Source organism: Sphingomonas abaci, from assembly GCF_014199625.1.
GTDB lineage: Bacteria > Pseudomonadota > Alphaproteobacteria > Sphingomonadales > Sphingomonadaceae > Sphingomonas > Sphingomonas abaci.
This window is the reverse complement of sequence record NZ_JACHNY010000001.1, coordinates 1024666-1111809: the sequence shown is the minus strand read 5'-3', so window position 1 is coordinate 1111809 and position 87144 is coordinate 1024666. Positions and strand designations below refer to the sequence as shown.

The window sequence follows — 87144 nt, the reverse complement described above, 5'->3', positions numbered from 1 at the left end:
CATCTGGCTCAGATTGCATGCCGCGCCGATGATTGTCGGCGCATGGATATCTGCTGGCCAAAACCCGCCGCTGCTTCCCGACATAGGACGTTGTCGCTCACGATCATCAGCGGCGGTGCGCCCCTGGCCGCGATGATGGCGTCGAGCTCGCGGGCGACACGCGCGCCTGACAGCGAGGTGTCGACCACCAGCGCCAGACATTCGCGCGTGAAGTCGTCGACCACCGCCAGGATGCGGATGCGCCGGCCGCTGATCAACGTGTCGTTGACGAAGTCGAGGCTCCACCGCTGGTTCGGGCCTTGCGGCAGCGCCATGGGCGCTCGGGTGCCCATCGCTCGCTTGCGGCCACGCCGGCGCCTGACCCGCAGGTTCTCCTCGCGGTACAGCCGCAGCAGCTTCTTGTGGTTCATGACCAGCCCCTCGCGGGCCAGCATGATCCCCAGCCGTCGGTAGCCGAAGCGGCGCCGTTCGGCTGCGATCTCGCGCAACCGCGACCGCAGGTCGCCATCATCACTACGCCGGGGCGCATAGCGCACCGACGTCCTGTCCACGCCGAAGATGGTACACGCCCGACGCTCGCTGATGCCGAACAGCTGCCGAGCATGCTCGACAGCCTTCCGCCGAGCGGCGGGCTTCACCAGTTTTTTCCCGCCACTTCCTTCAGCACGGCGTTGTCCAGCATGGCATCAGCCAGCAGCCGTTTGAGCCGGCCGTTCTCCTCCTCGAGCACCTTCAGCTTGCGTGCCTGCGACACGTCCATGCCGCCATACTTCGCCTTCCAAGCATAAAGCGTCGCGCTGCTGATCCCGTGCTTGCGGCAAACGTCGGCGGTCTTCATCCCGGCCTCCTGCTCGCGCAGCACCGCGATGATCTGCTCCTCGCTGAACCTGGTCTTCTTCACATCCGTCTCCTCACGAAGGCGGACTCTAGCTCAAACTGGCAGAGTTTCAGGGGAGCACGTCACACGCCGCCTGATGCGGGAGAACGGCGGTACCGAGGAGGATGCCGTCGCTCTATGCCAGCGCATCCACGTCATGGCATTCCTAAGCATGACGCAGACTGAGTTCCCGGAGCCGAACGCCTGCCTGTTCCAGCACGGTCCTGGCGGCCGCTGGCAGCCAAGCCCCGTTCTCGACGGCATCGAGGCCTTTCTGGACGACTGGAACAAGCAAGTCGAAGAGGACGGCCGGCCGGAGGACCGCATCGTGGGCGTCATCCTCGACTCTGCCGTGTCGATGGCAGGCTTCGAGTTGGCCAACTCGGAGGCGGCCAGTAACTTCCTCTTCCACCTGAACAGATTGTCTTACCGGCAGAAGATGTTCTGGGCGGTGATTGATCATACGCCCAAGGACGCCGCGCGGAAGACCGAGGACGCCGCGATCGAACGACTTCGTGGATCCGCCATGTGGTCTACCACGCCACGCTCGGTGGTCGAAGTGCGACTCGCCGGAGCGTCCGAAAACCTCGAGACAGTCCGCGCCGTTCATCCGGGCCTGACGGACCGCGATGTCGTCATCGTCGAGGTAGCCAAGGCGAACTCGCTCGGGGCGGATCTTCGGCCTCGCGCACTGCTGAGGCGCAGGGAGGAAGGCGCCTATGACCACATCACGGCCGACTTCCCAGGCATCTTCGGTACGGCGTTGCTCCAGCCACGAGGCAAGAAGGGCGTGCATACGGAGGACCTCCGGAAAGCAGTGCTCTCACTTCTGGCATCGTTCGACGGCGGCAAACCCAACACGGTCATCGAACGGGATGCGCTTCGTGCCGCATTCAACACGACGAAGGCCTCCTGTGCGGTCCTGGCCACGATCACCGACGAGGTAGACGGCGAGAAAGCGAAAACGCCAGGCACTCTGGCCAAGGAGCTGGCGCTGATAAGCAAGGACGGCTTGATCGATACGCGCCGGGGCAAAATCCGGATCGTCAACCTCGGCTTCGACCCACCGGAGCCGATTGCAGAGGCTGCTGAATAGCACCGCTGTACTGGCTCATCGGGTCGTCCGTATATGGCCTCTAAAGTTGCCAAAGCGGCAATTACAGGCCATATACGGACAATGATGTATGCGCCGAGCGAGATCTCTGTCGAAATCGGCCAGAAGGTTCAGCGCCGCCGATTGGCGATGAACCTGACACAGGTCGATGCGGCAGCCCGCGCCGGAGTCTCCTATCGCACTTGGCGGCGCCTGGAGACCGAGGGCAAGGCGTCGATCGACGACCTCGTCCGCGCGGCCGTGGTGCTGCGGTGCGAGCAGGATCTGTTCGCCCTCTTCCCGGAGCCGGTGGCCAGTTCGATGGATGCTCTGCTGGAGCAAAACCGGATGACCGAACGCACGGCGCCGAAGCGTTGCCGCCGTGCAGTGTCGAGGATTCCATCGTGAAGCTGAGGCCGGGGGCACCACTGGGGCTCGCGCTGGCGTTCGACGATGCCATGCCCGCTGCGCCAGCCGGCCGGGTCGTAATGGCCGGTGGCGTCGCCCAGCTCGAATGGTCGCCCGACGTGATCCGCAGCGGCTTGCTCATCGCCCCGCTGCTCTATCCTCCCGAACCGGGCTTGCACGCCACGCGGAGCCGGTCGTTCGGCGGGCTGCACGGCTTTCTGGCGGACAGCTTGCCCGATGCCTGGGGACGGCTGTTGCTGCGACGTCGCCTCGCCAGGATCGACGTCCAGTTCGACACGCTGAACCCGGTCGATCAGCTGGCGATCATCGGCGCCGGTGGCCGTGGCGCGCTGGTCTATCAGCCAGCCACCACGCCTGACGATGCGATCGGGACGATCGATCTCGATGCCCTGGCCGAGGAATCGCGGTTGCTCCTCGCCGGGGACGAGGGCGCACTGGTCGACACGCTGGCGGCGCTGGGCGGCGCGTCGGGCGGCGCTCGTCCCAAGGTTCATGTCGGCTTCGCCCCCGATGGCGCGATCAGCGTCGGCGAGGCCGCGGATGGCCATGACGCCTGGATCGTCAAGTTCCGCGCGACCGGCGATCCGATCGACATCGGTCCGGTCGAGGAAGCCTATGCGCGCATGGCCCGTGCCGCCGGCCTGACGATCGCGGAATCCCGCGTACTGCCCGAGCGCGACGGACCTGGCTATTTCGCGACGCGCCGCTTCGACCGACCGGCCCCCGGGCGCCGGCTGCACATGGTATCCCTCGCCGGGGCAGCCGAAGCCCCGTCCGAGATGCCGAGCCTCGACTATGACGGATTCCTGCGCGCGACCCTGGCGATCACCCGCCATGCCGGCGACGTCGAGCAGGCCTTCCGCCGCATGGTCTTCAACGTTCTGTCACACAACCGCGACGATCACACCCGGCAGCACAGCTATCTGATGGGACTGAGCGGTGAGTGGCGCCTCGCCCCAGCCTATGACCTGACCTTCTCGGTCGGTCCAGGCGGTGAACACTATCTCGCGGTCGAAGGCGAGGGCCGCACGCCGACCCGCGCGCACGTCCTCGCGCTGGGCCGCCGCCATGGCCTGTCGGATCGCGTCATCGGCCAGATCATCGACCAGACGCGCGGCGCGCTGACCGAATGGCCGGTGATTGCCGCGGATGTTGGCGTCACCGTCTCGCGACGCCAGATCGCGGATCGCTTGAAGGTCACCGACGACCACTTCGGGTGAGAAGAAGGCCCTGCACGTGGGGGTTACCCACGTCAGGAAGGAAAAGACATGATGAGCATCGACGCGGACGCCGGCGGCACCCTCGCGATGACGCCGGGGACCGGCCCGGTCCTCCCCCAGGACATGATCGACGCGGCAACCGCCGACGCCATCCTGCGGCTCGACCGCAAGATCGCCCGTGCGATCCAGACGGGCCGGGGCATCAACCTCAAGTCGGAGGATCTCGACCTCCTTACCCTGGTGGGTGCAGTGAACCTGCTCGGAAAGGCGCGAAGCGAAATCCTAAAGGAAAAAGCGCAGTGCCGGCACCGAAAGTTTTCTACCGCCGGGGTGAATTCCACCTCGATCACCTCCGGGGCAAGGGCGGTGAGGTCGTCAGCCCGGACCTCTACATCTGCTGGTACGACCCGGTCTCCGGCCGAATGCAGCGACGCAGCACGGGCACGGCTGATCTTTGCGTAGCAACCGAGGTGCTCGACCGTCACTATCTGGCGTTCCACCAGCCTGCCGATGACGACAAGGCGTACTACACGGTCCATCAGGCTATGACGGACTATTGGACGCTGCACGGTGCCGAACAGGCCAGCGCCGACGCAATCCGTGCCCGGCTGAAACTGGTGAACCGGTTCATCGACCATGAACTCAAGGTCGGTGTGTTGCGTGAACCCGTGCCGCCGAAGGTCCTGGACTCCGAATGGCTGAAGCGATTTCGCCATTGGGGGACCGAGATCGATCCCGTGACCCAGCGGCGGCGTGACCCGGCGACCGGCGGATGGACCGTATCGACCCGCAAACGGGCGAAGTCGACGGTCGAGGAGAGCATCATCCAGCTCAAGGCAGCCTTGCGATTCAACGTGAAGCGTATGGAGGCGGTGCCCGAACTGAAGCACCTGCCCCGCGCCGCCGTGACGCCGGAGCGCAACTTCCGTCTCTCGCTCGACCAGATCGCCGAGATGCTCGACTATACGGCGGAAGGAGACCCGGAGCTCAGCCCGGCGCATCCAGCACGGCTGATGCCGCTGCGACGCTATCTGATCGGTGCGATCTGCACGCTGGCGCGGCCGGATGCGCTCTATGACATCTCGGTGCGGCCCGACCGACAGCAATGGCACCGCAACGCCAGCGTGCTCGACCTCAACCCGGCGGGGCGGATCCAGACGCGCAAAAATCGACCAGCGCTCCCCGTCACATCACTCCTGGCGAACTGGCTGGAGGCGACGGACGACCGGCTGGTCTGTCACGAGAGCGTGGTCGAGAAGGATGAGGACCGTTGGCTGGTCCAGCGGCCCGTGGCGGACGTCAAAAAGGCGTGGAGCGTCATGGCAAGGCATTTCAAGGTACCGATCGGTTTCGGCCCCAAGCTGATGCGCCACAGCATGGCGACTCTGATCGCACAGCGCGGCGTCTCACAGCAGGAAATCCCGCTGGCGCTCGGCCACACGGTGCTGCCCTCCTCGACGCGGCACTACGTGATCTTCAGCCCAGAGTATCTGTCGGAGACCCGACAGGGGCTGGAGGACATTGCGTCCGAGCTGGCCCGGAAGATAGCGATGCCGCTTTACGCAAAACCCACGCAAGTCGGTCCCGATGGACGGCGGCGGCGGGTATGATGGCCAGTCGTTTTCACGCCATCGCTGCCGCTCCCAATCCGCTGGCGCAGCCGCCCTAGTGCCCTCGAGGCCCCCGTGAGCCCGGATGTTCCACTCGGCATGACACGCAAAAGCCACGCAAAACCGCGACGCGCAACTCGGGGGCATGAAAACCAAAAACCCCGCTAAGCCGTTGGCCTAGCGGGGTTTTCGATGGTGGGCGTGGCAAGGATTGAACTTGCGACCCCTGCGATGTCAACACAGTGCTCTACCACTGAGCTACACGCCCGCCGGAGGTGGCCCTTTAGCCGGGGGTTTTCGGGGGTGCAAGCCCCATTTTGCATCGGGACTCAATTCAGGCCCGATGCGTCATGGCGGTCGAACAGCCGATCGACCTCCGCCACCAGGTCGCGCAGGTGGAAGGGCTTGGACAGGACACGGGCGTTGGGCATCGCCTGTCCCACTTTCAACGTCACCGCCGCGAAGCCGGTGATGAACATCACGCGCAGGTCGGGGGCCAGTTCGTTGGCGCGGCGCGCCAGTTCGATGCCGTCCATCTCCGGCATGACGATATCGGTCAGCAGCAGGTCGAATCGCTCCTGCTCGAGAAGCGGCACCGCCGCCGTGCCGCGATCAACCGCGACCACCGCATAGCCCGACCGCTCCAGCGCGCGGGCCAGATATTCGCGCATCACCTGATCGTCTTCAGCCAGTAATATCCGGATCATCACCTTGCCCCGCAATCGGACGCCCTCTTAGCCGATCCAGCTTAACAATTTCAGTCGAATCCGTACCGAAGCGGCTTTAGGATCGACGGGATGAGGCGGTCGTTCGACGAATGGGGAAGCATGCCGCCGGCCGGGCCGGTGGTGCTGTCCGTCTCGCATGCCGGGACCGACTATCCCGCCGAATTGCGCGCCGCGCTGCGGGTTCCCTCGGCCGCGCTCCAGGGCCTGGAGGATCGCCGCGTCGATGCCGTCGCCCATGCCGCGCGCGGCGACGAGCCGATGCTGGTCCAGCGGCTGGGCCGGGCCTGGATCGACCTCAACCGGTCGGAGCGCGAGCGCGACCCGCGCGTCGACGAGGGCGCCCCCCCGCTGCGCCGGCCGATCCTATCGGCGAAGCTGCGCAGCGGCCTGGGGCTGGTGCCGCGCCGGGTGACGGGGGCGGGCGACCTGTGGGCGCGCCGCTTCACCGCCGCCGAGGTCGAGGCGCGGATCGTCGCCGATCACCGCCCCTATCACGATCGGCTGGAGGCGCTGCTGCTTGCCGCGCGCGCCCGCCACGGCGTCGCGGTCTTGCTCGACCTGCACTCGATGCCGCCGCTGGCGGAGGACGGGCCGCAGGTGGTGATCGGCGACCGTTTCGGCCGCACCGCCGCCGGCCGCTTCGCGCGGGCGCTGGAGGCGGAGGCGCGCGCCGCCGGGATCGGCGTCACCCGCAATACGCCCTATGCCGGCGGCTTCATCGTCGAGCGGCAGGGCGCGCCGGAGCGCAGCATCCATGCGGTGCAGGTCGAACTGGACCGCCGCCTCTATCTCGACGCCACGCTGGACGAACCGGGCGCAGGGCTGGCGGCGACGGCGGCGCTGGTCCGGCGGATGATCGATGCGCTGGCGACGGAGGCGCTGGCCATGGCGCTGCCGCACGCCGCCGAATGACATAAAAAAACCACCTCGCGCGTGATCGCAGCGAGGTGGCCAAGGTTCAGGGAGGAGACACGCTGAAAGCGTGTCGTACAGCGCCGCGAAAGGGGGGACACGATGCCGTACAAGGCATAAATGGGTGACCCGGCTTTTGGTTCAAGCATCGATTGCGAAAAAATGTGCGGACCCCTGTCTTACCCGGATCAACCCCCCGGATCAGCGGTCGAGCAGGGGCGCCATGCGCGCCAGCATCCCGTCGCGCAGCAGGACACGGTGGCGCAACGCCGCCGCGACATGCAGCAGCACCAAAGCGAGCATCAGCCAGCCGAGCAGTTCATGCGCCTCATGCCCGAACCCGCCCGCCGCGCGTCCGACCGGCAAAGGCGGCACCTGCGCCAGCCCGAACCAGGAGGTGGGCCGGGGCATGGGCCCGCCCGAGACCATCAGCCAGCCGGTCAGCGGCATCGCCACCATCAGCAGATAGAGCGTCCAGTGGGTGGCGTGGGCGGCCGCGCGCTCCCAGCCGGGGGTATGCGCGGGCAGCGGCGGCGCCCTGTGCAGCAACCGCCAGCCGAGCCGCGCCGCCGTCAGCCCCAGCACGGTCAGCCCGACCGCCTTGTGCAGCGCCATGCCGCCGATCGCATCGTGGAGCAGGCCGATCGCCAGGTTGACGATCACCAGCGCGGCGATCGTCCAGTGGAACAGCATCGCCACGCGCGAGTAGCGCAGAACAGCATCGCGGCGATCGATCATGGGCCCGGCTCCAGCCCGCGCGGCGCGGGGAGCGGGCCGACGGAGCGTCCGGTCTAGCCGCGCGGAGCGGGCAGGGAAAGGGTGGCGCCGGCCGTCACGGAACGGGCCGCGACGCTGTTCCGATCGCCCGACGTCGCGCGGCCGGGCGGCGGCCGGAGGCCTCTACCCGGTTGACCTTCTGCGGCCACCAGCCGCCGCCGGAGTGGTAGGATGGCCGTGCGAGGATCGCATCACAGGCCGGAGCCGGACCTGACAGGGGTCGCCAGTGCGGGAGTTCGCGCCCTCGCGTGAACCCCCTGGCGGCCCGCCGGGGCAAGGCGGGGCCCTGCGCCGCCACGCCGCCCCCGCACGACCGGCGGGGGCGGCGGGAGGGATCAGAAGCTCGGCTGCATCTGCGGCGCGGCGACCTTGCCGGCCTGCGCCTGGCGCGCGAAGATGTCGCGCATCAGCGACAGCGAGAACAGGTGCGCATAAAGCAGCGGCAACATGCCGGACTGGCTGATCTTGCGCAGCTGGTCGCCGCGCAGGTCGGCGAGCTTCTTCTCGTCGATCATCTGGAAGCCGCGATAGATGAAGGGCTGCTCGCCGCCGTCCATCTGGATCGTGACTTCGCCGTCCATCAACAGGCCCAGGTCCTTCAGTTCCTTCATGAACATCTGGGTGCGCTGGCCGGCCTGCTCGAACTGCTCGTTAAAGGCCAGGATGTCCTTGGTCAGCTGGCTCGGCTGGCCATCGGTGAACAGCGGCTCGCCATCCTCGAAGGCGCCGATCGTCTCGCTGGTCGGGTCGAAGCAGAGCGACAGGTCCTGGCTGTCGGGCCGCAGCCGCGCCAGCATATAGGGATAGCGGCGGATATAGGCGGGGACGTAGAAGTTCGTCTCGGTCAGCTTGCCGGCCTCGTCGACGAAGACGTTGACGCCCTCGTTCAGGCCCATCAGCGCCAACGGGATCGCATCCTCGCCGACCGAGAAGACGATCGGCATGTGGCGCTGGACCAGCGGGAACTCGTCGATCGTCACCGGGATCGCATGCTGGCCGGCCAGGAAGGGCGCGGTCTCGGCCGGGCGGACCTTCCAGTCCGCATGGGTCTCGCTCGAAAGCGGTTCGAGGCCGTTGTAGAAGAGCGGCAGTTGCGGCGCGCTGGCCATTTTTCGATCACTCCGGGAACAAAAGAACGCCTTGCCCTATTCCGCCGGCCGGGGCGGCGCAAGCAGCTTGCCCGGGTTGAGCAGCCCCAGTGGGTCGAGCGCCGCCTTGATCGTGGCGAGCGCCGCCAGCCGGCCGGGCGGGGCGAGGCGGGCGAGCTCCGTCGCCTTCATCTGGCCGATGCCATGCTCGGCCGAGATCGTGCCGCCCGCCGCCGTCACCAGGTCATGGACGAAGCGACTGACAACGGGCGCATCCTCGGCATACCAGCGCGCGCGGTCGGCGTCCCTGGGTGCGCGGACGTGGAAGTGGATGTTGCCGTCGCCCAGATGGCCGAAGCCCGAGGCGCGGGTCCCGGGAAACCGCGCGTCGCACGCCGCCGCCGCCTCGACCATGAAGCGCGGCATGGCATCGACCGGCACCGCGATGTCGTGCTGCGCCGCGGGGCCCTGCGCCCGCTCGGCATCCGACAGCGAATCGCGGATCGCCCAGAAGGCGTCGGCCTGCGCCTCGCTGGCGGCGATGGTCGCATCGGCGATCAGCCCGTCGGACAGCGCTTCGCCCAGAACGCGCTCCAGCAGCGCCTGTGGCGCCTCGGCGGCGGCGGCGGCGGCGGTCGCCTCGATCAGCAGATGCCAGGCATGGCGACCGGCGAGCGGCGCGCGCGCCTGGGGCCGCCACGCCAGCGCCGCGTCCAGCGTCTCGGCGGGCAGGATCTCGAAACTCTCGACCGCGTCGCTCGCCCGCTGGAACCGGCGGAGCAGCGCCAGCGCATCGGCCGGATCGGCCACCCCCGCCCAGGCGACGCCGCGCGCCGCGACCGCCGGCGCCAGCTTCAGCGTCGCGGCGGTGACGATGCCCAGCGTCCCCTCGGCGCCGATCATCAACTGGCCCAGGTCATAGCCGCGATTGTCCTTGCGCAAGGCCGCCAGCGTATCGATCACGGTGCCGTCGGCGAGCACCGCCTCCACCCCCAGCACCAGCCCGCGCATCGTGCCGAAGCGCAGCACCTGGGTCCCGCCCGCATTGGTCGAGACGAGGCCGCCGATCGTCGCGTTGCCGCGCGCGCCGAGCGTCAGCGGAAAGCGCCAGCCCTCCGCCAGCGCCGCGTCGTTCAGCCGCTCCAGGATCACGCCCGCCTCGACCACGGCAAGGCCCGCCCCGGCATCCAGCCGGCGGATGCGGTCCATCCGGCGCAGCGACAGGAGGAACGCGCCGCCATCCGCCGGCGGCGTCGCGCCGCCGACCATCGAGCTGTTGCCCCCTTGCGGCACCAGCGGCACCCGCGCCTCGGTCGCCGCCTGCAGGATCGCCACCACCTCGGCCGTGTCGCGCGGCGCGAGCAAGGCGGGCGCATGGCCGCGATAGCGCCGCCGCCAATCCTCCTCCCAGGGTTCGATCAGCGCCCGGTCGGTGACGATCCCGCCCGGGCCGAGCCGGGGCCGGAGGCGGTCGAGCATGGCGGTCTGGGCAGGGGTCATGACCCGCCCGCTAGACCGAGTTCATGACGCGTTCAATCTTCGCCGCTAGACGGGAAGCCTGAACCCGCCATGCCCTTTCCCCGCTTTCCCCTCCGCTTGCGCGCGATGCGCCTTGGCCATGGGCTGGTCCCGGTGGCGGGCTGGTCGTTCGCGACGGCGATGCTCGCCGCGCCGGTCGCCGCCGATCCGCCGGCGGTCGTGACCGCGCAGGTGCTGATCCGCGAACGCATCACCATCCGCCGGGTGCCGCGGATGCCGATCGCCGCCCCGACGCTGGCCACGCCGGTGCCGATGGTCCGCGGCTGGCGCGAGCGCAAGGGGCCGAAATGCCTGCCCGTCGACCGGCTGGCGGGCGCCAGCATCGTCGCGCCGATGGCGATCGACCTGCTGACCGTCGACGGCCGCCGGCTGCGCGCGCGGCTCGACCATGATTGCAGCTCGATGGACTATTATTCGGGCCTGTACATCCGGCCGGGCGAGGACGGGCAGGTCTGCGCGCGGCGCGACTCCATTCGAGTGCGGTCGGGCGCACGCTGCGGCATCGCGGCGTTCCGTGCGCTCGACCCGGTGCGCTGAGCCGCCCGCCGGCGCCACCGGGCACGCGAGTTTCCTTGACTTTTGACGGTAAATACGACAGCGCCGGGGCGCCTCGACACCGGTCGGCGCACCTTTTACCCGGACATGTTCATGCCCTTTGCCGATCTCGGCCTTTCCGACGAACTTCTCCAGGCGGTCACCGACGCCGGCTATAGCGAGCCGACGCCGATCCAGGCAGCCGCCATCCCCTCCGTCCTGATGATGCGCGACCTGATCGGCATCGCCCAGACCGGCACCGGCAAGACCGCCGCCTTCGTGCTGCCGATGATCGACATCCTGGCGCATGGCCGCAGCCGCGCGCGGATGCCGCGCAGCCTGATCCTGGAGCCGACGCGCGAACTCGCCGCCCAGGTCGCCGAGAATTTCGAGAAGTACGGCGCGGGCCACAAGCTCTCCATGGCGCTGCTGATCGGCGGCGTGTCGATGGGCGACCAGATCAAGGCGCTGGAAAAGGGCGTCGACGTGCTGATCGCGACGCCGGGCCGGCTGATGGACCTGTTCCAGCGCGGCAACATCCTGCTGACCGGCTGTTCGATGCTGGTGATCGACGAGGCGGACCGGATGCTCGACATGGGGTTCATCCCCGATATCGAGGAAATCTGCACCAAGCTGCCCAAGCAGCGCCAGACCCTGCTCTTCTCGGCCACCATGCCGCCGCCGATCAAGAAGCTGGCGGACAAGTTCCTCGACAATCCCAAGACGATCGAGGTGGCGCGCCCCGCCTCCACCAACATCAACATCACCCAATGGGTGGTGCCGGTGCCGGCCCAGTCGTTCGAGAAGCGCAAGCGGCTGCGCCAATTGCTGGGGCAGGACGAGGTGCGCACCGCGATCATCTTCTGCAACCGCAAGACGACGGTGCGCGAGCTGAACAAGTCGCTGAAGCAGCACGGCTTCCGCTCGGGCGAGATCCATGGCGACATGGAGCAGCCGCAGCGGCTGGCCGAGCTCGACCTGTTCAAGCGCGGCGACATCAACATCCTGGTCGCGTCCGACGTCGCGGCGCGCGGGCTGGACATCAAGGGCGTCAGCCACGTCTTCAACTTCGACGCGCCCTGGCATCCGGACGATTATGTCCACCGCATCGGCCGGACCGGGCGCGGCGGCGCGACCGGCGTGGCGTTCACCTTCGTCGCGCCCGACGATGCCGAGAATATCGAGAATATCGAGAAGCTGACCGGCCAGTCGATCGCCCGGCTGGAGCTGCCCGCCGTCGAGGAGGAGCCGCGTCGCGGCCGCCGCGACCGGCCCCGCCGTGCGTCGTCGGACGAGGCGGTCGCTGACGCCGCCGAGCCGGTAGCGCCGCGGCGCGAACGGTCGGCTCCCCGCGAGCAGGCTCCCCGCGACCGCGCGCCCCGCGAGCAGGCGCTCCAGGAACGCGCGCCCCGCGAGCAGGATCGTCCGGTGCGCAGCCGGCGCGACGATCGCAGCTATGCCCGCGACCGCGACGACGGTCCGGATATCGGCTGGAACGGCCCAATCCCGGCCTTCCTGCACGCCACCATCCCGCTCTGACCGCAGCGCCGCCCGCTATTGGCGGGCGGTGTCCGGGCCGGATGCCGGGCGGTCGTCCAGGGGATAGCCGGCCGCGGATCCGGGACAGAGGCCGGCCTTGAACCGGGCCATCAGCCCCGTGCGTCGCAGAGCGCGGAAATAGGCCCCGTTCTCACAGGACGCTTCGCTCCGGTCGACATTGCCGACACAGGCCTTGATACCGTCCGACGCGTCGCGCGGCAGCGCCCGGTCGAGCCGCTCGCGCGCGCCGCCGCCCAAGCGGGCCCGGAAGTCGTCGAGCCGCTGGAGCATGTCGGCCGGCGTAATGGTGCCCGTGTTCGAGGCGGCGCACGCAGGGGCCTTGTCGACGCCCGGATCGGGTGCTCGCGCGGCGATCAGCATCAGGGCGGGAAGGACGGGCATCGACACCTCCATGGCTGCGGCGCATGGGACATGCGCCGTCCCGTTTGTAGGCCGGCCCGGCGCTCCACCGCACTGACAAAGGCGTCATGATCATCGCCCGCTTCGGTTTGGGACCGTCCTGCGTATGGTCGGCGGTTCAACCGCTCGCTTTGGCAAGGCGACGATCTGAACTAATGGCGAGGCGGCCGGACTGACCGATGGCGCCGGGGCTGACAGGAGGTGCGTGGACGTGCGGATCATCGCGACGATACTGGCCACCACCGTCTTGTGGAGCTGTGCGGCCGCAGGCCAGGCCGCGCCGCCACCCCTGGAGCTGATCGCCGCGACCGCGATCCCGCAGGGCAGCCGCTTCCACGGCGTCGCGGTCGGCGGCCTGTCCGGCCTCGACCGGCTGCCCGGCGGCGACTACCTCGCCATCTCCGACGACAAGGGGGACGGGCGGCCGCCACGCTTCTACCGCCTGGCGATCCGGATCGACGCGCCGCGCCACCGGATGCGGGTGCGGCTCAAGCGGCAGGTCGTGCTGCGCGACGCGCAGGGCATGCCCTTTCCGACCGATCGCCTGGTGGTCGATCCCGAGGCCATCCGCCATCCTGGCCAGGGCCATGTCCTCTGGTCGTCGGAGGGCACCTGGCAGGACGACCCGGCCCGCCGGACCCAGCCCGCCATCGTCGAAAGCGACGCCAGGGGCCGCATCCTGCACAGCTTCGCGCTGCCGGCCGCCTATCTCTATGCCGACAACCGCACGCGCGGAGCGGAGTCCAACGGCGTGCTGGAGGGGCTGGCCGTCGCGCCGGACGGCGGCGTGTTCGCGATCAACGAGGTGCCGGCCTTTGAGGACCGGATGGCGGCCGGCGACGGCGACGCGCCCGCTCTCCACCGCCTGACCCGCTTCGATCCGAGGACCCGGCGGGCGACCGGGCAATATGTCTATGCGGTGCCGGACGCGCGCTACGCCGTGTCGGAGCTGCTCGCGGTCGACGACCACCGCTTCCTGACGATCAAGCGGGCGACGCCTTTCGACATGCGGCACGGTGTCGATGCGCGCATCGTGCTGTCGACGATCGCGCCCGGCAGTAGCGACGTGCTCGCCTGTCCGGCGGTGCCGCGCTGCGACGCGGTGCCGATGACGCGGCGGGTGCTGCTCGACCTGCCCGGCCACTATCGGGGCGTGACGATCGACAATCTGGAGGGGCTGGCCTGGGGGCCGAGGCTGGCGGATGGCCGCCGCGCGCTGATCGCCGAGGCGGACGACAATTTCAGCCGGGAGGAACGCTCGCAGTTCCTCGCCTTCGCCTGGTCCGATCCGAAGGAATAGGGGTGGAGGATCAGGCCCGCGCGCGCTGGAGGAGTTCGTCCCAGTCGAGACCCAGCAGGTCCACGGCCTCCTGGATGCGCGGCCAGTGAGTGGTCATGAAGGTGGTGCGCTCGGCGACGCGCAGCCGCTCCGCCGCGCCGGGCAGCACGAACATGCCGACGCCGCGCCGCACCTCGACATAGCCATCATCCTGGAAGCCCTGATAGGCCTTGGCGACGGTCAGCGGATTGGCGCCATGTTCGGCGGCGAAAGCGCGGACCGAGGGCAACTGGTCGCCCGAGCGATAGTCGCCGCGCAGGATGCCCGCCGCGATCGCGCCGCGGAGGCGGAGATAGACCGGGCTGTCCTCGCCGCTAAATGCTGTCATGGTGACTTAATACAGCATGGGACGCGCTTGTCGACTCACCAATGTGAAACGATTGCACCCAGATCGGGACGGGGCCGTTCGTCGAGCGCGCGCGACGGCGTGCCGATGAAGACGAAGCCGACGATCCGCTCGGGCGCCGCGCCGAAGCCGTCGCGCACCGCCTCCGACATGCTCGGCCAGCCGGTCAGCCAGCCCGCAGCATAGCCATGGGCGTTGGCGGCGTGGAGCAGGTTCATGCACGCCGCACCCGCCGACATCTCCTGCTCCCAGACCGGGATCGGCCGCCCCGCCTGCGGCGCCGACAGCACCACCACCAAGGCGGGGGCCTGGCGCGCGAACTGGTCCAGCCCCGCCAGCTCCGCCTCGCTCGGCGGTGGCGTAGCGGCGCGTCGGGCGTCCAGGATCAGCGCGGCCAGCCGGTCGCGATCCTCGACGATCACGAACCGCCAGGGCGCGAGCTTGCCATGATCGGGCGTGCGCGCGGCGATGGCGATCATCGCCAGCAGTTCGTCGCCCGAGGGACCGGGCGCGACCAGATCGCGCGGCTTGCCCGAACGGCGGGTGGCGAGAAAGGCGAGCGGGGTCGAGCGATCGTTGAGCATCATCGCCCCAGATAGCGTGGCGCTGCGGATATCCTAGAGGTGGGGGAAGGGGGCATCAGTGTCGGACCGCCTTCCTTGTAAGGGGATCGTTGCGAAATGCGGCCGCCTGCCTCCTGATGCACCACCCCGGCGAAGGCCAAGGTCCAGTCACGGCGCGATTGTAGTGATTCGCGAGCCTCCGCCAACTGGACCCCGGCCCTCGTCGGGGTGAAGTCGTGCGTTTTGCAACGATCCCCCGCCGGGGGGTATGTCCGACGGTCAGGACAGAGGGGAAAGTGCCTCACCCCGCCGGCAGCGTCACCGTCGCGGTCAGCCCTTCCCCCGGCGCGGTGGACAGCGCGAGCGTGCCGCCATGGAGTTCGGCGAGCTCGCGCGCGATCGGCAGGCCGAAGCCATGGCCTTCCCCCGCCTCGTCCAGCCGGACGCCGGGGCGCAGCGCTCGGGGGACCGAATCGGCGGCGATGCCGGGGCCGTCATCGGTGATCGCGATCCGCACGTCGGCGTCGCGCCGCTCCGCGGCGATCCGCACCTGTCCGCGGGCCCAGCGCCAGCCATTGTCGATCAGATTGCCCAGGATCTCCGCCAGATCCTGCGCGTCGCAGCGGACCGCCAGGTCGTCCGCCACCGACACCTGCGCGGCGATGCCGCGATCGGCATGGATGCGCGCCAGGGCCGCGACCAGATCGGCGACGGTCGGGGCGACCGCGACCGGCGCGGTCCCGGCCCCGCCGTCGCTGGCGGCGCGGGCGCGGCCGAGATGATGGCGGACCTGCCGCTCGGCGCGGTCGAGCTGCGCGGCCAGCCGCCCGTCCGGGTCGCGCCCGGCGAGATCGAGCCGCAGCGCCGCCAGCGGCGTCTTGAGCCCATGCGCCAGATTGGCGACATGGCCGCGCGCGCGCGCCAGTTGCGCCTCGTTGTCGTCGATCAGGGCGTTGAGCCGCTCGACCAGGGGCAGCAATTCGGTCGGCGGATCGACCGTGACATGGCGGCGGCGGCCGGCGCGCACCTCCGCCAACATGGTCGCGATCGTCGCCAGCGGGCGGAGGCCGATCCGCAACTGCACCAGTGTCGCCGCGCCGAGCAGCCCGCCGAGCAGCGCCAGCGTGGCCAGCAACGGCGCCAGCGCCGCCTCCACCGGGCGCTGGATCGCCCGACGCGGCACCGCCACCGCCACCTGGGCCGGCCCGGCGGCGGTGGCGATCGTCGCCCAACGGCCATGCACGCCGCCTTGGCTGGTGCGCTGGTCGAACGGCTGGCCCGCACCCGGCGGGGGGGGCGGGGCGCGCCCCGCGGGGGGCGGCTGGCGGCCGGGAGGCGGGGCCGGCGGCGGTGCCTTCGGCAGGCCGGGGCCCTCCCGCGCCGCCGGCGCGGGAGCCGCCGCCATCGGATCGAGCCAGGTCATGCCGGCCCGCGCGCGCGGCGTCACGATCCGCCAGGGCTGGTCCGACCCGCCCGCCAGCCGGGCGAGCAGCGGCGCGTCGAGCGTCCCGTCGTCGCGCACCGCCGCGCCATAGGCCACCAGCCGGTCGTCGAGGCGCGCATCGATCGTGCCGGTGACATAGCGTTCGAGGATGCCGGCGATCGCTATTCCCGCCACCGCCAGCGCGACCAGCGTCGCTGCGGCCGCGACCAGCGCCAGCCGCGCTCGCAGCGAGCGGGGTCCCCGGATCACGCCGCCCCCGCCGTCAGGCGATAGCCGCGCCCGCGCACCGTCTCGATCCGCTCCGCGCCGATCTTGCGGCGCAACCGGCCGACGATCACCTCGAGCGAGTTGGAGTCCACATCGGCATCGCCCTCGTAGACGCGCTCCAGCAGGTCGAGCCGCTCCACCACCACCTCGCGGCGCAGGATCAGCGCCGACAGGACGCGCCATTCGAAGGCGGTCAGCTTCAGCGGCAGGCCGTCCAGCTCGAACTGCCCGGTCTGCGCGTCGAAGCTGAGCGGTCCACAGCGGATCACGCTGGCGGCATGGCCGGCGGCGCGGCGGACCAGCGCGCGTAGCCGCATCACCAGCTCCTCGGTGCGGAACGGCTTGGTCAGGTAATCGTCGGCCCCCGCCTTGAAGCCCTGCACCTTTTCCGCCCAGGCGTCGCGCGCGGTCAGGATCAGGACCGGCAGGGTGCGCCCCTCGGCCCGCCAGCCGGCCAGCACCGACAGGCCGTCGCGCCCCGGCAGGCCCAGATCGAGCACCGCCACGTCATAGGCCTCGGTGCTGCCCAGATGCCCGCCATCGACGCCGTCGGTCGCCAGGTCGACCGCGAAATGCTCGGCGCGCAACGCCCGCGCGATCCCCGCGCCCAGCGCCGCATCGTCCTCCACCAGCAGCACCCGCATCGCATCCCTTTCCGTCACCGGCCCTATGCCGGGTGTCTAAACCGAAACTGAACCGCGCGGTTCAGTGGGGGTCGGGGGCGAATCGGTAGAAGGGGCCATCAACAAGGAGACGTTCCCATGCCCCCCATCTTCCGCAACAACCTGCGCACCGGCTTGGCTGGCGTCGCGCTGCTCGCCGCGGGCATCACCGGCGGCGCGGTGGTCGCCCGCTCGTTCGAGCCGGCGGTCGAGATGGCGCCGATGCGCGCCACGCCGATCCGGTCGCTGACCGCCGGCGATTCGGTCGTCACCGTCAAGGGCCGGGTGGCCGAGACCTTCGGCAACAAGTTCGTGCTGGACGACGGCAGCGGCCACGCGCTGGTCGATACCGGGCCCAGGGGCGACGACGCCAGCCTGGTCTCGGTCGGCGCGCCGGTGACGGTGCAGGGCCGGTTCGACCGGGGCATGATGCATGCCTCGTTCCTGGTCGACGCATCGGGCAAGGTGGTGGCGCTGGCCCCGCTCGCGCCGCCGCCGCATGGCCCCGGCGGCCCCGGCGGCCCCGGCGGCCCCGGCGGCCCCGGTGGCCCCGGTGGTCCGGGTGCCGGTCCGCGCGATCGCAACGCGCCGCCGCCGCCGCCCCCGGCCGGCGCCCCGGCGCCCGCCACCGCGGGCTGATCGGAAACCTGGTCATCGGTCGGCGCGTTCCGGGGCATCACTGCCCTGGAGCGTGCCGATCGTCATGTCGTCCTACCCCTCCGTCCCCGTCCAGCGTCTGTCCGTGAAGCTGGGGCCCGACCCGGCGCGGACGGTGATCCGTCCGTTCCTGCCGGCCGATCCGGCGGGCTTCGCGGTGCCCGGCCACCCGCGCCCCGCCCGCATCATCGCCCGCGTGCTGTCGCTGCCGGAGGCGGAACTGGACGACGAGCTCACCCGCGTCCGCGCCTCGCTGGACGAACGCCACCGCGATGTCGACGCGCTGCTGCTTCGCCAGTTCGACGCGGTGCGCGACCAGTTGCCCGACGCCGATGCCGTCAGCCGCTCGCACCGGCTGCTGATCGGCGGCTATCTGAGCGCCGAATATGCCTTCGAATCGGCGGCCCTTTTCAACCCCAGCATCGTGGGCCTGAGCACGGCATCGGACGGCGCGATCCGCTTCGTCCTGTCGCTGCGCGGAATCGGCGAAGGGCATCTGTCCTCCGTCGCCTTCCGCACCGGCTGCTGGCAGGCGGACGGCACGCTGGCGCTCGATCCGCCCAGCGAGACGGCGGTGCCGCCGATCGTCGGTCCCGCCACCGGCTGGCACGACCAGGATACGGTCCAGCTCGACTGCAGCGGCAGCCGCGAGCCGTCCGAGACCGTGCTGTTCCCGATCCTCGACAGCCAGGCGCGGGGGATCGAGGACCTGCGCCTCACCCCCTTCGCCCGCAAGACCGGCGAGACCACCTATGTCGGCACCTATACGGCGGTCGGCACCGACGCGGTGCGGCAGGAACTGCTCCAGACCGACGATTTTCGCACCTTCAAGATGCACCCGGTGCGCGGCGATCTGGCGGGGGCGAAGGGCATGGCGCTGTTCCCGCGCCGGGTCGGCGGGCGCTTCCTGGCGATCGGGCGGCAGGACAACGAGAATCTCTGGCTGTTCGGATCGGACGATCCATTCACCTGGACCGGCGGCCGCAAGATCCTGGAGCCGCGATATCCTTGGGAATTCGTCCAGATCGGCAATTGCGGCTCGCCGATAGAGATCGACGAGGGCTGGCTGTTGCTGACGCACGGCGTTGGCGTCGTGCGCAATTATTGCATGGGCGCGGTGCTGCTCGACCGGGATGATCCGTCGCGCGTGCTGGGGCGCCTGCCGGTGCCGCTCCTGGAGCCGGGGCCGGAAGATCGGGATGGCTATGTTCCCAACGTCGTCTATAGTTGCGGCGCGTTGCTGCGGGGGCGGACGATGCTGCTTCCCTATGGGATTGCCGACGAATATACCCGCTTTGCCACGATCGACATCGACGCGCTTCTCGCGGCGATGGAGAAAGAGCATCTATAACAACGAATTAACCTCCGAAGTTTAGGATGAGCCGTGGTGATGGAATCAGGGCGAATCGACGGCGAAGGGGTGGCCAGGCGTCCGATCGGGACGATCGGGATCGCCGCGCTCGCCTATTGGGCGGCGGCGTCGCTGTCGCTCGCGGCGATCGGCGGAGTGCAGGGAGTGGCGGCGATGTGGCCCGCCGGCGGCGTGCTGCTCGCCGCGTTGCTGCTGCTGCCGCCGCGCTACGCGCCCGCCACGCTGCTCGCCTGCGCCGCCGCCAGCATCCTCGCCAATCGCCACGCGGGCATCGACCTGCTGTTGTCGGTCGGCATGACGGCGGCCGATCTGGCCGGATGCTGGCTGGCGGCGGTGCTGATCCGACGCTGGGGCATCGCCCGGCCGTCTTTCATCCGGCCCCGTGACGTCGCGCGCTTCACCGCCGCGACCCTGATCGCCGGCCTGGCCGATGGCGCGATCTGGGCCGGGGTGGGTGGCGGGGAATGGCCGTCGATCCTGGCCTGGTTCACCACCGCCACCCTGGGCATGCTGATCGTCACGCCGATGGTGCTGACGACGGCGGCCTTGTTCGACCCGGCCGAGGTTCATGTGACCCGCCCCCGCTCGGCCAGCGAGGCGGTCGCGCTGCTGGCGCTGCTCGCGGCGGTGACGCTGGCGGTGTTCGCGCAGGGGCGGTTCCCGCTGCTGTTCCTGCCGATGGTCGCGCTGCTCGTCGCCACCTATCGGCTGGGTCCGTTCGGCGCCGCCGCCGGGGTCACGATCGTGGCGATCGCCGCGGCGGTCGCGATCAGCCTCGGGATGAGCCCGGCGCACCTGCACGCCGGCTCCTCGGTCGAAGCCGCCTTCTTCCTGCAATTCTACCTGCTGGTGCTGTTCGCGACCGCCTTGCCCTTCGCCGCGCTCCAGTCGGCGCGCGCGCGCCTGATGGCCGAGCGGGCGGAAAGCGAACGGCACCATCGCCTGCTGGCCGAACGGTCGAGCGACATCATCGGCCGCATGGCGCTGGACGGCACCGTCGTCTATGCCTCCCCGGCCACGCTCCGGGTGCTGGGCTACAGCCCGGCCGAGATCCTGGCGCAGGCGCCGGCGACCTTCATCCATCCCGAGGACCGCGACGCTGTGATCGCCAACTGGCGCGGCCTGGTGGCTGGGCGGCCCGGCCATGACATCTGCGTCTATCGCCAGCAACGCCGCGACGGCAGCTATGTCTGGCTGGAGGCGGCCTATCGGCTGGTGCCGGCGCAGGACGCGACCGGGCCGTGGTCGAAGGGGCAGGCGGCGGAGGTGATCATGTCGATCCGCGACATCAGCCGCCGTCGGCAGGCCGAATTGCGCGCCGACGCGGCCATGCACGAACTGCGCGACGCCAACCGCCTGCTGGGCATGGCCGCGCGGATCGCCGGGGTCGGCCACTGGCGCTATTCGCTCGAGACGGGGGCCATGACCTGGAGCGCGGAGGTGTTCCGCCTGCACGGCCTGTCCGCCACCGACCCGCAGCCGACGCTGGAACAGGCGCTGGCCTTCTACCATCCCGACGACATGGCGCGCGTTCGCGCGGTCGTCCGGGCGGCGATGACGGCCGGGGGCGAGTTCGAATGCGCCGCGCGCATCCGGCGGGGCGATGGCGGCATCCGCCATGTCGTTATCCGCGGCGGCGGCGAGACGCGCGGCGACGGCGCCTCCGCCGCGCTGTTCGGCATCATCCGCGACGTGACCGAGCAGGTCGAGGCCGAGGCCGCGCTGCGCGCCGCGCATCTCGCCGCCGAGGCGATGGCGGAGCGCGCGCTGCGGTTGGTCGATACCGACGCGCTGACCGGCGTGGCCAGCCGCCGCCGCGCGCTGGCCATGCTGGACGAGGCGCTGGCCACCGCGCAGGGGCGTGGTGAGGGCCAGGCCGAACCACTGGCGGTGGCGGTGCTCGACATCGACCATTTCAAGGAGGTCAACGACCGCTGGGGCCATGCCGAGGGCGACCGGGTGCTACGCCGCGTCGCGCGCGCGGCGGCGGAGGCGGTGCGCGCCACCGACCTGGTCGGCCGGCTGGGCGGCGAGGAATTCGTGGTGATCTTCCCCGGTGCGGGCGAGACGGCGGCGCTGGCGCTGGTCGAGCGGCTGCGCAGCGCGATCGCGACCAGCGCCACCGGTCCAGCCGACGGACCGCCGGTCACCGCCAGCATCGGCATCGCGCTCTATCGGCCCGGCGCGACCGCGACGTCGCTGCTCGGCGATGCCGACCGCGCGCTTTACCGCGCCAAGGCCGAGGGGCGCAACGCGGCGCGCTTCGCCGCCTGAGCCGATCCGGCCGGACCCGTTTCCGGGCATGCGCGTTCCCCGCGCCGACCACGAACCGGATCGAGAGGAAGCGGCATGAGCATCGGTACGTCACTGGGCCTGGGCGGCGACGGCAGGCACGAGCGAAAGGTCCGCTATGCGATCGTCGGGCTGGGCGACATCGCGCAGGAGGCGATGATGCCGGGCATCGCGCATACCGGCAATTCGGAGCTGGTCGCGCTCGTCTCCGGCGATCTCGACAAGGCGCGGCAGGTGGCGGAGACCTATGGGCTGGACGCGGTCTATGCCTATGAGGACTTCGGCGAGCTGCTCGCCTCCGGCACGATCGACGCCATCTATCTGGCGACGCCCAACTGGCGTCACGCCGAATTCGCCATCCCCGCGCTGGATGCCGGCATCCACGTGCTGTGCGAGAAGCCGCTGGAAATCTCGGTGGAGCGCGCCGAGGCGATGCTGGCGGCGGAGCGTCGCTCCTCCGCCAAGCTGATGACTGCCTATCGCCTGCATTTCGAGCCGGCGACCATCGATGCGATCAACCGCATCCGGGCAGGCGAACTGGGCGATCTGATCGCCTTCTCATCCTGCTTCGCGCAGTTGCTCGACCCCGCCAACCACCGGGCGAGCAACGGGCTGAAGGCCGGGCCGCTGTTCGACATGGGACCCTATCCGATCAACGCGATCCGCTATCTGTTCGGCGACGAGCCGGAGCAGGTCGTCTCCGCGATCGGCGCGCGCCATGCGCAGTCGGGCTATGCGCAGGATTTCGACGACACGGTCGCGGTGACGCTCAGGATGCCGGGCGGCGCGATCGCGCAGTTCGTCGTCAGCTACTACGCCAACACGGTCGACAGCCTGGTGATCGCGGGCACCAAGGGGTCGATCCAGATGCGCCCCGCCTATGGCTTCGGCATGGCGCTGCGCCATCAGCGGATCATCGGCGAGGACGAGCGCGAGGCCAGCTTCGCGGAAACCGACCAGTTCGGCGGGCAGATGTATTACTTCTCCGACTGCATCCTGCACGACCGTCCGGTCGAACCCGACGCGGAGGAGGGGCTGGCCGACCTGCGCGTGATCGAGGGGATCGTGCGCGCGCTGGAGACCGGCGAGCCGCAGACCCTGCCGCCCTTCACGCGCAGCCGGCGCATCGATCCCGACCAGGTCCAGGGGCTGAGCCCGGTCAAGGCACCCGACCTGATCAAGGTCAGCGATCCGACGCGCTGATCCCGCCCCGGCGTGGCGGTGCTCCTGCGCTCCTGCTTTCGCGGGAGCGCGGACCTTTCCGGCACGGCCGGGGCTGGCAGCGTCGGATGGGGGGCGCTAGGAGCCGGGCCATGACCGACGACGCGATGCAGTTGCGAGCCGAGGCGCTCGCCTCCAAGGCCTGGCCCTATGAAGAGGCGCGCAAGCTGCTCGCGCGCTGGCCCGAGGGAAAACCCGGCGATGCGCCGATCCTGTTCGAGACCGGCTATGGCCCATCGGGCCTGCCGCACATCGGCACGTTCAACGAGGTGCTGCGCACGACCATGGTGCGCAATGCCTTCCACGCCCTGTCGGACCGGCCGACCCGGCTGATCGCGTTCAGCGACGACATGGACGGCCTGCGCAAGGTGCCGGACAACGTCCCCAACGGCGCGATGCTGGCCGAGCATCTCGGCAAGCCGCTGACCCGCATCCCCGATCCGTTCGGCACGCACGACAGTTTCGCGGCCCACAACAATGCGCGCCTGCGCGACTTCCTCGACCGCTACGGCTTCGACTACGAGTTCGCCTCGTCGACCGACTATTATAGCGCGGGCCGGTTCGACGACGCGCTGAAGCTGGTGCTGCGTCATTTCGACGCGATCCAGGGCGTGATGCTGCCGACGCTGCGCGCCGAACGCGCCGCCACCTATTCGCCGGTGCTGCCGATCAGCCCGAAATCCGGCGTCGTGCTCCAGGTGCCGATCGAGGTGGTCGATGCCGAGGCGGGGCTGATCGCCTTTGACGACGATGGCGAGCGGATCGTGCAGTCGGCCCTGGGCGGCCTGTCCAAGCTGCAATGGAAGGTCGACTGGGCGATGCGCTGGGTCGCGCTTGGCGTCGATTACGAGATGGCGGGCAAGGACCTGATCGACTCGGTGATCCAGTCGGGCAAGATCGCGCGCGTGCTGGGCGGCCGCCCGCCCGAGGGCTTCAACTACGAGATGTTCCTCGACGAACATGGCCAGAAGATCTCCAAGTCGAAGGGCAACGGCCTGTCGATGGAGGAGTGGCTGACCTATGGGCCGGAGGAGAGCCTCGCCTTCTTCGCCTATCGCGAGCCGAAAAAGGCCAAGCAGCTCCACATGGGCGTCATCCCCCGTGCGGTGGACGAATATTGGCAGTTCCGAACCAATTACGCGACGCAGGAGCTGAAGCAGCGACTGGGCAATCCGGTCCACCACATCCATGACGGGCTGGTGCCGGACGAAAAGCTGCCGGTCAGCTTCGGCCTGCTGCTCAACCTCGCCAGCCTGCCGGGCGTCGGCGACCGCGAGACGATGTGGCGCTTCCTCCAGCGCTATGACGCCGCCCTGACGCCGGAAGCCAATCCGGCGCTCGACCGGCTGGTCGGCTATGCCGTCGCCTATGCCCGCGATTTCGTCGCCCCGACGCTTCAGCGCCGCGCCCCGACCGAGGGGGAGGCGGCGGCGCTGCGCGACCTGGACGCGGCACTGGCCGAGCCGGTGCCGGCCGATGCGGATCTCGCCGCGACGCTGCAGGACCGGGTCTATGAGATCGGCAAGCGCCATTACGGCAAGGAGGCTTTGCGCGACTGGTTCGGCGTCCTCTACGCGACGCTGCTCGGCGCCGCGCAGGGGCCACGCATGGGCAGCTTCTTCGCGCTCTACGGCGTCGAGGAATCGCGGCGGCTGATCGCGGAGGCGCTGTCGCAGGGGTGAGGAGAGGGCGCGTTCCGTCGATGGCCTTGACCACGCCTTACCACCCCGACGAAGTCCAGGGTCCAGTAACGCAGCGCGCCTGGTCGACCACCGGCGCTCCCCAACCGGATGCCGGCCTTCGCCGGGATGGTGGGAAGCGTTTGGCGGCACCTAAAGCCCAATTGACATGACCGAACCCCCCCGCCCCTCGCCGCCAGACCCGTCGGTCGATCTCCCGCTGGCGAAGGGCACGCCCGCCTATCGGCGTCTGACCCTGGCCATGCTGTTCGCCGGCTTCTCCACCTTCTCGCTGCTCTATGCGGTGCAGCCCCTCCTGCCGTTGTTCGCGCGCGACTATGGCCTCAGCGCCGAAGGCGCGTCGCTCGCCGTGTCGCTGGCGACCGGACCGCTGGCGATCGGCATCCTGGTCGCGGGCGTCGTCTCCGACCGGGTCGGGCGGCGGCCGCTGATGGTCGCGGCGATGTTCGCGGCCGGGCTGCTGACGCTCGCCGCGGCGATCGCCCCGGGCTGGTATGCGCTGCTCGCGTTGCGGCTGCTGACCGGCCTGGCGCTGGCGGGGGTGCCGGCGGTGGCGATGGCCTATGTGTCGGAGGAGGTGGACGTGGCGTCGGTCGGCGCGGCGATGGGCCTCTATATCGGGGGCAGCGGCCTGGGCGGCATGGGCGGCCGGCTGGTCGCCAGCCTGGTCGCGGACGTCGCCGACTGGCGTTGGGCGCTGGCGACCGTTGGCCTGGCCGGACTTGCGATGGCCGAGGCGTTCCGCCGGCTCGCGCCGCCCTCGCGACGGTTCGTCGCCGACGATGGCGGGCTGGCGGCGGTGGCCGGCGCGGTGCGGCCGCTGTTCGCCGATCCGGGTCTGCGCCTGCTCTACCTGGAAGCCTTTCTGGTGATGGGCATCTTCGTCACTGTCTTCAACTATGTCGGCTTCCACCTGTTGGGACCGCCCTATCGCCTGAGCCAGGCGGCGGTCGGCGCCATCTTCCTGATCTACATCCTGGGATCGGCGAGTTCGGCTTGGTTCGGCGCGCTGGCGGGGCGGGTCGGGCGGCGCCAGGTCTTCCCGGTGCCGGTCGCGGTGCTGCTCGCCGGCGTCGCCCTGACCGCCGCCCGGCCGTTGGTGGCCGTGATCGCCGGCATCGGGATCGTGACGATCGGCTTCTTCGGCGCGCACTCGATCGCCAGCGCCTGGGTCGGGCGGCGCGGCGCGGCGGCGCGCGGCCAGGCGGCGGCCTGGTACCTGTTCTTCTACTATGCCGGGTCCAGCGTGCTGGGCTCGGCGGGCGGCTTCGCCTGGACGCGCGGCGGCTGGTCGGGCGTCAGCCTCTATTGCGGCGGGCTGGCGCTGCTCGCCCTGGCCGGCGCGGCGATGCTCTACCGCGTCCGGCCGCTGGCCGTGGAGCCGCCGGCCGGCGCGACCCGGCCGGTCGGCTCCGAAGGCTGAGGTCAAGCGGGGCGGGGCACCAGCCGGCCGCGCCGCCGCGCCGCCATGCCGACGAGCGCGAAGCCGGTCAGCATCAGCATCCAGCTCGCCGGCTCGGGCACCGCGAGCGCGAACTGACGGTTCATCTCCTGATAGGCGGCGCGCTGCACCGCCGCGGTCGGATGCGTGCCGTCGAACGAGAAATAGCCGGCACAGCCCGAGGCGATCGCCGCCGCTCCTGCCGCCTGGCAGGTCGTGGTCAGGTCGAGCGCGGGCAGGCCGAACCGGCCGGGATCGACCGACAGTTGGTTGAAGAAGTCGGTGAAGCTGAACCGGAACAGGGTCGTGTCGCTCGCCAGCGACAGATTGCCCAGCGCCGCATCGAGAAAGCCATTGGCCTGGCTGTTGATCGCCCCGGCGGTCGCCACCGGGAAGTCGGTGATCAGGATGTTGCGCACGCCCAGGTCGTTCAGCCGCTGCACGCTGGCTGCATATTGGCCGGCGGCGTCCCGCAGATAGGATTGCGGGTCCGCCCCGCCGATCGTGCCGGCGATCGCGCCGAACACGTCGTTGCCGCCCGCATTCAGCACATACAGCCCGTTGCGGTCGGCGGTCTGGCCCAATGCGGCTTCGTACAGGTCGATCTGCCGGGACAGATCGGGGACCGCGTCGCCATTGTCGACGATCCGCGCGCCGCCAAAGGCGAAGTTGCGTCCGCCCAGCAGCGAAGCGAGGGTCGGCCGGCCGAACAGGTCGACGCTGAGCAGGTCGGTATAGTCGTAGCCGTTGGTGAACCGGCCCTGGAAATAGCCGGCCGAGGGGGAGGGCGTCCGCCCCCCGGTCAGCGCGAAGATGTTGCCCGCATCGACCAGGCTGTCGCCGAACACGGTCAGCGAGGTGTAGCTGCCGGTGGTTCGGGTGGCGGCGGCGGGGCCCGCCAGGGTCAGCCCGAGCAATGGGGCCGCCAGCGCGGCGGCCAGGAGTGTCGCTTTCATCGGCTTCCTCTCTTCCTTGCGGCGTCGTTCACCACGCCTGCCGGAGGAAGATGCGCCGATTCCGCGTCTTAGCCAAGCGGCGAGTCGCGCCGGTCGTCCGGAGCGACTCGCCGTGGATCACTTCACGCCGTGCATCCAGCGCTTGATGAGCGGCGACAGGACCAGCAGGAACAGGCCGATGCCGACCGCGATCCAGCCGATCGTCCAGAACACGCCGACATAGGTGTCCAGGCTGACCTTCAGGTTCGTCACCTGACCGCCCACCGTCTCGACGCTGGCCACCTGCGCGACGATGCCGGCGACATATTGCGCGACCGAGATCGACAGGAACCACACGCCCATCATCATGCCGACGATGCGCGCGATCGACAGCTTGGTGATCATCGACAGGCCGACCGGCGAGATGCAGAGCTCGGCGAAGCTGTGGATGAAATAGAGGCCCGCCAGCCACCAGATCGCGACCTTGAAGCTGGGACCGGCCAGGCTCGCGCCCCAGACCAGGAACAGGAAGCCGGCGCCCACCCCGACCAGCGCGATCGCGAACTTGACCGGCACCGACGGCTCCAGCCCGCGCCGCGCCAGCGCCGTCCACAGCGCCGACATGACCGGCGCGAGCAGGATGATGAACAGCGCATTGAAGAACTGCGTCTGCCCGGCCGAGATGGAGAAGAGGCCGAACACCGACAGATCGGTGTTGCGGTCGGCGAACAGCGTCAGCGACGAACCGGCCTGTTCGAACAGCGTCCAGAACACGACGTTGAAGACGATCATCACCATCGCCGCCAGCATCATCTGGAATTCGCGACGATCGCCCTTCACCGCCGACCAGATCAGGATCGCCGGTACGCCGATCAGGAAGGTGCCGAACAGCAGCTTGCCCATCAGGGACAGGCTGGCGATGTACCCGACGATGCCCGATCCGGGCGCCGGCGGCGTCGCGTTCATCAGGTTGATGAACAGCAGGTAGAAGATCGGCACGCCGAGCAGCGCCAGCGCATAGATGCCCAGCGCCCGGTCGCGGCCGCCCTGGCGCACCGTCAGCGGCGGCTCGCCATAGCCGTTGAGCTTGCCGCCATCGAACTGGATCAGCGCCCAGCTGAACACCATGCCCGCCGCGGCCAGGCCGAACCCGGCCCACCAGCCGATCGCGTCCGCCAGGAAGGGGCAGAGCAGTTGCGACAGGAACGAGCCGAGATTGATCCCCATGTAGAAGATGGTGAAGCCGGCGTCGCGACGGCGGTCGCCCTGTTCGTACAACTCGCCGACCATGGTCGAGATATTGGGCTTGAAGAAGCCGTTGCCGACCGACACCAGGCACAGGCCGAGCAGCATGATGGTGACGTACAGGTCGCTGCGCTCGCCGCCCGCGACCAGCTTGCCCGGCGCGACGGTGCGCGCGACCGTGCCGTCCGCCGCCACCAGCGCCGCGCTGCCGTCCTCCTGGCCCTGGATCTTCAGTCGCCGGCCATTGTCGATCAGATATTGCGTCTCGCCGCCGCTCGGCGACTGGTCGACCTGCACCGCATAGCGCTGGCCATCGATGGTCGCGATCGGCCTGGCGCTCTCGCCGCCGAAGCAGAGGATGAAATAGCCGATCGACATCAGGATCGCGCCGAATTTCACCGCGCGCTTGAAGCCCAGATACTGGTCGGCCAGCCAGCCGCCGACCAAGGGCGTCAGATAGACGAGGGCGGTATAGCCGCCGTACAGGCCGGTCGCCTCGCGATCGCCGAACACGAAATGCTTGGTGAGGTACAGCGTCAGCAGCGCCCGCATGCCGTAGAAGCCGAACCGCTCCCACATCTCGGTGGTGAACAGGCGCGCCAGCTGGCGGGGATGGCCGAACCAGCTTTCCTGGGCGGCGGGATTGACATGGGTGATGTCCGGCTCGCGCGGGCTGTCCGCGGTCGGGGTGTCCACCATTCGAGATACGCTCCCTAATACACAGCGCCGGGCGCATCGGCCCGGCCGGTCATCGTCCGTGACCATTGGATGACGACGGACCCTAGCGGCAAGCGCGCGCGTGTAAACATCCTGCGCCGCCTGGCGGCGGCGGGCGGCGGTGGGCGGTCGGGCAAGGTGGGGGAGCGGCCCGCCCGCTCCTGCGCAGGCAGGAGCGTCGGGGTGGGAGCCTCAGCCGGTCACCAGCGTCGGGCGCGGCCGTTCGCGCGCGGCCAGCTCCTGCTGCCGGTCGCGTTCGGCCCAGTCGATGATCTCCATCCGGCCATCGCCATGTTCGACCAGCGCCGTGCAACTCTCCACCCAGTCGCCATCGTTATAATAGGTGATCTCGCCGAACTGGCGGATCTCCGCGGAGTGGATATGGCCGCACACCACGCCCTCGACCCGGCGCTCGGCGGCCGCGTGGGCCACTACCTCCTCGAAGCGCGAGATGAAGGCGACGGCGTTCTTCACCCGCTTCTTCATATGCGCGGCCAGCGACCAATAGGGCAGGCCCAGCCGGCGCCGGCACCAGTTGACCAGGCCGTTGCTCTTGAGCAGCAGGGTGTAGGCGCCGTCGCCCAGGAAGGCGAGCCACTTGTGGTACAGCACCACATTGTCGAACTGGTCGCCATGGATCACCAGCAGCCGGCGACCGTCGGCGGTGACGTGCACATCCTCGTCCAGCAGTTCGATGCCGCCGAATTCCAACCCGGCATAGTCGCGGAAATGCTCGTCGTGATTGCCGGGAATGTAGATCACGCGGGTGCCATGCTTGGCCATCTTCAGGACTGCCCGGACCACGTCGTTATGCGGCTGGGGCCAGTACCAGCCTTTGCGCAGTTGCCAGCCGTCGACGATGTCGCCGACCAGATAGAGCGTGTCGCACTCATGCGCCTTCAGAAAGTCGAGCAGCATCGCCGCGTTCGACCCGCTGGTGCCCAGATGCACGTCGGAGACGAAGATGGTGCGATAGCGGGTGCGGCGGGGCGCGCGCCCGTCCTCCTCGCCGCCATCGTCCCGGTCGGGCAGGGCCAGCCAGGCGGGGAGCGGCGGCGCGGCGCGGCGTGACGATGGCCGGGGGTCGCCGACGCGGGCGAAGGTCTTCACTGCGTGCATCTCGGCCATGTCCGATCCCCCGATCGCGGGACGCGCCAGCGCGCGGGCTCCGCTTTTCGTCGCCGGCACCGGATAGCAGTGCTGTGGGTCAATCCGATGCCATTCCCGTGAAGATTTGGTGGCGGATCGGTGACAGGCGGCATCATCAAAACATCGCAAAAGTGCAACCGGCCTCTGTCACAAACGACCAACCATCCGCGACACCTTCCGGTACGAGGAGTTTCTTGTTGGCGACTCAGATGAACACCGTCGGCGTGGCCAAGGCCTATGATCGTTGGGCGCCGATCTATGATCTCGTGTTCGGGGCGGTGTTCCGCCAGGGTCGGTCGGTCGCGGTCGAGGCGGCGGACCGGGTCGGCGGCCGCATCCTGGAAGTGGGGGTCGGCACCGGCATCTCGCTGCCCCGCTATCGCCAGAGCAGCCGCATCACCGGCGTCGACCTGTCCGACGCGATGCTCGACAAGGCCCGCGCGCGGATCGAGCGGCTGGGCCTGACCAATGTCGAGGCGATCGCGATCGGCGATGCCGAGCGGCTCGCCTATCCCGACCACGCGTTCGACGTGGTGGTGGCGCAATATGTCGTCTCCGCGGTGCCGCATCCGTTGCGCGCGCTGGACGAATGCGCGCGCGTCTGCCGCCCCGGCGGCGAGATCGTCATCACCACCCGCGTCAGCGCCGACGGCGGGATGCGCGGCGTGATCGAGCGCGGGCTGATGCCGGTGACCAGCCGATTGGGCTTCCGCACCGAATTTCCCTTCTCGCTCTATCGCGACTGGGTCGCCGGCCGGCCCGACATCGCTTTGCTGGAGGCCCGGCCAATCCCGCCCTTCGGCCATTTCTCGCTCGTGCGCTTCGGCAAGACGATTGGCGGCAAAGGACAGGACCAGTGAGCAATTTTCGCGCGCACCTCGCCGAACAGCGGTGGGACGACCATCGCTACTATCACCACAGCCTGGTCAACCAGAGCCTGCACTTCGTCAGCGCCTGCACCTTCATGGTCGCCTATTGCCTGTTGCTGGTCGACCCCGCGGTCGCCAGCCTGCTCGCCTGGGGCGTGGCGATGACCAGCCGGCAGGCGGGGCATTTCTTCTTCGAGCCGCGCACCTACGACCATGTGAACCAGGCCAGCCACACGCATAAGGAGGCGATCAAGCTGGGCTACAATCTCTTCCGCAAATGGGTGTTGATGAGCGTCTGGCTGTCGGTGCCGCTGGTGCTGCTCGCCACGCCGACCCTGTTCGGGGCGCTGGCGGCGCCGGCGGGGGTGATGGGCTATCTGCGCCATGTCGGGATCGGCTGGCTGTTCCTGGGGGTGGGCGCGATCGTCGTGCGTATGCTTCAGCTCTTCGCGCAGTATGACGTCGAGACGGGGCTGGTCTGGGCGACCAAGATCGTCACCGACCCGTTCAACGACTTCAGGCTGTACAAGAGCGCGCCGCTGCGGCTGCTGAAGGGCGAGCGGATCGACAGGCGCGAAGCGGCGTGAACGCGATGCGCGTCGTCTGACCCCCTCCACCCACCGCCCGGCAAAGGCCGGGACCGGTTGCGGAACGCAGAGGATAAAGCGCCAGCCTCAACCAACTGGACCCCGGCCTTCGCCGGGGTGGTAGGCAAGGGAGTGGCAGGTGGGGGGGCAACATCACGGCAGCGCCCGCCCCATCCGCACCGCAATCATCTCGCGCAGCAGGCGGCGGCGGATGCGTTTGTCGGTGGCGCCTTCGGCATGCCACCACCAGCCGCCGTCGCGCATCGCCCGGCCGGCGGCGAGGAACCGCTCGACGATCTCCGCGAACAGCGCGTCGTCGATGTCCAGGCTGAAGATCAGCCGCCCCGTGCCCACCCAGCTGAGCGCCAGTCCCGCCGCCCGGAGATGATATTGCAGCATCCAGTTATAGGCGGAGGGCGCATCGTGCAGCACCGTCCACACCGTGGTCAGATGCGCGACGCGCAGCGGCAGGTCTTCGGCGGCGAGGCGGGCGTTGAGTTGGTCCGCCCGGTCGCGCCACCGTCCGTCCATGCCGTCGTAAAGGGCCCGAACCTCGGGCGTCTCCAGCCGGCGCAGGAACGCGTTCATCGCCCCCATCACATAGGGATGGGCGTTGAACGTGCCGCGCGCGAAGCAGATGTCGCCCGGCCGATCGTCGCGCCATCGCTTCATCAGCGCCGCGCCCCCGGCCAGCACCCCGACCGGCAGGCCGCCGCCCAGCGTCTTGCCATAGGTGACGAGGTCGGGCCGCACCCCGAAATAGTCGGCCGCGCCGCCGGGGGCGAGGCGAAAGCCCATGAACACATCGTCCAAGATCAGCACGACGCCGTTCGCCCGGCAGGTCGCGGCCAGCCGCTGCAGCCATGCGGCATAGTCGGCCCGCGACACCTGCTGCCCGCCGCCCCGCCCCGCCACCAATTGCCCGTCGGACGGCGCGCCGCCATTGGCGTGCAGCGCCTGGAGCGGGTTGACCAGCACGCAGGCGATGTCGCGCCGGGTGGCCAGCACCTTCAGCGTCCGCTCCGACAGGTCGGCGAGCGTCAGCGTACCGTCGGCGGGCACGGGATTGCCGATGCCCGGCTGCACGTCGCCCCACCAGCCATGATAGGCGCCGGCGAAGCGCACCAGCCGCCGCCGTCCGGTATGATAGCGCGCCAGCCGCACCGCCTGCATCACCGCCTCGGTGCCGGACATATGGAACGACACCTCGTCCATCCCCGACAGCGCCCGCAGCCGCGCGACGGTGTCGGACACCACCGGATGCAGCGCGCCCAGCACCGGACCCAGCGGTTCGGCCATCGCGACGCCTTCGCGGATCGTCTGCTTGTAGAGGTCGTAGCCGAGCAGGTTGACGCCGTAGCTGCCGGTCAGGTCGATCAGCCGGTTGCCGTCCAGATCCCAGACCAAGGGCCCCTCCGACCGGTCGAGGAACGCGCCGATACCCAGCGCCTCGCGCACCCGCCGGCTGAACTGGAAGGGCACGCGGTAGCGGCCGGTGAACTGCAGGTCGGACAGGCCCTCGCGCGTTGCGCGGGTCAGCGCCAGCGTCTTCGGAAAGCGTTCCGCGTAGAGCGTCGCCAGCGCCTCGAACGAGGCGCGCCGCGCCGCCGCGACGGGCTCCGGCGCGCCGTCCGCGCGGAAGACGCGGTCGTCATCATAATCGTAGAAGGGCAACTGCCCCGCCACCCGCTTCGCCATGCGGACATGGCCGCCGAGCGAGGGATGCTTGGCGCGCGACAGGATGAGCCGGCGGCGACCCTTGGCGGCGGCGAGCAGGCTGGTGGCGGCCGCAAGCGGAAGCAGGAGCGGATGCATGGCGCCACCAACCCCATCGGCGTGACGCGGCGATGACAGACAGGAACAACACGATGATGACGGCCAAGGACGCCACCCGCCACCCGCGCGGACTGATGCGGCTGCTGTTGCAGGAGGACGTCAATTTCCTGCTGACCAACCGCCTGCCGCGCCGCTGGGCGACGCAGATTGTCGGGCGGATCGCGCGGGTCGAGCATCCTTTGGTGCGCATCCCCGCGCTGGCGCTGTGGCGGGCATTCGCGGGCGTCGACCTCAGCGATGCGGCGACCACCCGCTTCCGATCCCTGGGCGACGGCTTCACCCGCGCGCTGCGAGCCGGCGCGCGGCCCTATGATCCCGATCCGGCGGTGATCGCCAGCCCGTGCGACGCGATCGTCGGCGCGCATGGCCGGATCGCGGGCGACCGCGTCTATCAGGTGAAGGGCTTTCCCTATCGGCTGGGCGAACTGATCCCCGACCCCGTATTGGCCGCGCGGTTCCGCGACGGGTCGTTCGTCACGCTGCGGCTGACGGCGGGCATGTACCACCGTTTCCATGCGCCGCACGACCTGCGGGTGGAGGGCGTCACCTACCGCTCGGGCGACTGCTGGAACGTCAACCCGATCGCTCTGAAGCGCGTCGAGCGGCTGTTCTGCCGCAACGAGCGCGCGGTGATCGAGGCGCGGGTGGAGCCCTGGGGCGTGCCGATCCTGCTGGTGCCGGTCGCGGCGATCCTGGTGGCGAGCATCCGCCTGCACCTGGTCGATGCCGAGCGGTCGATCCGCGACCTGGGCGGCGCGCGGCTGGCCTGCGACGCGCCCGTCGCCAAGGGGGAGGAGATGGGCTGGTTCGAACATGGCTCGACCATCCTGGTCTTCCTGCCCGCGGGCGTGCGCCTCGCGCCCGAACTGGCGGAGGGACGGCCGATCCGGGCCGGTCAGCCCGTGGCGCGCCTGCCCGTCTGATCCGGCTTAGCGCGACAGCGGATCGGTCGCGTCGTCGGCCGGGGTGTCCGGCCGGGCCAGCGCCTCCACCCGTTCCATCAGCCGCAGCATGTTGCCTTGCGCCAGCGCGGTCAGATCGGCGTCGCGCCAGCCGCGTCGCGCCAGTTCGGCGAACAGCGCCGGATAGCCGTCGACGCCGGGCATGTCGGCCGGGCCGGTGCCGTTGATGCCGTCATAATCGCCGCCCAGCCCCACGCCGCCGCGCCCGGCGAGGCGGGCGACATGCTCGACATGGTCGGCGGCGGTGGCGGCGGTGACGTGCGGCATCGGGTGGTCCGCGTCCCACGCGAGGAGCGGCGCAGGGGATCGCGGGCCATAGACATCCGCCGGCACGCCGACGCTCTTCGCATAATCGGTCCGCGCTCGGTCCCAACCGCGCCAGTCCGCCGACAGGAAGGCGGGGTAGAGATTGACCATCACCACGCCGCCCCGCGCGCCGATCGCGGCGAGCAGGGCGTCGGGCAGGTTGCGCGGCGCGTCGGCCAGCGCGCGCGCCGAGGAATGCGAGGCGATCACCGGCGCGCGCGACGTGGCCAGCACCGATTGCACCGTCGGGTCGGCGACATGGCTGACATCGACGATCATGCCGATCCGGTTCATCTCCGCCACCACCCGCCGGCCGAAGGGCGACAGGCCGCCGCTGACGGCATCGTCGGTCGCCGAATCCGCCCAGGCCAGGCTGCGCGTATGCGTCAGCGTCAGGTAGCGGACGCCGAGCGCGTGATACTGCCGCAGCACCGAAAGCCGCCCATCGATCTGGTGGCCGCCCTCCACCCCGATCAGGCTGGCGATGCGGCCCGCGCGCATCGCCCGCCGCATCTCGGCGGCGGTGCCGGCGAGCGCCAGGTCGCGCGGGTGCTGCGCGACCATGCGGCGGACCAGGTCGATCTGCTCCAGCGTCATCTCGACCGCGCGCGGGCCGGTCACCTCGGGCGGGATCCACACCGACCAGAACTGCCCGCCGACATGGCCGCGCCGCAGCCGCGCGAGATCGGTCTGGAGCGGATGCGGCAAGGTGGCGCCGTCGCGATCGATCGCGGTCACGTCGCCGCCTTGGTGTTCGCGAAGCTCCCACGCGAGGTCGTTATGCCCGTCGATCACCGGCGTGCGCTGGAGGAGGTGCTCGACGCGGGCGGGGATGGGGGCGGTGGCGGCAGGGGCAGCGGCGAGCAGCAGGGCGAGGATCATATGCGCGTCTCCTATATCGTGATCCTCGTGGGACGACGCTCTTCACCGTGGATAGCGTGCATGGACGACATCAGCATTTCCGAACCGCGCGGTGACTTCAAGAGCGTGGTGAAGCGCGTGGTCGCCGACCGTGCGCCGCTCGCCATCGCGCGGAAGAAAGGAGGGCGTGGCGCTAGTCGCAGCCGGCGAATGGGCGTCATTGGGAAACGCCCGATCTGCTGCAATCGCTTGAAAACGCCGAGCGGTTGCTGAAAAGCATCTCCGAACCGGAGGGGGGCAACGGTTTGGAGCATGATCTAATCCAGCCATGAGGCTCAGCTTCTCATCGCGGGCCTGGTCGGAATATCTCGAATGGCAGGGCGACGACCGGCGCGGACCCTTGCGGGTCAATACGCTGCTGGAGAAATGCCGCGGCGACTCAGTTCGCGGCACCGGCATCATCTCTTCCTAGGTCCCTCAGGCGGGTCGATCTGATTTCCCAAGCCTTCAGCGCGCAGTCGGTCGGCCCATTCCGGCTTGCAGCCATGAACACGGATGCAGTCAACCTCCCCGACGTCCATGGCGCACTTCATTTGCTCGAACTCTGCATCGGTTTCCGGCTGACGGGCGACATAGCAATGTGGGGTATCGGCATAAGGCAACCATGCCAAAAGGCCGGGAGCCTCTCGTTCCCACACGCCACAAGCAAGGCAGCAACCATCCTCGACGTAAAATGGACCGGGCACATTGGCTGGATGCGGTGGCAAGCGTATCAACTCGCCACCGCTTCCACTCGTTGCCGCATGGTGGGCTGGCGACACGCGAAGAAGACTTCGCAAGATTCTTGTGAACCAACCCACCATCAGCGCTCCGCCTCAATCGACCTTTTGGTCACCCACCTCCATATACAGCTCCCGGCCGCGCTGGTGATACAGTTCGCTCATCGCCTGCATCCCCGCCTCGGCCTCTTCCGCCGCGACGAAGCTCTCGACCGGCGCGTTCTGCTTCGCCGCGAAGTCACGGACTTCCTGCGTGATCTTCATCGAGCAGAATTTCGGGCCGCACATCGAGCAGAAATGCGCGGTCTTCGCGCCCTCCGCCGGCAGGGTCTGGTCGTGGTACGACTCCGCCGTGTCGGGGTCGAGCGACAGGTTGAACTGGTCGCGCCAGCGGAAGTCGAAGCGGGCGCGGCTCAGCGCGTCGTCGCGCAGCTTGGCGGCGGGGTGGCCCTTGGCCAGGTCGGCGGCATGGGCGGCCAGCTTGTAGGTCACCACGCCGACCTTCACGTCGTCGCGGTCGGGCAGGCCGAGATGCTCCTTGGGCGTGACGTAGCAGAGCATCGCCGTGCCGTACCAGCCGATCATCGCCGCGCCGATGCCGCTGGTGATATGGTCGTAGCCCGGCGCGATGTCGGTGGTCAGCGGCCCGAGCGTGTAGAAGGGCGCCTCGCCACAGACCTGGAGCTGCTTGTCCATATTCTCCTTGATCTTGTGCATCGGCACATGGCCGGGGCCCTCGATCATCACCTGCACGTCGTCCTTCCACGCGCGGTGGGTCAGTTCGCCGAGCGTGTAGAGCTCGGCGAACTGCGCCTCGTCATTGGCGTCGGCGATCGAGCCGGGGCGCAGGCCATCGCCCAGCGAATAGGCGATGTCATACGCCTTCATGATCTCGGTGATCTCGTCGAACCGCTCGTAGAGGAACGATTCCTTGTGATGCGCCAGGCACCATTTCGCCATGATCGAGCCGCCGCGCGACACGATGCCGGTGACCCGCTTCGCGGTCAGCGGGATATAGGGCAGCCGGACGCCGGCATGGATGGTGAAATAGTCAACGCCCTGTTCGGCCTGCTCGACCAGCGTGTCGCGGAAGATCTCCCAGGTCAGCTCCTCGGCGATGCCGCCGACCTTCTCCAGCGCCTGGTAGATCGGCACGGTGCCGATCGGCACCGGCGAGTTGCGGATGATCCATTCGCGCGTGTCGTGGATGTTGCGCCCCGTCGACAGGTCCATCACCGTGTCGGCGCCCCAACGGATCGACCAGACCAGCTTGTCGACCTCGGCGGCGACATTGGAGGCGACCGCCGAATTGCCGATATTGGCGTTGATCTTGACCAAGAAGTTGCGGCCGATCGCCATCGGCTCCGATTCCGGGTGGTTGATGTTCGACGGGATGATCGCCCGGCCGCGCGCCACCTCGTCGCGGACGAATTCGGGCGTCACGTAATCCGGGATGCTCGCCCCGAAGCTCTCGCCGTCGCGGGCATATTCGGCGCGCTGCGCCCGGCCCAGATTCTCGCGCGCGGCGACATATTCCATCTCCGGCGTGACGATGCCGCGGCGGGCATAGTGCATCTGCGTGACGTTGCCGCCATCGCGCGCGCGCAAGGGCCGGCGGACCGGGTTGGGGAAGGGCTGGACGCCGCCCGACCGGTCGGGGCCGAGCTGGCCGTTATCCTCGGGCCGGACCAGGCGCGCGTCATAGCTTTCGACGTCGCCGCGCCGGTTGATCCAGCCGGCGCGCAGGCGGGGCAGGCCGGCCTGGATGTCGATCCGCGCCTGGGGATCGGTATAGGGACCGGAGGTGTCGTAGACGCGCAAGGGTGGCTCGCCCGAGGACGGATCGAGCGTGATCTCGCGCATCGCCACTTGCACGTCGGTGCCGGGCACGGGGACATGGATCTTTCGCGACCCCCGGATGGGGCCGGTGGTGACGCCGATTTCGGTACGCGCGGGCAGGTCGGCCATGTGAGTCTCTCCAAGCGCCGGAAAGCCGGGCTCGGTCCTCGCCAGTCCCCCGGACTGGTTGCGGTCTCGCCCTCCCTCCGCCGGTATCAACCGGATCAGGTTCAGCGGGTCGGAGGCTGCAGCCTCCCTCTCAAGCGCGCGTCAGCGCTCCCCCGGGGATGGCGCCAGCATAGACCCCTGGCTGCGCCGGACAAGCGAAAAGGGGCCGCGCCGGCAGGCGCGACCCCTTCCCGTCCGACCAACGGAGGGGGGGATCAGGTCGAACGAACGGTGCCATTGACGCCGGCGGGGAAGAAGCCGCCGCTGGTCGTCGACGCATTGGGATTGAGGTAGACGATGTTGAGCACCTGCTGCGGCGAGCGGACGAAGGCGATGCCGTTCGAGTCGGCCGGCACGATGTTCGACTGGAGCTGGCCGTTGACCGTGGTCGCGGCGATGCCCTGGTCGCGGCTGCCGCCCTGGCCCAGCAGGCCGGTGTTCGCGGTGCCGTCCAGCGTGTCGCGCGCCGCGCTGATCTGCCCGGCGGCGGTCACCAGCGAGGAGGTCGTCACGCCGCGCGAGTAGAGCAGGGTGCGGACCAGGCCGGCATGATAGGCCTCGACCGCATGGATGCCCGCCGCCGCCTCGATCGTCGCGGGGGTGGAGAGCAGCTGCACGCCGCCCATATAGGCGGTGACGCCGACATCCTCGAACAGATAGGCCGCGAGCAGGAAGTTGTTGTCGCTGGCATAGGGATCGAACGTGTCGTTCTGGCCGATCACCTGCGCCGCGCGCGCGGCGGCCGTGAACGCGCCGCTGGCATCGCCCGAGATGTTGATCGCCGGCATCGCCGCCGCCGAGCTGCCCAGCGCCGAGCGCAGGAAGCGGACATGGTTGATCTCGTCATAGGCGATCTCGCGGGCATATTGCGCCACGGTCGCGTCGGTGAACTGCACGCCGCGCGGCTGGCCGCTGGTGCCGGTCGCGACCGCGCCCTGCGCGCCGGTGCCGGTCATCAGATTGGAAGCCAGGCCGGTGCCGAAGGCGGCGTAGCTGTAAAAGCTGGCTTCGAGATATTCGAGGTTGAGCGCGAAGTTCAGGACATCGGCCTCGCTCACCGTGCCGGCGGTCGGGGTCGGCGTCGGGGTGGGCACGACGACGGGCGGGTCATTGTCGTCGTCGCCGCAGGCCGCGAGCAGGGACAGGCCGCCGGCCATCGCCGCCGCGCCACCGGCGGTGCGCAGGAAGGACCGTCGCGCGTCGCGCCGGGCCTTGGCCTTCTCGATCAGGTCGAGAACGGTGTGTTCGTCTTGCATGGAAGTCATTCCCTTGAAGATGGTTCTCGCTGACGGATCAGGCGTTGACGCCCGCGCGGATGGTGCCGTTGACCCCGTTGGGGAAGAAGCCGCCCATCGTCGCCGCCGCGCGGCTGAGATAGACGATGTTCAGCACCTGCTGCGGCGAGCGGCTGAAGGCGATCGACGTGTTAGGATCGGCGGGCACGATGTTGGCGACGAGCTGGGCGTTGATCGTGGTCGGCGAGATGCCCTGGTCCAGGTCGCCGCCATTGCTGCCGCCCGTGCCGTCCAGCGCGTCGCGCGCGTTGGAGATCGAGTCGGCGGCGCTGCGCAGCGCCGGGGTCTGCACGCCCTTGGCATAGAGCGTCGTGCGCACGATCGCGGCGTGATAGGCCTCGACCGCCAGGATGCCGGCGGCGGCCTGGAGGAAGGTCTTGCTGGTCACCAGCGGCGACGCACCCTTATAGGCGGTGACGCCGACATCCTCGAAGATGTACGCGCCCAGCAGGAAGCTGTTGTCGTCGGCATAGGGGTCGAACACGCCATCCGAGGCGACCACGCCGGCCGCGCGGGCGGCGGCGGTGAAGGGGCCGCTGGCGTCGCCCGAGATGTTGATGTTGGGCATCGCCACCGCGGCGCTGCCGAGCGCGCCGGCGCTGCGCAGGAAGGCGACGTGCGCCAGTTCGTCCGCGGCGATCTCGCGCGCATATTGGGCGACGACCTGGTCCTGGAAGGCGACCTTGCGCCCGCCGGTCACGGTGCCGCCGGCCGCGCCGCCGCCGCTGGCGGTCAGGTTGGCGGGCAGATAGGCGCCGTTGGCCGCGATCTGGTAGAATTGCGCCTCCAGATATTCCAGGTTGAGCGCGAAGTTCAGGATGTCTGCATCGGTCAACGTCGAGGTCTGCGCATCCGCCTTGCCCGAGGTGAAGGTCAGCGCCGCCGCGCCGCCGACCGCGAAGGCGCCGATGCCGAACGCCGCCTTGAAGAATTCCCGCCGCTCGTCGCGTCGACGGACACGATTGTCCATCGCCGCGATCAACTGTTCGCTCTCGGTCATGGTAGATCCCCTCGATGGCCGGCGCAGGGAGGCGGCGGCGGGCATTCCTCTCGGCGGCACCCCATCGTCTAGCTCCCGGGACGCGGTGCCAGGACAAGGAACGTTGCCAGCTAAGTTGTGGATGCAGGGGGAAAATAAAAAATCTAAACCGCTTTGGTGCGGTCGGTTGGGATTATACGATCCTTAATCCCTATCGGTCGGGGTGAAGGCCGCCCGCCGGCGGGGGAGGAGCGTCACGATCCCGCAAGGGTTCGCTCAAGCAGCGACGGGACACGCCCCTCCGTCAGGCCGTCGGCCGGCCACTTTTCCTGGCAGGGAAGGGGCGGCCTTAGAAGGTGTACGCCACGCCCAGCAGGCCGAGCCATTGCCCGCGCGAGCCGACGGTGCTGACCAGCGGGCTGTCGGCATAGTCGTTGAGCATCCGCCGATAGTTGACGCCGCCGACCGCCTTCCACCCGCCGAGCAGGTCGCCGGTCAGCGAATAGGTGCCGATCGCGCCCAGCGACCAGTTCTTCCACCCGCCGCGCGGATTCGCATAGACGGGCAGGCCCGACGCCAAGCTCTCCGCCTGGTCGATGCCGAAATAATAGCGGGCGTAGCGCGCCTGGGCGTGCTCGGCCGAGGCGAACAGGCCAACCGCCGCCTTGCGGCTGAGCGGCGTGAAATAGGTCACGGTCGGCTGCCAGATGCCGCTCTTGTGCGCGCCCGCCACGTCGTAGCGATAGCTGAGCGAGACGGCGATCCGGTCATAGGGGCTGGTGACGACTCCGGTCTTGCCGATGCCGACATAGCCGCCCAGTTCGATCGCGGTATCGCGCTCACCCAGCAACTTGACCTGCGGATCGTCGATCTGCTTGCGACTGGTGCGGTTGAAATTGACCACCGCGACGGGCCCGGCCTGCAGGTCGATGCTCTGCCCCGGCTGGTTGCGGATCAGGTCGACCGAGACGCGGTTGCCCGCCAACGTGAAGGCATAGCCGTTGATCGACCCGATCGCACCCGGGGCAGGGACGACGCGATAATCGTCGGACCCCTCGTAATCGGGCAGGTAGGCGCCGGCGACGCCGACCGTCACCGTGTCGCGATCGAAATCGGCGGAGACATCGGCGGCCGCTGCCGCGCTGTTCTGCTGCGCCAGCGCCGGGGCGGCAGCGGCGAGGGCCGCCGTCAACGCGGCGGCGGCGAGGATGGACGTACGCAAAGGGGAGTCTCCCGGGACCTGTTTCGCCAGCGCAACGCTGCACGGTCCGGTTCGGCTCCCTTGGGTCGGGTCAGAGGATGTAACGCATCCGGATCTGTTGCGCTTCTGCATCACTGTCGATGGTGAAGCGGGCGGCGGTGAAGCGCGGCGGGCCGAAGGCGATCGCCGGGTTGCGCGAGAAGCCGAAACCCTCGCGCGGGATGCCGGCGAGCGTATCGAGCTTGGCGTTGCCATTCTCGTCATGGATCACCGCCACCGCATAGTTGCCGTGCGGCAGGCCGGACAGGGAGAGGCCATGCTGTCCGGCGGGGATCGACCGGGTAATGGCGCGCGCGTCGTCGACGCAGGACGGGAAATTGTCCGGGTCGCTGGTCAGGCAGACGCGGATCAGGCCCTTGGCGGAGCGGAGATGGTCGATGCCGACATCCAGTCGCGCGATCGGCGCCGCGCCGATCAGCAGCGGCAGCAGGGCGAGCGCCGCCAGCCCGCGCTTATCGCGCCGCGCGCTTGGCGGCGCGGGCATGGTCGCGGGCGAAATCGCCGATGCCGCGATCGGTGCCGCAGAGACGATCCCAGTGGCGGAAATACAACCCATAATTACACCCGTACAGCTCATGATGCCGCTGATGATGGCTCGCGGTGATGAGCCACTTCCCCAATGGCCCCTTCCACATGAACCGGGGGAAAATCTCCCACCCCATATGGTTGGTGACGCCCATAATCGTCATTATAGCCAGCACGAAGCCCAATGACGTGGTCGAGATCGGAATCGCGAAGACGAGTAGCGGAATTACCACAGCGCCGGTTAGTGCCTCGATCGGGTGGAACGCCATCGCCGCCCAGGCGGTCGGCGGGCGGCTGGCATGATGGAGGGCATGGGCGAGCTTGAACGGCTTCGGGCGATGCATCCAGCGATGCGTCCAGTAGAACCAAGTGTCGTGCGCCAGCAGGTAGAGCAGCACCGATAGGGGGGCATACCAGAGCGGCATGGCGTCGCCGTCGGTGTAGATCCGGGTCCAGCCATGGTTGTGCCAGCCCCAGGCGACCACCCCGGCGGGGATGCCGTAGATCGCGGCCGAAGCCAGGCTCCAGACGATCTCGCTGCGCATCTGCGGGTCGAGCCCGCGATAGAGGCCGGGATGCTTCATGCGGGTGGCGGCCGCGAAGGCCCCCGAGACGATCAGGTAGCGGACGCCGACGATCAGCGTCATCGCCAGCGCGGACAGGAGGATGGCCAGGATCACGCGCCCGCTTCTACAGCAAGCCGGGCCGGCCGGGAACCGCCCGTCAGCGCGCCAGGATCTGCGCCAGGGTGAGCAGCGGCAGCGGCGCGACGAAGCGGAAGCCGAACTGGTCCCCCCGCGCCCAGCAGACCTTGCCGAACAGGGCGGTGTCGCAATCGGCCAGCGTCATCTGCCCGGTCTGGCCCGGTAGCGCGGGCGTCTCGGCCATCAGCTTGGCGCCGCCGGCCGAGATGTCGAGCACGGTGGCGCGGAAGCGCGCGCCGTCCAGGCGCAGCACCGCCGCCGCCTCGACCGCGAAGCGCGGCGGGCGGGCGATCAGCCCGTCGTCGCGCCGAATCTGGAAGACATTCTCCACCGGCTGGGGCTCGGCGAACTGCATTCCCGCCTTATGCCCCCGCACCCAGCGGATCACGGCATGGGCCGGGGCCAGGCCGCGCACCTCGACGATCAGCGTGTCGCCGACCGCCGGCGGCTGGGGAAAGCGCGCCATCATGCCGTGGCGCGAGATGTCATGCACCAGGCACGCGGTGTCGATCGCGCCGATCCGTGCGCGTCCGACCAGCAGCACCGACTGGTGCCGCTTGCCGCCCGTGCGCCGGTCGCCCGCCGCTGCATCAGCGGGCAGGCGCGCGTCCGCTGCCGTCACCATGGCTGTTCGATCCCCGTCTTGATCCCCGGAGACATCGGCTCCGGGACCCTTCGGATCAGTAAAGCTGACATGTTGCCAAATACTTGCGGGCGACTCCGAAAGTGGAGCAATGCGACGAACGACGATGATTCCGCCAGGGCCGGTGCAACCCGAATCGGCGCCTGCGCATTCCCCCTCCACACCACGCGACGGTCGAACGCGCGTGGTGACCCACTTTCCCCGACAGCATCAGGAGACGCCACGATGGGCCTGTTCAGCAAGGATATCGCGACGCTGGAGGATCTCTACGTCCATCAGCTCCAGGACATTTACTATGCCGAGCAGCAGATCGCCAAGGCGCTGCCGAAGATGATCGAGAAGGCCACCGACCCCGAGCTGCGCCTGGGGTTCGAGACGCATCTCCAGGAAACCCGCGGCCAGATCGAGCGGCTGGAGCGGGTGTTCGAGCTGGAGGTATTGACGGCCAAGGGCGTCACCTGCCCGGCGATCGACGGCATCATCAAGGAGGCCAACGAGGTCGCGGGCGAAGTCGCCGACAAGGCGGTGCTCGACGCGGCGCTGACCGCGGCGGCGCAGGCGGTCGAACATTATGAGATCAGCCGCTACGGCACGCTGATCGCCTGGGCCCGCCAGCTCGGCCGCGACCAGTCGGCCAAGCTCTACGCCGAGACGCTCGCCGAGGAGAAGGCGACCGACGACAAGCTGACCAAGCTCGCCGACGGCAAGGTCAACGCGGCCGCCGAGCGCGCGACCGCCTGACGCCGGACGCGCATCGGCGTTCACGCGGTAGCGGGACTGATGGCGCGCCGGGGGCACGTCCCGGTTGCCGGAGTGCTGGCGGCGGGGCGCTACGGCACGCCCGCCGGCGACCTCCTTCTTTCCGCGTGAACCCCTGCCTCTTCCTTTCGCGATCTCACGCGAAGGGAAGAGGACGCAGGTCAGTCCTCGAACGCCTCCACCGTCTCGCGCTCGCCGCGCAGAAAGGCATCGGCGACCAGGCGCAGGGGCGCGATGTCGACATCGCTCCGGCGTTCGCGGACCAAGGTCGCGAACCGGGCGTAGAGGCCCGGATATTCATGGTCATCCTGCGTCTCGGTGCCGGTCGGCAGGGTAAGCACCGATCCGCCTTTGGCCAGGTGGCAGTCGCCGGCATCGGTCTCGACCAGGATGTCCCAGGTCTGCGGGCCCGTCTGCCGCCAGTCCAGGTCCATCGCGATCGGCGTGCCGGCCGCATCGCTGAACGTCATGCGCGCGGCGATCGGCGCGGCGCGATTGGCGGGCAGCGACAGGATCGCCTCGCGCAGGAAGAAGGGCTTGGGCAGGATGCGCGTCGCGATCGACAGCGCGTTGATGCCCGGGTCGAACACGCCCAGGCCGCCCGCCTCCCAGATCCAGGCCTGGCCCGGATGCCAGACGCGCACATCCTCGCGCCAGGTGATCGTCACCCGGTCGATGCGGCGATCGGCGAGGAACGCGCGCGCCGGCTCGACCCCGGCGGCGTAGCGCGAGTGCCAGCTGGCGAACAAGGTCGCGCCGCTCGCCGCCGCTTCCGCTTCCAACGCCACGACCTCGGACAGGGTCGCGCCGGGTGGCTTTTCGAGAAAGACGTGCAGGCCCGCCGCCAGCGCCTGCACGGCGATGGCGTAGCGGACCTGGGGCGGGGTGCAGAGCGCCACCGCATCCACCGCGACCCCGGCGGCGATCAGCGCGTCCAGGCTGGGGAAATGCGGCACGTCGTCCAGCCCCGCTCCACGCGGCGACACGGTCGCGGCCAGCGCGAAGTCGGGATTGCCGGCGATGGCGGGCAGGTGCTGGTCGCGGGCGATCTTGCCCAAGCCGACGATGGCGACGCGGATCGGCTGCATCTCAGAGCACTCCGACCGTGGCGAGCGCGTCGGCCGGCGCCGGGTCGCGCGCCAGCGGATTGCGCAGCGGCAGGGTGAAGGGCGCGGCCTCGATCTCGAACACGTCGCCCGGCTGCGTGGTCACGCCGTCGGCGAAGGACAGGGTCGCGGTGCCGAAGAAATGGACGTGGACGTCGCCCGGCCGCCGGAACAGCGGATATTTGAAATGATGGTGCTCCAGGTTCGCGAAGCTGTGCGACATGTTCGCCTCGCCCGACAGGAACGGCTTCTCCCAGACGATCTCGCCATCCCGCAGGATACGGCTGCTGCCCGCGACATGGTCGGGGGTCAGGCCGACGATCAACTCGGGGCCCAGCGACGCCTGGCGCAGCTTGGAATGCGCCAGCCACAGATAGTTCCACCGTTCGGTGACATGGTCGGAGAATTCATTGGCCAGGCAGAAGCCCAGCCGGTGCGGTCGCCCGTCCGCCCCGATCAGATAGATGCCGGCCAGCTCCGGCTCCTCGCCGCCGTCCTGCGCAAAGCCGGGCATGGTCAGCGCCTCGCCCGGCCCGACCAGCTGCGTGCCGTCGCCCTTGTAGAACCATTCCGGCTGCTGCCCGATCGCGCCCGCCGCCGGCTTGCCGCCCTCGACGCCGGCCAGGAACATGCGCATCGAATCGGTCTGGGTGGTGGCCGCAGCCGCGTCGCGGTGCATCTTGTCGCGCCCCTCGGCCGAGCCGAGATGGGTCAGACCGGTGCCGGTCATGATCAGATGCGCCGGATCGTCATGGTCGATCGGCGCGATCAGTCGCGCCCGCTCCGCCGCCAGGTCGAAGGCCGCGCCCTCGCCGCAGGCCGCCACCGCGCTGGCCAGATCCTGGCCGGCGGCGATCGCCCGCTGCGCCAGCGCGCGGACCGACTCGACGCCCGGCACCACATGCGCCGCATCCCCGCGCGCGGCGATCACCGATCGAACGCCATCGGCGCCACGATGCTGCAGGAGTCGAAGGATCACGCTATTGCTCTCCACCATTTGGCTCTATTAGTCTGACAACTAGCGTGCCCGATGGACGCTGGCAATCGGCGTCGCTTGGCGGTCGATTTTTCCTTCCGGCACAGGCACACTCTCTCCGATGACCGACCCCAGCGATCCTGATCCCGCACCGCCCCCCGCCGCCCGCCGAAATGGCCGGGACACGGGGCGGCGGCTGCGCGGCGCGATCGCGCACCGACTGGGCGTCGCGATCCTGTCGGGCGAGTACAAGCCGGGCGAGCGGATTCCGGGCGAGGTCGCCTTCGCCGCCGAGTTGGACGTCTCGCGCAGCGCATTCCGCGAGGCGATCCAGGTGCTGACCGCCAAGGGACTGGTGGAAAGCCGGCCCAAGGCCGGGACGCTGGTGCTGCCGCGCGACCGGTGGAACCTGCTCGATCCCGACGTGCTGGGCTGGGCCTTCACCGGCGCGCCCGACATCGACTTCATCCGCAGCCTGTTCGAACTGCGCGCGATCGTCGAGCCGGGGGCGGCGGCGCTGGCGGCGGCGCGGCGCGATCGCGCAGACCTGAAGGCGATGCGCGACGCGCTTGCCGACATGAGCCGCCATTCGCTCGGCACCGAGGCGGGGCGGGCGGCGGACCGCGCTTTCCACGCCGCGATCCTGGCGGCGACGCGCAACGACGCGCTGGTGGTGCTGAGCGCCAGCATCGGCGCGGCGGTAGGCTGGACGACCCAGTTCAAGCAGCGGCTGCGCGCCCTGCCGCGCAATCCGATCCCGGACCATCGCCGCGTCTATGACGCGATCGCCGCGGGCGACGGCGCGGGGGCGAGCGAGGCGATGCGGCTGCTGGTCGAACAGGCGCTGGCGGATACGGCGGCGGCGGTGGAGCGGGTGCGCGGCGAGGGGGCCTGACCGGTGGGAACGGTTACGTCCCGTCCTGTCGGGTGGAATGGGTCACGTGGAGGCGCGGAGGCGCGGACGTAATCCATCTGGTGCCGCCGCTGGCCTATGATCAGCGAACGGCACCGTTCCCCGACGGACCGGATCTCCGCGCACTCTGCGCCTCCGCATGAATCGGGTCTTCGCCGTCCGGGGAGAATGGGCTGCGATACGGAAAACGAGCCGTCGTCCGTATCGCGGCCCGCCGCCTAGGCCGTGGCGACCGGCTTGGCACCCCACAGCGCATAGAACAGCACGTACAGCTCGCACGCGGCGGTCAGCAGGAACGAGGTCTGGAGTCCGTAGCGGTCGGCCAGCCAGCCCTGCACCACCACCAGCGCGCCGCCGGCGATCGCCATGATCAGCAGGCCCGAGCCCTCTTCGGTCAACGGGCCAAGGCCGCGGATGCCGAGCGTGAAGATGGTCGGGAACATGATCGAGTGGAACAGCCCGACCGAGATCAGCGCCCACATCGCGACATGGCCGGTGGCGACGCTGGCGATCAGCATGACCACGGCCGCGCCGATGCTGGCGATGGCCAGCGCGTGGCGCGCATCGATCCGCTGCATCGCGGCGGCGCCGACCAGTCGGCCGATCATCATCCCGCCCCACAGCAGGAACAGATAGTTGGATGCCTGCTGGTGGCTGAGATTGCCGATATTGGGCTGCGACACGAAGTTGATGAACAAATTGCCGACGCCGATCTCCGCGATCAGGTAGATGAAGATCGCCGGAATGCCGAACACCAGGTTGCGGTGCTTCCAGAGCGACTGGCCGCGCCGTTCCTGCTTCGCCGCGCGCTGCGTCGCCGCGCCCATCGCGGGCAGCGGGAAGCGGGCGATGACGACCGCCAGCACCGCCAGCACGGCGGCTACGATCAGATAGGGCAGCACCACCGCCTGTGCGTCGGCCAGCCGCTCCGCCGGGGTCAGCACCGTGGTGGTGCCGGCGGCGGCGGTGCCCGAGGTCGAGCGGCCGAGGATCAGATAGCCGCCGAACAGCGGCGCCAGCGTCGCGCCGGCCGAGTTGAACGCCTGCACCAGGTTGAGCCGCGACGAGGCGGTCTCCGGCGGGCCGACCACCGCGACATAGGGGTTGGCCGCGACCTGGAGCAGGGTGATGCCGCTGGCGATCACGAACAGGGCGAAAAGCGTCACGCCGTAGGAGGGCAGACGCGCCGCCGGCACCATCAGCAGCGCGCCCGCCGCCATCATGCCCAGGCCGATCACCATCGCGCGCTGGTAGCCGACCCGCTCGATCAGCTTGGCCGAGGGGATGGAAGCGAAGAAATAGGCGATGAACCAGACGCTCTCGATCAGCGTCGTCTGCGTATAGCTCAGGTCGAAGACGCTGCGCAGATGCGGCAGCAGCGTGCCGTTGATGACGGTGATGAAGCCCCACATGAAGAACAGGCTGGCGAGCAGGGTCAGCGCGGGGCGATAGGTGCCGGCGGCACCCGCCGATGGGACGGCGGCGCCGGCCGTCATGCTGCTGGGTAGGGGCGCGGGCATCGTGTCTCTCCTTGGTGCCGGACGACCGAACCCGGCCCCGGCCTTTGTTGTCAGACTAAACGTACCAAGGCCGGTGTCAATCGAGCGTGACGGGGGTTCGCTGCATACCAATCCCCCCTGTACGCGGGGCTAAACGCAGGATGGTGGAGGGGTGATGCCGGCCGCTTAGGGTGTGCCCCACACGACCGTAGACACCTCCGTCAGGCCCTCGGCCTGCCACCTCCTCTGCAAGGGGAGGAGCCGTGTCAGACCTTCAATGCGCGTGCGGCAACGTACGCAGCGCTTCCAGCACCTCCTCGGCGCGCGCCGGATCGCCGATCGCCAGCACATGCCCCTCGCTGTCGGCGGTCAGCGGATCGCCGTTCCAGTCGCACATCCGCCCGCCCGCGCCCTCCACCACCGGCACCAGCGCGGCGAAGTCGTGCAGCTTCAGTCCGCTTTCGCAGACGATGTCGAGATGGCCGCTGGCGACCAGCCCGTAATTATAGCAGTCACCGCCATAGACCGGCCCCTGGCGCGGCCGGCCGCCGCTGGCGGCAGTGACCAGCGCCATAAAGTGCGGCACGTCCTGGTCGTCGAACAGATGCGGGCTGGTGGTGGCCACGATCGCGCCGTCCAGCGCCGCGCAGGTGCGCGTCCGGCAGGGCACGCCGTTGAAGGTGGTCGGCCGCCCCATCACCCCGACCCAGCGTTCGCGCTGCACCGGCTGGTCGATGATCCCCAGAACCGGCCAGCCATCCTCGACCAGCGCGATCAGCGTCCCGAAGATCGCGCGGCCGCTGGCGAAGGAGCGGGTGCCGTCGATGGGGTCGAGCACCCATTGCCGGCCGGTGACGCCCGGCTTGACGCCATATTCCTCGCCATGGATGCCGTCGCCCGACCGCTCCGCCTCGATCAGCCGGCGCATCGCCGCCTCCGCCTCGCGGTCGGCGCGGGTGACGGGGGACTGGTCCGCCTTCAGCTCCAGCCCGGCGGGGCGGCGGAAATAGGGGCGGATCACCGTGCCCGCCGCATCGGCGAGACTGTGGGCGAGAGCGATGTCGGATGAATGAACGGCCATCCGCAATGCCTATCGCGGCAACCGGCATCGCGCTACACTGCACGTGACAAGACAAGATTTAGAGGATGTTGCCATGCGCCTGCTGCCGATCGCCCTTCCCCTGCTGGCCGGGGCCCTGGCCTGCGCCGCGCCCGTGCTGGCCGCGCTCGCGCCCGGCGCGGCGGCGCCCGATTTCACGACCCGCGGAGCGAAGGCGGGCAAGGTGTTCCAGGTCCATCTCAAGGAGCAGCTGAAGAAGGGGCCGGTCGTGCTCTATTTCTTCCCGGCGGCCTATACCGGCGGCTGCAACGCCGAGGCCCATGCCTTTGCCGAGGCGATCCCCCAGTTCCAGGCGGCCGGCGCGACCGTGATCGGCATGTCGAGCGACGACGTGCCGACGCTCCAGCGCTTCTCGGCGGAGAAATGCGCGGGCAAGTTCGCGGTGGCGAGCGCGGGGCCAGGCGTGGTGCGGGGCTATGATGTCGCGCTGGGTCGGCAGATGGCCGGCCGCGATCTCACCAAGCGGACCAGTTACGTCATTGATCGCAGTGGGCGAATTGCTTTCGTGCATGATGACATGAACCCGGCGGACCATGTCGCGCAGACCTTGGCGGCGGTGCGGAAGCTGGCGAAGACCCAATAATCGAACCAAAACGGGTCGGCTATCATCAAACGCTAACGATTTTCCGCCTATAAAGAGCCCATAGGGGAATCGCGGAGGGTCATATGGGGGACGCCGGCTTGGTCTGGCGGCGCAAGGGCAGGGAACAGGACGCGCTGTACGAGCAGATCGGCCGTTTCCTGGCCGATCACCGGCTCAGCCCCGACCCGCTGCACTATGCGTTCGTCCATGCCGTGCTGTCGGCGCCCGATAGCCCCCTGGCGCGTGAGGTGCGCGAGCTGGTCGATGGCGGCGTCCGCCTGACGCACCAGGAGGTCGAGCGGCTGGGTGGCCGGCTGGTGATGGGGGCCGATCCCGGCCGCCGCCCGCGCGACCCCGCGCCGGTCCCGAACCGCGAGGCGGACCGGCTGGTCACCGAGACCGTGGCGCAAATGGACAGCTTCGCGATGCTGATGCACGCGATGCATTTCGAGACGCGGGATTTCGGGCGCGACCTGGCCGAAAGCGCGGCGGCGATCGAGCTGCAATCCTCGACCAGCACGGTGGACGAGCTGTCGCGGCTCGCCAGCGCGATGATCAGCCGCGTCCGCGACAGCGAGTACAAGCTGGCGGAGGCGACGCGCGAGGCGGAGATGCTCCGCGGCAAGCTGGCCGAGGCGCGCACCACCGCGCGGCGCGATCCGATGACCGGCCTGGCCAATCGCCTGGCCTTCGCCGAAGCCTATGACCAGCGCGCGACCCTGCCGGCGCCGCATTGCATCGCCCTGTGCGACGTCGACCGGTTCAAGCGGATCAACGACGTGCATGGCCATCTGGTCGGCGACCGGGTGCTGAAGGTGCTGGGCGAGACATTGCAGGAGTCCTGCGCCGAGCATCTCGTCGCGCGCCATGGCGGCGAGGAATTCGTGCTGCTCCTCAACGGCCTGCAACTCAGCGCCGCCGCTGAACTGCTGGACTCGGCGCGTCGGTCGGTGTCGGGCAAGCGGTTCCGCAATCGCGAGACGGGGGCGTCGCTGGGCGCCATCACCTTCTCGGCGGGCGTCACCGCCGTGCGCGCGGACGAGCCCGTCGACGTGGCGATCGAGCGCGCCGATCGGCTGCTCTACGCCGCCAAGGCGCAAGGGCGCGATCGCATCTGCGCGGGGTGATCGAGGCCGACAGGTCGCGGCCGCGAAACAGGCTGGCCAAAACGTCGCCGGCTGCCGATCCGACGCCGGCCGGATTGCCGCGAGACGGACGGACGGCTCCCCCCGCGGACCTGCCACTCCCGCCAGCGCGAGACCCTTGCAGGGCTCGGTGGTCCCCGTCCACGTCCCTGGGCCTGAAGTCCGGCGGGGGCGGCGCTTTGCCAAACCGCTCGCCATGCTCCTGCGAAACGTACGTCCGGGGTTCCGTACGCCCTGTGACGGTGTTCCGCCGGCCCTGCACTCCTGGCCGCGCAGGAGCACAAGCCTGTCCAACCCGTATTCCGAAGTTTTGCAAAGGCCCCGCGAGCGCCGGCGCCGGCCGAACATACACGTGATGGCGCGTCTGCTGTCCGGACCCCGCATCCTTGTCCCGAACATTGGCGGTTGACGCCAAGCAATGCGGGAAATCCCGCCACCGGCCCGGACCGTCGTAGCCTAACCCCAGCATTTCCGCCATTTTTGGTAACTGGCACGGCTCGTGCAACGTCCCCAGCAACCGCAGCGACGCCTCGCTTCGGGGTCAAAAGGGAACGATCACCATGTTCAGCCTCCAGTCCGCTCAGCGCTTCGTCACCACCTCGGTCGCCGCGCTGGTCTTCGCCGCCATCGCCGTCTCGGCTGCCGTGCCGGTCTTGCCGATCGCCTGATCGCGGTTTCGAACCCTCTCATTCGGACCCAAGATGATGCGCCAGAGCCTCCTCCTAACCCTGACCGGCCTGATCGCGGTCCTGACCGCGATCGGCGCCGCCGCCCCGACGCCCTTCGCCTGAGCCTTCAGGCCAGGGCGCCGCTCGGCCCCACCGCCCCGGTCGGGGCAAGCGCCTCGCGCGAATAGGTGCCGACCAGCAGACCGGCCGCCAGTACATGCCCCGCCATCGCCGCGACCAGCGCGGTCCGGCCCGGGTCATGCCCTTCCAGCACCGCCCCCGCGTCCAGCGCGAAGAGCTGGAAGGCATAACGATGCTCGCCATGCCCGGTCGGCGGATCGGGTGGCAGCCACCCCTGCCGCCGATAGGAGTTGCGGCCGACATCGCGGCCATCGGCATCGCCGTCGCCATCGTCGACGATCATGCCCTCCGCCAGCCCGCCATCGTCGGGCGACAGGCCCCAGACCACCGCATGGACCAGCGGCTGCGGCGTCGGCGAATCGGCATCCTCGACCAGCAGCGCCAGGCTGGCGGTGCCCGCCGGCAGGTCGCGCCACAACAGGGGCGGCGAGACGCCCTCGCCATCGTCGGTGAACCGGACCGGCAGTCGCGCGCCGTCGGCGAACGCCGGGCTCTCCAGCGTCAGCCGCGTCGCGGCGGCCAGTTCGGCCCGCGCGATCGCCAGCGAGTCGGCCCCGGCGCGCCAGCGGCTCAGCGCCTGGCCCAGCCAATGGGGCATGTTTTCCAGCATCGATGCCGCTCCTTGTTCGTCGTCGGTCAGGCCTGGGGACAATCGCCCGGCCGCGTCTGCGTTCCGGCGCGGGTCATCCAGCGGCTGGTGTCGCCCATCGTGGCAGCGTCATGGTGGCAGACCGCCGCCCTGGTCCGGTCGCCATCCCGGGGGATCAGCACCGTCCAGTCGTGATCGCCGCAATCATGCGGTTCGCAGCCATGCGCCGCGATCATGCCGCCTTGCGCGAAGATCGGCACCGACACGGTGTCGCGGCCGGTGATCTGGTGGCGAAGCGTCTCGTCCGCCACTGCGTCGACCAACGCATTGGCGACCTCCGTGCGGTCGAAGAACGACACGCCCCCGACGGCATCCTGTGGATAATGGCCGATATAGGCGGAAAGCGGCGTGCGGTTGTCCTGCCCCGCGACGGGACTGGGCGCGCGGGTGACGGGAGGCACGAAATTGCCGGGGGCTGCTTCGCTGGCATCCGGTTCCCGCGTCCCGCATCCGGCCAGCGGCGCGGTCAGGGCCAGCGTCGCGAAGGATAGGAGAAGACAGGGCCTCATGCCGGCGCTCCGGTTGACAAGCCGGCGCGGGGCCGGGCGGGACACAGGCGGAACGAACGCCCAGGCGCGCCGCTGGTTGCGGGGCGGCGGCACGGCCCCATTTGGAGCGGCATGACCCACGACCTGTCCCGCTTCGTCGCCGCCCAGGCCGACAGCTATGCCACCGCGCTGACCGAACTGCGCCGCGGCGCCAAGCGCAGCCACTGGATGTGGTTCATCTTCCCGCAGGTCGCCGGATTGGGGAAGAGCGACATGGCGCGCCGCTACGCGATCGCCTCCGCCGACGAGGCGCGCGCCTATCTGGCGCATCCGCTGCTCGGGGCGAGGCTGGTCGAGGCGACGGGGGCGGTGGTCGCGGCCTCCGGCAGCGCCGAACACATCCTGGGCGGGATCGACGCGGTCAAGCTGCGATCGTCGATGACGCTATTCGCCGCGGTGGCTGACGACCCCGCGCCGTTCCGCGCGGCGCTCGACCGCTTCTACGACGGCAAGCCCGACCCGGAGACGCTCGCCCGGCTCTGATCCCCGGCCGGCGATTGCGCCGCCGCCAGCGCCGCGCGCATGGCGGGCGGCAGGCCGTCCGCCGCCTTGCTGGCGACCAGCACCGTGTCGCAGGTGGCGAGCGCGACGCCGTCCTGGAACATGGTCGACAACAGGTGCCAGCTTCGCCCGCCGATCGGCCCGACCGCGGTGGCGATCTCGACATCGGCGGGGAAATGCCCCTCCGCCAGATAGTTCAGTTCGACCTTGGCGACCAGGAAGCGCAAGTCGCGCCAACGGTCGAGCGCGATGGCGGCGTTGAACCGCACCCGCGCGCTTTCGAACAGCGCCGCGTAGGCGACATTGTTGATATGGCCGTTGGGATCGAGATCCTGATAGCGCGTCTGGAACAGCGTGCGATGCGCGAAGCGGTCGGCGTCCAGGCGCCAGGGGGCGGGGCGGGCCATGACGGTCAGCCCAGCGCCTCGACCTGTTCGGCCAGTTCCAGCCAGCGCATCTCGGCCGCGTCCTTCTCGTCGCGCGCTGCCGCGATCGCCGTGTTCAGCCGGTCGAAGCCCGCGGGATCGCGCGTGTAGAGGTCGGGATCGCCGAGCTTGGCCTCGTCGCGAGCGATCTGCGCGTCGAGCTCCTCGATCCGCTTGGGCAGAAGGTCATAGTCGCGCTGGTCCTTGTAGGACAGCTTGCGCGCCGGGGCGGGCGGGGGTGGCGGCGCGGCGGCGGCGGGCCTGCCCGCCTTCCTGCCCTCGACCTTCGGCTTGCGGCGGCGTTCCCAGTCGTCATAGCCGCCATGCACCACGTCCACCGCGCCGCTGCCATCAAGGCCGAGCGTGACGGTGACGGTGCGGTCCAGGAAATCGCGATCGTGGCTGACGATCAGCACCGTGCCCGCATAATCGGCGATCACCTCCTGGAGCAGGTCCAGCGTCTCCAGATCGAGGTCGTTGGTCGGCTCGTCCAGCACCAGCAGATTGGAGGCGCGAGCGAATTCGCGGGCCAGCAGCAGGCGCGACCGCTCGCCGCCCGACAGCGTCCCGACCTTGGCCTCGGCGAGCGACGGGTCGAACAGAAACTCCTTGAGATAACCGTGGATATGCTTGCGCGTGCCGAGCACGTCGATCCAGTCATTGCCGTCGGCCAGCACGTCGCGGACGCGCTTGTCGGGGGCCATCAGCTTGCGCTGCTGGTCGATGATGATGCCGTCCAGCGTCTTGGCGATCTTGACGGTGCCGGTATCGGGCTGGATCTCGCCAGTCAGCAGCTTCAGCAGCGTCGTCTTGCCCGCACCATTGGCACCGACGATGCCGATCCGGTCGCGGCGGGTGACGCGCAGGTTGAGGTCGCGGATGATCGTGCGGTCGCCATACGACTTGCCGACATGCTCGGCGTCGATCACCACCTTGGTCTTCACGTCGTCGCTGCCCATCGCCAGCGCGGCGGTGCCCTGCGGCCCCTCCATCGCGGCGCGTTCGGCGCGCATCTCCTTCAGCTTGGTGAGGCGGCCCTGGTTGCGGCGGCGGCGGCCGGTGACGCCGCGTTGCAGCCAATGCTCCTCGATCTTGAGGCGGGCGTCGAGCCGCTCGGCGGCGCGCTGCTCCTCGGCATAGACCTGCTCGGTCCAGGCCTCGAACCCGCCGAACCCGATCTCGGCGCGGCGAACGGTGCCCCGGTCCAGCCACAGCGTCTGGCGGGTCAGCCGGGTCAGGAAGGTGCGGTCGTGGCTGATCACCACGAACGCGCCGGTGTAGCGGCCCAGCCACTGCTCCAGCCAGTCGATCGCGGCGATGTCGAGATGGTTGGTCGGCTCGTCGAGCAGCAGCACGTCCGGCTCGAGCGCCAGCGCGCGGACGATCGCGGCGCGGCGCCGCTCGCCGCCGCTGGCGGACGATGCCTCGCGCGACAGGTCGATGCCGAGCTGGTCGGCGATGGCGGCGGCCTCGTGCGCGGCGGGCGCGACGTCGCCGTGCAGGACATAGTCCTCCAGCGTAGCGAAGCGCGACACGTCCGGATCCTGCTCCAGCATCACGACATGGGTGCCGGGCACGATGGTGCGGCGGCCCTCGTCCGCCTCGACCGCGCCGGCGAGCAGGCGGAGCAGCGTCGACTTGCCCGCGCCGTTGCGGCCGATCAGCGCCAGCCGGTCGCGCGGACCGATCTGGATGTCGAGATGGCGGAACAGCCAGCCCGATCCCTGGATCAAGCCAAGGTCTTCGAAGGAGAGAATGGGTGCGGCCATGCGCCGCCACCTAAGGTGCCTGTGGCCGACCGGCAACAGCAACCGCGATGTTCAGGCATTCACAGGCGGTTCAATGCCCCCTAGCTATGGCGGCCAGCGATGCGAATCCTCCTGCCCCTTGCGCTGCTGGCCGCCACGGTCCCCGCGATTGCGCCGGCCCAGTCGCGCGGCGACCAGATGCGGGCCTATGATGCGCGCCGGCAGGGGCGGTCGGTGTCGATCAAGGAGATCGAGCGGCGGGTGATCCCGATGATGCGCGGCGCGCAATATCTCGGCTTCGACTATGACGCGCGCAGCGGCACCTACACCATGAAGTTCCTGCGCGACGGGGTCGTCATCTGGGTCGATGTGGACGAACGCTCCGGCCAGGTGATCGGCAAGACCGGCAACTGATGCCGCCTTCCGCGCGTCCTGCAGGCTGAACGATCGCCGTCGATCGGGTTCAGCGGTGCGACAGGTGCTTTCCTCCACGCCTCGCCAGGCTTAACGACGGTCGTTCGTGGTCATGGAGGATGGACAATGCGGGTGCTGATCGTCGAGGACGAACCCAATCTGGGGCAGCAGCTCAAGAACACGCTGGAAGGCGCGGGCTATGCGATCGACCTCGCCACCGATGGCGAGGAAGGCCTGTTCCTGGGCCAGACCGAGACCTATGACGCGATCGTGCTCGACCTGGGGTTGCCGGAGATCGACGGGCTGACCGTGCTCGACCGCTGGCGGAAAGAGGGCAAGACCACGCCCGTGCTGGTGCTGACCGCGCGCGACAGCTGGTCCGACAAGGTGGCCGGACTGGACGCGGGTGCCGACGATTATGTCGCCAAGCCCTTCCAGACCGAGGAGCTGATCGCCCGCCTGCGCGCATTGATCCGCCGCGCCTCGGGCAATGCCTCGTCGGAACTGACGGCGGGCGACGTGCGGCTCGACACCCGTTCGGGCAAGGTGACGCGCGCCGGCGAGCCGGTGAAGCTGACCGCGCAGGAATATAAGCTCCTGTCCTATCTGCTCCACCATAAGGGCAAGGTGGTCAGCCGCACCGAGCTGATCGAACATATCTACGACCAGGACTTCGACCGCGATTCGAACACGATCGAGGTGTTCGTGACGCGCATCCGCAAGAAGCTGGGCCAGGATGTCATCACCACCATCCGCGGGCTCGGCTACAGCCTGGACGAGCCGGACGCCTGATCCTGTCCGCAAGATGACCGATCCCGTGACCGACCCCGCCGTCGCCGACGCGCGCCCGAGTGATCCGCCGACCTTCGCGCCCGCTCGCACCACGGGGTCGCTGTCGCGGCGCATGATCCTGATCGCGGCGGCGTGGATCACGCTGCTGCTGGCCGGCGGCGGATTCGCGCTCGATCGGGTGCTGGCGAGCGCCGTCACGCGCAATTTCGACGACCAGCTCGAATATGTGCTGACCGCGCTGATCGTCTCGGCCGAGATCGACCCGATCGGCGAGGTGCAATTTTCGCGCGAGGCGGCGGACCAGCGCTTCCTCGAGCCCTATTCCGGGCTGTACTGGCAGGTGTCGGGGCAGGGGCGCGAGCCCTTCCCGTCGCGCTCGCTCTGGGACCGGCGGCTGGCCTATGGCGCGCCGCATCAGGATCGCGGCGTCCATGCCTATGACAGCAGCCAGTTCGGCCAGGAGAAGCTGCGCATCGTCGAGCGCGACGTGCAACTGCCCGGGTCGAAGGTGCGCTGGCGTTTCCAGGTGGCGCAGAGCCGCGACGGGCTGGACGCGCAGATCGCGGCGCTGCGGCGGACGCTGGTCCGCTCCTTCCTGCTGCTGGCGCTCGGGCTGATCGTGCTGGCCGGGCTCCAGACCGTCTATGGCCTGTTGCCGCTGCGCCGCCTGCGCATGGAGATCGTGCGGATGCGCAGCGGGCAGAGCTCGCGGGTCGGCGGCGCGCTGCCCGACGAGGTCGCGCCATTGGTCGAGGAGCTGAACGCGCTGGTCGAGCATAACGAGCGCCAGGCCGAGGAGGCGCGCCGTCATGCCGGCAACCTCGCCCATGCGCTCAAGACCCCGCTGACCGTGATCATGAACGCGGCCACCGCCCAGGCCGACGACCTGGCGGAGACGGTGATCCGCGAGGCGCGGACGATGCGGCGCCAGGTCGACCATCATCTGGCGCGCGCGCGGGCGGTCGGCCGGCGCGGATCGGCGCACAGTCGCGCCGAGGTCTGGCCCAGCCTGCAATCGGTCGAGCGCGCGGTGGCGCGCCTCTATCGCCATGTCCGCATCGACGTGGCGGGACCGAAGGACCTCCAGGTCCATGTCGAGCGGCAGGACCTGGACGAGATGCTCGGCAACCTGATCGAGAACGCCGCCAAATATGGCGGCGGCAGCGTCTTCGTCACGGTGGCGGCGGAGGCGGGCTTCGTCGAGATCCTGGTCGAGGATGACGGCATGGGCATCCCGGCCGACGACCGGGTCCGCATCTTCGATCGCGGCGTGCGGCTGGACACGGGCAAGCCGGGCACCGGCCTGGGCCTGGCCATCGTCCGCGACGTTGCGGAAATCTATGGCGGCACCGTCGCGCTGGAGGAGAGCGAGGACCTGGGCGGCCTGCTCGTTCGCCTGCGGCTGCCGGCGGCGACGGCGACCGCCTGAACCTCCCCGTCCTCCCGCCTGCGCAGGGGCGGTCGGATCAGGCGGCGGCCTTCACGTCCTCGGCGGCCTGGGCGGTCAGCGTCAGCGAACGCTTGCGCGCCGCCTGGTCGTAGATGGCGCTGGTCACCATCACCTCGTCGACGCCGGTGCGTTCGACGAAGGCGGCGAGGTCGCGCGCGACCGTCTCGGCCGTGCCGATCGAGGAGCAGCTCAGCACCTGGTTCAGCAGCGCATTGCCCTGCGCCCCGAGCGACTGGCGATAGCCCGCGACCGGCGGCGGCAGCTGGCGCGGGTTGCCGGTGCGCAGCGCCACGAACGACTGTTGCTGCGACGAGGCGATCAGCTCCGCCTCCTCGGCGGTGTCCGCGGCGAAGACGTTGAAGCCGGCCATCGCATAGGGCCTGGCGCAATGCGCCGAGGGGCGGAAGTCGCGGCGATAGATCGCCATCGCCTGGTCCAGCGCATCGGGCGCGAAGTGCGAGGCGAAGGCATAGGGCAGGCCCAGCGCGGCGGCGAGCTGCGCGCCGAACAGGCTCGACCCCAGGATCCACAGGTCGGGCCGCGCGCCCGCGCCAGGCGTGGCGACGATGCCGGTCTGGCCATCGTCGGCGAAATAGCTTTGCAGTTCCAGCACGTCCTGCGGAAAGGCGTTGGCGTCGGTCTCCAGCGTCCGCCGCATCGCCCGCGCGACCCGCTGGTCGCTGCCCGGCGCCCGGCCCAGCCCCAGGTCGATCCGGCCCGGGAACAGCGCGTCGAGCGTCCCGAACTGTTCGGCGATGGCGAGCGGCGCATGGTTGGGCAGCATGATCCCGCCCGCACCGACACGGATATGGCGGGTCGCGGCGGCGAGATGCGCGATCACCACCGATGTGGCGGCCGAGGCGATGCCGGTCATGCCGTGATGCTCGGCCACCCAATAGCGGGTGAAGCCTTCGGCTTCGGCATGGCGCGCGAGATCGGCGGCGCGGGTCAGCGCCTCGCCGACGGTGCCGCCCTCGACGACGGGCACGAGATCGAGAAAGGAAAGCTTCATTGACGGAAGATGGGGAGGGCCGCGGCCCGCCGCCAGCGATAGCGGCTTGATAGGGGGATAGTTTTTCAAGGGGGGAGCGCTGCCCCCCCAAGGCCCAGCGTGTGGCGAGCCCCCGACGTTGCGCTCCGCCAGCCTCCGCCCCGGCGACTGGCGGGGTGGTAGGCGGGTGTACGAAGGTCCAGCCGTCGCTCGGACGGCGCGGGCGGCGCGTCGGTTATCCTACAGGAACGGCCGTCCGCCAGTGACCGGAATGGTCGCGCCGGTGATGTAGCTCGCCTCGTCGCTGGCCAGCATCACATAGGGCGGGGCGAGTTCGGCCGGCTGCGCGGCGCGGCCGAGCGGCACGTTCTGCCCGAAGCTCTTCACCGCCTCGGGCGGCATGGTGGAGGGGATCAGCGGCGTCCAGACCGGGCCCGGCGCCACCGCATTGACCCGGATCTTGCGCTCCGCCAGCATCTGCGCAAGGCCCGCGGTGAAATTGTGGATCGCCCCCTTGGTGGTGGCATAGGCGAGCAGCTGCTCGCTCGGCTGATCGGCGTTGATCGAGGTGGTGTTGATGATCGACGCGCCCTCGGCCATGTGCGGCACCGCCGCCTTGGCGAGGTAGAACATCGCATGGATGTTGGTGGCGAAGGTCGTCTGCCATTCCGCGTCCGGGATGTCCTCCAGCGCCTGGAAGGTCGCCTGGTGTGCGGCATTGTTGACCAGGATGTCGACCCGGCCGAACGCCTCGACCGCCCGGGCGATCACCGCGCGGGCATGGGCGGGATCGCTGATGTCGCCGGGCACGCAGATCGCCTCGCGCCCCGCCTCCGACACCAGCCGTGCGGTCTCCCGCGCATCCTCCTCCTCGTTCAGATAGGCGATCAGCACGTCCGCGCCCTCCCGCGCGAAGGCGAGCGCGACGGCGCGGCCGATGCCGCTGTCGCCGCCGGTGATGACGGCCTTCTTGCCCGCCAGCCGGTCATGGCCGACATAGCTGTCCTCGCCGTGATCGGGGCGCGGGGTCATCGCCTCGGTCGATCCGGGCATCGGCTGCTGCTGTTCGGGCTGGGGTGGCGTCGGGCGATCGGTCATGGCTAAGGCTTTCTGCTTGAGGGGCCTGGCTTTTTGGGGGTGTGGCCAGAAAGGCCGGGTGGCCGCGGTGTTCCCGCCCATGCCTGCGCCGCTGACCCCGATTAGCGATAATGTGCCCTTTCGCCGCGATCGGCGTTATCCCGCCGGTGCCACAGGAGTTCGAGCCCGCGCATGACCGACCCGCATCCCGATCTGGCCCCCTGGTGGCGGGGCGGCGTCATCTACCAGATCTATCCGCGCTCCTTTCAGGACAGCGACGGCGACGGCATCGGCGACCTGGCGGGGATCGCGCAGCGGCTGGACCATGTCGCCGCGCTCGGTGTCGATGCGATCTGGCTGTCGCCGATCTTCCCGTCGCCCATGGCCGATTTCGGCTATGACATCGCCGACTATCGCGGGATCGAGCCTGTGTTCGGCGACATGGCCGCGTTCGACGCGCTGCTGGCGGCGATCCATGCGCGCGGGCTGAAGCTGCTGCTCGACTTCGTGCCCAATCACAGTTCCACCGCGCATCCCTGGTTCCAGGCCAGCCGGTCGTCGCGCGACGATCCGAAGCGCGACTGGTATATCTGGCGCGACCCCGCGCCGGGTGGCGGGCCGCCCAACAACTGGATCAGCGACATGGGCGGTCCGGCCTGGGAATATGACCCCGCCACCGGTCAATATTATCTCCACACCTTCCTGAAGGAGCAGGCCGACCTCAACTGGCGCAACCCGGCGGTGCGGACGGCGATGCTGGACGTGATGCGCTTCTGGTTCGATCGCGGCGTCGACGGCTTCCGCATCGACGTGCTGTGGCACATCATCAAGGCCGAGGGGCTGCCCGACAATCCGGTCAATCCGGACTGGCGGCCGGGCCGCACCGAGCGCGACCGGCTGATCCAGCTATATTCGACCGACCAGCCCGAGGCGCACGCGATCGCCGCCGCGATGCGCGCCCTGGCGGACGGCTATGGCGAGCGGCTGCTGGTCGGCGAGATCTTCCTGCCCAACGACCGTCATGCCCGCTGGTACGGTACGCCCGAACGACCCGAAGTGCATCTGCCCTTCAACTTCCAGCTGATCGAGAACGACTGGACGGCGGCGGGCCTGCGTGGCGTGATCGCGGCCTATGAGGCGTCGTTGCCGGCCTATGGCTGGCCCAATTGGGTGATCGGCAGCCATGACGCGCCCCGTATCGCCGCGCGGATCGGGGAGCGCCAGGCGCGGGTGGCGGCGATGCTGCTGCTGACCCTGCGCGGCACGCCGACGCTGTACCAGGGCGACGAGCTGGGGATCGGCCGGGTCGCCATCCCACCGGACCGCATCCGCGATCCGCAGGATCTGCGCCAGCCCGGGATCGGCATCGGTCGCGACCGGTCGCGCACGCCGATGGCCTGGGACGCCGGCCCCTTTGCCGGGTTCAGCACGGTCGAGCCCTGGCTGCCGCTGCACGACGACTGGCCGACGCGCAACGTCGCCGCCGAGGCGGACGATCCGGGTTCGATGCTGATCCTGTATCGCCGCCTGCTGGCACTGCGCCGCGCGAGCCCGGCCCTGACGCTCGGCGCGATCGCCTTGCTGGAGGCGCCCGATGGCGTCCTCGCCTATGACCGGGTCCATGCGGGCGAGCGGGTGCGCGTGCTGCTCAACCTGACCGGCGGGGCCGTCGCCCTGCCCTGGACGGGGGACGTGCTGTGCTCGACGCTGGACGATGCGACGGACCCGGCGGGCTTGCGCGCCGACGAGGGCCTGATCCTCCACCTACCGCTTTGACTGACAAGGATAGACGATGAAGATCGCGATGCTGGCGCCGATCGCCTGGCGCACGCCGCCGCGCCAATATGGCCCATGGGAGCTGGTCACCAGCCTGCTGACCGAAGCGCTGGTCGCGCGCGGCATCGACGTGACGCTGTTCGCCACGCTCGACAGCCAGACGGCGGCGCGGCTCGACGGGGTGGTGCCCGCGCCCTATTCCGAGGACCCGGCGATCGACGCCAAGGTCTGGGAGTTCCGCCATCTCGCGCATCTGTTCGAACAGGCCGACCGGTTCGACCTGATCCACAACCAGGCCGATTTCCCCGCCCACGGCTTTTCCGGTCTGGTGGCGACGCCGATGGTGACGACCATCCACGGCTTCTCGTCGGACCGAATCCTGCCGATGTACCGGCCCTATCAGGACCGCGTCCATTATGTCGCGATCAGCGACGCCGACCGCCACCCCGAGCTGCGCTATGCCGCGACCATCCATCATGGCATCGTGCTGGACGACTTCCCCTTCCAGCCCGAACCGGGCGACGACCTTCTGTTCTTCGGTCGCATCCATCCCGACAAGGGCGCGGCGGCCGCGATCGCGGCGGCGCGGGCGAGCGGCCATGGCCTGGACATGTACGGCATCGTCCAGGACTCCGGCTATCACGATCGCGAGGTGGCGCCGCATCTGGGCGCGGACATCCGCTATCACGGACCGGTCGGCGGCGCGGCGCGGGTGCGGGCGCTGGGCGGAGCCAGGGCGCTGCTCCACCTGATCGATTTCGACGAGCCGTTCGGCCTGTCGGTGGTCGAGGCGATGGCCTGCGGCACGCCGGTGATCGCCGCCCGGCGCGGGTCGATGCCCGAGCTGATCGACCATGGCGTCACCGGCTTCCTGGTCGACACGCCCGAACAGGCGGTGGACGCGATCGCGCGGATCGATACGATCGACCGCGCCGCCTGCCGCCGCGCGGTGGCGGCGCGGTTCAGCGTCGACCGGATGGCGGATGCCTATGTGACGCTCTACCGGTCGATCCTGGGGCGGTGAGGGAGTCGGGCCGTGGGGGCGGATATGCGGGTGATGCTTTACGATGTCGCCAACGCCGTGCGGTCGTTCTTACACCCTCACTGGTTGCGGTGGCATCAAACCTGGGGGCCGCCCTGGCCGAACACGCCGTCACGATGGACCTGTGTTCGCTCCAGCATGTTTCTGGTGAAGCTGCTTCACCATCAAGGCTTGGCGGCGTGCCTGCGAAGCGGCCAGCCCCCGATGCCAGGACCCGGCGTCGTGGAGGAGGCCTGCGGCTTGCTCACAGCTGATGGATGGATGGGCCATGCCTGGGTCCAAGCCGGAGATTTCGTCGTTGATATAACAGCTGACCAGTTCGGACATGCACCGGTCATCGTCAAATCCGTGGATGACGAGACATACCAGCCGGCGCAATGCGAAGCGCACATGCTCAAGCCGACAAATGCTGGCGTGGCGGCAATCAATGAGATTTGGCCTTTATGGTGCTGCCGAGTGGAGCAGCGTCGCGTCTTTCACAACGGCGTCTCGCCGACATAATTGCCCGCTTCGGCATAGCGGCAGACCAGGATGTCCTCGCGCCAGCTCTGCGCGCGGGCGCAGCCGACCTCGCCGGTCGCGCGCCAGACGAGTTGGGTGTAGTGGCCGACATCCTCCAGCCGGCCGGTGGTGCTGTTGTCGGGGAAGCTGCCGGGCTTGAAATAGCGCTTCTCGCGGATCCAGCCGTCGACCATCTGCTCGGCGATGAAATAGCCCTTGCTGCCCGCCCAGATATTCTCGCCATCGGGATTCACGGCGCGCTCGGGGGCATGTTCGAAGCGGCCGGTCACCGCCAGGTAATTGGCCCATTGCTGCGCGCGCCGCGCCAGCACCGGGTCCCAGCGCAGCGGTGCGACGCCCATCGCCAGCCGCTCGCGATTATGGGCGGCCAGGATACGCTGGTCGAAATTGTTCGTGAACCCGGTCGCCCCGAGCATGAAGGGGGCGACGCTGAGGATCGCCACGCGCGCGACCACCGCCGCCGCTCGTTTGCCGAACATCGATGCAGACCTCTCATGGATGATGGTCCCTCATCTCATGATAGGCGTAAGCACCGGGTTCCCGGCGGTGGTTAGGCCGAAATTAAGCCTCTTTGGCGGAGGCTTGCGCCCCGGCGGGCAGGATCGCCACCGGGTCGCCCAGCTTCACCTGCGCGAACAGCTTGCGGGCGAAGCTTTCCGGAACGCCGACACAGCCATGCGTCGCCGAGCCGCGCTGGACCAGGCTGGCATGGATCGCCACCCCGTCATCGGTCAGCCGGAGCATGAAGGGCATCGACGCCTCGTACAGGCTCGACTCATGCTCGGCCGCCTTGGCCTTGATCGGAAAAACGCCGATCGGCGTCGGCATCCCGTCGGTGCCGTAGAGGATCACCGCCGAGCCGATCTCGTGCCCGGCCCGGAACACCGACAGGATCTGCCGGCCCAGGTCGACGCGCACCCATACCGGGCCGGCCGGCACGTTCGCGTCGTTCCAGACATAATCGCCGAAATGCATCGCCTGGGGGATGTCGAGCACGCTCAGCACGCGACGGTGCGATCCGTCGGGCAGCGCCAGCATTGGCACCTTGTCCGGGGCGAAGACCAGCCGCCCCTCGGCGCGGTGATAAGGCTGCTCGGCGGTCGGCCGCGCGATCGGCGCGCGATCAGGCGCGAAGGCCAGATAGGCCAGCGCCAGCACCGGCGCGGCCACGACCAGCCACGCGAGCCGGCCCATCACGCCTGGTCCGGCCGGACCTGTTCGACAGGGTGGCGGACGCGGCGGCGCAGCGCCAGGGCCAGCGCCGTGAAGCCGGTCAGCGTCAGCAGCCAGGTCGCCGGCTCGGGCACGGGCGAAGGTTCGGGCGTCGGCGTCGGCGTGGGGCTGGGCGTCGAACCGCCGCTCCCGCCGCCCCCACCGATGCCGGTGCCGCCGCCGTTGCCGCCGATGATCGGAGCGACCGGCACCGAGGCGCCGCCACCCCCGGCGCCGGTGGCGCCAGGGCTCGGCAGGAAGGCGGTCTCGACCGGCGGCGGGGCGTCGCCAGGCAGGGGCGTCTCGACCCCGCCCGCCGGCACGAAGCCCGGGATGTTGGCGCCGTCACCCGGTCGGCGGCGCTCGCCGGCGAGCACGCGTTCGACCGGGACGAACGGCTCGCGCGCATGGCCGGTGCGGCTGGCGAGGCGACGCTGCTTGGTCTGGGTCAGCGCGCCGGCCGCGCGCGCGCCGGGCGAGCGCTGGTCGAGCAGCGCGGCGGGATCGGCAAGCGCCGCGGCCACCGCGCTGGCCATCTGCCGGCCATGGTCGGAGACGACGACGGGGACCATCGCCAAGAGCGACAGGGTGGAAAGCGTCCATGCCAGCCGGCGCACAAACCGGCGTTGCCGTGTGTGGACCGAGACGGTCCTGCGCGTCCTTTTCCTGCGCCCCATAGTCATTCTCATATCAACACGCGGCCAAAGTGAAGGTTTCCGGATCATGCGGGCCCCCCATGGCGCGGCAATATCCCGACGGTCTGCTTGTACGGTCTGCCGGCCTCGTCGTCCATATGAACTACGCACCATCAGGCCCGGTTCGGGACGGGTGAGACATTAAGGATACAGGGTCATATATGCTGCTGTACTTGTCGGGTTCGTCGGCGGGACGGGAAGATGCGCACGGGGGGTCAACACTGGAGCGTTCTGGATCAGGACTGGCCGTCAGGCGAAAACCTGATCCGAATCAGTCCTTGTCAACGCCGGGTGTCGACGCGAACCGATCGAATTAAGTCCGTCGAACCAATGCTATGATCCGGGCGATTGTGCGGTGCGCAAGGGCGGTGGCGCATGGCTCCCGGGCGGCGCAGGCAAATCTATCATAGATCGTTGTTCTTTTATGACATGATCGCGAAAACGTCATAAAGGCTGACGCGCTAGCTTGTCCCTGTCCGGCACGGACGGCAAGTTTCCCCGCAGAACCAGCGACTTGATTCAAATCAATGTTCGTCGGTCTGACATTCTTCCCGATCCAACAGGGTGGGAAGCCAAGGGGACAATCGCCATGCATCGCCTCACGCGAAACACCTTCCTGATGGCCACCGCCGCACCGCTGGTGCTGGCGCTCGGCAGCCTGTCGGCCGCCGCGCAGACCGTGCCGGCCGCGGCCGACAATGCCGAGAACCGCGCCGCCGACAATCCCGCCACCCAGGTCCAGACCGCGACCGACGCGCAAGGCCGCGCGACCTCCGGCGCGGCGGGCGATGGCGGCGAGATCGTCGTGACCGGCTCGCTGTTCCGCCAGACCGATGCGGCGACGCCGTCGCCGGTGACCACGATCACCACCGAGAATCTCGACCAGCGCGGCATCACCACCATCCAGAGCGCGATCCAGTCGCTGGCCTCGAACAACGGCCCGGCGCTGACCAACTCGTTCACCGCCAATGGCGCCTTCGCCGGCGGTGCGTCGGCGGTGTCGCTGCGTGGCCTGTCGACCAACTCGACCCTGGTGCTGTTCGACGGCCTGCGCGCCGCCTATTACCCGCTCGCCGACGACGCGACGCGCAACTTCGTCGACCTGAACACCATCCCCGACGACATCGTCGACCGGATCGAGGTGCTGCGCGACGGCGCATCGTCGAGCTACGGCGCGGACGCGATCGCGGGCGTGGTGAACATCATCACCAAGCGCAAGTTCAACGGCATCATTGGTCGCGCCGAGGCCGGCATCAGCCAGCGCGGCGTCGCGGCCAATCAGCGCCTGACCCTGACTGCCGGCACCGGCGACCTGGATGAGAAGGGCTACAACGCCTATATCAGCGGCTTCTATTATCGCAGCGAAGCCGTCTACAACCGCGACCTGCCCTATCCGTTCAACTCGGACGACAAGCGCGGCGTCGGCACCGGCGGCCCGAACGACACGATCTACGGTCTCGGCCAGGACGGCCGGCTGGAGAATACCGGCACCCAGGCGGGCGCGAACTTCTATGTCCGCCCGGCGACGGTCGCGGGCACCACGGTGACGGGGGTCGCCGGCTCGCGCTATCAGCTCCTGACCAATGGCTGCCTCAACGGCACGCCCTTCTCGCCGTCGGCTGCCGACCTGAACGACATCCGCAATTCGTCCGGTGCCAATCCCAACGCGACGGTGCCGACCACGGTCTGCCAAGAGGACTGGACCAACCGCTACGGCGTCGTCGCGCCGAAGATCGAGCGGTTCGGCGGCTCGGCCCGCTTCACCGGCAAGCTGGGTGACTCGTCGGAAGCCTATCTGGAAGTGAACTTCCAGCAGGCGACGTCGAGCTATACCGGCAATCCGTCGACCATCCGCGGCAACGCGCCGGCCGGCATCCTCTTCCCGCAATATTCGACCTCGTCGAACGCCGCGACCTTCTTCCCCGGCTCGTCGCCGCTGTTCCTGCCGGTCTATGTCTGCCCGCGCGGCACCCCGACCTGCGATGCGACCACCGGCCGCCTGAACCCGAACAATCCGTTCGCCGCCCAGGGCCAGGTCGCGCAGCTCCTTGGCTTCCTGCCCGACACGACCGTGTCCAACGCGACCCGCAACCGCGTCTACCGCGCCGCCGCGGGCGTCAACGGCACCGTGTTCGGCGACTGGGACTATCGCGTCGACCTGACCGCGATGCACAGCGACCTGCGTCGCACGCAGAGCGGCTATGTCTACATCCAGCACCTGCTCGATGTGATCAACGACGGCAGCTACAACTTCCGCGATCCGTCGCAGAACAGCCAGACGGTGCGCGATTACCTGACGCCGACCAACATCGTCGACTCCAGCTCGGACCTGTTCCAGGCGCAGGCCAGCGTGTCCAAGGCGCTGTTCAACCTGCCGGGCGGTCCGGTCCAGCTCGCGCTCGGCGGCTCGGTCTTCTACGAGGCGGTCAACGCCCCCTCGGCGAACTCCGACATCAACGGGCCGACCCAGCGCTACTTCACGATCAACGCCTTCGGCACCGAGGGCAACCGCACCGTCACCTCGGCCTTCGGCGAAGTGCAGGTGCCGATCGTCGAGCAGTTCCTGGTCAACGCGTCGGGCCGCTACGATCACTACTCGTCGGGCCAGAGCAACTTCTCGCCCAAGATCGGCGCGAAGTTCACGCCGATCCGCCAGCTCGCCATTCGTGGCACCTGGTCGCGCGGTTTCCGCATCCCCAGCTTCGGCGAGGCCAACGCCCTGCCGACCACGGGTTACGTGAACAACAACGCCGGCATTTTCAACGACACCTATCTGGCGCAATATGGCTGTACGGTCGCGACCTTCCAGTCGTGCCCGACCTATATCCGCAGCGGCAGCTATGGGCAGACGACGCTCGCCAGCCAGAATCTGGACCCGGAGAAGTCGCGCAGCTTCACCGCCGGCGCGGTGTTCGAGCCAATCCGCAACGTCAGCTTCACGGTCGATTTCTTCGACATCAAGAAGACGGGCGCGATCACCCAGCCGTCCAACGCCCCGGCGCTGGCGGCCTATTATAGCGGCCAGGCGATCCCGGCCGGCTATGAGGTCATCCCGGACGCGCCGGGCGTCGGCTTCGAGAATGCGACGCCGCGCATCGCCTTCGTGCGGTCGCAGCTGATCAACGCCAACACGATCCACTCGCAGGGCATCGATATCGGCGGCACCGTGCGCGTACCCTTCTCCGACAATTTCCGCTGGACCGTGTCGGGCGAGGGCAGCGTGCTGCTCGACCTCAGCACGACCTTCCCGGACGGCACCAAGGAGAAGTATGTCGGCACGCTCGGCAACTACAACCTGACCGCGGGTTCGGGCACGCCGCGGTGGCGCGCCAACGTGACCAACACGTTCGAGCTGGCCGATGCCTATACGCTCAGCACCACGGTCAACTACACGGCGGGCTATAACCTGTCGGCGGAGGACCAGGGCGGCGTGCGCGGCGATTGCAGCCTGGGCGTCGATTACCTGCCCTGCAACGTGAAGGGCTACATCACCGTCGACATGGTCGGCACGGTCAAGGTGACGGACAAGTTCTCGTTCTACGTCAACGTCCTGAACCTGCTGAACGACCTGCCGCCGATCGATCCGGCGACGTACGGCGCCTATCTCTACAACCCGATCCAGGGCGGCGAGGGCATCTATGGCCGTTCGTTCCGCGCGGGCGTGAAGTTCGGCTTCTAAGCGCCGATCATGACCATCGGCCGGGGCGGCGACGCTCCGGCCGGATCATCGGGCCTCCGTTCGCGGGGGCCTTTTTTTGTTCGGCGACGGCGGGTTGCGCCTGCGCCGTGACGGATGCGCATCGATTTCGGATGCTATTGCCCGCTGTCATCCGCGCGTCGCAAAAGCGTCGCCGGAACTACACAGACCGATCCTAAGCGCCCCGCACGAACGGCAAACATGCCGCAAGGGGACTTCATCACCATGACCTTTAGCAACCGCCTGTTCCGGGCGTCGGTGACGCTCATGCTGTCGACCGGCGTCGCGACCGTTGCGCAGGCGCAGGCGCAGGCCAGCGTCGCGTCCGAAACCGCCGCCGGCGCGGCCGCCGCCGCCACCGACCCGGCGGCAGCCGGCGAGGGCGACGAGATCGTCGTCAACGGCACCTATGCGCGCAGCCTGGCGGCCGGCATCGAGACGAAGCGGCGCGCGGCGTACGGCGTCGATTCGATCAGCTCGACCGATATCGGCAAGTTCCCGACCCAGAACGTCGCCGAGGCGCTCCAGTTGGTGCCCGGCGTGGCGATCACCCGCCCGCGCGGAGAGGGCCTCTATGTCAGCGTGCGCGGGCTGGGGCCGCAATTCCAGAACACGCTGCTCAACGGTCGCACGGTCGCGATCAACGACCTGATCGAGAATGGCGGCGCCGCCGGGCGGCAGTTCCGCTTCGAGATGCTGCCGGCCGAGTTCACGTCCAGCATCGACGTGGTGAAGACGCCGACCGCCGACATGACCGAGGGCGCGCTAGGCGGCAATATCGACGTCAAGACCTTCCGCCCGCTGGAGGTCGGCAGCAAGACGACGATCAACATGCGCGGCACCTATACCGGCCAGACCAAGGAGGTGCGGCCCAACGTCACCGTGCTGACCAGCGCGAAGAACGATGCCGGCACCTTCGGCATCCTGGCCGGCGCGCAATATTGGGGCAAGGCGGTCCGCAACGACCGATTCATGAACTTCGGCTGGCTGCTGAACCGCTACACCGCGCCGGCGGCGGGCGGCGTGCCCGCCGGCCTCTATTCGCCGACGCGCACCCGGCCGACCGTCGAGACCGAGGATCGCAAGCGCATCGCCGGCATCGTCTCCGCCCAGTGGCAGCCCAGCGCCGAACTCCAGACGACGCTGGACGTGATCGCGACCCGGCTGGACGTGGCCTATGACGAGTTCGGCCTCGACATCTATCCCGATGATCCCGGCACGGTGATCCAGCCGGGCTACACCGTGGTCGGCGACACGATCACCAAGGCGACGATCGCCAATGCCCGCTTCATGGCGTCACGCGAATATAGCCTCAACCGTCACGACCTGCTGAGCATCGGGCTTAAACAGGCCTGGAACCCGGATCGTTGGCACCTCACCGCCAATGTCAACTGGTCGGCGGCGCACAGCTATCATCCCGACTATGCGACCGGGACGGTGCGCAGCCGCGCCTTCTTCACCGCGCCGCTGACCTATGACGCGAGCGGCGGCTATCAGATGCTGCCGACCTTCACCACGCCGGTCGACGTCACCAATCCCGCCAATTACAAGCTCTACCAGTTCAACGTCGCGCCCAAGGACAGCAAGGACTGGGACGTCTTCGCGCGGGCGGACGTGGGTCGCGACTTCGACGGTGTCCTGGCGAAGCTGGCGGCGGGTGGCGAGTATCACTGGCGCAAGCGCGACTATTTCCGCCGCGACTTCATCGTCAACCCGCCGGCCGGCGCGACGTTGGGAAGCCTCGGCGCCGCGGCCTATGAGCCGCTGCCGTACGGCGATTTCCTGAAGGGCGTCGACGGCGATGCCTTCCGCACCTGGCTGGTGCCGTCGACCGCCGCCTATGTCGGCGCCTTCTTCACGCCCGCCGTCGCCAATGCGCCGCTGACCAATGCCGATCGTCGTTCGTCCTTCGTCGTGTCGGAAAAGATCGCCGCCGGCTATGTCCGCGCCGACTATCAGTTCGACGCCGGCACGGTGGCGGTCAGCGGCAATCTGGGCGTTCGCTACGTCCATACCGACCAGGTCGCCAGCGGCACGCTGACCGCCGGCAACAGCGCCACGCCGGTCAGCTATCCCAAGACGTTCGACAATGTCCTGCCCAGCTTCAACCTGCGCGCCGACCTGACGCAGAAACTGGTCGGGCGTCTGGCCGCCAGCCGGGTGCTGACCCGCCCCAACGTCACCGACACCGCGCCGCGCATCACCGTGTCGACCGACGCGCCGACCGCCAGCGGCGGCAATCCGCAGCTCGTGCCGTTCCTCGCCACCCAGTTCGACGGGTCGCTGGAATGGTATTTCGCGCCCTCGGGGATGCTGTCGGGCGCGGTCTTCTACAAGGCGATGGACGATTACATCACCCAGTCGAACACCGAGATCACCATTCCGGGACGCGGCATCGTCCGCCTGTCCAGTTCGGTGAACGGCGGAAATGCCAAGGTCTATGGCGCGGAAGCCGCCTACAGCCAGGTCTTCACCTTCCTGCCCGCCCCGTTCGACGGGCTGGGCGTGCAGGGCAGCTATACCCATGCCGAGGTCAGCGCGGACTATACCGCCGGCTCTCGCACGATCCGCGACCAGCTGATCGGCTTGTCGAAGAACAGCTTCAACCTGGTGGGCTTCTACGACAAGGGGCCGATCTCGGCGCGGCTCTCCTATGTCTGGCGCGACAAGTACCTGTCGGGTACCGGCAGCACGGTGCAGGCGCCGACTTATGTGGCGGCCTTCGGATCGCTGGACGGACAGCTGTCGGTGCGCGCCGCCGACAATCTGACCTTCAGCCTGGAAGGCATCAACATCGCCGGCGCGCATCAGGACAGCTATAACGACAACCGGCTGCGCTTCGGCGAGATCAACTATTACGGCCGGACGATCCTGTTCGGCGTGCGGGCCGAGTTCTGATGCGCCGCGCGATCGCGCTGGCGGCGCTGTTCACCGCCGGCCCCGCCATGGCGCAGGACCGGGAGCCGGCGCTGCGGATGAACGATGTCCAGGTGCTGGGCTCGCACAACAGCTTCAAGGCGCGGATCCCGTCGGCGGTGATGGCCGATCTGCGCCGCCGCGAGCCCAAGCTGGCCGCGGCGCTGGAGTACGACCACCTGCCGCTCGGCGAACAGCTCGACCGGGGCGTCCGCCAGCTGGAGATCGACATCTTCGCCGATCCGGCGGGGGGCCGCTACGCCGATCCGCGGGGCGAGCGGCTGGCCCGGGCGGCGGGCGAGCGGACCGGCTTCGACCCGGCCGCGATGCGCAGGCCCGGCTATAAGGTGCTGCACATCCCCGATCTCGACTATCGCTCGAGCTGCGTCACCCTGGTCCGCTGCCTGGGCGCGGTCGATGCCTGGTCGCGCGCGCATCCGGGCCATCTGCCGATCATGCTGACGATCAACGCCGCCGATACGGTCGGCGACCGCGCCGTCACCGCGCCGCTGCCGCTCGACGATCCCAGGCTGCTCGACGCGCTGGACGCGGAGATCCGCCGCGCCCTGCCCGGCCGCCGCCTGATCACGCCGGACGAGGTGCGCGGCGGCGCGCCGACCCTGGCCCAGGCGATCCGCACGCGCGGTTGGCCGACGCTGGCGGCGGCGCGGGGCCGCGTCTACATCCTGTTCGACGTGCGCCGCGCGGTGTCCGAGGCCTACCGCCAGGGCCATCCCGGCCTGCGCGGGCGGGCGATGTTCGGCTGGTACGACGATGCTGATCCGGACGCGGCGGTGCAGATCGTCCAGGACCCGATCGTCGAGGCCGATCGCATCCGCCGCCTGGTGCAGTCCGGCGTGATCGTCCGCACCCGCACCGACGCCAATACGGTCGAGGCGCGCGCGCACGACTGGACCAAGGCGAAGGCGGCGGTGGCCAGCGGCGCGCAGGCGGTCAGCACCGACTATTATCCCGGCGCTCCCGACCCGGCGGGGCTGCATTATGCCGTCACGCTGCCCGGCGGCGCGACCGTGCAATGCGACCCGGTGCGCGTGACCGGGCGATGCCTGGTGCGGCCGTGACCTGATCCACCGGGCGGGGTCCCCGGCGGCGGCCGGGTTCGGTCGGAAAGGCTTTGGTGATCAAGCGCTGCGGCGGCGTCGCCATCCTTCCCGACTGGACCCCCGCCTTCGCCCGCGAACAAGAACGGCAAGCGTCCCGCCTTCGCGCGCGCCGGAGCGCCGCTATTCCCGCGCCGCGCCGTTGGCCCGCCCCGGCGGCGCGAGCGCCAGCTGGCCCTCCTCGATCGAGGCTTCGGTATCGATCCGCGCCTGCTCGACCAGTTCGGCGGTGGCGAGGCGGGCGGCGGCGGGATCGCCCTGCGCGATCGCCTCGAACAAGGCCTGATGCTGCGGGATCGGGTCGCGCGGCGGCCGGGCGCTGCGATATTTGAAGAAGGTCGTCCAGTGCACCGCCGCGGCGATGCTCGCCGACAGGCTGACCAAGAGCTCGTTGCCCGTCGCCTCCAGGATCACCGCATGGAAGGTCCGATCCGCCGCGCGGCCGGCATCGGTGCCAAGGCCGTGCGTCTCCATCTCCTGCAGGGCATGGCCCAGCCGGGCGAGCTGGCGCGCGGTGCGGCCGAGCGCGGCGAGCTCGGCCGCCGCCGGCTCGACGATCATGCGCAACTGGAACAGGCTGCGCACGAAGGGGACCGGCGGCGCCCCCTCCAGCATCCAGCCGAGCAGTTCGGGGTCGAGCAGGTTCCAATCGGCGCGCTCGCGCACCCGCGTGCCGGCCTTGGGCTTGCTTTCCACCAGCCCCTTGGCCGCCAGCATCCGCAGCGACTCGCGGATCACGCTGCGCGACACGCCCAGCCGGTCGGCGAGCTCGATCTCGCCGGGCAGGACGCTGCCCGGCGCATGGGTGCCGGTGACGATCGCCACGCCGATCTGCCGCGCAAGCGAGATATGCGCGGGTTGTGCCCGCTTGCCGGCCGCCATTCGATCATCCTCTGATTTCCCGGAAACCTAGGCCCAGTCCGTACCCTTTCGCAAGCGACCCGTTCGGCAGGACGGCGAGACCATGGTCATCGCGCTTGACCTCGCCGACAGCTTGTCTGACAAGAGTCGGAAAGGGAGAGGAAATTTCATGCGTCGGCACGCGACTGGCCTGATCGATCCGGCGGCATCGTCCGCCCCGTCCCGGATTTCCGCCGACATCGGCACCACCCCCGAACAGGCGCGGGGCCCCCGCGCGACGGAGATATGATGAAGCGAATGATCTTCAGTGCGCTGGCGCTCGCGCTGGCCGCACCCGCCATCGCGCAAGCGCCCATGGCCGCTCCGGCGGGCGAGAATGTGGTGACGGTGCACGGCGACACCCCCGCGCCCAAGTTCGACCGCAGGCTGTTCGGCCAGTTCGCCGAGCATCTGGGCACCGGCATCTATGGCGGCATCTGGGTCGGCAAGGGCAGCAGGATTCCCAATGTCGATGGCTATCGGCGCGACGTGATCGACGCGCTGAAGGCGATCCGCACGCCCGTCATCCGCTGGCCGGGCGGCTGCTTCGCCGACGAATATCACTGGCGCGAAGGCGTCGGCCCGCAGGCCCGGCGCAAGGTCAAGGTCAACACCAACTGGGGCGGGGTGACGGAGGACAACAGCTTCGGCACCAACGAGTTCATGAACTATTCGGAGCTGGTCGGCGCCGAGCCCTATGTCTCCGGCAATGTCGGCAGCGCACCGCCCTATGAGCTGGCGGAATGGGTCGAGTACATGACCTCGCCGACCGGATCGAGCCTGGCCAAGGAGCGCGCCGCGAACGGTCGCAAGGCGCCGTGGAAACTGTCGATGTTCGGCATCGGCAACGAGCTGTGGGGCTGCGGCGGAAACATGCGCGCCGAATATGCCGCCGACGTGACGCGTCGCTATTCCACCTTCATCAAGATGCCCGAGGGGCAGAAGGTGATGAAGATCGCGAGCGGCGCCAATTCGGAGGACTATAACTGGACCGAGGTGATGATGCGCGACGCCGGCGCGCAGTTCGACGGCATCGGCGTCCATTACTACACCATTCCCTATCAGTGGGAGCATAAGGGCGCGGCGACCGGCTTCGACGAGGACCAGTGGGCGCGCACCCTGGCCAAGACGGTGAAGATGGAGGAGCTGGTCACGCGCCATTCGGCGATCATGGACAAATATGATCCCAAGAAGCGCGTGGCCCTGCTGGTCGACGAATGGGGTACCTGGTACGATCAGGAGCCGGGCAGCCATCCCGGCTTCCTCTACCAGCAGAACTCGCTGCGCGACGCGCTGGTCACCAGTCTGAACTTCGACATCTTCGCCCGGCATACCGATCGCCTGCGCGGCGCCAACATCGCGCAGATGATCAACGTGCTCCAGGCGATGATGCTGACCGACGGCAACCGCATGGTGAAGACGCCGACCTATTGGGTGTTCGACCTGTACAAGGACTATCAGGACGGCGTCGTCCTGCCGGTCGACGTGCAGTCGCGCTGGTACAACAAGAACGAGTGGACGCTGAAGGCGGTGAGCGCCAGCGCGGTGCGCGGCACCGACGGCGCGGTGCATATGGGCCTGACCAATGTCGACCCGAACCAGCCGGCGACCGTGACGGTGGCGCTGACCGGCGTGACCGGCGCTGGCGTGACCGGCCGCATCCTGACCGCGCCGACGATGGACGCGCACAACACGTTCGACGCGCCGGGTGCGGTGGTGCCGGCCGCCTTCACCGGCGCGACGCTGGCCGATGGCCGTCTGACCGTGACCTTGCCGCCCAAGTCGGTGGTGATGCTCGACATCCGCTGAGCGGAGGGGGCGGAGGGGGCGGTCGCCTCCTCCGCCTCTGCTTCCTGCGTCAGACCATGATGGCGAAGGGCGGCAGGTCCGCCGACATGATCCGGTTCCGCCCGGCCCGCTTGGCGGCATAGAGCGCCTGATCCGCCGCGCGCATCAATGTCTCCAGCCCGTGCCCACCGGCCTCGCTGGTCGAGACGATGCCCGCGCTGAGCGTGACATGCGTGGCGATGCGCGAGCCCGGATTGGGGATGGCGCGCGCGGCGAGCGCCTGCATCAGCGTCGTGATGCGCTCCCGGGCCGCCGCCTGCGCCGTCCCCGGCAGCAGGACCAGGAACTCCTCGCCGCCGATCCGGCCGCAGATCGCGCCGTGCGCGACGGCGAGGTCCTGCAGCAGCGTGCCCATCGCCTGCAAGGCCTGGTCGCCCGCCGCATGGCCCAGGCTGTCGTTCAACCGCTTGAAATCGTCGATGTCGATCATCGCGACCGACAGCGGCGCATCGGCCGGCATCTCCCTGACCAGGCGGGTGAAAGCGTCGCTCATCGCCGGTCGGTTGCGCAGGCCGGTGAGCGAGTCGGTCGTCGCCATCCAGCGCAGCCGGTCATAGGCCTGCACCAGCATGTGGCGGTATCGGGTCTCGCTGAGCCGCGACAGCGTGGCGCGGACCTGTCGCCGGATCATGTGCATCCGCGTGTAGAGCATCGCCATGCTCAGAAAGCCGAAGTAGAGCGTGTAGAGCAGCCCCGATGCGGTGGTGACGGCCGGATTGAGATATTGGCTCGCCAGGAAGGCGGCGTTGAGCACGACCGCGGTCCAGGCCGTCCAGCGCAGGCTGAGCGGCAGCAGCACGAGCCCCACCGCCAGCCCGAAAAAGGCGATGTTCATCAGCCGCTCGAAATCCTGCCCGCCGAGTTGCGAGCCGGTGACCACGGCCGCCAGCATCACGATGGCGGTGAACAGGCAGGCGGTCAGGCCCTGCCACCGTTCATGGCCGATCTCCTGCCAAGCCCGCCGCGCGAGGAGATAGGCGATCGTCGTCAGCAGGCCGTGTCCCAGCACGATGGCGGGCAATGCACGGGGCGCGACGATATAGTCGAAGGGCATGGTCAGCCACAGGATGATCGTGACGTTGCGGAACCAGCCGAGCGCGATCCGGCGATTCTCCGACCAGGTCACCAGCCGCACGATCCTGGCGAGGGCTGGGGACAACGGGGCGCGACGGATGACGCCGGTGCAGCGGCCGTTGACTTCCTCCCACAGCCCCTCGGCTTCGATTTGGCGAAGCGCTTCGGTGATCACGGGCGGATCGACCACCGGCGGATGGAGCGTCAGCGGCATGGGGAACCTGGCAAGATGTAAGTCCTCGCGCTCATGCGCCGTCGCACCCCTTCCAGCGCCGGACGAGCACCAGCAAGCAAGTCTGTTCTCCATAACGGGAGATCGTTGTAAAAGTCTCCACGTCGCCGAAGTCCGTATGACGCCGTCTTCGCCGGCTAGCTGGATGGATGGATTGAGCGACAAGCCGGGACAGGCATGCGAAGGCTTTTCGCGTCCTGGTCAGGTTGATCGACACGCCCACTTCGCCACCGGATCATCGACCCACGCCGAACAACAGGTCTTGCAGCCGCCGAAAACCACGCTATTCGGCGGTTTCCCGGAGATGGGGCGCTTAGCTCAGTTGGTAGAGCATCTCGTTTACACCGAGAGGGTCGGCGGTTCGAGCCCGTCAGCGCCCACCAACCGCACCGGATGCCGGCGGACCGTGGCGTCCGGATGCGGCCGATCCTGATCTGGATCGTTGGTCTGTGCAGCCATGATGGAGCCGGGCATGACTCATCCCTTTTTCCCCGCCGGTCTGGTGCGGTGATCGCCGCCGCTTCGCCACCGTCGCCGCCGGCCGGTTCCGTGTCGCGCCGGTCGATGGCGGTGGCGGCGCTGTCGACCGTGGTCGAATGGTACGACTTCACCCTCTATCTCTACCTGGCCACGGTGTTGTCGCGCGTCTTCTATGGCGGCGGCGCGGTGGCGGTCGGGACGACGCTGGCGGGTTTCGCGCTCGCCTATCTGATGCGCCCGCTGGGGGCGATCGCGTTCGGCCATATCGGCGATCGCTATGGCCGGCGGCGGATGATGCTGCTGTCGATGGCGGTGATGACGGCGGCGATGCTGGCGACCGCGCTGTTGCCGACCCGCGACCAGATCGGGCCGGCGGCGGGCTGGCTGCTGCTGCTGCTCCGCTGCGTCATGGCCTTCTCGGTTGGCGGCGAATATACCGGCGTCGTGGCCTATCTGCTGGAGGGCGCACGGCCGGAGCGACGCGGGCTGGTGACCTCCACCGCCGCCGCCGCCAGCGAGGTCGGCGGGCTGCTGGCGGCGGCGGTCGCGGCGCTGACGGTCGGGGCGATGGGCGTGGCGACGCTGGACCAATGGGGCTGGCGCATCCCCTTCCTGATCGGCGCGGGGCTGGCGGCGGCGGTCTGGCTGGCGCGGTCGACGATGCAGGAATCGCCCGAGTTCGAGCGGCAGGCCGGGCAGGGCAGCGTGCCGGCCAACCCCCTGCGCATGAGCCTGGCGCAGCATCGCACCGGCATCCTGCGCGGCTTCGCCATCTCGGCGCTGGGTTCGATCACGTATTATGTCGGCATCACCTATGTCCCCGCCTTCCTGACCGAGACGGGCGGGGTGGGCGAGGCAATGGCGCTGTGGCTGTCGACGGGCGCGGCGTTGGTCGTGGTGCTGGTCACGCCGCTGGTCGGGCTGCTGACCGACCGGATCGGGCGGCGGCCGGTGTTGCTGGGCCTATGCGGCGCGGCGGCGCTGCTGCCGGCGGCGCTGTTCGGGATGATGGCGAGCGGCGGCTTGGCGCTGGCGGTGCTGGGCACCATGATCCTGGCGATGCTGGGCGGCGGCGTCAGCGCGGTCGGCGCCGTGGCGACCGCCGAGCAATTCCCCGGCGAGGGACGGCTGACCGGGCTGGCGCTGGGCGTGACCAGCGCCACCGCGATCTTCGGCGGCCTGGCCCCTTATGTCGCGCACCGACTGATCGCCTGGACCGGATCGCCGCTGATGCCGGGGCTGATGATTGCGGTGGTCGCGCTGGGCCTGTTGCCGGTCCTGGTGCGGATGAACGAGACGCGGCCGGGTTGAGGGAGCGCGCCCTCGCGTGAAATGCGGTCAGGACCGTGTCAGAATGACCGGATTAGGCGCACCGGCATCGCCATCCAGGCCGGTGGCTGGACCGGGCGGAGGCCCTCGCCCGTCGGCAGGAGCGTCGGCGGGTCGAGCGCAACCAGTCGACCAAACAGGAAGCCGCCCCCCGGCGTCGGGATCAGCACGTCGCGGTTCATTGCCTGCCCGAATCGATCGGGCGTCAGCATTGCGCACCAGAGCTGGTCGCCGGTGCGGTAGTCACCCGTGGCGCCGGCGACGGTGATCGCGACCATGCCGGCGTCGATGCGGGGGCAGGTCACTACGCTGGCGTGACGCGGCGCGCTGGCCGCGCCGCCGGTCAGCACCGCGACCACCGGCAGGTCGCTGCGATCGGGCAGGCGGACCAGGTCGGCCGCCTCCACCTCCAGCGCGGCGGCGATGCGGTTGAGCCAGGCGACCGACACGGTGCGGGTGCCCATCTCCAGCCGGCCGATCGTCTGCGCCGTGGTCGGCGGCACGCAAGCCCGCGCGACATCGTCCAGGGTCAGTCCCTTGGCGCGGCGCACCTCGCGGATCGAGGTAATCATGACCGTCTCCGAAAACCAGATAGGATCAAGGCTGTCCTACAAACCATCCATTGTGGCAAGCCCGATTCGGATGGAAACTGAGCAGGGAAGAGGCACGATGCGCGATCTGGTCGAACGGGTGGTGGATGGACAGGGCGTGGCGGTGCGCGGGCGGCCCCCCCGCGGACGCAAGGTGACGGTGAACCAGGCGGAATCGCCGCTCAACTGGCTTGCGGCGCGCGGGCTGGTGGACGAGCGGCAATGCGCGGCGGGCGAGCGGCTGCGCGCCGACTGGGAGCGGGCGCAGCTTGCCCCTTCGGTGACGATGCGCTGGGGCGAGCGGGTCGATGGCGACCGGGGCGAGCGCGACGACCCGACCAGCGCGCAGATCGCCGCGAAACGCCGGTTCGAGGAAGCGGTGGCGGCGGCCGGCCCCGGGCTGGCGGACATATTGTGGCGGGTGGTGTGTGCGGGGGAAGGGGTGCCGGTCGCCGAGCAGGCGCTGGGCTGGCCGGCGCGGGCGGGGCGGCTGGTGCTGACTCTGGCCCTGGACCGGGTCGCGACCTATTATCGCTGTACGTGACGCGGGCGACGGGCCGGCGGACCCAGAGGATCACCGCCGGCTCATGCGCTTCGCCTTCATCAAATGCCACGGCTCGGGCAACGACTTCCCGCTGATCGACGCGCGGGGGTTGACGCTCGACGACGCGCAATGGGCCGGCGTGGCGCGCGCGCTGGCGGACCGGGCCGGGCCGGTCGGCGGCGACGGCCTGTTGCTGATGCCGGACGGCACGGTGGAGCGGCCGATCGGCTTCCGCATGTTCAATAGCGACGGGTCGGAGGCGGAAACCTGCCTCAACGGCCTGCGCTGCGTGGCGCGACTGGGGTTCGAGGCGTTGGGGACGGATGCGGCCGGCGTGCAGCTCAACGGCTCGGTCGCGACCGCCGCCCGCGATCCCGACGTCGCGCCCGGCGTCTATACGGTGCGCGAGACGGCGGGGCCGGTGTCGCTCGACGTCACGGCCTGGCCGCTTCGGGCGGGGGGCGAGCGGATCGTCGATGCGGTAGTGCCGGGGCTGGGCGCGCATCGCTTCACCGCAGTCGCCATCCCCAATCCGCATCTGGTCACCTTCGTCGATGCGATCGACGAGGCGGAACTGGTGCGCGTCGGCACGATCTGCGAGGCGGCGCCCGACTGGCTGCCCAACCGCGCCAATGTCAGCTTCGTGATGGTAGGGGCGGACTCGCTGTTCGTCCGTACGTTCGAACGCGGCGTCGGACTGACCGACAGTTGCGGCAGCGCGATGGCGGCATCGACCTATGCGGCATGCCTGAACGGCCACAAGCGCTTCGGCGGGCCAGTGACGGTGCTCAACCGGGGTGGGCTGGTGCGCGCCGTGGCGGACGAGGACGGGATGGTCACCCTGTCGGGAAACGCCACCTTCGAATGGGCGGGAGAAGTGACGGTGGCGGACGGCGTCGCCCGTGATTTGGTGGTGACCGAGCGGTTCGACGATGAGGTCGCGGCCTGGGCCACGGTGGTGGCGATGGCGCGGGCGGCGGGGTGATCCGGCCGGTCAGAAAATCCCCAGGAATTTCTTGCGCTGCGACTTGGCGGGCTGGTTGCTGACATCGTCGCGCGGCTGACCCTTGGTGGTGCGCTGGGCGGCAGCGGTCGCGCCGGCCAGCACCGGGCCGCAGGCCGCCGACTTGGCGTCGCCGACATCGACGAACGCCAGGATCGCCGCGGGCGGCGTCGCCAGCAGCGCCAGGCCCAGCCCCGCCCCGGCGCGGCCGAGCAGTTGCGGTGAGATCACCTGGAGCGCGGGCTGCGCGAAATAGCCGCGGATGCCGACCGGCGACTGGCCCGAGAACAGGCTGAACTTCTTGCCGTCGGCGCGGAAGGCCAGATCGACCGCCTCGGTCTTGAAGCTGAAGCCGCCCTTGCCGGTGATGACGTTCTTGGTGGTGTCGATCAGGATCGGGTCGGCGGCGGCGATGCCGTTGCGCACGGTGAAGGCGATCAGGCCGCAATTGACCTCGACCGGCTTCTTGAGCTTGTCCTCGAACATCTTCTGCACGAAGGTGCCGAGGTCCAGCTCGGCGAGCTGGACGTTGCGTGTCCACAACGTGCCCTGCGGCATGATGAACGCCATCCGCCCCTGCGCGGTCGACAGCGAGTCATGGATGGTGTCGCCGCGCCCGCGGAGTTCGATCCGGCCCTTCAGCGTGCCGCTGGTCCCCGATTCGGACACGCCCCAGCCGGCGAGCAGTTTGCCGAGCGGCGTCGGCGCCAGGCGGATGTCGTAGGTCGCGTCTGCGGGCCGGGCATTGGTGTCGATCCGCACGTCGGAGGCGACGTTGCCGCGCGACAGCGCCATGGTCAGCGGCGACAGCGTCAGCACCGAATCCTTCAGCTTGACGGTCAGGTCGATGTCGGAAATCGGAATGCGGCGCGACCGCACCGCGCCGACTGTCCAATGCGCGTCGGCGTTGAAGGCGCGCATCGCCGCGACGTTGAGCGGCGCGTCGGGCAGCAGCCGGGCGGGGGCCGCGCCGGTCGCGGCGGCGGCGGCGACCGCGCCCCTGGTCGCGACGATATCGGGATTGTAGCCGATGAACGGGGCGACGTCGACGATGTCGAGGCTGCGGGTGCGCAGCTCCGCGCCGATATGCACCTTGGGTATGCTCTGCGTCACGGTGAAGCGGCCGCTGATGTCGCTGTCGCCGAAGCGGCCGGCCATGCGCGTGAACCGATATTCGTCGCCGCTCTTCACCATCTGCGCATGGAGGCGATAGGTGCGCGTCTGCGGGATGTAGACGCCGATGATGCCCAGCAGCTCCTGCAGGTTGCGACCTGTGGCGCGGGTCTGGAGCGGGACGTTCTCGATATCCGCGATCGAAGGCAGGGTGCCCGAAACGTCGACGACGTTATGCGCCGCCCACATCCGTGCGACGAGCTGGTTCCGGCCGCGATTGGCGGTGGCGTCGGGCGACAGCAGTCGTCCGGCGAGGCGGAAGGGCGTGTCGCGGATCACGCCCTTGCCCGTCACGCCGACCGCGCGGCCGATCCGCGCATCGGTCGAGCGGATGTCGTCGAGCGACAGGTCGGCGAGCAGCCGCATCCGGGGGTCGCGGTAGCGCACCGTCGTGCCGGTAACGGTGGCGGTGTCGATTCGCGGGAATTCCAGCGGCTTGCCGCCCTTCTGGTCGCTGAACGTCCAGCTGTTGGTGGTATGCGCGGCGTTCCATTCCAGATCGGCCGCGCCGTTCGCCAGGTCGAGGCTGTAGAGCCGGTGCTTGCCGAACAGGAGGGACAGCGGCGCGATCCGCGCGTCGATCCGGTCGGCCTGGAACAGGTTGGGCCGGCTCGCCCAGGCCGGATTGGCGAGGGTGAACCGCTCGGCAAGGAGCTTGATCCGGAACGGCGCGAAATAGAGCTGGAAGTCGCCATCGACCTTCACGGCGCGGTGCGTCTGGCCGGCGACGAATCGCTCGAACGGGTGTTTCAGGAACCGGCCCTTGGTGACGAACAGCAGCAGCCAGAGACCGAAGATCACCGCCAGGATACCGAGCAGCGTGTTGCGCAGGATGTGACGGCGACGCCGCTGCGCCTCCGCAGGCGACACGTCGGGGCTGGGCGCGGCCTGATCCATCGCCCCCCGACGCTTTCGGGGCCGTTTCGGTTCCGCACCGTTCCACGCGGTTGCATTTGGCGCGGGGGACGGTTAAGGGGCCCGCTTCCCGAGCGAGGCGCTACAGGACGGTCCGGCCATCAGGGCTGCCGCGGCTGTCCCAAGTCTTGCTTTATGCGAAAGGACCAAAATGCCCAAGCTCAAGACCAAGAGCGGCGTGAAGAAGCGCTTCAAGCTCACCGCCACCGGCCTGCTCAAGCACGGCGTCGCTGGCAAGCGCCACCGCCTGATGAGCCACAACGCCAAGTACATCCGCCAGAATCGCCGCACCAAGGTGCTGTCGAAGGCCGACACCGCGACGGTGAAGGCCTGGGCGCCGTACGGCCTGAACTGAGGAGCGCTGACAGATGGCACGAGTGAAGCGTGGTGTAACCACCAAGGCGAAGCACAAGCGGATTTTGGATCAGGCGAAGGGCTATTACGGCCGTCGCAAGAACACGATCCGCATCGCGCGCCAGGCGGTCGAGAAGGCCGGCCAGTACGCCTATCGCGACCGCAAGGTGAAGAAGCGGACTTTCCGTGGTCTGTGGATCCAGCGCATCAACGCCGGCGTCCGCGCCGAGGGCCTGACCTATTCGCAGTTCATGCACGGCCTGAAGCTGGCGGGGATCGAACTGGACCGGAAGGTCTTGGCCGATATCGCCATGCACGAGGGTGCGGCGTTCAGCGCGATCATCGCGCAGGCGAAGGCGGCTCTCCCGCAGGCCGCGTAAACCGGCCTGACGCGAGGTGAAACCGGGGCGCGGGTGGCTATGCCATCCGCGCCCTTTTCGTTATCGGCACGGGAGCAAACCGTCGCCGACGGGACGATGAGGAACGAATGACCGATCTCGATCAGATGCGCGACGCGCTGCTCGCCGCCGTGAGCGACGCCGAGGGGCTGGAAGCGCTGGACGCCGTGCGCGTGGAGGCGCTGGGCAAGCAGGGCCGGATCACGCAGCTGCTCAAGACGCTGGGTGGCATGAGCCCCGACGAACGCCAGGTGCGGGGCCCGGCGATCCAGGGTCTGCGCGAGGCGGTCACGGGGGCGATCGCGACCCGCAAGGCGGCGCTGGAGCAGGCGGCGCTGGACGCGCGGCTGGCCAGCGAGACGATCGATCTGACGCTGCCGGTCGACGCGGTGCCGGCGGGCACCATCCACCCGGTCAGCCAGGTGATGGACGAGCTGGCGGAAATCTTCGCCGATCTGGGCTTCGCGGTCGCGACCGGCCCGGAGATCGAGACGGACTGGCATAACTTCTCCGCGCTCAACATTCCGGAGACGCATCCGGCGCGCGCGATGCACGACACCTTCTACCTGGCGGGCGTCGAGCCGGGCGGCGACGAGGCGCTGGTGAAGCGCGTGCTGCGCACCCACACTTCGCCCGTCCAGATCCGTACCATGATGGGCCAGCAGCCGCCGATCCGCATCATCGCGCCCGGCCGCACCTATCGCTCCGATTCGGATGCGACGCACACCCCGATGTTCCACCAGGTCGAGGGGCTGGTGATCGACAAGGGCATCACGCTGGCGCATCTGAAATGGACGCTGGAGACGTTCCTCAAGGCGTTCTTCGAGCGCGACGATATCGTGCTGCGCCTGCGCCCCAGCTATTTTCCCTTCACCGAACCCTCGGCCGAGGTCGATGTCGGCTACACGATCGAGAAGGGCAAGCGCGTCATCGGCGGCTCCGGCGGTGGCTGGATGGAGGTACTCGGCTCCGGCATGGTTCATCCCAAAGTGATCGCGGCCTGCGGGCTGGACCCCGACGAGTGGCAGGGCTTCGCCTTTGGCTGCGGCATCGATCGGCTGGCGATGCTGAAATACGGCATGGACGACCTGCGCGCCTTTTTCGACGGCGATATCCGCTGGTTGAAGCATTACGGGTTCGCGAGCCTCGACGTGCCCACTTTGTCGGGAGGAGTCGGCGCATGAAGTTCACCCTGTCCTGGCTGAAGAGCCACCTGAACACCGACGCCGATCTCGACGCGATCCTCGAGGCGCTGACCCGCATCGGGCTGGAGGTCGAGGGCGTGACCGATCCGGCCGCCAAGCTGACCGGGTTCACCGTCGCGCGCGTGCTGACCGCCGAGCGGCACCCCCAGGCGGACAAGCTGCAGGTGCTGTCGGTCGATGCCGGCGACGGCCCGCTCCAGGTGGTGTGCGGCGCCCCCAATGCGCGCGCCGGCCTGGTCGGCGTGTTCGGCCGGCCCGGCGCGGCGGTGCCCGCCAATGGCATGGTGCTGAAGGTCGCGGCGATCCGTGGCGTCGAATCGAACGGCATGATGTGCTCGACCCGCGAGCTGGAGCTGGGCGAGGATCATGACGGCATCATCGAGCTGCCACAGGATGCGCCAATCGGCACCGCCTTCGCCGATTATGCGGGCCTCGGCGATCCGGTGATCGAGGTGTCGGTGACGCCTAACCGCCAGGATTGCATGGGCGTCCACGGCATCGCGCGCGACCTGGCGGCAGCGGGCCTGGGCACGCTGGTCCCGCCCACCGTGCCGCAGGTGCCGGGCGAGGGGCCGGGTCCGGACGTGCGCATCGAGGACGCGGCCGGTTGCCCCGCCTTCTTCGCGCAGGGCGTGTCGGGCCTGACCAATGGCGAGGCGCCGGAATGGATGCGCCGTCGCCTGACCGCGATCGGGCAGAAGCCGATCTCCGCATTGGTCGACATCACCAACTACCTGACGGTCGATCTCGGCCGCCCCCTGCACGTCTACGACAAGGCGAAGCTGTCGGGCGGGCTGGTCGCCCGCCAGGCGGAGGCGGGCGAGACGGTCGAGGCGCTGAACGGCCGGACCTACACCTTGTCCGCGGGCATGACCGTCATCGC

Annotated in this window: 79 protein-coding genes, 2 tRNA genes, 1 pseudogene and 1 riboswitch (1 of these 83 only partly in view); of the genes and pseudogenes, 42 read left to right on the top strand and 40 right to left on the bottom strand. The window is 69.2% G+C overall.

What is annotated here, in order from left to right; translation table 11 throughout:
• Window positions 1-89: 89 nt before the first annotated feature.
• Window positions 90-901: pseudogene (locus GGQ96_RS05010) on the bottom strand (IS3 family transposase); the annotation flags it as partial.
• Between the two features lie 148 nt (window positions 902-1049).
• Between GGQ96_RS05010 and GGQ96_RS05005 the strand changes: the two are divergent.
• The 4 genes from GGQ96_RS05005 (at window position 1050) to GGQ96_RS04985 (ending at window position 5229) form a co-directional block, all read left to right on the top strand.
• Window positions 1050-1973, top strand: a complete 924-nt coding sequence (locus GGQ96_RS05005; protein WP_184112059.1) for a hypothetical protein — start codon at window positions 1050-1052, stop codon at window positions 1971-1973.
• An 81-nt stretch (window positions 1974-2054) separates the two neighbouring features.
• Window positions 2055-2378 carry a helix-turn-helix domain-containing protein gene (locus GGQ96_RS05000; protein WP_184112057.1) on the top strand — a complete coding sequence of 108 codons (324 nt, stop codon included), beginning with the start codon at window positions 2055-2057 and terminating at the stop codon, window positions 2376-2378.
• Window positions 2375-3619, top strand: coding sequence for a HipA domain-containing protein (locus tag GGQ96_RS04995; protein WP_184112055.1), 1245 nt, complete (start codon window positions 2375-2377; stop codon window positions 3617-3619). The genes GGQ96_RS05000 and GGQ96_RS04995 overlap by 4 nt, the downstream gene beginning before the upstream one ends.
• Window positions 3620-3918: 299 nt before the next feature.
• Entirely contained in the window at window positions 3919-5229 is a 1311-nt protein-coding gene (locus GGQ96_RS04985) for a site-specific integrase (protein ID WP_246360036.1), read from the top strand.
• 193 nt (window positions 5230-5422) lie between these two features.
• Here the strand turns inward: GGQ96_RS04985 and GGQ96_RS04980 are convergent.
• Together GGQ96_RS04980 and cpdR are read right to left on the bottom strand one after the other, a co-directional pair.
• Window positions 5423-5497: transfer RNA gene (locus GGQ96_RS04980), tRNA-Val, on the bottom strand.
• Between the two features lie 61 nt (window positions 5498-5558).
• Entirely contained in the window at window positions 5559-5936 is a 378-nt protein-coding gene (cpdR, locus tag GGQ96_RS04975) for a cell cycle two-component system response regulator CpdR (RefSeq protein ID WP_184112051.1), read from the bottom strand.
• Window positions 5937-6026: 90 nt separating this feature from the next.
• Here cpdR and GGQ96_RS04970 point away from each other — a divergent pair, with 90 nt between their 5' ends.
• Window positions 6027-6869: an N-formylglutamate amidohydrolase gene (locus GGQ96_RS04970; RefSeq protein ID WP_184112049.1), complete on the top strand. Its 843-nt coding sequence runs from the start codon at window positions 6027-6029 to the stop codon at window positions 6867-6869.
• Window positions 6870-7070: 201 nt separating this feature from the next.
• Here GGQ96_RS04970 and GGQ96_RS04965 read toward each other — a convergent pair whose 3' ends face one another.
• The 3 genes from GGQ96_RS04965 to GGQ96_RS04955 all read right to left on the bottom strand — a co-directional run bounded on the left by GGQ96_RS04965 (window position 7071) and on the right by GGQ96_RS04955 (window position 10234).
• Window positions 7071-7607, bottom strand: coding sequence for a cytochrome b (locus tag GGQ96_RS04965; protein WP_184112047.1), 537 nt, complete (start codon window positions 7605-7607; stop codon window positions 7071-7073).
• A 374-nt stretch (window positions 7608-7981) separates the two neighbouring features.
• Window positions 7982-8755: a SapC family protein gene (locus GGQ96_RS04960; protein WP_184112045.1), complete on the bottom strand. Its 774-nt coding sequence runs from the start codon at window positions 8753-8755 to the stop codon at window positions 7982-7984.
• A gap of 36 nt (window positions 8756-8791) precedes the next feature.
• The gene (locus tag GGQ96_RS04955) at window positions 8792-10234 is read right to left on the bottom strand and encodes an FAD-binding oxidoreductase (protein ID WP_184112044.1); all 1443 of its coding nucleotides are present in this window, start codon (window positions 10232-10234) and stop codon (window positions 8792-8794) included.
• Between the two features lie 69 nt (window positions 10235-10303).
• Between GGQ96_RS04955 and GGQ96_RS04950 the strand changes: the two genes are divergently transcribed.
• The gene (locus tag GGQ96_RS04950) at window positions 10304-10810 is read left to right on the top strand and encodes a hypothetical protein (RefSeq protein ID WP_184112042.1); all 507 of its coding nucleotides are present in this window, start codon (window positions 10304-10306) and stop codon (window positions 10808-10810) included.
• A 111-nt stretch (window positions 10811-10921) separates the two neighbouring features.
• Window positions 10922-12346: a DEAD/DEAH box helicase gene (locus GGQ96_RS04945; RefSeq protein WP_184112040.1), complete on the top strand. Its 1425-nt coding sequence runs from the start codon at window positions 10922-10924 to the stop codon at window positions 12344-12346.
• 15 nt (window positions 12347-12361) lie between these two features.
• Here GGQ96_RS04945 and GGQ96_RS04940 read toward each other — a convergent pair whose 3' ends face one another.
• Complete coding sequence (locus GGQ96_RS04940; protein ID WP_184112038.1) at window positions 12362-12748, bottom strand: hypothetical protein; 387 nt, start codon at window positions 12746-12748, stop codon at window positions 12362-12364.
• Between the two features lie 223 nt (window positions 12749-12971).
• On the opposite strand from GGQ96_RS04940, the gene GGQ96_RS04935 reads away from it, so the two are divergent.
• A complete protein-coding gene (locus tag GGQ96_RS04935; protein WP_343058923.1) occupies window positions 12972-14066 on the top strand; it encodes an esterase-like activity of phytase family protein in 1095 nt (364 codons plus the stop codon).
• Between the two features lie 10 nt (window positions 14067-14076).
• Here GGQ96_RS04935 and GGQ96_RS04930 read toward each other — a convergent pair whose 3' ends face one another.
• The 4 genes from GGQ96_RS04930 to GGQ96_RS04915 form a co-directional block, all read right to left on the bottom strand.
• Window positions 14077-14433 carry a GntR family transcriptional regulator gene (locus GGQ96_RS04930; RefSeq protein ID WP_184112036.1) on the bottom strand — a complete coding sequence of 119 codons (357 nt, stop codon included), beginning with the start codon at window positions 14431-14433 and terminating at the stop codon, window positions 14077-14079.
• A gap of 35 nt (window positions 14434-14468) precedes the next feature.
• Entirely contained in the window at window positions 14469-15035 is a 567-nt protein-coding gene (locus GGQ96_RS04925; protein WP_184112034.1) for a nitroreductase family protein, read from the bottom strand.
• 280 nt (window positions 15036-15315) lie between these two features.
• A complete protein-coding gene (locus GGQ96_RS04920) occupies window positions 15316-16707 on the bottom strand; it encodes an ATP-binding protein (RefSeq protein ID WP_184112032.1) in 1392 nt (463 codons plus the stop codon).
• Window positions 16704-17369 (bottom strand): response regulator, encoded by a 666-nt coding sequence (locus GGQ96_RS04915; RefSeq protein WP_184112030.1) that lies wholly within the window; start codon window positions 17367-17369, stop codon window positions 16704-16706. Before GGQ96_RS04915 ends, GGQ96_RS04920 begins: the two co-directional genes overlap by 4 nt.
• A 117-nt stretch (window positions 17370-17486) precedes the next feature.
• On the opposite strand from GGQ96_RS04915, the gene GGQ96_RS04910 reads away from it, so the two are divergent.
• The 6 genes from GGQ96_RS04910 to GGQ96_RS04885 all read left to right on the top strand — a co-directional run bounded on the left by GGQ96_RS04910 (window position 17487) and on the right by GGQ96_RS04885 (window position 26052).
• Window positions 17487-18026, top strand: coding sequence for a hypothetical protein (locus GGQ96_RS04910; RefSeq protein WP_184112028.1), 540 nt, complete (start codon window positions 17487-17489; stop codon window positions 18024-18026).
• Window positions 18027-18090: 64 nt separating this feature from the next.
• Entirely contained in the window at window positions 18091-19395 is a 1305-nt protein-coding gene (locus GGQ96_RS04905) for a glycoside hydrolase family 130 protein (protein ID WP_184112026.1), read from the top strand.
• Window positions 19396-19434: 39 nt separating this feature from the next.
• Window positions 19435-21690 (top strand): diguanylate cyclase, encoded by a 2256-nt coding sequence (locus GGQ96_RS04900; protein WP_246360179.1) that lies wholly within the window; start codon window positions 19435-19437, stop codon window positions 21688-21690.
• A 75-nt stretch (window positions 21691-21765) separates the two neighbouring features.
• Window positions 21766-22911, top strand: coding sequence for a Gfo/Idh/MocA family protein (locus GGQ96_RS04895; protein WP_184112017.1), 1146 nt, complete (start codon window positions 21766-21768; stop codon window positions 22909-22911).
• Between the two features lie 110 nt (window positions 22912-23021).
• Window positions 23022-24611 (top strand): lysine--tRNA ligase, encoded by a 1590-nt coding sequence (locus tag GGQ96_RS04890; RefSeq protein WP_184112016.1) that lies wholly within the window; start codon window positions 23022-23024, stop codon window positions 24609-24611.
• A 166-nt stretch (window positions 24612-24777) separates the two neighbouring features.
• Window positions 24778-26052 carry an MFS transporter gene (locus tag GGQ96_RS04885; RefSeq protein ID WP_184112014.1) on the top strand — a complete coding sequence of 425 codons (1275 nt, stop codon included), beginning with the start codon at window positions 24778-24780 and terminating at the stop codon, window positions 26050-26052.
• A 2-nt stretch (window positions 26053-26054) separates the two neighbouring features.
• Here GGQ96_RS04885 and GGQ96_RS04880 read toward each other — a convergent pair whose 3' ends face one another.
• The 3 genes from GGQ96_RS04880 to GGQ96_RS04870 all read right to left on the bottom strand — a co-directional run bounded on the left by GGQ96_RS04880 (window position 26055) and on the right by GGQ96_RS04870 (window position 30095).
• Window positions 26055-27026 carry an SGNH/GDSL hydrolase family protein gene (locus GGQ96_RS04880; protein ID WP_184112012.1) on the bottom strand — a complete coding sequence of 324 codons (972 nt, stop codon included), beginning with the start codon at window positions 27024-27026 and terminating at the stop codon, window positions 26055-26057.
• A gap of 117 nt (window positions 27027-27143) precedes the next feature.
• Window positions 27144-28949 (bottom strand): peptide MFS transporter, encoded by a 1806-nt coding sequence (locus tag GGQ96_RS04875; protein WP_184112010.1) that lies wholly within the window; start codon window positions 28947-28949, stop codon window positions 27144-27146.
• 210 nt (window positions 28950-29159) lie between these two features.
• The gene (locus tag GGQ96_RS04870) at window positions 29160-30095 is read right to left on the bottom strand and encodes a UDP-2,3-diacylglucosamine diphosphatase (protein WP_246360035.1); all 936 of its coding nucleotides are present in this window, start codon (window positions 30093-30095) and stop codon (window positions 29160-29162) included.
• A gap of 218 nt (window positions 30096-30313) precedes the next feature.
• On the opposite strand from GGQ96_RS04870, the gene GGQ96_RS04865 reads away from it, so the two are divergent.
• Window positions 30314-30976 carry a class I SAM-dependent methyltransferase gene (locus tag GGQ96_RS04865; RefSeq protein WP_221239760.1) on the top strand — a complete coding sequence of 221 codons (663 nt, stop codon included), beginning with the start codon at window positions 30314-30316 and terminating at the stop codon, window positions 30974-30976.
• Window positions 30973-31572, top strand: a complete 600-nt coding sequence (locus tag GGQ96_RS04860) for a hypothetical protein (RefSeq protein WP_184112008.1) — start codon at window positions 30973-30975, stop codon at window positions 31570-31572. Before GGQ96_RS04865 ends, GGQ96_RS04860 begins: the two co-directional genes overlap by 4 nt.
• A gap of 153 nt (window positions 31573-31725) precedes the next feature.
• On the opposite strand, the gene GGQ96_RS04855 is transcribed toward GGQ96_RS04860, so the two are convergent.
• Complete coding sequence (locus GGQ96_RS04855) at window positions 31726-33387, bottom strand: aminotransferase class III-fold pyridoxal phosphate-dependent enzyme (RefSeq protein WP_184112006.1); 1662 nt, start codon at window positions 33385-33387, stop codon at window positions 31726-31728.
• Window positions 33388-33440: 53 nt separating this feature from the next.
• On the opposite strand from GGQ96_RS04855, the gene asd reads away from it, so the two are divergent.
• Entirely contained in the window at window positions 33441-34331 is an 891-nt protein-coding gene (asd, locus tag GGQ96_RS04850; RefSeq protein WP_246360034.1) for an archaetidylserine decarboxylase, read from the top strand.
• A 6-nt stretch (window positions 34332-34337) separates the two neighbouring features.
• Here asd and GGQ96_RS04845 read toward each other — a convergent pair whose 3' ends face one another.
• Complete coding sequence (locus GGQ96_RS04845) at window positions 34338-35558, bottom strand: dipeptidase (protein ID WP_184112004.1); 1221 nt, start codon at window positions 35556-35558, stop codon at window positions 34338-34340.
• A 60-nt stretch (window positions 35559-35618) separates the two neighbouring features.
• Between GGQ96_RS04845 and GGQ96_RS04840 the strand changes: the two genes are divergently transcribed.
• Together GGQ96_RS04840 and GGQ96_RS04835 are read left to right on the top strand one after the other, a co-directional pair.
• Window positions 35619-35810, top strand: a complete 192-nt coding sequence (locus tag GGQ96_RS04840; protein WP_184112002.1) for a type II toxin-antitoxin system Phd/YefM family antitoxin — start codon at window positions 35619-35621, stop codon at window positions 35808-35810.
• A 55-nt stretch (window positions 35811-35865) separates the two neighbouring features.
• Window positions 35866-36009, top strand: coding sequence for a type II toxin-antitoxin system RelE/ParE family toxin (locus GGQ96_RS04835; RefSeq protein ID WP_184112000.1), 144 nt, complete (start codon window positions 35866-35868; stop codon window positions 36007-36009).
• 403 nt (window positions 36010-36412) lie between these two features.
• On the opposite strand, the gene thiC is transcribed toward GGQ96_RS04835, so the two are convergent.
• The 7 genes from thiC to GGQ96_RS04800 all read right to left on the bottom strand — a co-directional run bounded on the left by thiC (window position 36413) and on the right by GGQ96_RS04800 (window position 43712).
• Window positions 36413-38284, bottom strand: a complete 1872-nt coding sequence (gene thiC, locus GGQ96_RS04830; protein WP_184111998.1) for a phosphomethylpyrimidine synthase ThiC — start codon at window positions 38282-38284, stop codon at window positions 36413-36415.
• A 55-nt stretch (window positions 38285-38339) separates the two neighbouring features.
• Window positions 38340-38447: riboswitch (TPP riboswitch) on the bottom strand.
• A gap of 91 nt (window positions 38448-38538) precedes the next feature.
• Entirely contained in the window at window positions 38539-39579 is a 1041-nt protein-coding gene (locus GGQ96_RS04825) for a ferritin-like domain-containing protein (RefSeq protein ID WP_184111996.1), read from the bottom strand.
• Between the two features lie 37 nt (window positions 39580-39616).
• Window positions 39617-40618: a ferritin-like domain-containing protein gene (locus GGQ96_RS04820; protein ID WP_184111994.1), complete on the bottom strand. Its 1002-nt coding sequence runs from the start codon at window positions 40616-40618 to the stop codon at window positions 39617-39619.
• A 328-nt stretch (window positions 40619-40946) separates the two neighbouring features.
• Window positions 40947-41819, bottom strand: a complete 873-nt coding sequence (locus GGQ96_RS04815; protein ID WP_246360033.1) for a MipA/OmpV family protein — start codon at window positions 41817-41819, stop codon at window positions 40947-40949.
• Between the two features lie 70 nt (window positions 41820-41889).
• Complete coding sequence (locus GGQ96_RS04810) at window positions 41890-42342, bottom strand: DUF2141 domain-containing protein (RefSeq protein ID WP_184111990.1); 453 nt, start codon at window positions 42340-42342, stop codon at window positions 41890-41892.
• Window positions 42311-43063, bottom strand: coding sequence for a sterol desaturase family protein (locus GGQ96_RS04805; RefSeq protein WP_184111987.1), 753 nt, complete (start codon window positions 43061-43063; stop codon window positions 42311-42313). The genes GGQ96_RS04810 and GGQ96_RS04805 overlap by 32 nt, the downstream gene beginning before the upstream one ends.
• A gap of 43 nt (window positions 43064-43106) precedes the next feature.
• Window positions 43107-43712, bottom strand: coding sequence for a PilZ domain-containing protein (locus GGQ96_RS04800; protein WP_184111979.1), 606 nt, complete (start codon window positions 43710-43712; stop codon window positions 43107-43109).
• 243 nt (window positions 43713-43955) lie between these two features.
• Between GGQ96_RS04800 and GGQ96_RS04795 the strand changes: the two genes are divergently transcribed.
• The gene (locus tag GGQ96_RS04795; protein WP_184111977.1) at window positions 43956-44471 is read left to right on the top strand and encodes a YciE/YciF ferroxidase family protein; all 516 of its coding nucleotides are present in this window, start codon (window positions 43956-43958) and stop codon (window positions 44469-44471) included.
• A 179-nt stretch (window positions 44472-44650) separates the two neighbouring features.
• Here the strand turns inward: GGQ96_RS04795 and GGQ96_RS04790 are convergent, their stop codons facing one another.
• Both GGQ96_RS04790 and araD1 read right to left on the bottom strand, forming a co-directional pair.
• On the bottom strand, window positions 44651-45577 hold the full coding sequence (locus tag GGQ96_RS04790; protein WP_184111975.1) for a Gfo/Idh/MocA family protein: 927 nt from the start codon (window positions 45575-45577) through the stop codon (window positions 44651-44653).
• Between the two features lies 1 nt (window position 45578).
• Window positions 45579-46574 carry an AraD1 family protein gene (gene araD1, locus GGQ96_RS04785; RefSeq protein WP_184111973.1) on the bottom strand — a complete coding sequence of 332 codons (996 nt, stop codon included), beginning with the start codon at window positions 46572-46574 and terminating at the stop codon, window positions 45579-45581.
• 118 nt (window positions 46575-46692) lie between these two features.
• Between araD1 and GGQ96_RS04780 the strand changes: the two genes are divergently transcribed.
• Complete coding sequence (locus GGQ96_RS04780; protein ID WP_184111971.1) at window positions 46693-47466, top strand: FadR/GntR family transcriptional regulator; 774 nt, start codon at window positions 46693-46695, stop codon at window positions 47464-47466.
• A gap of 236 nt (window positions 47467-47702) precedes the next feature.
• Here the strand turns inward: GGQ96_RS04780 and GGQ96_RS04775 are convergent, their stop codons facing one another.
• Entirely contained in the window at window positions 47703-49004 is a 1302-nt protein-coding gene (locus GGQ96_RS04775) for a sugar MFS transporter (RefSeq protein WP_184111969.1), read from the bottom strand.
• Window positions 49005-49257: 253 nt separating this feature from the next.
• Entirely contained in the window at window positions 49258-50064 is an 807-nt protein-coding gene (locus tag GGQ96_RS04770) for an inositol monophosphatase family protein (protein WP_184111968.1), read from the bottom strand.
• A gap of 73 nt (window positions 50065-50137) precedes the next feature.
• Here GGQ96_RS04770 and GGQ96_RS04765 point away from each other — a divergent pair, with 73 nt between their 5' ends.
• Window positions 50138-50686 carry a peroxiredoxin gene (locus tag GGQ96_RS04765; RefSeq protein WP_184111966.1) on the top strand — a complete coding sequence of 183 codons (549 nt, stop codon included), beginning with the start codon at window positions 50138-50140 and terminating at the stop codon, window positions 50684-50686.
• 83 nt (window positions 50687-50769) lie between these two features.
• Window positions 50770-51813 (top strand): GGDEF domain-containing protein, encoded by a 1044-nt coding sequence (locus GGQ96_RS04760; RefSeq protein WP_184111963.1) that lies wholly within the window; start codon window positions 50770-50772, stop codon window positions 51811-51813.
• An 813-nt stretch (window positions 51814-52626) separates the two neighbouring features.
• Here the strand turns inward: GGQ96_RS04760 and GGQ96_RS04755 are convergent.
• Together GGQ96_RS04755 and GGQ96_RS04750 are read right to left on the bottom strand one after the other, a co-directional pair.
• Entirely contained in the window at window positions 52627-53250 is a 624-nt protein-coding gene (locus GGQ96_RS04755) for a YbhB/YbcL family Raf kinase inhibitor-like protein (protein ID WP_184111961.1), read from the bottom strand.
• A gap of 26 nt (window positions 53251-53276) precedes the next feature.
• Complete coding sequence (locus GGQ96_RS04750) at window positions 53277-53798, bottom strand: hypothetical protein (protein ID WP_184111959.1); 522 nt, start codon at window positions 53796-53798, stop codon at window positions 53277-53279.
• Between the two features lie 111 nt (window positions 53799-53909).
• On the opposite strand from GGQ96_RS04750, the gene GGQ96_RS04745 reads away from it, so the two are divergent.
• On the top strand, window positions 53910-54320 hold the full coding sequence (locus GGQ96_RS04745; RefSeq protein ID WP_184111957.1) for a DUF1810 domain-containing protein: 411 nt from the start codon (window positions 53910-53912) through the stop codon (window positions 54318-54320).
• On the opposite strand, the gene GGQ96_RS04740 is transcribed toward GGQ96_RS04745, so the two are convergent.
• Window positions 54278-54745, bottom strand: coding sequence for an acyl-CoA thioesterase (locus GGQ96_RS04740; RefSeq protein WP_184111955.1), 468 nt, complete (start codon window positions 54743-54745; stop codon window positions 54278-54280). The two genes, GGQ96_RS04745 and GGQ96_RS04740, sit on opposite strands and share 43 nt — an antisense overlap.
• 5 nt (window positions 54746-54750) lie before the next feature.
• The gene (locus GGQ96_RS04735; protein WP_184111952.1) at window positions 54751-56532 is read right to left on the bottom strand and encodes an ABC-F family ATP-binding cassette domain-containing protein; all 1782 of its coding nucleotides are present in this window, start codon (window positions 56530-56532) and stop codon (window positions 54751-54753) included.
• A 99-nt stretch (window positions 56533-56631) separates the two neighbouring features.
• Between GGQ96_RS04735 and GGQ96_RS04730 the strand changes: the two genes are divergently transcribed.
• The 3 genes from GGQ96_RS04730 to GGQ96_RS04720 all read left to right on the top strand — a co-directional run bounded on the left by GGQ96_RS04730 (window position 56632) and on the right by GGQ96_RS04720 (window position 59146).
• On the top strand, window positions 56632-56925 hold the full coding sequence (locus GGQ96_RS04730; RefSeq protein WP_184111944.1) for a hypothetical protein: 294 nt from the start codon (window positions 56632-56634) through the stop codon (window positions 56923-56925).
• 126 nt (window positions 56926-57051) lie between these two features.
• Window positions 57052-57717, top strand: coding sequence for a response regulator transcription factor (locus GGQ96_RS04725; RefSeq protein ID WP_125993622.1), 666 nt, complete (start codon window positions 57052-57054; stop codon window positions 57715-57717).
• A gap of 112 nt (window positions 57718-57829) precedes the next feature.
• Complete coding sequence (locus GGQ96_RS04720) at window positions 57830-59146, top strand: sensor histidine kinase (protein ID WP_246360173.1); 1317 nt, start codon at window positions 57830-57832, stop codon at window positions 59144-59146.
• Window positions 59147-59183: 37 nt separating this feature from the next.
• Here GGQ96_RS04720 and GGQ96_RS04715 read toward each other — a convergent pair whose 3' ends face one another.
• Window positions 59184-60179, bottom strand: coding sequence for an LLM class flavin-dependent oxidoreductase (locus tag GGQ96_RS04715; RefSeq protein ID WP_184111942.1), 996 nt, complete (start codon window positions 60177-60179; stop codon window positions 59184-59186).
• Window positions 60180-60398: 219 nt separating this feature from the next.
• Window positions 60399-61256: a glucose 1-dehydrogenase gene (locus GGQ96_RS04710; protein ID WP_184111941.1), complete on the bottom strand. Its 858-nt coding sequence runs from the start codon at window positions 61254-61256 to the stop codon at window positions 60399-60401.
• 171 nt (window positions 61257-61427) lie between these two features.
• Between GGQ96_RS04710 and GGQ96_RS04705 the strand changes: the two genes are divergently transcribed.
• Both GGQ96_RS04705 and GGQ96_RS04700 read left to right on the top strand, forming a co-directional pair.
• The gene (locus GGQ96_RS04705) at window positions 61428-63011 is read left to right on the top strand and encodes an alpha-amylase family glycosyl hydrolase (RefSeq protein ID WP_184111940.1); all 1584 of its coding nucleotides are present in this window, start codon (window positions 61428-61430) and stop codon (window positions 63009-63011) included.
• 16 nt (window positions 63012-63027) lie between these two features.
• Entirely contained in the window at window positions 63028-64035 is a 1008-nt protein-coding gene (locus GGQ96_RS04700; RefSeq protein ID WP_184111939.1) for a glycosyltransferase family 4 protein, read from the top strand.
• A 494-nt stretch (window positions 64036-64529) separates the two neighbouring features.
• Here GGQ96_RS04700 and GGQ96_RS04695 read toward each other — a convergent pair whose 3' ends face one another.
• The 3 genes from GGQ96_RS04695 to GGQ96_RS21640 form a co-directional block, all read right to left on the bottom strand.
• Window positions 64530-65054: a CAP domain-containing protein gene (locus GGQ96_RS04695; RefSeq protein ID WP_184111938.1), complete on the bottom strand. Its 525-nt coding sequence runs from the start codon at window positions 65052-65054 to the stop codon at window positions 64530-64532.
• Window positions 65055-65136: 82 nt separating this feature from the next.
• A complete protein-coding gene (locus GGQ96_RS04690) occupies window positions 65137-65769 on the bottom strand; it encodes a L,D-transpeptidase family protein (protein WP_184111936.1) in 633 nt (210 codons plus the stop codon).
• A complete protein-coding gene (locus GGQ96_RS21640) occupies window positions 65769-66404 on the bottom strand; it encodes a PEP-CTERM sorting domain-containing protein (RefSeq protein WP_184111934.1) in 636 nt (211 codons plus the stop codon). Before GGQ96_RS21640 ends, GGQ96_RS04690 begins: the two co-directional genes overlap by 1 nt.
• 667 nt (window positions 66405-67071) lie before the next feature.
• Between GGQ96_RS21640 and GGQ96_RS04680 the strand changes: the two genes are divergently transcribed.
• The 3 genes from GGQ96_RS04680 (at window position 67072) to GGQ96_RS04670 (ending at window position 74177) form a co-directional block, all read left to right on the top strand.
• Complete coding sequence (locus GGQ96_RS04680) at window positions 67072-70161, top strand: TonB-dependent receptor domain-containing protein (RefSeq protein WP_184111927.1); 3090 nt, start codon at window positions 67072-67074, stop codon at window positions 70159-70161.
• Window positions 70162-70404: 243 nt separating this feature from the next.
• On the top strand, window positions 70405-73077 hold the full coding sequence (locus GGQ96_RS04675; protein ID WP_184111925.1) for a TonB-dependent receptor: 2673 nt from the start codon (window positions 70405-70407) through the stop codon (window positions 73075-73077).
• On the top strand, window positions 73077-74177 hold the full coding sequence (locus tag GGQ96_RS04670; RefSeq protein ID WP_246360032.1) for a Ca2+-dependent phosphoinositide-specific phospholipase C: 1101 nt from the start codon (window positions 73077-73079) through the stop codon (window positions 74175-74177). The genes GGQ96_RS04675 and GGQ96_RS04670 overlap by 1 nt, the downstream gene beginning before the upstream one ends.
• Before the next feature lie 162 nt (window positions 74178-74339).
• Here GGQ96_RS04670 and GGQ96_RS04665 read toward each other — a convergent pair whose 3' ends face one another.
• A complete protein-coding gene (locus GGQ96_RS04665; protein WP_184111923.1) occupies window positions 74340-75098 on the bottom strand; it encodes a FadR/GntR family transcriptional regulator in 759 nt (252 codons plus the stop codon).
• Window positions 75099-75180: 82 nt separating this feature from the next.
• Here GGQ96_RS04665 and GGQ96_RS04660 point away from each other — a divergent pair, with 82 nt between their 5' ends.
• Together GGQ96_RS04660 and GGQ96_RS04655 are read left to right on the top strand one after the other, a co-directional pair.
• Entirely contained in the window at window positions 75181-75366 is a 186-nt protein-coding gene (locus tag GGQ96_RS04660; protein WP_184111922.1) for a hypothetical protein, read from the top strand.
• Window positions 75363-76925, top strand: a complete 1563-nt coding sequence (locus GGQ96_RS04655; RefSeq protein ID WP_184111920.1) for an alpha-N-arabinofuranosidase — start codon at window positions 75363-75365, stop codon at window positions 76923-76925. Before GGQ96_RS04660 ends, GGQ96_RS04655 begins: the two co-directional genes overlap by 4 nt.
• Before the next feature lie 49 nt (window positions 76926-76974).
• Here the strand turns inward: GGQ96_RS04655 and GGQ96_RS04650 are convergent, their stop codons facing one another.
• Window positions 76975-78252 (bottom strand): GGDEF domain-containing protein, encoded by a 1278-nt coding sequence (locus GGQ96_RS04650; RefSeq protein ID WP_184111918.1) that lies wholly within the window; start codon window positions 78250-78252, stop codon window positions 76975-76977.
• A 325-nt stretch (window positions 78253-78577) separates the two neighbouring features.
• On the opposite strand from GGQ96_RS04650, the gene GGQ96_RS04645 reads away from it, so the two are divergent.
• Together GGQ96_RS04645 and GGQ96_RS04640 are read left to right on the top strand one after the other, a co-directional pair.
• Window positions 78578-78653, top strand: a tRNA-Val gene (locus tag GGQ96_RS04645).
• Window positions 78654-78834: 181 nt separating this feature from the next.
• Window positions 78835-80061, top strand: a complete 1227-nt coding sequence (locus GGQ96_RS04640; RefSeq protein WP_184112262.1) for an MFS transporter — start codon at window positions 78835-78837, stop codon at window positions 80059-80061.
• Between the two features lie 38 nt (window positions 80062-80099).
• On the opposite strand, the gene GGQ96_RS04635 is transcribed toward GGQ96_RS04640, so the two are convergent.
• Window positions 80100-80651: a helix-turn-helix domain-containing protein gene (locus tag GGQ96_RS04635; RefSeq protein ID WP_184111916.1), complete on the bottom strand. Its 552-nt coding sequence runs from the start codon at window positions 80649-80651 to the stop codon at window positions 80100-80102.
• A gap of 97 nt (window positions 80652-80748) precedes the next feature.
• On the opposite strand from GGQ96_RS04635, the gene GGQ96_RS04630 reads away from it, so the two are divergent.
• Together GGQ96_RS04630 and dapF are read left to right on the top strand one after the other, a co-directional pair.
• Window positions 80749-81213, top strand: a complete 465-nt coding sequence (locus GGQ96_RS04630; protein WP_184111914.1) for a DUF6456 domain-containing protein — start codon at window positions 80749-80751, stop codon at window positions 81211-81213.
• A gap of 43 nt (window positions 81214-81256) precedes the next feature.
• The gene (gene dapF / locus GGQ96_RS04625) at window positions 81257-82198 is read left to right on the top strand and encodes a diaminopimelate epimerase (RefSeq protein ID WP_184111912.1); all 942 of its coding nucleotides are present in this window, start codon (window positions 81257-81259) and stop codon (window positions 82196-82198) included.
• 9 nt (window positions 82199-82207) lie between these two features.
• Here the strand turns inward: dapF and GGQ96_RS04620 are convergent, their stop codons facing one another.
• Window positions 82208-84286, bottom strand: a complete 2079-nt coding sequence (locus tag GGQ96_RS04620; protein WP_184111910.1) for an AsmA family protein — start codon at window positions 84284-84286, stop codon at window positions 82208-82210.
• A gap of 169 nt (window positions 84287-84455) precedes the next feature.
• Here GGQ96_RS04620 and rpmI point away from each other — a divergent pair, with 169 nt between their 5' ends.
• The 4 genes from rpmI to pheT form a co-directional block, all read left to right on the top strand.
• The gene (gene rpmI, locus GGQ96_RS04615) at window positions 84456-84659 is read left to right on the top strand and encodes a 50S ribosomal protein L35 (RefSeq protein WP_125993407.1); all 204 of its coding nucleotides are present in this window, start codon (window positions 84456-84458) and stop codon (window positions 84657-84659) included.
• A 13-nt stretch (window positions 84660-84672) separates the two neighbouring features.
• Entirely contained in the window at window positions 84673-85038 is a 366-nt protein-coding gene (gene rplT, locus GGQ96_RS04610; protein ID WP_184111908.1) for a 50S ribosomal protein L20, read from the top strand.
• Between the two features lie 107 nt (window positions 85039-85145).
• A complete protein-coding gene (pheS, locus tag GGQ96_RS04605; RefSeq protein WP_184111906.1) occupies window positions 85146-86240 on the top strand; it encodes a phenylalanine--tRNA ligase subunit alpha in 1095 nt (364 codons plus the stop codon).
• On the top strand, window positions 86237-87144 hold the 5' portion of the coding sequence (gene pheT / locus GGQ96_RS04600) for a phenylalanine--tRNA ligase subunit beta (protein WP_184111904.1). 1444 nt of this gene lie beyond the right edge of the window; only the first 908 of its 2352 coding nucleotides appear in the window; the start codon lies at window positions 86237-86239; its stop codon lies beyond the right edge, outside the window. The genes pheS and pheT overlap by 4 nt, the downstream gene beginning before the upstream one ends.

What these genes read in the sequence shown, in the direction of transcription:
- GGQ96_RS04895 (WP_184112017.1), top strand. Translation starts at nt 21,766, where the DNA reads ATGAGCATCGGTACGTCACTGGGCCTGGGCGGCGACGGCAGGCACGAG.
- GGQ96_RS04800 (WP_184111979.1), bottom strand. Translation starts at nt 43,712, where the DNA reads ATGGTGACGGCAGCGGACGCGCGCCTGCCCGCTGATGCAGCGGCGGGC.
- GGQ96_RS04930 (WP_184112036.1), bottom strand. Translation starts at nt 14,433, where the DNA reads ATGACAGCATTTAGCGGCGAGGACAGCCCGGTCTATCTCCGCCTCCGC.
- GGQ96_RS04775 (WP_184111969.1), bottom strand. Translation starts at nt 49,004, where the DNA reads ATGCCCGCGCCCCTACCCAGCAGCATGACGGCCGGCGCCGCCGTCCCA.
- thiC (WP_184111998.1), bottom strand. Translation starts at nt 38,284, where the DNA reads ATGGCCGACCTGCCCGCGCGTACCGAAATCGGCGTCACCACCGGCCCC.
- GGQ96_RS04905 (WP_184112026.1), top strand. Translation starts at nt 18,091, where the DNA reads ATGTCGTCCTACCCCTCCGTCCCCGTCCAGCGTCTGTCCGTGAAGCTG.
- GGQ96_RS04890 (WP_184112016.1), top strand. Translation starts at nt 23,022, where the DNA reads ATGACCGACGACGCGATGCAGTTGCGAGCCGAGGCGCTCGCCTCCAAG.
- rpmI (WP_125993407.1), top strand. Translation starts at nt 84,456, where the DNA reads ATGCCCAAGCTCAAGACCAAGAGCGGCGTGAAGAAGCGCTTCAAGCTC.
- GGQ96_RS04635 (WP_184111916.1), bottom strand. Translation starts at nt 80,651, where the DNA reads ATGATTACCTCGATCCGCGAGGTGCGCCGCGCCAAGGGACTGACCCTG.
- GGQ96_RS04755 (WP_184111961.1), bottom strand. Translation starts at nt 53,250, where the DNA reads ATGCTGGAAAACATGCCCCATTGGCTGGGCCAGGCGCTGAGCCGCTGG.
- GGQ96_RS04730 (WP_184111944.1), top strand. Translation starts at nt 56,632, where the DNA reads ATGCGAATCCTCCTGCCCCTTGCGCTGCTGGCCGCCACGGTCCCCGCG.
- GGQ96_RS05005 (WP_184112059.1), top strand. Translation starts at nt 1,050, where the DNA reads ATGACGCAGACTGAGTTCCCGGAGCCGAACGCCTGCCTGTTCCAGCAC.
- GGQ96_RS04725 (WP_125993622.1), top strand. Translation starts at nt 57,052, where the DNA reads ATGCGGGTGCTGATCGTCGAGGACGAACCCAATCTGGGGCAGCAGCTC.
- GGQ96_RS04960 (WP_184112045.1), bottom strand. Translation starts at nt 8,755, where the DNA reads ATGGCCAGCGCGCCGCAACTGCCGCTCTTCTACAACGGCCTCGAACCG.
- GGQ96_RS04680 (WP_184111927.1), top strand. Translation starts at nt 67,072, where the DNA reads ATGCATCGCCTCACGCGAAACACCTTCCTGATGGCCACCGCCGCACCG.
- GGQ96_RS04770 (WP_184111968.1), bottom strand. Translation starts at nt 50,064, where the DNA reads ATGGCCGTTCATTCATCCGACATCGCTCTCGCCCACAGTCTCGCCGAT.
- GGQ96_RS04695 (WP_184111938.1), bottom strand. Translation starts at nt 65,054, where the DNA reads ATGTTCGGCAAACGAGCGGCGGCGGTGGTCGCGCGCGTGGCGATCCTC.
- cpdR (WP_184112051.1), bottom strand. Translation starts at nt 5,936, where the DNA reads ATGATCCGGATATTACTGGCTGAAGACGATCAGGTGATGCGCGAATAT.
- GGQ96_RS04715 (WP_184111942.1), bottom strand. Translation starts at nt 60,179, where the DNA reads ATGAAGCTTTCCTTTCTCGATCTCGTGCCCGTCGTCGAGGGCGGCACC.
- GGQ96_RS04735 (WP_184111952.1), bottom strand. Translation starts at nt 56,532, where the DNA reads ATGGCCGCACCCATTCTCTCCTTCGAAGACCTTGGCTTGATCCAGGGA.
- GGQ96_RS04950 (WP_184112042.1), top strand. Translation starts at nt 10,304, where the DNA reads ATGCCCTTTCCCCGCTTTCCCCTCCGCTTGCGCGCGATGCGCCTTGGC.
- GGQ96_RS05000 (WP_184112057.1), top strand. Translation starts at nt 2,055, where the DNA reads ATGATGTATGCGCCGAGCGAGATCTCTGTCGAAATCGGCCAGAAGGTT.
- pheS (WP_184111906.1), top strand. Translation starts at nt 85,146, where the DNA reads ATGACCGATCTCGATCAGATGCGCGACGCGCTGCTCGCCGCCGTGAGC.
- GGQ96_RS04790 (WP_184111975.1), bottom strand. Translation starts at nt 45,577, where the DNA reads ATGCAGCCGATCCGCGTCGCCATCGTCGGCTTGGGCAAGATCGCCCGC.
- GGQ96_RS04820 (WP_184111994.1), bottom strand. Translation starts at nt 40,618, where the DNA reads ATGACCGAGAGCGAACAGTTGATCGCGGCGATGGACAATCGTGTCCGT.
- GGQ96_RS04760 (WP_184111963.1), top strand. Translation starts at nt 50,770, where the DNA reads ATGGGGGACGCCGGCTTGGTCTGGCGGCGCAAGGGCAGGGAACAGGAC.
- GGQ96_RS04885 (WP_184112014.1), top strand. Translation starts at nt 24,778, where the DNA reads ATGACCGAACCCCCCCGCCCCTCGCCGCCAGACCCGTCGGTCGATCTC.
- GGQ96_RS04660 (WP_184111922.1), top strand. Translation starts at nt 75,181, where the DNA reads ATGGTCATCGCGCTTGACCTCGCCGACAGCTTGTCTGACAAGAGTCGG.
- GGQ96_RS04965 (WP_184112047.1), bottom strand. Translation starts at nt 7,607, where the DNA reads ATGATCGATCGCCGCGATGCTGTTCTGCGCTACTCGCGCGTGGCGATG.
- GGQ96_RS04915 (WP_184112030.1), bottom strand. Translation starts at nt 17,369, where the DNA reads ATGCGGGTGCTGCTGGTGGAGGACGATGCGGCGCTGGGCGCGGGGATC.
- GGQ96_RS04855 (WP_184112006.1), bottom strand. Translation starts at nt 33,387, where the DNA reads ATGCATCCGCTCCTGCTTCCGCTTGCGGCCGCCACCAGCCTGCTCGCC.
- GGQ96_RS04835 (WP_184112000.1), top strand. Translation starts at nt 35,866, where the DNA reads ATGAGGCTCAGCTTCTCATCGCGGGCCTGGTCGGAATATCTCGAATGG.
- GGQ96_RS04910 (WP_184112028.1), top strand. Translation starts at nt 17,487, where the DNA reads ATGCCCCCCATCTTCCGCAACAACCTGCGCACCGGCTTGGCTGGCGTC.
- GGQ96_RS04690 (WP_184111936.1), bottom strand. Translation starts at nt 65,769, where the DNA reads ATGGGCCGGCTCGCGTGGCTGGTCGTGGCCGCGCCGGTGCTGGCGCTG.
- GGQ96_RS04710 (WP_184111941.1), bottom strand. Translation starts at nt 61,256, where the DNA reads ATGACCGATCGCCCGACGCCACCCCAGCCCGAACAGCAGCAGCCGATG.
- GGQ96_RS04630 (WP_184111914.1), top strand. Translation starts at nt 80,749, where the DNA reads ATGCGCGATCTGGTCGAACGGGTGGTGGATGGACAGGGCGTGGCGGTG.
- GGQ96_RS04650 (WP_184111918.1), bottom strand. Translation starts at nt 78,252, where the DNA reads ATGCCGCTGACGCTCCATCCGCCGGTGGTCGATCCGCCCGTGATCACC.
- GGQ96_RS04620 (WP_184111910.1), bottom strand. Translation starts at nt 84,286, where the DNA reads ATGGATCAGGCCGCGCCCAGCCCCGACGTGTCGCCTGCGGAGGCGCAG.
- GGQ96_RS04900 (WP_246360179.1), top strand. Translation starts at nt 19,435, where the DNA reads ATGGAATCAGGGCGAATCGACGGCGAAGGGGTGGCCAGGCGTCCGATC.
- GGQ96_RS04925 (WP_184112034.1), bottom strand. Translation starts at nt 15,035, where the DNA reads ATGCTCAACGATCGCTCGACCCCGCTCGCCTTTCTCGCCACCCGCCGT.
- GGQ96_RS04670 (WP_246360032.1), top strand. Translation starts at nt 73,077, where the DNA reads ATGCGCCGCGCGATCGCGCTGGCGGCGCTGTTCACCGCCGGCCCCGCC.
- GGQ96_RS04845 (WP_184112004.1), bottom strand. Translation starts at nt 35,558, where the DNA reads ATGATCCTCGCCCTGCTGCTCGCCGCTGCCCCTGCCGCCACCGCCCCC.
- GGQ96_RS04665 (WP_184111923.1), bottom strand. Translation starts at nt 75,098, where the DNA reads ATGGCGGCCGGCAAGCGGGCACAACCCGCGCATATCTCGCTTGCGCGG.
- GGQ96_RS04840 (WP_184112002.1), top strand. Translation starts at nt 35,619, where the DNA reads ATGGACGACATCAGCATTTCCGAACCGCGCGGTGACTTCAAGAGCGTG.
- GGQ96_RS04675 (WP_184111925.1), top strand. Translation starts at nt 70,405, where the DNA reads ATGACCTTTAGCAACCGCCTGTTCCGGGCGTCGGTGACGCTCATGCTG.
- GGQ96_RS04780 (WP_184111971.1), top strand. Translation starts at nt 46,693, where the DNA reads ATGACCGACCCCAGCGATCCTGATCCCGCACCGCCCCCCGCCGCCCGC.
- GGQ96_RS04875 (WP_184112010.1), bottom strand. Translation starts at nt 28,949, where the DNA reads ATGGTGGACACCCCGACCGCGGACAGCCCGCGCGAGCCGGACATCACC.
- GGQ96_RS04880 (WP_184112012.1), bottom strand. Translation starts at nt 27,026, where the DNA reads ATGAAAGCGACACTCCTGGCCGCCGCGCTGGCGGCCCCATTGCTCGGG.
- GGQ96_RS04795 (WP_184111977.1), top strand. Translation starts at nt 43,956, where the DNA reads ATGGGCCTGTTCAGCAAGGATATCGCGACGCTGGAGGATCTCTACGTC.
- GGQ96_RS04870 (WP_246360035.1), bottom strand. Translation starts at nt 30,095, where the DNA reads ATGGCCGAGATGCACGCAGTGAAGACCTTCGCCCGCGTCGGCGACCCC.
- GGQ96_RS04720 (WP_246360173.1), top strand. Translation starts at nt 57,830, where the DNA reads ATGATCCTGATCGCGGCGGCGTGGATCACGCTGCTGCTGGCCGGCGGC.
- GGQ96_RS04955 (WP_184112044.1), bottom strand. Translation starts at nt 10,234, where the DNA reads ATGACCCCTGCCCAGACCGCCATGCTCGACCGCCTCCGGCCCCGGCTC.
- GGQ96_RS04945 (WP_184112040.1), top strand. Translation starts at nt 10,922, where the DNA reads ATGCCCTTTGCCGATCTCGGCCTTTCCGACGAACTTCTCCAGGCGGTC.
- GGQ96_RS04640 (WP_184112262.1), top strand. Translation starts at nt 78,835, where the DNA reads ATGGCGGTGGCGGCGCTGTCGACCGTGGTCGAATGGTACGACTTCACC.
- GGQ96_RS04740 (WP_184111955.1), bottom strand. Translation starts at nt 54,745, where the DNA reads ATGGCCCGCCCCGCCCCCTGGCGCCTGGACGCCGACCGCTTCGCGCAT.
- GGQ96_RS04825 (WP_184111996.1), bottom strand. Translation starts at nt 39,579, where the DNA reads ATGCAAGACGAACACACCGTTCTCGACCTGATCGAGAAGGCCAAGGCC.
- GGQ96_RS04765 (WP_184111966.1), top strand. Translation starts at nt 50,138, where the DNA reads ATGCGCCTGCTGCCGATCGCCCTTCCCCTGCTGGCCGGGGCCCTGGCC.
- GGQ96_RS04700 (WP_184111939.1), top strand. Translation starts at nt 63,028, where the DNA reads ATGAAGATCGCGATGCTGGCGCCGATCGCCTGGCGCACGCCGCCGCGC.
- GGQ96_RS04970 (WP_184112049.1), top strand. Translation starts at nt 6,027, where the DNA reads ATGAGGCGGTCGTTCGACGAATGGGGAAGCATGCCGCCGGCCGGGCCG.
- GGQ96_RS04655 (WP_184111920.1), top strand. Translation starts at nt 75,363, where the DNA reads ATGATGAAGCGAATGATCTTCAGTGCGCTGGCGCTCGCGCTGGCCGCA.
- dapF (WP_184111912.1), top strand. Translation starts at nt 81,257, where the DNA reads ATGCGCTTCGCCTTCATCAAATGCCACGGCTCGGGCAACGACTTCCCG.
- GGQ96_RS04750 (WP_184111959.1), bottom strand. Translation starts at nt 53,798, where the DNA reads ATGAGGCCCTGTCTTCTCCTATCCTTCGCGACGCTGGCCCTGACCGCG.
- GGQ96_RS04705 (WP_184111940.1), top strand. Translation starts at nt 61,428, where the DNA reads ATGACCGACCCGCATCCCGATCTGGCCCCCTGGTGGCGGGGCGGCGTC.
- rplT (WP_184111908.1), top strand. Translation starts at nt 84,673, where the DNA reads ATGGCACGAGTGAAGCGTGGTGTAACCACCAAGGCGAAGCACAAGCGG.
- asd (WP_246360034.1), top strand. Translation starts at nt 33,441, where the DNA reads ATGATGACGGCCAAGGACGCCACCCGCCACCCGCGCGGACTGATGCGG.
- GGQ96_RS04940 (WP_184112038.1), bottom strand. Translation starts at nt 12,748, where the DNA reads ATGCCCGTCCTTCCCGCCCTGATGCTGATCGCCGCGCGAGCACCCGAT.
- GGQ96_RS04745 (WP_184111957.1), top strand. Translation starts at nt 53,910, where the DNA reads ATGACCCACGACCTGTCCCGCTTCGTCGCCGCCCAGGCCGACAGCTAT.
- GGQ96_RS04810 (WP_184111990.1), bottom strand. Translation starts at nt 42,342, where the DNA reads ATGCCCGCGCCGCCAAGCGCGCGGCGCGATAAGCGCGGGCTGGCGGCG.